Raw genomic sequence first — 115,343 nt, forward strand, 5'->3', positions numbered from 1 at the left:
AGCTTTTGACCATCGGTATTCTCGGCGAATACATCGGCCGAATCTATGACGAAGTCAAGCAACGTCCGCTGTACATCGAAGACAAGAAATAGACGAGTGAGTTGTTAGTCATTGGTTATTAGTTATATTTGGCACATATAGAGCCTAGTTAAAGCTAATGGCTATTGACTAACAACTATTGACCATTGACTAAAAAATGAAAAACAAACTTTTCGTTATGAGTGCCGCAAGTGGCGCGGGCAAGACCACCCTCAAGGATCTTGTCATCAAGGATTTCCCAGACATCAAGTATTCCATCTCCGCAACGACCCGCAAGCCGCGCGAAGGTGAAGTTGATGGAGTCCACTACTTCTTCAAGACGAAAGAAGAATTCGAAAAGCTCATTAAAGAAAACGGCTTGATTGAATGGAACGAAGTCCACGGCAATTACTACGGAACTCCTAAGAGTTTCGTCGAAAAGACTCTTGCCGAAGGAAATCGCGTACTGTTCGATCTCGACGTTTTCGGGAAAATCAACTTCGATAAGGTCTACCCCGATGCCACGGGAATCTTCATTTTGCCGCCAAGCGAAGAAGAACTCGAACGCCGCCTCCGCGGGCGCGGCACCGATAGCGAAGAAGTCATCCAGCTCCGCCTTGCAAACGCCAAGAAGGAAATCGAATTTGCCAAAACCAAAGGCAAGTACGAATACACTATCATCAACGACGATTTGCAGAAGGCCGCAGACGAACTCCGCGCCATTTTGAGCCAGAAGTAAATCGAGCTCCAAAGCCGCGAGATCGCGCACACACTTAAAGTCATCCCGAACTCCGTTCCGGGATCGCCATCTTAGGAAAAATTTTAAAATTCCCGCCCCATCGTTCAACGAGAGGCGGGAATTTTTGTGTGAGGTGTTATGTGTGAATTCTTACGACAATGGAATTTTCAAAGAAACTCGGGTCCGCTCCCAAGCGCCATAGCTTAGAACCATACGCAAACAAGCTCGGACGCGCCTTACGCAAAATTGCAGCACCCGTTGCACGCAAATACCCAGCCTTGCTCTTGGATTGCATTCCCTTGAGCTTTGCACCCAAGTCATCAATGCTCACGCTAATCGCATTATGATCATGCGGGTTGTACGGTTCCGCCTGCACCTTAGTCGAGAGCGATTCAAAAAAATCTCGGCTTTTGGCACCAACCGTAGCATCATCAAAAAAGCGGAATGCCGTCGCTGTTTTTACAACCGATTCATACTTTTCTACACCATCAATCCACGGATGGTTCGTTGCACCAACAAGCCCGATTGTAAAGTCAAACGATTCCGCATCACGAAAATAGCGGATGAACATTTCCTCTGGAGATTCCTTTTCAGGACTAGGCTTGAGAACATCTTTTGCAGCCTCCAGAAGAATCGCCGAAACATCAGTCTCGCCCGTTGCTATCGGAGCATTAGCCTTGTAAATCTGTGCAAAGTTAGAATCGCCACGGAAACCGCCATAAACATACGCAAACAGGGCCTCGGCAGCCACAGGCTTTACGAGGTGCAACACAAGCGGTAAAAAATTTGCAAACACCGTCGAACGGCGGCGCAAAAGTTCTGCGACAAGCAAGCCATCGCCTTCATCAACGGCTAGCAAAAGCGCCCCCACATGCAACAAGAACGAATACTGCCCAACATCCAAATTTTTGACATCACTAGGCAAATAGACATTAATCGTCGCTTGCAATTCCTTGGGCAAGTACGTGTACCAAGAAGGCGTAAAGTAGGCACTGCCGTCTACGCACTGCATTTGCGAAAGGACCTCATCTGTCGCAGACGATGCATCAGCGTAATCAAGAATCCCGGTCGCACTCCGCGAAAACCCGTAAAACGTTATGTCTCGGGACGTTTCTATCTTGACATAAAACATTTCATTTGCCATTGTAGGCCTCCTTTCTGAGGGTTACATGACAAATATACGTTTAAAGAATGTCATATTATGACATTCTCAACTTTTACCAAAAATTTCTGTCTATGTCTTTAATAAATAATCATTGCGATTCTTTTCAAAATTCAATATCTAACGTATGAACCAAAGAATCCAATCGATGAGTCAGCTGTCGGGCTCCATAATCCGAAATATGGCTATTGTCATACCCCATGATATCCGTATAATCGTGGTCTCCCATTTTATTCTCATCCATTAGTATAAAATTAGAATAAACCTTGCTCAAATCAGATATTTCCTGGATAAGAGCAGGCGCCTCACTTCGGCGAAGCCCTGTATAACCATAAGCACCCGTGTTCTTGTATTTGGGATCTTGCGGGAACAAAACGCCGATAACAAAAATATCATTCTCTTTGCAAATTTGTAAAAGGCGTTCTAAAAGTCCAAAATTCATCCTGTATATATCTGATTTTTTATCCATCCAACAAGAATCTTCTCGAACCCGAATATACGTTGTCGCCCAGGATGAGCCAAATAAGGAATAATAACCCAAATCCTCTCGCATCTTTCGTTCCAATACAGAATCGGCACCAGGGCTTTCATACGTAGCCTGATAAAGTCCTTCGGGGTACCCGTCTTTCCAGAAATTGTGGTTTTCGTCATAAACGTAGCCTGGATAAGATTTATAGGTCTTGTAGAAGATATTTTCGGAGTCCTGCCCTGTAAGGTACCCACGATCAATGTCGATGGAGGTAATAATGAGCTTAATATTTTTCATATGGAGCAATATGTAATTTTCAAATAGGTACAAATTTCCATAGATAGTGGCAGCAGGAACCGCCATATTGACGGCCTTCATTTTTTCATCAAATAATTTTGGATTGACTCCGTGATAAGCTCTAGAGGATCCAAGAATGACGGTTTTAGCAGAGTCCTTGTAATGCCATAAAAGTTCCATTTTGTAACGGAAAATAGCGGCACGAGGGCATGCTCCTGAATTGTTGTAATACATTCCAGCACTATCTAAATCTAGTACTGAACTACCAACTTGAACATCACCACTATCATTGCCAAATGTTTTTGCTTTGCGTTTTACCCATAAAGTCGGATGCCAAAGTTCTTCACCTTCAGCCAATTCAACGATACTTTCGTCATCAAGACTTGCAAGGACTATTTTTGAGTGCGCTCCATTTACATTGGCTAGTGTTGCTACGATGTTAGAATTTTCACTATCACTCACCCATTCGCTATGATCAAAGGTGTAACCCGATGCAGCCTTAATACTCTTTATTAATTTACCCATACTGTCAGCGACAAGCAAACGTTGGTGTGTGGAATAATTTTCGTTAGCAAACTTTCTACCAGTATTTCCACCAAAATCCAGGAACGCAACGCGTTTGCTACCATCGTGAGCTAGAGAAACATTACAAGCCTGTTCACCATTATACCAAACCGTATCGGTAGCTTCATCTAAGACCGTAGAGCTAGATTTAGCAATGCGAGCGCGCAACAGACGAGCCCCACTCACAGCAAGTGAATAGTCTTCGCTGATACCACCATGGTATGCCCCATCAAAAAGCTTTTCTGGAACGCCGAATTTGCCATCTACAAATTTGACCTGCCAAGTAGAAGTTTTTTTAAAAGACGCATCGTCCTTGTTATTCCCCGCATCTGTAACATAGACAATGACGGTATCTCCGTTTTCAAGGACGCGCCATCGGGGAATAGCGGCACTAGCAACATCAAGTTTTACAAGGTTCGTCCCTTTTTCATTCAAATCGCGCACATAAAGACGCGAGTCACCACCGAGACCTTCAAACTTGGTACAAAACGCCACCTTTTTTCCATCGGGTGAAATATCAGGATGGTAAACATCCATAGAATCGCTAATTTCCGTTATAGTCAAAATAGCGTCCTTATAATTTATGTAAGCCAAGTTTCCACTAACGTCGTTGCGGAATGCAAGTATCATATCATTGGTTCCAGTGAAACTTTTCAAAACCGAAGCACTTGCAATCGGAGAAACAATACTTGATTGAACATTTCCACTAGCGCTTAACCATGTCGGCTCTGGAATCGCACCCCAAGCAAGCCTAAAACCGATATGTTTTGCCATAGAGGAAGAAACAACCGTATAGTCATCCCCACGAGAAACGACATTCATATTGGATGCATAATCCGAATAATAGCCACCTTTCAAAATTCGTTCACCGATATTGCCATCGCCAGCATTTCCCACAAAATTCACGATAGTAGTGTCAAGTAATTTTCCGGCCCAATCATTGACCCATTCCTTTACGTTTCCTGCCAAATCACAGAAACCAAGCGAATCTTTTTCTACAGTACAGACATGGTGTGCTTTAAAATCTGAATTATCGGCATTCCAACTATTACGCGAAGGATCCCACCCACGAGAGGCTACATACACCCATTCTGATTCTGTGGGCAAACGATAGGCTTTTACTTCTGGATGGAAAGCAAAGCCATCTAAATTTGTACAATGTCCATCACCATCAAAAACAGCCTTGCTGTATGTATAAGCGGTATCGTAATTTTCCAACTTGCTCTTTGCATTTGCAAACAAAACGGCATCGTAGTAGGTCACATTAGACAAAGGATATTGGTCATCTTCACATTCGGTAAAATCTTTGAGATTTCCACTTTTTGCTGTATTCCGATAATCATCGCAAGTCACCTCATGAACATCCATATAAAAATCATAATCCAACAAGACGTTCATTGCAGGACGTTCATTCACTCTATACCGAGAATCATTGCTACCTAAAGTAACCGTCCCTCCATGAACAAGAATCATCCCTTCCATTTTTTTTGAAGAACCATTGGATGCTCCATCTACAAAACTAGGGGAACTGTCACTACAAGCCACCAAAAAAACAAAAAACAAAAAAGCTAAATAAGCCTTTTTCATAAGACCCTCTTGATAACTTTGGACACCTTTAATATACCATATTTTTCAGGACTCATCAAAGAAAGTCTTTCAAGAACGTGAAATTGAGCACTATTGGAGGAAAAACAGATATCGAAGTCAAAAAAAATCGCTATAATTTTTGCGACATTCATAAAAAACAAATGAAAATCTACTACCACCTCCCCGGACTTTTTGAATTTTACGACTTGTACAAGGCGTTTCTGCCGCTATTCCGCAAACACCGGGAATATTTTTACGACTGGTGCGAAATCGGTTCTATTTATGGAGCGCCAAGCGACTGCATTTGGGGTGGAGGTCGCGTAGGCTTCGGGGATGCAGCACCGCGGAAAGTCGCGGAACTCATGCACGAATATGGAATTTCGGCGAGGCTCACATTCAGCAATTCATTGATTCGCGAAGAACACCTCGCCGATGCCCGAAGCAACAAACTGAGCCAATTATTCGAAAGTAGCGCGGATTCAAATGCTGGCGAGACGCGCTCATTTCAAGACGTCGGCGAGACACGCACAATTCAAAACGGAGTCATCGTTCATTCCGACCTGTTGTTGAATTACATCAAATCAAAGTACCCCAATTTTTACTTCGTATCTTCGACCACCAAAGTCATCACAGATTTTGAACAGTTCAAAGCGGAGCTTGACCGTGATGAATTCCGCTATGTCGTTCCCGATTTCAGACTCAACAAGCAATTCGACAAATTGAACGCACTTACAAACGCACTAAAGCAAAAGGTTGAATTTCTTTGCAATGAATGTTGTTGGTTCGGCTGCTATGACCGCAAAAAATGCTACGAGAACGTGAGCCAGAAAAGCCTCGGCGAAAACTGTGAAGACCACATTTGCGTTTCGCCCACAGCCCAAAGAGGCTACCGCTTCTCCGATGCAATGAAGAATCCCGGTTTTATTGGAATCGAGGACATTCAAAACATCTATGCCCCCGCAGGTTTCCAGCACTTTAAAATCGAAGGACGCAGCCTCGGCAGCGCACTCATTTTAGAATTTCTACTTTATTACATGACGAAGCCCGAGCACCAACTCAAAGTAAGAGAAGAAATTTATCTGGACAGCACGCTAGATTTGTTTTAAACGGAGATCAAATGAGTTCTACTATAACGGCAGCAATCATAATAATTACGTTATCTTCGTTTATCATAGCAAAGATTCTTAAAAAATTTGCAAAGAAAGCGTCCCCCTATTTGCTGTTCGCCATCGCAGATATCTTTATCGGGCTTTTGATATTAGGCTTCGCCATCTATGACTTCAATACAGCCGTGGGAGAATTCGCAGGGATCTTAGGCGAATTGGCTCTGATGATTGGAGAACCTATAGTCATTGTACTTTTAATTATTGATGCCATTGTATGGTACAAGTCTCGAAAAATCGACCCGACCAAAGGTTGCTCCAATTAATTTTAAATATTCAAAAGAAATGAAGAAAAAATTTATGACCATTTTGATTATCATCGGCGCCATCATTTTGCTATTGGCGATTTGGTTCAACATTCCCTATTCGCCCGTCAAGACACAGTTTCAGAACGATGTTGCAGCAAGGTTGCAAAGTTCCGCAGCAACCGCCGGGCCGCTAGATTTCACGGACATAGCGCGCCTCCCTCCCCTCATTCAAAAATATCTGGAAACGAGTGGTTACATCGGCAAAGAAAGGCGTACGCACTTAATCATGGAATACAAAAATGTCGATTTCGGCATGGGCGTAAACAAGCCGCGAATCAAAATCGATTACACGCATGTGGACTTTGCCGATTCTCCGGACAGGCTCGCCTTTATCGACAGCAAAATGTTCGGCATCCCATTCCAAGGCTACGATTACTACATGAACGGCAAAGGCGGCATGAAGGGCGTCCTCGCAAAGTTCGTTACACTATTCGACCAAACCGGCCCAGAAATGGACAAGGCTTGCCTCATCACTTATCTCGCCGAAGCATTCTTTTTGCCTGAAGCGCTCCTAAAAGATTTCATCACGTTCAAGCAAATTGACAACCACACCATCGAAGCGACAATCACAAACAAAGGCGTAACTGCAACCGGAGTTTTCCATTTCAATGACGCTTACGAAATGACCTCGTTTACAACAAACGACCGCGGTCAAATTTCACCCGACGGAACCACCGAATACACCCCGTGGGAAGCGCAATGCGAAAACTACAAAACCTATTCCGATGGCATCAAGCGCCCCACCGTTTTCCGCGCAGTATGGAAAAATAAAGACAGAGACTTCGTCTATTTCGACGGAGAAATCAGCAAAGTGAATGGAGCTGAGGTAAAGTAACTATTTATAGTTTTTTAGTTCGGCGTATTTTCGAGAAAAGAATGTATTTTTAAAGATAAATGTAAGGTAATCTGTATGCTCAGAAATATTTTGTTCTTTTCTATATCCATTCTGCTGTCATCGTGCTTTTATCCTGTTTTGGAAGGAATGCACTCGTATTATGAAGATGCTGAACAAATGCTTGTTTATGGAATTCTTGATGGTCCTCTTAAGTTTACTGAAAAATATGTGCTGGAATACACTATCAATGGAAAGGAACAAAAGGATATTTCCTATAGTCAAAATGATTCAAATTATAAACAAACTTGGAGCGGAAGTTTGAAATTTTATGTTGCAAGTTACTGCAATGTTTCTATGTCGGGTGGCGATATTTTCCCGAGCTGCAGGCGTCGTTTAAGTGATGTTGCTGATGTGGAAATCTATATAAAACGTAAATCGGGAGGTGGGCGACAATTGCTTGCCAAAAAAACCGTTGACATAAGGGACTTCCATCGCTCGGTTTTGCTGACGCAGGTACATTTCGGTTCCGATAAAGAACAATATAAAACTAGAAGCAGGTTAAACTTTGAATGGGACAGATCGAATCCGATTGTACTAGATGCGACAAATGATACAATTTATCACTATACGGTATGGTATTGGGATAAAATGAAAGAACAAGAGAAGATTGATCCTATTGAAGATGATTATCTCGTTGAAATTCCGCAGTCTTATAAGAGCATTATTAAAAACTAAAACAATCCAAGGAGAATACTAATATGCTACACGCTATTTTCATTTTGATTTTGTTATTCCTTGTTTTAAGCATGTACAAGCAAAAAAAGAAATGGGAAAAATTCATCAGCGACTGGAATTTGAATTTTGAAATATTCAATAAAATCGTAGAACTGACAAAAAAAAATCGCAAGGAAACTCGCGACCTGATACTTAATGCAAGTATAAATTCGTCCGAGAAATTGAATGAAATAGAAGAAAACTACGATGAAATATTATCGACGTGTGATTCTTTGAGTGAAAGACTTTTGCAAGTCTTTCAAGAAAATGCTAAAAAGGCTTTTAAAAATATAAAAGTGGAAATTAAACAAGAAACATCCGATAAAGAAAGTTAAAGCACAATCACGATTGCGGCAATTACTATCAAAATTACTGCAAGCGCGATTAAAACCATGCGCTTGGAAACTTTCACTTGGCAACCGACAGTTTTAGATGCGTACAAAGCATCTCCGCTAGACAACACAGTCGTGCCTTCAAGTTTGCCTTCTACGATACGTCCGCCCTTCTCTGTTTTGCGATATTTGTAAACGATGATTTTGTCACCAACTTTGGGCGTTTTGTAGGGATCGCGCAATGCGGAATCGTCTACGAAAAAGTTAAGGCCGTTGATTGAGGCGATGCCGTGTCTTTTGGCATCGTTCCATTGCGTAACGATGGCGATGTCCGTCGGAATTATTCTTCTTTTTTTGATTATATGCAACAGAATTTACAAAAAATTTTTAATACATTTTTATATCAACAACACATAGACTATTGAATGGAGCAAAAGGAACTCTATGAGCGAAGAAAACAAATCATGCGAAAACTGCAACGATGACGTAGTTGCCATTACAAAAAATTGCGCAGAATCTTGGTTAAAAAGAATCCGTAATTTTGCAGGTTTCTTAGGAATGATCCTCCCCTGGATTTCCTTAATCGGAGCCGTAATTGTCTCAAAATCAAAACCCCAAAACATCCCTGACGATTTTTGGACAACACTGTCGATTTCCGCAACCTACTACTTAACCCCAGCATTAGCCGGAATCCTAACAACGGCAGCTATCGTACTGATGTGCTACAAGGGGTACGACAAAAAAGATGAACTTGTCACAACGATATCTGGCATTTTCGGTTTGATGATAGTTTTATTTCCCTGTGAATGTTCTGTTGCAGAAAAATTATCCGGCAACATCGTCGGATTTTTCCAGTTGCCCATCGGAATTTCAAACGTAATCCATACCGCTTCTGCAGTCATATTCTTTTTGCTCTTGGCCATCAACAGCATGTTCCTCTTCACACTTGGCGAAAGCAACACGCGACAGAAACACATTCGAAACTTTATTTATAAAGTCTGCGGAATCGGCATGTTCTGTACACTACCGTTGTTGATTATACCATTTAGTTTTCCAGCAAAAATATTCGTTATCGAAGCAATCGCGCTCACATTCTTCGGCATCAGCTGGCTTGTGAAAGGGCAAATTTTCGGATTATTTGCAGACAAGTGAAAAAGCTAACAGAATTTACAAAAAGCAGGCTACCAAGCCTGCTTTTTTTAGAATGACAACGCGAGCGCTAAGCCACCTTGCGGAGTCGGTGCAAGGCTAAGATACATACTTGGGTTATATCCCAAACTTTTGTTATAAATTTCAACGGCAGCGCGAGTCCTGCCCCAAGAAAGATTAGCAAGAATAAGTCCTACTGCACTTACACCGATTCCACCAAAAGTAATCGGCTTGGCATGTTTTCCACTCCCATCGCTCCATTCAGCAAGTCCAAAACCAAGCGCGGCGCCGCCAATACCTGCGCAAACCATTCCCCAAATAAAATATGTCTTTGCATTATCCACTTCTACAGCAGCTTCTGGATTTGATTTCAACAACGCTTCGATGGCACCGGGAGTCACCTTGAGATCTCCAACATACCATTGTTTCTGATTTTGAACGTACATGATTTTTCTGTTTACGGGCTTATCAGATTCGTTATCTTCACTTTGGATATCCGATTCAACGTTTTCTTTTTGAGCAGGCGCTTCCTTTTCGGGACCATACGATTCCACGCTGCGGTAATTGTCCCAAACGCTTTGTGCAAAAGATGTACTAACCAGTACAAACAAAAAAGCAATAAAATAAACAGGCCAACGCATTGAGACTCCTCCAAGAAATAACAATTATATATTGAACAATATAAATATTATTCTAATTCCACTTTAATTTCAACACCGGGAACCCATGCTTTGGGAGCATTTAAAATGGGAGAAAGGACTTTACGCACAACCGAAAGATTTTGTGTTTTTACATAAAGCTTAACCCAGAATACATTTTGCACTTTCGGGACAAAAGCATCAACAGGCCCAAGCACCGTCAGCGAAGACTCTTTACGTAAAATACCGTCTAAGCGATTTATCGTATCGCGTAAAAGCGATTCATCACGAGAACCACAACTGATTTCTACCAATTTACAGAACGGCGGGTAAAAAGCCATTTGACGATTTGATGATTCGAGATTTGCAAATCCATCAAAGTCATGGCGAATTGCAAATTGCATCACGGGTTCTGTAGGATTTAGCGTTTGGATAAGCACGCGCCCACCGCTTTCGGCACGTCCAGCTCGTCCAGCAGTCTGGCTCAGCAATTGGTAAAGTCTTTCGCTCGAACGGAAATCTGGAATCCCTAATCCAGAATCGGCACCGACAATTCCAACGAGTTTGACACCCGGAAAATCATGGCCCTTTGCAACCATCTGCGTTCCAAGCAAAATGTTGTATTCTCGATTTCTAAACGCATTCAAGATTTTTTCGACAGCGCCTACATTCTGAGTCGTATCGCGGTCCATGCGAATCACCTTCGCATCGGCCACCCATTCATGAATTTCTTCTTCAAGTTTTTCAATCGCGCCACCGACAAATTCATACGTTTCGGCACCGCACGACGGGCACGGCATATTCACCGGATACAGCGCAGCGCAATAATGACACATCAGCGCATTATACTGTTTATGATACACAAGCGGGATATGGCAATGCTTGCAATAAAGAGTTTCGCCACATTTAGAACAAACTCTTATTTTCGAATATCCTCGACGATTCATGAGGATAATCGCCTGATCTCCATTTGCAATACAATCCGACAAAGACTCGCGCAAAACAGGCGACATGAGTACACCTTTTTGCTGACGAACCTTTCCCATGTCAACAATAGTGACTTCGGGGAGCGGCGCAGCCGTAGCGCGATTCTTGAGTGTCAAAAGTTTTAGATTCCCGGCCTTTGCATTGCGGTACGTTTCTAGGCAAGGAGTTGCACTGCCAAGCACCACAAGCGCTCCATATTTTTGCGCCAAGTGAAACGCTAGGTCGCGTGTGTGGTAACGTGGAGCCGGGTCCTGCTGTTTAAATGACGAGTCATGTTCTTCGTCCAAAATGACAACATCAAAATCAAAAGGCGAAAGAATCGCACTGCGTGTGCCAAGCACAACCTGAGCAGAACCATCAAGGACCGCCAAATAGCCCGCTCTTTTTTGCGGGGCCGAAAGTGCGGAATGTAACACAACTACCGGAACTTTCAAAAAATCTTCGAACCTTGATGCCGTCTGCGGAGTAAGACCAATTTCGGGCACCAGAATAAGTACACGCTTATTACGATTGAGCGCCTCACGCACCAATTCCTGATAAACTCTCGTCTTACCGCTACCGGTCACACCATGCAGGAGTGTTCCACGAAATCCTTCCTTGTCCAAATCTTCAACAAGACTAGCTAGTGCTGTCCGTTGTTCATCTGTCAAGGGCGGCAAGTCAGAACAGACCTCCAATTTAGGTCCATCCGACAAAGCCTCGCCCCGAGGTTCAGCGTTCTTTTGAGCCAACAGCGCATCAAGGAACTTGTCAAAATCAGCAGGCCAAAATACGTTCAAAGCACGCATGGGCGTACTTACATAATACTTAGCCATCCATTCCAACGATTCCATATAACGTTCGGAAAATACAAAGCCAGACTCATGCGGACACGCATATCGAACGTCAAAATTTGGCTTTTCGGAATGGACTCGACTCACTAAAGCAAGCGTTGGCTTGCGATGAGCCAGCTGCACCCAAACAACGCTCCCCCGTACAATATTTGCGCCTTCAGGCACACCATAAATGAAAATTGACGGGGACAAAGGGATATAAACCTCACAAAAACAGGAAAGCAACGCCGCATTACAGCGTTCCTTGACCATCTCGGGAGCCGATGTCTTGGGAATTCTCTTTGCCACGGGGGCAAAGATAGTTATTGATACAACCTTAAATGGGCATAAATTCGTGTAAAATTTCCTGACTGCAAGTTTTTTTTAGTTAGATTATGCTATACGGAGCTGAGGAAGCCCCGCCTACCTTTGGAGATATTATGAGCTTTTTTGACGCATTTAAACCGAAATGGCAAAATTCCAACCCAGCAAAGCGCATCGAAGCGATTGCCGACTTGGATGAACTCACTAGTCAAGATATTGTCGAACGAGTGGCCCTTTCTGATGATAATGTCGAAGTGAGAATAGCTGCAATTAATAAACTTGCAATTATTAAGACACTTCAGGAAATTTCTAAAAACGATAGTGACTCTAGCGTACGCCGTTTGGCAGAAACAAGAGCATTCGAAGAAATTGTCAAAAAGCTGAAAGACTTTAAAGAATCGAATTTGAACGACGAAGTCCGCGGTTATATCGAAGCCGTCAAGGACACGCGTTACGCCGAAGACGTCCTTAAGGCTACAGACAACTTAACAATCAAGAGAGAATTGGTCAAGCTTTGCAATAAGCAATCGCTCCTTGCCCAAATCGCAACTCGTGATTCTAGTGAAGAAATTGCAATGGCCGCTGCAGACCGCGTGGTTTCTGAATCTCTGCAAGCAGACCTCATCAAGAATTCCAAGCACGTTTCTGTCCGCAAGAAGATTTCGGATAAAGTTCGTACAAAGAAAGAAGCTGAAGACAACGGCAAAAAGGCTTTGGAACTTTTGCAGAGCAAGCGTGAAGCATTGATCAAGCAAGCCCACTTCCTTGCAGCTCAAAAAGACGCCATTGCAACGAAGCCGCAGTTCGACGCCCTTATGACCGAAGCGAACGCACTTGGCATGGGCGACCTTGCAGGCTCACTCAACGAAATTTACGACAGCTTCAACAAGTTCTACGACGAAGCAAATGCCGCCAAGAGAGCCGCTGAAAATGCCGAAGCCGAAAAGCAGGCCAAGATAGCCCACTTGACGGAAACGCTTGCAGAGCTCGAAGGCATGCTTGAAGCAAATACGACGGAAGAAAACGCAGAACGCGTGAACGCCATTGTCGAAGAATGGACCGCTAGCAAATCCATCATGGATGCAGCCTCCATCAAGCGTTTCAACAACGCCTACTTCAAGACTCAAGAAGCAAAGAAAATTGTACTCCCGACTGCAGAATCCGAAAACGCTTGCGAAGAAGAAATTGCAGCACGCAAGAGCCTTCTCGAACGTCTCCAGGCTCTCTCCGAAACGGAAATTGACGAGAACACCGGCAAGCACTTGCACGCTATCGTCCGCGAATGGGAAAAGCTCGACCTTCTCGAAGGCGATGACCCGATTCTCCAGGCATACAATGCCCTGCGCACCAAGTTGAACGAACTCATCTCTGCATTCAACGAAAAGGCACAGAAGGTCGTCGAAGAAAATTCCAAGAAACTCCGCACACTCATCGAACGCATCCAGAACATCGACGAGAATCAGGAATTCCGCGAAATCCATAAGATTCTCCGCGACACCTACCAGGAATGGAAGGAAATCGTCGGCGAACAGAAATTCAAATATCACGATCTTTGGCAGGAATACAAGATTGCCACATCCCGCTTCCAGGAAATGCAACAGTGGGAAAACTGGCACAACGAAAAGGACCGCGATACAATCATTGACGAGATGACCGCACTTTCTAAGGAAGCTCCGAGCCAGGACGTTTTGGCCAAGTTCCGCGAGCTCTGCAGCAAGTGGCGTGAAATCGGCCCCATCTCTGCAGCCAAGTTCCAAGATTACAGAGACCGTTTCCAGGCCTTGGTCGATAAGGTCAAAGAAAACTGCGCTCCGTTCATCGAAGAACAGAATGCAGAACGCCAGAAAAACCTCGTTGACAAGGAAGCCCTTTGCCAGAAGGTCGAAGAACTCGTTGCCAACGCCGAAATTTTTTGGAAGGACAAGTTCAAGGCCGTTCAGGAAATTCAGGAAAACTGGAAGAACATCGGCATGGTTCCAAAGGAAGCCTTTGCGGCGCTCAACAAGCGTTTCAAGGATGCCGTGAACGCCTTCTACGCCCAGCATAAAGAAAATGTAAAGCGCGAAGATGACAGCCGCGAAGCCAACTACGAAAAGAAGGTCGCTCTCTGCATCGAAGCCGAAGCCATCAAGGATTCGACCGATTGGAACGCAACCTCCACCAAGCTCAAACAGTTGCAGGATGCATGGAAGGCAACCGGTCCTGTTCCGAAGAGCAAGTCCGACGAGATTTGGACCCGCTTCCGCACCGCATGCGATTCATTTTTCGATAAGAAGCGCAACCACTTCGAAGAAATGGATGCCGCTAAGCAGAAGAATCTCGAACAAAAGCAAGCCATTTGCGAAAAGCTCGAAGCTCTCGACTTGAACAACGTGACTCCGGAAATCATCGAAGCATACAAGACCATCGAAGCCGAATGGAAGACTATCGGCATGGTCCCGAAGGATGCCGTCGAATCTATCAATGAACGTTACAGCGCAATTGTCAACAAGATTGTTGCCAAGATGGCTGAAACCGATCCGGAACTTCAAGCCAAGATTGCCGAAATCAAGAAGAAAAAGCAAGACTCCATCGAAAAGGTTCGTCAGTTTGCCGAAAGTGCAGGCTCCAACCAGCTCGCCGATGCCGTTCGCGACATCCAGAAGGAATGGGTTACGCTGGGTTCTTGCGGTAACGACGATGCTGAACTCCAGAAGGCATTCCGCGATGTTTGCGATGACTTCTTCACCCGCCGCCGTGACCAGCTCGACATTCAGGAACAGGCTCGCCAGAACAACTTGCAGAAGAAGATTCTCCTCTGCGAACAGGCCGAAGACTTGCTCACTGACTTGAACGAATCTACAGTCGTGGCCTCGATGAACAAGGTCAAGCATTTCCGCCGCTTGTGGAAAGAAGTCGGTGCCGTTCCTCGTGAACACTCCGAAAAAATCTGGAAGCGCTTCAACACGGCATGCGATCAGGTGTTTGCATTCGGCCGCAAGGACGAAAAGAAGGAAGAAGCTCCGGCAGCAGCAACTACCGAAGCATAGCGATCGGAGAAGGTCTCCGCGACCTTTTCAAGTTCGCTTTTACAAGACCTTGTCATGCCCGCCTCCGAGCGGGCATCTCCTTTTTATACCGTAAAATTTTTATTTTTGGGTCATGAAATTCCCGCCATGGACAAGTGTAAGCGAAGCTGCCCGCCTCCTCAAGGAAGGCGAAGTCGTCGCCATCCCGACAGAAACGGTTTACGGCCTCGCCGGCAACGCATTCGAACCTAAAGCACTAGCGAAGATTTTTGCTGCCAAGGAACGCCCCACGTTCGATCCGCTGATTGTCCACATTGCAGATATCGCCCAGCTGACCGACATCGCAAAAGACATTCCCGATAGTGCCTACAAGCTCGCCGAAGCCTATTGGCCGGGCCCGATGACGATTATCCTTCCCAAGAAGGACTGCATCCCCGACCTTTGCACAAGCGCCCTTCCCTCCGTGGCCGTGCGCTTCCCGAGCCATCCGATTGCGCAGGCAATCATCAAGGAATCAGGGCTCCCGCTGGCAGCCCCGAGCGCAAACCTCTTTAAGCACGTGAGCCCCACGACCGCAGAGCACGTAGCTGCTCAGCTTGCAGACCGCATCGCGGGAATCGTCGATGGCGGCCCCTGCTCCGTTGGCGTCGAAAGTTCCATCATCTCGCTTGTTGGTGAACCGACCGTGATGCGTCCAGGCGCCATCACACCCGAGATGTTCAAAGCCATCCTCGGTGAAGTGAAAATCAAGGAATCTACATCAAAGCCAGGCCAGCCAATGCTTGCCCCCGGCCAATGCGACACGCATTACCGCCCGCAAGTCCCGCTTTACTACGGCGAAATTCCAGCAGGCTACACGCTCCCCGAGCACACCGTGCGCATTGCATTCGGTACACAGCCGGGTCCGATTCCTGCTACTGTAAACTTGTCTGCTACAGGCGACATGGTCGAAGCAACATCCAAGCTTTACGCATTCATGCACGACCTTGATGACCCGAAATACGACTTGATTCTCGTGGACCCCATCCCGAACACAGGCGTTGGCATGGCTCTAAACGACCGCCTGAAACGCGCAAGCATAAAGAGGCTTTAGGTAATAGGTTGTAGGTATTAGAAAAAAATAGGCATCAGAGTTTGATTATTATAACCTAACCCCTGTAACCTAAAACCTAGCACCTACTAAATAGGGAACAGCGGGTAGTGTTCCTTGGTATACGCCCGCGTGAATGCGTTAAAATGCCACCATTCGCTAGAGAGCATCACCCACCCCGCACGCTTCATGATATTGCGGAGCAAGTTGCGGTTATCGATTTGCTGTTGCGTGAGGCGCCCGGACTTTAAAGCATCAGCCTCGCCCACTGCACCCGCACAACGTTCAAACGAATCAAAGTCGGCTCCCATATCCAGCAAATTGCCAGTGCTATCGGCTAGCCCTAAATCAAGCGCAAGCCCGTAATTGTGGAGCCCGCCCGTCTTGCCCGACGAAACGAAATGGCTGTAAGGCGTTCCCGCCACAGATTGTTTCAGAACCGATTGCGCATACATCGGGCGCGCCGCATCAAAAATTACAAGAGAATAACCCGGCAATTCCTTCGAGATAATAGAAATTGCACGCTTCAATTTAGGCAGGCCATCCTTATGCATAAAAGCACGCTGGATGCCGCAATACATGTCATGACCGGTCACATTGTTAAACGTTGCGTAGCGCAAGTCCATACGGATGCCACGCATGTACGTGATTTCGACCAAATTAGAATCGTGCGTTGCGTAGTCAATCCACTTTTTTGCAGATGTGCAAAAGCGCAATGGCTTTTCGGGCTTCGGCGGCACAAACAAGGAGTCCGTCTCATGCCCGAATGACAGAACTGCAAAAAAGAAAATGATTAAAAGGAATTTCATATAAGCCACTGGATCCTATCGGTCTTGCAGACCTCCAGGATGACATTCATAAGATTCTCGCCCATAGCTCAAAGTGCCATAGGCACGACCTCATACCTCACAGCTCCTAAATTCCCAACTGCACTTCGACACCGAATTGCAGATAGAGCCCCATGCCCTTTGCAATAAACGGTACCAAATCATAGCCATTGGCCGTATTCTTGTCTTTATCGCGAGCAACCCAAGAACGTTCGCGTCCGTTTTCCCCGCCAAGGAACTTGAGTGCAGCCACATCAAGTTTCGAGAAGATGTTATCCACTTCCAAATAGAACCTGGCGTGCCTAAAGAAGAACTTAGACTTGGTCAAATCCAAATTGACACGCAAGTCCGTTCTGTACAGGTCCGTAAACTTGTTATAATCCTTAAGTTCGCGAGTTCCACTCTTACCATCCGACGAAGGCTTGATTGAATAGAAGTAGAGCGGTCTATGCCATGCCGCATGATGTGTCAAAATCACAGACACAATGGAATCCTTACGCGGATAATATCTAAAGTGCGACACCACATCTAAACGGGAATTCGCTTCCCATGGCAGAGACTTGCCACCCTTCAGTTCGTATTCACCGTACACAGAGCTTGCATTCATTGCCATCGAGAAATGGTGAGACGTTTTCCATTCTACAGAACCCGAGGCGCCAGAAACCCAAGCATAGTCAATCGGGGTAATGTCTTGATAATTTGCAAAAGCCTTCGGCAGTGGGAGCAGCGGATCAGCATAGAAACGTCCAAAGCCAGACACCTGAGCCACCAAGTACTTGGAACGGTAGCCAACGCCCAACTTAAGAGAAGTTCCCGATTCCAAACGACCCGTCAAATCACCGTCATCAAAGTAATGTTTCCAGTCCGCACGATATGCAGCGTTACCAAAAAGTCTCCAATAGGCAGAATCTGTTTTAGACAAATTACGTTCCATATCAAACGATGCTGTCGGGCGTGCATTATGGTCACGAGCATCTGCGACTGCACCAACAGAGAACATATGTTCTGAATAATCATTTTTCCAGTCAAGCGTTACCGCACCCGATAAAACACCCGTCTGGTATTTACTGGTTTCATCACCACCAGGAACCAAATAACTGCGATCAACCAAATGATGTTCATAAAGAACGGCACCACGTAAATCAGCACCACCAAAGATATCGGCATGGAAATCCTTGTCAGCACCCAAGCTCAGTGTTGTATGCGTTTGGCTGTAACCATCAATAAATGTCCTTGCAGATTCATCGGTAAGTTTGCCCGTACGGAACCCAGTCGTATCGCGCAAAGTATCGCTCAAGCTTTCGCGAACAAGCCCCGCGTGGAAGCTTGCCCCGAACTTCGATGCATATTCCGCACCGATGACCAAGTAGCTTTGGCTACCTTCGATAATATCAATGGAATTGACACTGCCATAAGATCTCGACGTATCCTGGCGGATTTTGTATTCATCGGAACTATACAACGTGCGCAATGCCCAAGAAGCATTTCCCAAAGAATCGGAACCATTCAACTGAGCGTACAAATCAAAAGCCGAAAGGTTAAACGGGTCCGAAGACTTCATCTTTTCGTTGTCAGTATTTTCGTTACCACGCTTACGGAATTCCGTATAGAACTTTTCACCTAGATTCTTGAGCATAAAGTCATCAAGACGGCGGAATGCAAAACGGAAGCTATCCCAAATAAAGAACGGAGCATCAAGCACGACTTCTTGGAGTGTAAGTCCAACAGAACCTTTCAAGCCCCATTCCCCGCTTGTCTGTTCCGGAAGGTACTGGATAGACGTTGCAAGACCTTGCCCAAGCGGCCCTTGACCATAATGGTCATGAACTTCGATACCGCTCAAAGTATGCGGGTTCACAATGGACAAGTTGCCCGGGAATCCAACATCCAGGTGTCGCATGTTCGGAATGCGGAGGCGACCTAAATGATACGCCACGTCACTTGCACGGGAACCTTCATAATACAAAGCACTGCTAAAATCCTTTTGGCCCGAAATACCAGGCATCTGGCTCAAGTGTTCCGTCAAGTCGAAGCGCATACCCGCAGCGTCTTCAAGTTTTTCGAGTTGGACCGTACGTTCCACATTCCACTTGATGGGTTCGCCATCACCGATAATCGTGCTTGCCCCAAGATTTGTGACATTGGTGCTAAGCGTAATCACCATGTCCATGAGGTCGGCAAAATCTTGCAATTCCACAAAGACGCTATCAAAGCCATCCTTCTTGAATACAAGCGTTGCATTCTTGGAATCTACCGAGAACTCAAAACGACCGCGGGAATCAGTCGTTCCAATCGGCTTGCCAGACTTATATGTAACAGCAACATCCTTGACCGGCAAATCAGATTCGGCTTCGAGAACGACGCCAATAACCATTGTAGGCGAGGCAGCAAGAGCCCCAACTACAAGAAACAAGACAAGACAGAAAATAAAGCGAAACTTCATGCCCTCAAAATAGATAATTTACGCCAAGAAATTTCCTCCAGCCCGCAAACATCGGTTATATTATACGCATGCTTAAAGTTTATTTAATCCAAATGGATAGCGCAAAAGGCTCCAAGTCCGAAAATTTAGACCGAGCAAAGGCTATGATTCTTGACACCCACCCCGCCGAAGGGAGCCTTATCCTATTGCCCGAAATGTTCGCCACGGGCTACATCCCCGCAAACCTAGCAGCCGCTGCCGAAGACTTTAGCACCAATACCGCGGGCGAAACCGCACGTATGCTTTCCGAGATTGCCGACGCCACAAACTGCACCATCATGGGTGCAGGCATCACTCGCGCATCTAGCGGTTATTTCAACCATGTAAGCATTTACGCCCCGCACACGCCCAAAGAGTTCTGCGGATACAACAAGATGAACTTGTTCTTCCCTGAAAAAGAAAGCTTTAAAGCGGGCGAAAATATTAATTTATTTAAATTAAAGGAGATTCCCTCCCCATACGCGGATCATGCTCACATAAGTGCTAAAGCACTAAGTGATCAAAGAGATCAAGTCGGGAATGACAATAAGGCAGAATCTGTAAGCTGGACAATAGCTTCATTTATCTGCTACGACTTGCGGTTCCCCGAGATTTTCCGCGAAGTAACCAAAAAAGGCGCAAATTTAATCACGATCCAAGCAGCGTGGCCCGCCAAAAGACGCGCCCACTGGGAAACGCTCCTCAAGGCTCGTGCTATCGAAAACCAGGTCTACATTGCAGCCGTAAATGCCGTAAGCACCGCACCCAATGCCCCAACCCCGCTTGCTGGTACATCCCTCATCATTTCACCAAACGGTGATATAATTGCCGAAGGATCCACTCAAAGCGAAATGATTATTACTACCGAACTAGACTTGCAAGCCGAAAGAAATTACCGCAAATCATTCCCCGTACTCGACGGAATAGTCCCTCCAGATTTGATTTAAAACACACTCAAAGCCATAATTTCAAGTTCGTCTTGGACAATCAGTCAATCCTAAATTATTGACTATCAACGAGTTACAGACTCTCTTTTGTATATTTGTCTTGCAAAATTTTCTTTTTATTTGAGCCAAGCCCTCTCAAAAAGATTATTTTTTTCTTACAGGATTAAATTCAAGAGGTTTTAAAATGGCAACGACAGGTAATCTCGATTACGCAAAAGAGCTCATCAAAGCAGGGCTTAAACGCGAGTTGATTTTAAAAATCACCTCCATTTCGGAACACGAATACAGCCTCCTCCAACGTGAACTCTTAGCAACAGCTTAATCTTGCAGCTTATTCTAAACATCCCTGCACAAAAAGCGACCAACAACGAATCTCGTAAGGCCGCAGTTCTAGCTTGTTACAAAGACGGAAGCCTTTTGCTCGATGCAAGGGACAACCTCAAACCAGCAAGATTCACCATGCATCCGTCCGACATTTTTCCCTGGGCGGAATTCATAGAAAAACTCCTTGCCGCCTGGCAACTCTGCGATTACAGCGATGTTCCAGAAGCATTCAAGCCCGTCAAGCAAATTCCGCCATTTGTTGTTGAAGGGCTCCCCAATGAACCTGTCCCGCAGCAACTCAAAATTCTTGCAACACTGCGTTCCCAGGGATATTTCGCCCCGCTCACAAGCCCCGGCAAATAATGTTCAGATAAAAAGAAGAAAGTGTCCTCTCCTAATCCGAATCGACCAAACATCGACCATAATCGAAGACACTTTCTTTATTTTTCCAAGGAGAATCCACCCTTCCATCTCCTATTATTAATTATACTCTTTTTAATTAAAATGGTTTATTATTTAAAAACTATTTTTCTAACCAAAATAAACATACTTCAAAAAATATATATTGACGCCTAGAAGCGTCTTTTTTTTTGAGGGTTGCTAATGAACCTTATCAAACATTTTAGCAAACAACGTTGGTTCATGGGGAAAAACAGAACCATCACCAACATGGAAGTACTCGATTCCACGGAAGCCGGCGGCACACGAATCAAGCTAATCAAGGTTTCGTTCGATGATGGCGAAAGCGATATTTACACGTTCATCGATGACGAAAACGCCGTCGGAAAAATTCTCGAAGACGCATTCCTAGACGGCTCTCAGCAATCGGTATTCTCCGGTGATTCAGGCTTTTTCTCGTTCCGGATTACAGCGCCGCTCCCTAAAGTTCCTCTTACAAATATCAAGCCCGTTTCGAAAGAACAGAGCAATTCAGCCTTTTGCGCACCCGGTAAATATTTCTTTAAACTTTACCGCCGACTTGAACCGGGATTACATCCCGAAGCCGAAATTCTAGAAGCTATGAACAAGGCCGACAGCCGCCGCGTGCCGAGACTTTACGCCGTCTGTAATTACAAAGCAAAAGGTGGTGAAGTTTACACCTGGGGAATCCTCGAAGAACATTTTGCAGATGCCAAAGACGCTTGGAATGAATTTTGCAACAACATGGATAGTACCGATGCATTCCAACTCGGCATGTCCACCGCACAAATGCACGAAAGCCTAAAGCCGCTGAGTGGCCCCAAATACAGCAACATCGAGCCACCCTTCGACAAACTAGAACTATTGCTCAAAAATTCAACGGATACCGAGTACGCCCCACAACTGCGGGAACATCTTGCAGAACTGCGTATCCGTTATAGCGACTTGCTCCGCGAGACATTCAGCGACAAGACTATAAAGAAACAGCGCATCCATGGGGATTACCACCTGGGTCAGGTGCTTATCACACAAAGCGCCAACGGCACAAAGCATTTCGAGATGATTGACTTCGAGGGCGAACCCACGCGCAGCCTCGACTACAGACGCACCATCCGTTCCCCCGCGGTCGATATTGCAGGGATGCTCCGCAGTTTTGCCTATGCAGGCGCCGTTGCAAAAGTGGATCCGAGTGAAGCACAACAAGCATTTATTACGGGGTATTCCAAAGTTTCTGGGATTTCTATCGATGCCATCGAAAAAGAATCCAAGCCCTACATTTTGGCAAAAGCCATCTACGAAGCATGTTACGAACTAGAATTCCGCCCCGACTGGTTCTGGATTCCCGCCAAAGCGCTGCTAGAGCTATAAAATTTCTATATTTGGCGTCATCATGACACCAGAAGAAATGGAACAGTTACTCCGCAAGGAAGCACAAGAGCTCGTCAAGACCGAGCCTCTTTCTAAGTTGATGCTCGAAGAACAAGTCCTTAACCGCAAGGATTTTGCGGACATGCTCTGCGTTACCCTAGCCTGTCAATTGGCAGGTGAAGTCATCGACCGTGCAGAACTGGAAAAGATTTTCTGTTCCATGTACGAGAAATACCCTAATTTGCTCGTTTCCGCCACCAAAGACTTGAGAGCAACCGTCTTGCGCGACCCCGCTTGCACAAGCTATCTAGAACCATTGTTACTTTTCAAGGGTTTCCAAGGTTTGCAGGCTTACCGCGTTGCTCACGTGTTGTGGGAAGAACACAGGCATTTCCCGGCCAAGATGCTCCAAAACATCATCAGCCGCAAGTTCGGCATGGACATCCACCCGGCTGCAAAAATTGGCCACGGACTTTTGGTAGACCACGCAACGAACATTGTTATTGGCGAAACCGCGACCGTCGGCAACAACGTGAGCTTTTTGCATGGTGTGACCTTGGGCGGTACCGGTAACGAAATCGGCGACCGTCACCCGAAAATCGGAAACGGCGTGATGCTCGGAGCCCATGCCCAGTTGCTCGGCAACATCCACATTGGCGATGGCGCTAAGATTGGCGCAGGCGCCGTGGTGCTTTGCGATGTTCCGGCTCACACGACGTATGCAGGCGTGCCAGCTGTTCAGGTAGGCCACCCGCACGACGACATGCCGAGCTTCAACATGCAACAGGACTTCACGCGAGACGTTTAAACGAAAGTAGCGCGAATGAACAAGACTGCAAAAATCAAATTCATTGGCGAAAAGCTGGACGAACTCTTTCCAGATCCCCCTATTCCTTTAAATTACACGAACCCCTTCACGATGCTTGTCGCAGTTGTCCTGAGCGCCCAATGCACAGACATCCGCGTGAACCAGGTGACCGAAGTCCTTTTCAAGCTTGCCGACACGCCTCAAAAAATGCTCAAACTCGGTGTCGACCGCATTGCCGAAATCATCAAGCCCTGCGGATTCTTTAACACCAAGAGCGTAAACATCTACAAACTCTCGCAGGCGCTCGTCAAAAAATTCAAGGGCGAAGTTCCGCACACATTCGAAGAGCTTGAAAGCTTGCCCGGCGTGGGCCACAAGACGGCAAGCGTCATCATGATCCACATTTTCAAGATTCCGGCCTTCCCCGTCGACACGCACATTCACCGCCTTGCAGAACGCTGGGGGTTAAGCGATGGTTCGAGCGTCGAAAAGACCGAAGCAGACCTAAAAAAAGCTTTTCCCAAAGAAGAATGGGAAAAGCGTCATTTGCAAATCATTTATTTTGGTCGTACCTACTGCAAGGCTCGCGGGCATAAAGACGAAGAATGCCCGATTTGCAGTGTTGTCAATAAGCACGGGTAAAATTCTCTAAAAGGCGATTCCGGCACAACGGCCGGAATGACATACAAGGTTAGACAGCACGAACGCTTGCGTTCGTATTGGACAACCGCAGTTGTCAAGCCTCGAAGAGGAATGACATGCAAGGCGAGAGCAGCAAGAATGAGCGAACTCATTCTTATTGCCGAGCCGCAGAGTCATGTGCTTGCACAATGACAACGAAGCCGAGCGATGCAGAAACATGCTTGCATGTTTCTATATCCGAGGCGAACATGTCATGCCTCGAAGAGGAATGACAACGAAGCCGAACGTTACCTTCTACGCGACGGTGGCGGAGGTGGATTATGCGGTCCAGGACGACGTTCTGCTCTGCGTGAATCCCGGTTATCATCCGAACTCGAAGCCTGCGGAGGCGGAGGTGGAACCGGACGCTTGTAATTTGACGGCGGAGGAGGCGGTGCCGAAGTTGTACGCGGTTCCGGTGCAGCCGACTTGTTCAAGCCCTTCCCATCCCTAAAACTATTAGAACGCGGAGGCGGAGGTGCTGCCGGACGTTTATAATTCGGAGGTGGCGGATTATCAAAATGCCTAGGCGCAGGTCTGTCGCGGAGCCTATCATGACGTGGCGGGCGAACAGATTCGTGAAAACGACGATGACGCGGAGGTGGCGCATAGCGGTGCGGATGGCGGTAATGCGGGCGGCGATGCACCCAATCGTAATAGAACGGATCCCAGCCCCAATAAACAAGACCAGCACCAGTCCAAACCCCATTCACATAGCGAATGCGGATATTACCATCCGATACGACATAATAAACGACACGCGGATCGTATTCAGGAACATACACGTATTCTTCGCGGACAGGCTGAATCGAAACATTTTCGTTCACTGTCACAGAAACCTTGTCATCGCTATTCAAATAACCATTCTTATGAGCAACCCTGCGCATTCTCTGCACGGCATCCATCACGTCGGCCTTTTGCATTTCAACAGCTTCGCCGAGCTGATGAGACCAAGTTGCATATTTCGCTAATTTGCGCAGTACATCCGGGAACGGAATGAGTGCAATCACCGATTCGTCGTAATCGAGTTCAGCTCGTTCAATTGCAGCTGCCAAATCATCACCTTTCAAATGGCGATTTGCAGTTGCAAATGCAGATGCGCTTGGGAGGTCTTCGCCATGCGTTGTAGCATCAAGAACATGCACCAACAACGGGTCAGGATAAAGCGCAATCGTCGAAACGAGTGTATCCAATTCCGCAGGCGTATAGCGGTTCTGGGCATTCGCCATTCCTGCCAAAAGAAACACTAGCGGCAGAACATATTTTAGCGTTTTCTTAAACATAGGAACCTCCTTATCCTTAAATTACATCTTATTAGATGCAGCCGACCAGCCCTTGGTTTCAAGATATTCAAAAAAATTATTTTCGATTAGCCCAAATCAAGTAATCCTTGAGAGCCTCAATTTGCTTTTGTTCCAAAAGAAGCGCGATATTTGGATTATCAAGAAGAATGATTTCATAAAAGATAAAATCGCCCAATTTATCCGCATCCAAAACCTTGTCGAGCCTGCTCAAGACTTCAACGGAACCCTTATGAGAATCCATAAACGGAAGAAGTCCCATCAAACATTCTCTATACTTCTTTTCCCATGAGCCTGCCATTTTCTTATACTCAGGTTCATACTTCCAAGCTGCCTGAACAAACGCATAATACGACCAAATCGAATCGGCAACAATATTCACGTTACCCGTTGCTGAATCTCGGGACATTTTCACTTGCGGATTGAATGTCCAATTTTTCATACTAAGTCCGTTGTCATCAAAAATCTGCTTGCGCACGGCTTCTAGTCGCGGGTTGTTGCGGTTCAATACTTTTGCAATTGAAATTTCTTGAAGAGCCTTTTCCTTTTGACCCTTAATCTTATAAACATCGGCAAGCAACCAATGCGCTAGAAAATCTATGTAATTAGCATCAATGGCCTTTTTGTACCATAATTCAGCCTTATCCCATTTTTTCTCCATTCCATAAGTTTGTGCAATATAGGTTATCGCGTTATACAACTTAGGGTCTTGCTGCAAAGCCAGCGTATAAGCATCGCGAGCCTTGGCATACTGATGCGAGCCAAAATAACTTTCTGCCTTATCAAATAATTTTTTCGCTTCGCCCTTCGGTTCAAACGACTTTAAGACATAGCCATCAGCCGTTTTTTCGCGGTAAACCTGAATATTAATCATCTTACTGCGATCCGGTACAGGAATCGGTTTTTCAAGGAACTTCAAAGAATATGCCGTTTTGGAATCCTTAATGATATCCATAGCCTTTTTTAACGGATTTTCGACTTCGGCAAAAGAAAGCGTGACAAACACGCAAAGCAGCATCAGGATTTTATTTTTCATAAACCCATTCCTTCTTAGTTGAGTCTATAAAACAAAATACAAAATGTCCGACAAAAAACAAAAGACCCCGGCTGTTAAACCGAGGTATTAAAATCTAATTCTAATTAGAACCAAGCGAGACAAGGCGCGAACCCCCGTAGCGTACTAAGCGTACGTGAGGGGGTGAGCAACGCCGTATCGCGAAGGTTATAATTAGAATTTTACTTTGTTGGATTAAAGCTGTCTTTCAATCCCACAGTTCTGTTAAACACGAGGTGACCCGGCTTGGAGTCTTCGCTATCAAGGCAGAAGTAGCCCTGACGCATGAACTGGAAACGGTCTTCGAGCTTGGCATCGGCGAGAGCGGGTTCCACCTTGGCTTGCTTAATGACCATGGAATTCGGGTTCAGGTAATCGTGCCAGTCTTCGCCTTCCGGGACCTGGGCAGGATCTTCGAGCGTGAACAAGTTATCAATGAGGCGCACTTCGGCATCCACAGCGTGTGCGGCAGAAACCCAGTGGATCGTGCCCTTGACCTTGCGGCCATCCGGAGATTCGCCACCCTTGCTGAGCGGGTCATAAACGCAGTGGATCACCTTGACCTTGCCGTCTGCATCCTTTTCGACACTCTTGCAAGTGACAAAGTAAGCACCCTTGAGGCGGACTTCGCCTTCCGGCTTCAAGCGGAAGTACTTCTTCGGCGGTTCTTCCATAAAGTCATCAGCTTCGATGTAGAGTTCACCGCTGAACGGAACCTTGCGCGTACCGGCATTCGGGTCGTTCGGGTTGTTCTCGACTTCGATCATTTCGACCTTGCCTGCTTCCCAGTTGTCAATCACGAGCTTGACCGGATCAATCACGGCCATCACGCGGTTAGCGGTCTGGTTCAATTCTTCGCGGATGCAGAAGTAAAGGAGGTTCACGTCGACCATGGAATCGGCCTTGGAAACACCGATGCGGCTGCAGAACTCACGGATGGAACTCGGGGTAAAGCCACGGCGGCGGAAACCGCAAACGGTCGGCATACGCGGGTCGTTCCAGCCAAGCACAGCCTTTGTCTGCACAAGTTCGAGGAGCTTGCGTTTGCTCATCATCGTGTACGTGAGGTTCAAACGAGCAAATTCAATCTGCTGCGGACGGTTCTGCAAACCAAGTTCAATGAGGAACCAATCATAAAGCGGACGGTGGGCTTCGAACTCGAGCGTGCAGATGGAGTGCGTGATGCCTTCAATCCAGTCGCTGATCGGGTGGGCAAAGTCATACATCGGGTAGATGCACCACTTGTCGCCAGTGCGATGGTGCGTGCAATGCTTGATGCGGTAGATGACCGGATCGCGCATGTTCATGTTCGGGCTTGCGAGGTCGACCTTGGCACGGAGGCACTTTTCGCCGTCGGCGTACTTGCCGTCGCGCATTTCGTGGAAGAGCTTCATGTTCTCTTCAACGCTGCGGTCGCGGTAGGGGCTCGGGCGGGATGGCTTGCCGGCGTCATTGCCGCGGTATTCCTGCATTTCGTCGCGAGTCAAATCTTCGACGTAAGCCTTACCCATTTCAATCATCTTTTCGGCAAAGGCGTAAATCTGGTCGTAGTAGTCGCTTGCGAAAAATTCTTCTTTCCATTCAAAGCCGAGCCACTTCACGTCTTCACGGATAGAATCGACGTATTCCACGTCTTCCTTGGTCGGGTTCGTGTCGTCGAAGCGGAGGTTCGTAAAGCCACCGAACTTTTTGGCGGTGCCGAAGTTCAAGCAGATGGACTTGGCATGGCCAATGTGAATGTAGCCGTTCGGTTCGGGCGGGAAACGCGTCAGCACGTGATCGCGCTTGCCGGTTTGGAGGTCGTTAACGATAATGTCCTGAATAAAATTCGAAGATTCGGGGATTTCCATAACAGGGTCCTTTTAAAATTTTACGAGGGAAAGATAGAAAAGTGTGCAAGGTGAGTCATGCACGAAAACTTGTTTTCGTATGTGCGAACCGCAGCCACGGACGCCGAAGGCGTCAAAAGTAGGGAGTCAGAAGTAGGAAGTAGGCTTAGCATTTCTATTTTTACGTTAGAATGGCAAATATTGGATATAGCTTTTTACTGGTTCTGGCAGCATTCCTTTGGGGATCGACCTTTGTCGCACAAATTGAGGGGAACGACATCGGTCCGTTCGCTTTCGTATGCATGCGTAATTTTATTGCAACCGGAGTCCTTTTCGGGCTCGCCAACATTTTAGACAAACTTGGTAAAAATCCAAGGCGCCCCAAGAACAAAGAAGACCGTCGCAAGCTCTGGAAAGCAGGCTTATTCTGCGGGCTTACGCTTTTCTTTGCGATGAACTTGCAACAGACGGGGCTTTACCTGGGGTGCTCGGCCGGGAAAGCGGGGTTCCTCACCACTTGCTACATCATTTTCGTCCCGATTCTAAGCCTGTTTTTCGGCAAGAGGATTTCTACTAAGATTTGGCTTTGCGTAGCCATTACAGTCGTAGGACTTTATCTGCTCTGCATCAAGGGCGATTTTTCAATCGAGATTTCCGATACAGTTCTGCTATTGTGCGCACTCGCCTTTGCAAGCCACATTTTGGTCATTGACCGGTTCGGCACTCACGTCGACAACATTCGACTTTCGGCAATCCAGTTTCTCGTGGTTGCAACACTTTCGATTTTCCCGATGTTTTTCGTGGACTTAAAAGGGAATTTCGCGGGTTTCGGCAACATTGTCGAAGTCTATTCGCATTTCAAGCCGTGGATTCCGCTTTTATATGCGGCCATCCTTTCGAGTTGCGTGGCATTCACTTTGCAGATTATTGCACAAAATAAAATTAGGCCCACCCTAGCATCGCTATTGATGAGCCTTGAATCTGTTTTTTCTGTAATTTCTGGATGGGCGGTTCTTGGCGAACGATTCACACTTCAAGAAGGAATCGGCTGCGTGCTAATGTTCACCGCCGTCATCCTTGCGCAAATCGATTTTAAGCACCATTAACCTTTTTTCTTAGCACGCTTTTTAAGCAACACAAGCGTGCCAAAGGTAAGCACAAAGCCGAACAACAACGAAAGTACAGCGCTACGGGTTAACCCCGCGACAATGTAAGTGATGAACGAAATTGCCGCCACAACAAGTACATACGGGATTTGTGTATTGACGTGATTCACGTGATTACATTCCGCACCGGCACTTGCCATAATCGTCGTATCCGAAATCGGAGAACTGTGGTCACCGCAAACGGCACCCGCCATACAAGCCGAAATGGAAATAATCATGAGGCTGTAATCCACGCCACCAAAGGCTGCAACGACAATCGGGATGAGGATTCCGAACGTGCCCCAGGAAGTTCCTGTCGCAAAAGCGAGGAACGCAGCAATCACAAAAATAATCGCCGGCATAAAGTTCATGAATCCAGAAGCGCCACCTTTTACAAGGCCAGCCACAAATTCCTTCGCGCCAAGTGCATCCGTCGTGCCCTTGAGAGTCCATGCCAAAGCCAAAATCAAAATTGCAGGAACCATCGCCTTGAAGCCATCCGGCAAGCAGGCCATGCAATGGTTAAAGCGCAACACGCGGCGGCTCATGTAGAAACATACGGTAAAGATAAACGCACCAAACGAACCAATCGCAAGACCGACAGAAGCATCGCTTGAAGCAAACGCATCGACAAAGCCCTTCGCCGCATCGCCTGATGCAAAATAACCGCCAGTATAAATCATGCCAAGCACGCAGAACACAATCAAGGATGCAATCGGAATCACAAGGTCGAGAACACCACCCTTAGTCTCCATCAAGTTCAACGCTTCCAGTTTTGCATCCATCGCATTATCATCCGATTCAAACTTTTTCATCGGTCCGATATTCACATTCCAAAAGACAACAAGGAACAAAGTAAAAATAGTCAACAAAGCATAGAAGTTAAAAGGAATCGCCTTGATGAAAAGAGTGAGTCCATCCTCGCCTTCCACGAATCCCGAAACCGCTGCAGCCCAAGAACTGATGGGAGCGATAATGCAAATAGGCGCCGCCGTAGAATCAATCAAGTATGCGAGTTTTTCATGGCTCACCTTGAAGCGGTCCGTCACCGGACGCATCACGCTACCGACCGTGAGGCAATTGAAATAGTCATCGATAAAAATCAAGATGCCAAAGCAAACCGTTGCAATCTGCGCACCGACTTTAGACTTAATATGAGCCTTGGCCCAGTTGCCAAATGCAGCAGAACCACCCGCCCTGTTCATGAGCGCAACCATAGCCCCCAACATAACAAGGAACACGAGAATACCCACGTTATAAGGGTCTGCAACTTTTGCAATCAAGCCATTCTTGAAAACGGCATCAAAGAATCCCGAGCCAGTTCCTTGACAAAGAAGGAGCCCACCGACAATGACGCCCACAAAAAGCGATGAGTAAACTTCTTTACTGACAAGGGCTAGAATAATTGCGACAAGAGCCGGCACGAGAGCCCAAAAGGTTCCGTAAGCCATTACAGTATTTGCGGCCTGTTCCATAAATTACTTTTCCTCAGGTTTCAAGGATTCAAGCGGTTTTTTTACCCCTGCATTTTCCAGTTTTTGCAAGACTTCGATAGCGTAATCTATCGCATCCAAAGAATGCGAACTTGCATACATTCTCAAGTCAGAAAGCGCATAAATAGCCCTCTGGTTATTCATTTCTTTTTCCGACATAAATTTCTCCTTTGCATTTTTCAAAAAAATAGCTTAAATAATCTAAATATTATTTTGCGAATTTTAACAACAATACCCATGTGATACTCCAATTTTGGAAATCATTACTATATTTCGAGCACCTTTTAAGGAGAAAAAATGAAATCCATTAAATTCATAGCTGCAGTAGCTGCATTTTGTTTCGTAGGTCAATCATTCGCAACAGACTGGTACGTAAGCCCAAACGGCAAAAATAAAAACGAAGGAAAATCAACATCCGCCCCGCTCAAAAACATTTGGAAGGCTATAGAACTCGCATCTGACGGAGATGTCATCCGCGTAGCAGCTGGTAATTATAATGGCCAGATGAAGCAGGGATGGATCAAGCTCGACAAGCCCGTGTCCATCATCGGCGGCTACTCGGACGATTTTTCCAGTCGCGATGTCGTTAAGAACAAGACCTTGTTCCAGCCGACGAACGAAATGAACGGCACCAAAGGCCAAGGAATTCTTCACCTCAATTACAAGGGCGCAAATTCCAAAGTCGTCATCGACGGATTCATTTTTGACCAAGGCGAAGCAAACAGCTACCACCCGGTTGAAGGCAAACCCGAAGGTGTCGAAACCGGCATGTGGCTTGAACCTCCGTCCAAGGGAAACACAACTTTCCCCTCCCTTAACAATTATAGCCTCTATGGTGAAAACTCTGAAGGCGAGCTTACCATTCAAAACTGCGTCTTTGTAAATGCCGGAAACATTGCATTGAACTTAAACCATGTCGCAGGCAAGGTCAAAGTTTTGAACAACATTTTTATTGCCAATAGAATCGTTGGCGCAAATGTGCAAGCCAAGCAAAACAAAGTCGACGCCGTCGATTATGAATTTGCCTATAATACCGTAATGTTCACCTGGACTCGCACCAAGTTGTTCGAAGACATGGGCTACGGCGTACGCGCCAACACGAACTGCATTACCCGAGTTCATAACAACATCTTAGCCCTCAACATGATGGCTGGTTTCGACAACACCAAGGGTGACCCAAAATCAAAGAAGGTCTATCTCGACAAGAACGCCTTCATCCTGAACAAGAAGGGTGACGTCACTGTTACTGTGAGCCCGAACATCCTTTGGCTTAATGTCGCCGATGGTGCATTCGAAGACTTGGAAGACGCTCCGAGCATCCAAAGCCTCAATGGAAACATTTCCATTAGCGATCCGAGCATATTCAAGGGAAAAATCAACCAGGCTTATTTGGAAGGTTTCTTAAACGCTACTTACACGGAACAGGCTTCGTACAACGAAAATTCCCCGGCAAATCTTTTCAGAGCCGCTATGGGTCTCAACAAGCAGGGTTCCATCAAGTCTAAGGTATCTATGTTCATGAACAAGTACCCGATGGAAGAAGCTCTAAACCTCTTTGGACTCATGGAAGGTTACGGCGCTCAAAAGCAAAAGTAATCCAGAAAACATGCAAAACAGGCACCTCAATCGAGGTGCTTTTTTTATACCGACTACAATCAGCCGCATAAAAATCACTGGATGGGGCAAAGCCCCTACTCCTCGGCTCGGTTATAAAAATGAGTTCACTCATTTTTGCAACACTCGCCTTCTGAGTAGTCTTCGACTTCGCTCAGGATGACACAAACCTTCCTACCGTCGACTTCCTACTGTCTACTACAATTATTATATTATAAGCGGGGTGCCTGCACTCAATACGCGGGCTGAGATTATACCCCTTGAACTTGGTTCGTAATTGAACAAAAGGAACGTTTATGTCTGAATCTAACGGCTTTTTCAAGCCTTTTCCGCAGTCTCGCAAGATTTATGTACCCGGTAAGATTTTCCCGGACTTGAAAGTCGCCATGCGCGAAATTTCGCTCGACGACCCGAAATGCCCTGTTCTCCCTGTTTACGATACGAGTGGCGCTTATGGCGACCCCGACAAGACGATTGATGTAAAGAAAGGACTTGAACGCATTCGTGAACCGTGGATCCGCGAACGCTTGGAAAAAGACGGAGCCCACAAGACTCAGATGCAGTACGCCCGCGAAGGCGTCATCACTCGCGAAATGGAATACGTTGCCATCCGCGAAAACCAAAAGATGGACGAAATTTTTGGCAGCAACGGCGATGCCATTACGCCGGAATTCGTGCGCAAGGAACTCGCCGAAGGCCGCGCCATCATCCCTGCCAACGTGAACCACCCGGAATGCGAACCGATGATTATCGGTCGAAACTTCCTCACAAAGATTAACTCCAACATCGGCAACTCTTCTGTCGCTTCTTCCATTGAACAGGAAGTCGAAAAGATGGTCTGGTCCGTGCGCTGGGGTGCAGACACGGTGATGGACCTCTCGACCGGCAAGGACATTCACGAAACGCGCGAATGGATTTTGCGCAACAGCCCGGTACCTATAGGAACCGTGCCAATGTACCAGGCACTCGAAAAGGTGAACGGCATTGCCGACGACCTCACGTGGGAAGTGTTCCGCGATACGCTTATTGAACAGGCCGAACAAGGCGTCGACTACTTTACGATCCACGCAGGACTTTTGCTCAAGTATGTACCGTTCGCTTTGGAACGCACGACGGGCATCGTGAGCCGTGGCGGTTCTATCATCGCCCGCTGGTGCATGGTGCACAACCAGGAAAACTTCCTTTACACGCATTTCGACGAAATCTGCGACATTCTCGCCAAATACGACGTTTGCGTTTCCTTGGGCGACGGACTCCGTCCGGGTTCCATTGCAGATGCAAACGACATGGCACAGTTCTCTGAACTCGACACGCTCGGCGAACTCACCGAAATTGCTTGGAAGAAGGGCGTTCAGGTCATCATTGAAGGTCCGGGTCACGTGCCGATGCACAAGATTCGTGAAAACATGGACCGCCAGATTGAAATGTGCCACAATGCGCCGTTCTACACGCTTGGCCCTCTCACCACGGATATCGCTCCGGGTTACGACCACATCACGTCCGCTATCGGTGCCGCAATGATTGGCTGGTTCGGAACCGCCATGCTCTGCTACGTGACGCCGAAGGAACACTTGGGCCTCCCGGACAAGAACGACGTGCGTGAAGGCGTGGTGACATACAAACTCGCCGCCCATGCCGCAGACCTTGCCAAGGGCCACTTTGCCGCCCACTTCCGCGATGACGCGCTTTCGCGCGCCCGTTTCAGCTTCCGCTGGAACGACCAGTTCGCGCTTTCGCTCGACCCGGAACGCGCTGTGGAATTCCACGATGAAACGCTCCCCGGCAACAACGCAAAGTCATCGCACTTCTGCTCGATGTGCGGACCGAAATTCTGCTCGATGCGCATTTCCCGCGACATCCAGGAATACGTGAAAACCGGCAAACTCGACCCGAAGAGCGATCCGCTTAAGTAACAGGAACTTTGTAACTAGTAAAAACCGTCCTATTTGGAGGTGTCCATGGAAAACGCAAGAAAAATTCTCAACGAGTTTATCAAGAACAAGTTCTCTGACCAGAATGAGTTGAAGAAAGAATTGTTCAAAGCCGGCGTTGCAGCCTTGGATGAGGGCTGGACGTTCATGGACGCCACATTCCAGTTGGGCGGGAAAGCTAGGGACGAAGGGCTCTCGGCAGATGAAGTAGAAACGATTTTGCGAAACGCATTCTCCGAAGAAAAACGGAGAACAGAGCGCGAAGAAGAACAAAAAGCCGCAGCACAAGCCGCTTCGCAATCCGCACAAACTCCGCAAGCACAAGCTGCAGCAGCGCAGCCAGGAGTAGCTCAAGGGGTTGCACCGGGCATGGCTCCAGGTTATACAACCATGGGACCAACAGTCATCTCGCCCATTTCGGCAACGATGATGCAGCAGATGATTGCACTCGGTCTCGACAACCAGTCTCTTGAATTGTTGCAAAACTTCAAGATTGACCCTGAAGCGCTTTCAATCCCGTGGCCTGCTTCGGACTGGCGCAAGGACTTTGCAAAGCTCCTTGCGGCAACGTTCAAACCAGACGAAACAATCGAATTCAAGATTTCGAACACGCCAAAAGGTTCTCGCGAGCTCGTCTCGAACATTATCGGCCAGGACGAAGCGCTCAAGAAAATCATGAAGCAGCTCGACAGCCCCGATGGAGCGCTGTTGACAATCAATGCCGTAGGCAGCGGAAACGCCGATGCAACCGACGAAAGTTGGCGTTACCGTTATGTTGTCGTCGACAATCCGAAGATGACGCTCGCAAAGCAGCTCGCCTACTACAAGGCATTGAACCTTCCCTGTGCCGCCCTCGTGAACACGGGTGCAAACTCCGTACAGGCTTGGATCAAAATCGAAGCGACCGACCAGGAAGAATACAACGAGCGTGTCGATTTCCTTTTCCAGACGCTCGAATCGCAAGGCTTTAAAGTCGATGAAGGCAACCGCAACCCTAACCAGATGGTTCGCATGCCGGGCGTACTCCGCAATGGCAAGCAGCAGTACCTTATCGCTTTGGAACAAGGCGCCAAGAACTTCACGGAATGGCGTGAATGGGCCGAATACTCACTCGACGGAAAACCGCTCATCGAACTTGCAAGCGATAGCGAAGAAGCACCGAAGAAAGACGTTACCATTATCGAAAACGTGCTACGCGCCGGTGAATTTTTCTTGTTCACGGCACCTCCGAAAAGCGGAAAATCGCTTGCCCTTTTGGACATGGCTCTTTCGATATGCTATGGCGAAGACTGGTTCGGCAACACGACAAACGAAAACGACGTTTTGTTCATTAACATGGAACTCACCAAGTCCGTATTCTTGAACCGTCTGTTTACACTTGGCGAAAAACGCAAGCTCCAAGCGAATACACCCAAGTTCGGTTTCTTGAACCTCCGCGGAACAGCTCTTTCACCGCTTGAAATCGCACAACTTATTGCCAAAAGAATTCAAGGCGCCAAGAAGCTCGAAAACCACGATTACAAAGTCGTCGTTATCGACCCGATTTCGGCAGTTCTTCACAATCCCAAGTCTGCAAGACTTAGCGGATCACCGCACCAGAACCTCATGCAAATGGTGGATTCTATCATAGCCCTCACAGGCTGTGCAGTCGTAACTTCGTGCAACATAAACGAATACCCCTACCTCGAAGCACGTGCCGACAGCGTCATGTCGCTCTCGCCTGTAGAAGGTAGCCTGAACATGTACCAGATTAACGGTTCGTTCCGCGAATTTCCGAAGACTCTCGCCAAGGAATGTTCCTGGATTTATCCTAGATTTATAGTTTAAACAATTAACACGATTTGAAAGATGTACAAACAAAACAATCGTTTTCCCCGCCGTACCGAAGGCAATAGAATAGGCAAGCCTCTCATCGGAGGCAAATTCCACGCCTCCAGAAAAACTGATATCCGCAAGGATAACGAACCCGAAACAAAGCAGGCAAAGTCTGACAAGCCTGTTGTCCGCAAGATTCTTTCGTTCGAAGACATCAAGGCTCAAGTTTCGGCCTGGATGGAAAACGACCGCATTCCAGGAAAACTTCAGGCATGGTTTACTGCCGAAGCCACACCTGAAAAATCCGACTGGAGAATCATCAAGGAATACCACGGAGCACAAGAAAATATAGTCGTTGAAGCCCCGTCCCGCGATATGAAGCCCATAGAGCTTGTAAACCGCGTCATGGAACAGCTTCACAAGGAACATTTGCGCATCTTTAAAAAGGCTTTGCGCCAAATTTGGTTCCGCGCCACAGGCGACGGACGTTTCGCCCTTCTCGTACAAGTGAATGTCAAGGGAAGAATATCGGCACATGGCTACAAAACGTTCATCGACTTCCTTGAACGCAGCTGCCCCGAAGTCATCAGCTGCCACCAGATCCAGTGCCTCCCCGACCGTCTTTTTGACCCTGCCGATGCTCAAGGCATGAAAATCGAGGCGAAATGCGCCTTTGGCAGCAACTTTATGCCCATTGCAAGCACAGGTTTCTGCATGCACGTTTTGGACTGGACCCCGCGCATCAAGGATGCTTGGCTCAACCTCCCCGTCCGTATCAAGGACGCCATCCATCCAAACCGCGAAGACAGATTCTTTGAATTCTGCTCCGGTTCTTCTTACGTATCAGCAAGCCTAGCCCCTTGCTTTAAGCAAGTCGAAGCACTCGATTGCCGCGAATCCGCTATGCAGTCTTCGAAGTTGAACATTCGAAATCTTGCAACGCAGAACATGCGTTTCCACCGCAGCCATCTGGACGCAAACTTCATTTCCAAGTTCTTCTCCAAAAGCGATAATGCCGAAGGCCGTTGGACGTTCTATATAAATATGAACTCCAATGACGTCATCACTTCGGAAACCATACTCACGCTCGCAGCATCTAGGCCCGAAAGAATTCTCCTGCAAACTGGGAACCTGGAAAACGCCTCCAAGGCCATCAAATCGTTCAGAAATGAGGGGTATATGCTCCGCAAGAGCATCCCGTTCTACTTGGAACCCGGTCGTGGCAACTTCGAAATTCTCTTCTTGTTCGTACCGGATCGAGTAGGCATTTTAGGCCAAAACCCAGCCCTTGCACACCGTTCTCGCAATATTCAGCGCCCCAAAGAGAGTTTACAGCGCTCGAAAATGTCAGATATTCCTCATTTTGTGCAAAAAACGCCCACTTTTAAGCAAAGAAAAGATTAAATTAATATTAGAATAATTATTTGCTTAGGGAAAAGTGTATGCGATTTCTAAAATGCGCTTCGATCTGCCTTGGTCTTTCGGCTCTAATTGCATCTGCCTATGTGGTAAAAAAAGGCGATACCCTTTGGGACATCAGTGGCGAATTTTTAAACAATCCGTTTGCCTGGCCGGACCTTTGGGAAAATAACAGACACATTGAAGACCCGCACTGGATTTATCCAGGTGACTCCATCTATTTAGGTGAAGGCATTAAAGACGACGGTTACCGTCTCCCGAAGACAAAACCGTGCGAAGCGGCCATCGCCGATTCCAACTTGCCGAAAAACATCAAGGCCGTAGGCTGCGATGAACGAGACGCCCGCAATGGCGATTTCGAAAACATGCTTGGAAATCTCCGCGACAAGGACAAGAAGCAAAAGAAGAAAAAGGCTGCTGACGCCTATTTCTACCAGAAGCGCCCTGAGCCAAAGATTTTCAACGGCTATTACCAGATTCTCGCTCCCGAAATCTACACGCTCGATTCCATCAAGAAGGACAAGCGCTACTTCTCTATCCAATCCGGCGAAAAGAAAGTACCGATTATCCATATTCCTGAATCCGAAGTCGTTGTGGGCATTGGCCGCAAGACGGACGCAAACGTCAAAAAAGGCGACTTGATCGAAATTCTCGATGCACGCGCCATTGAAGTGCCGACCAACAATAGCAAGAGCTACGACAACTTTGCACTGGTCAGACTTTCGGGCTACGCCAAGATTACCGCCGTGGGCGATACGCTCTCTAGAGCAAAGATTGTCCAAAGTTTCAGGGAAATCAAGATAGACCATTCCAAGGCCCGTCTGAAACAGCCACTCAATATTTTGAACGTGTCCAGCTATACCCCCGTTCCCGAAGCAAAGATTGAAGAAATGGCAATGATCCGTTACACGATGGACCCGATGCTCATTATCGGCTCTTACGCCTATATCTTGGTAGACAAAGGTGCAAAGCAAGGCTATAACACTGGTGATGCCATCGCCATTTGGTCAGAAGACAAGACCGATGCAGGCCTTCCGCCAAGACTCCTTGGACGTGGCGTGATTGCAAGAGCTTCCGACAACGAATCCACGGTTCTCGTTCGCGAAATCTATTCGAACAGCCGCCGCATTGAAATTGGACACAAAGTCTCCGTAACACATCAAACAAACTTGGTCCAGTGACAAAGAACTTACTGATAATCATTGGAATTGCTATTTCGGTTCTGGCCATTTTTATGGCCGGAAGTGTCCTTATACTCAATTATCCTGAATTGTCAGCGCATATTCCATTCTAAGGAAGTGGGCTTCCAATGCGGATTTCTCGTAGCAATCTACTCTTTCTTTCCTTTTTTGCGGGAGGTATTGTCTTACCGACAGCAATCCTCTCGTTTTTGAGTGTAAGAAACATTCAGAACGAAGCATACCTCGCGCAGAAGAACTATAACGAAAGTACGGCAACGTTCCGCGAACAGTGCGAATCGACCGTCAGCAAAGAACAGAGCAAGATATTCCAGGAAGTCAAGTCCGCTTCGCTGTATCTTTACGAACAGCCGCACAGCCTACTTGACTTTGGCAATGCCACGCAGTTCAAGACCGTGAACGGCATTGAAGCAATGTTCCTGTACAACAACGGAACACTGATTTACCCCGACATTTCGTCCAAGCACTTTTCAAAGACTTCGGACTACTCGAACAGCCTCGCAAGCCCATTCGAGAAAATGATTTTCCGCGAGGAGGTTACATCGGCCATGCCTCAGCCGGCCAGCCTCTCGCGTTCGGCTCGCCAGCTGAGATTCTCGTTTGAATCCAAGGACGACCAGATTCAGAATATCCTTGGACTTGTACGCATCGCCTACAAGACCAAGGACTACGAAGAAGCACTCCGGCTCCTCAACATTCTCGAAGAACATCCGCACCAACAGGGTTACCTCCATTCGGACCTCACACGCTCGGTCAACCTGTTGCACTTCGAGATTCTCGTTGCACAAAAGAAGCACAAAGAAGCCGAAGATTACACACTCGCCGTTTTGAACCAGTTCTTGCAGAGTAAGAACATCGAAAACCTGCCCTCGGCTAAATTTTTCTTCGAAACGACATTCACACAAATTCTCTCCTTCGAAAACCTGAGCCAAGAAAAGCGCGAAGCTTTTTGGAACTTGCGAGAGAACTTCAACCGCCAGCTCGGCTACATGGACATATTCTTTAACAACAAAGAAATTGTCCAAGCGCTTTTGAACAAGGAATCGACGTCCAAAAGCGGCATCGATATCATGAGCAACAACAAGTCGACATTCATCAAGATGAGCTACCCCATCCTCTCCGGAGACCAGGTCGTGCTTGCCAAGGTGAACATCGACGAATACCGCGAGCGCATGCGTTCCAAGATCAAGACTTCGGCACAAGGCTGGAAGGGCATCCCCTATTCCATCACCGAAGGAAGCGACAAGACTCTTATCCTTGGGCATGTTTCGGACAGTTCCGCCATCATGACGCAAGTCATGCTAGACAAAGTCATTTCCTGGAACTTAACCTTGTACGAAAAAGGCTTGAGCGAAATCAAGAAAGACACGCGCAAACGCATGTTCCTCATGTATGGACTTCTGTCGTTCTCGCTCATTACGGTTCTTCTCGGATCTATCGTGATGTTCAGATTCCTCACGCAAGAACACAAGCTCTTGGCCATGAAGGCAAACTTCCTTTCGAGCGTTTCGCACGAACTTAAAACACCGCTCACCTCCATCAAGATGTTTGCTGAAATGATGGCCCGCGGACGCGTGCAAAAAGTCGAAAAAGTGCAGGAATACTCGGGACTCATCGGCAAGGAGGCAACACGCCTCGAGAACTTGATAGGCGCCATCTTGAACTACACACGCATGGAACATGGCAAGGGCGGATTCCATTGGGAAAAGCTCGATTTCTCGGCTTGCGTGCAAAAGGTATTTGACAACGTCGAAGATATCGGTGTCGAAAAAGGACTTTTGTTCAATACTAAGATAGAGCCCGGTTTATACGTCATTGGCGATTACACGGCCCTGTACAGTTTGGTGCAAAACCTTATTGAAAATGCAATTAAATATACAAACGCCCCTGGTGACATTACCATAACGGTAGCCCCCGACGAAGACAGAGTCGTTTTCTCCGTTGCAGATACCGGCATAGGCATCCCCACTTCGGAACAAAAAAATATATTTAATGATTTTTATAGAGTCGGTGACGAAATGACTCGCAGCACCAAAGGCTCCGGACTTGGCCTTGCTATTGTCAAGCGCGTAGCGGAATCGCACAAGGCTACCATTTCGCTCACTAGCAAACCCGGCAAGGGCTCCACATTTACCGTACGATTCAAAAAGGCAGAATGATTATGCAACAACACAGAATCCTTATTGTTGAAGACGAAGAAATCATCCGGCTTGGGCTCCAGGATAACTTCGAGCTCGAAAACTACGAAGTCGAAACGGCATGCGATGGCGAAGAAGCTATCGCCAAGACGGACTCGTTCCAGCCGCACTTGATTTTGCTGGATGTGATGTTACCCAAGAAGAGCGGCTTTGAAGTCTGCCGTTTCATCCGCAAGAAACATCCGGAATGCATAATCATCATGCTCACGGCAAAGACCGAAGAGACCAGCAAGGTTGCAGGCCTCGACATGGGCGCCGATGACTACGTGACAAAGCCGTTCTCGATTCTTGAACTTTTGGCTCGTGTAAAGGCTTTTCTCCGCCGCATCGATCTCCAGAAAGCACCGGCCAAACAGCTTTCATCGGTGGACGTCATTGATTTTGCCGACATCCACATGGATTTCAAGAAGTTCGTTGCCACAAAGGGCGGTGTACCGCTTGAACTTTCCACAAGAGAATTCCAGATTCTCAAGTACTTCTGGCAGCGCCGCGGCGAAGTCATTTTGCGCGAAGACTTATTGCAAGACCTCTGGGGGTACACTCCCGACAACATGCCTTCGACAAGAACTATCGACAATCATATCGTAAACTTGAGGCGCAAACTCGAAGACGATCAGGCAAATCCGAAAATCATCCTTTCAATCCGTGGAGCAGGCTACAAGTTCGATGCTTAATTCTTGGTTCAACAGAAGCAACGCATACAAGGCGTGGATTCTTACAATCCTCGTCCTCTGTTCGCTGTTTTCTGGCCAAGCATTTGCAGGCAAGATGGCTTCGCAACTCCAAGAAGCCATCTACCTCTTTGAAATGAAAGGCGAAGCAGGCGAAGCAATCCGATTGCTTGAAAAGATTTCGCGCCAGGGTGATGATGACGACAAGGAATCGGCATTCTTTTACCTCGGAAAGATTTACGACTTGGCAAATAACAAGGCCCAGGCAAATCACTATTATGGGCGCAGCCAAGCTTTTACCCAAACCACCAGCAAGGCTTACTGGCTCGCTGGGCGTGACGCGGCAACAACTTATTCTCCAGAAAGGCTTTTGCAAAAAATCATTACGCTCAAAAGCCCCATCCGCAAATTCTTCGATGGCAAAAACGCCAACATTCTTTTCGAAAACGGGCACATTGCTAAAATCGAAAACGGAAAAGTCGTAGAAATAGCATCAAAGCTAGACGAATCAAGCCACTTATTGCAAATTGATTCCGATGGAATGTGGTACCAGAATGCCACTCGCGACTCGCTCTTTTTCAAGCCGCATAATTCGCCCAATCAAGAAATTTCTTATGCCGTAAAAAATATAAACCAGTTCACCGCCATAAACGGGAACGCCATCGCCATCACTGATAAAGGCTTTTACATTTTCGATCGCAAGGGAACTATCATTAAGAACAATACCGACTACTCCTCTTGCCAGTTGCAAAACAACCAGTTCATCAACGACAACTTTATCATTAACTGCACCGATAACGCGCTACACTTTATTTCGGCAAGTTCAGCGACAGAAGCATTCACCATTGCGCAATACGACATTATCCAAAAAGTCTTTATCTATAAAGACTACATCTACTTGATTTCAGGAAATGCGCTATTCTGCTACAGTTTGCAAGACCCTCAAAAAACGCTCTGGAGAGTCGAAGTCGGAAACGTAGAAAGCATCCAGGCTTTCGAAAACAACATTGTCACACTTGAAGCTTCCGGGAAAATCACCTTGTACGACCAAGCCTCGGGCACTGTTCTTTCAACCGTTCGGGCAAACGCATCGAACATGTACACGCTAGCACGGGGAACTCTCGGACTATTTTCGAACGAAGGCTCAGTCATCACCGTCGACACGTTACTCCGCCCGCTATGGGGATTCAACTTCGCAAAGCCCCCCATGACGCACCCCATCATTAAAAGGCGCTATATTTACGTTCCCTTCAGCAACCGGAAAATTTTTGCCATCGATGCCCACTATTACGGGCAACGTCCTTTGTATTCGAGCAAGTTAGCTTCTCAAGCTGTTCATTTGGCAAAGCAAAAAAAATGGGATAAAATTCCGCCCTATCTCGAATCGATTATCGAGAACGAGCCCGGCAACGCCGAAGCACACTTCCTCAAAGCGTTTAACCTAGAAATAAAAGATGCGCCCGAAAAAGACCGTCAAAAAGCATGGGCCGAAGCCGTGAGACTTTCTACCGGAAGTCCACAAATTGCACGCATTGTTTTGAAATACTACAGCAAGGTTATCGGAGCAAACTATGCAAGCCAGCTGAACATTTCTCCAAAGACCATATATCCGCAATTGCTGGGTTCCAAAAAGAACCTTTACATGGTAGACCCCGCCACCGAACAGCTCATCTGCATCAATGCCGAAAACGGCAAGCAACGCTGGAGCAAATATATCGGCAAAATCGGCAATGCGCCCGTCATCCAGTCCGACGAAAATACAATTGTGATATCGACCGGCTACCAGATGAACATTTACGACATGAACAAGGAAACGTTCAACAAGCCGTTACAACTGCCCGGCAAGGCGTTTAGCTTTACAATTTCCGGGGACTACATTTACGCCTCCACTTGGAATGGATTTTTGCTGAAGATTTCACGAGTAAACAATAGCCTTGTCTGGTCGCGCAAAGTCTATTCGATGCCGTTCCACGTTGTCAAAATGAACAAGTTCTTGCAACTTTGCAACCTCGATGGCGAACTAATGCGCATAAATGACGATAATGGACTTACCATAGAAAAATCGACATACAAAGTTCAAGTCAACATCACGGCAATGGAAGGTATTGATTCAACGCTTGTACTTGTTTCCAGCACCAACAAACTTTTCTTGCAAAACACGAAGCGCAAGGAATTCAGTCCAACGCAAGTGCTCATGGAAAATCCAATTGTTTCAATGCAAGTGTTCAAAGACCAAGGTGAAGACAAAATCATCATTTCGCTTTCGGACCAGTCTATTTTCCTTTATTCAAGCATCGGTACCCCGCTCTGGAAATACCAAGGGAAAAAATCCACATTTTCAAAGCCGTTCATTTACGACGGAAAAGCATGGATAGATCAAGGCAACGAAATCATAGCCATTTCGATCAAGAACGGGAAAGTTGTCAAAACATTTAACACCCCTGGCGGTGCAGGAACCCCGCTTATTTTGAACCATACTTTGTTTAGTGCATCGCCTAAACGGGTACTTTATGCGTTTCCGCTTTAATTTGGCATCAATTTGATTCAATAAACTACTGTAAGGGTGTTGGTAAATTAAATTTTAGTGGTCATATTCGCAAAATCTCACTACATTTTGCGCATCAAGTTTTACAGGAACTAAATGAGCGTCCATTTCAAAAAAATCGCCCCCTTTTGCTACCTCTCCATAGCGGTTGCGTTCATGGTCGCAGGCTGCAAGGACGATGCATCAAAGACGCCCAAAGAAAAGGTTTCTGAATTTCCGAGAAACGAGACTTTGTACATCGGAGGGTTCGACTGGGCTCCACCCACCACATTCAATCCGCTCGATCCCGACCCGAACTTCCCGACTGATGGCAACATAAGACTCATGTACGAGTCGCTCCTCACGTTTAACCAGCTTACCGAGAATCTGGACCCGATGCTAGCCGATGGATTCACCCAGACGGATTCAAGCATTACCGTTCATTTAGATTCACGAGCCAAGTGGAACAACGGAGAACCAGTCACTCCTGACGATGTCATTTACTCATTCAGGATAGATTCACTGCTCCCGACGGCACACCATAACAACTGGAAGCACTTCAAAAGCATTACGGACGACGGCGATAACCATATCACATTTCTTTTGTCTGACAACAAAAACCCGCTCATGGCCTTGAACGCCATCGCCGAGACATCTATTCTCCCGAAGTCCGTCTTCGAACCGCTGATCAAATCCGCCAAAAGCGGAAAAACATACAGCATGGAGAAGATTCTCAAATTCACAAACGATTCTCACCCGATTGCTTCGGGGCCGTACACCCTCAAGACTTACACCCCCGACCAAATTGTTCTTGAACGTGTCGAAAACTACTGGCGCCAAAATCATTATGGCAAAAGGAAGCCCGCCCCCAAGTACATCATCCACCCCATTTACGACAAGAACGACAACTTCAATAGCGCAATGATTCGCGGGAACCTTGATGTCTCTTCGATTTTTCTACCCAGAATTTGGGAAAAGTCAAAGGACAGCATCCGAGCCTGGAGCCGCGAGGAACCCTACCAGCTCCCCTCAACCCTAACAGCTCTCATCATTGCGACTACCAAGGAACCGTTCAACAACGTAGCCTTTAGGCGCGCCCTCGCCCATTCCATCGACTTTGAAAAAATCAAAGCCAAAGCATTTTCGAACTATACCCCCGCCATACAGCCCGGGTTCATTTTGCCCTTTGGCACCGAGAAAAAGTATTTCAACAAAGAAGATATCGAAACCTACGGGTATAGTTATAACACGGATAAGGCCCGTGAGATTCTTGCGGAAGCCGGATACTCATGGAACGAAGAAGGCAAACTCCTCGACAAAAAGAAAAAGCCTGTCCGCACAATTTCGATCGAGTGCCCGCAAGGTTGGACCGACTGGATCGATGCAATCAACGTCTTAACCGAATCGTTCGCAGAAATCGGCATTACCGCCGAAGCAAAAATTATCGATTATGGAATATGGGACACGAACATCCGCCGAGGGACATTCGACCTATCCCTTAAGACTCCGCCCACGGAACACTCTGTTGCAAATCCCTGGCACAGATTCTACCAAATGCTAAGCACAGCTAACTATAAACCGGTTGGCGAAGAAACATTTGCAAACCCGGGACGATTCCAGAACGCCGAAATAAACAATCTCGTGATGCAAATACCGACCATTACAGCCGAAGATTCGCTCGTAGAAACCTACCGCGAACTCAACAAGCTGTTCATGCAAACGGTCCCCCTCATCCCCCTCATGTATAGGCCCTCGACCTACTACCAGTTCTCTACCAAGCACTGGACGAACTTCCCCACGGAAGAAAACCCGTATGCGCCCCCCAATAACCTGATTGTGGCCGCCGGAGTGAGCGCTCTTTGGGAAATTGTACCCGTCGAACAGCCGGATAATCAATAAAAAAGTTCCTTTTCTCTCAAAAAAATTTATTTTTTGCACACCAATTCAAGGAGTATATCGTGGGAAAATTACGTTTTGTTTTGCCAAATACTTTCACAAGCCTGAACTTTTTGTTGGGTGTGTTTTCCATTTGTTGGACAACAGGAGCGTTCAGTTCTTTTAGTACGGCAGACCAAATCCGCATGGGTGCATATTTTGTCATGTTGTGCGCGCTTTTTGACAAGCTTGACGGTTTTGCAGCCCGACTCGTGAACGCCAGTTCCGAATTCGGAGCCCAGTTCGACAGCCTCGCTGACTTGATTGCTTTCGGCCTTGCCCCGGCATTCTGCTTCTTCTTCACTTACAAGATTTATGCACCGGAATGGTTCCAAAACCACGGCCTTCTGATGGTAGTCGCTCTCTCCGTTTACGTGCTCTGTGCTGCCATGCGCCTTGCCAAGTACAACGCATGCGACTCCGACACCTACCACCACCACTTCTCCGGACTTCCTTCTACATTTGCCGGTATGATCAACGCCGTGCTTATCGTTTTCCTCAAGACCAAGGGTGTTTTTGCCGATCCGAGCACATTCCTCTTCTGGCTTCCGGTTATCGTGTTCGTTGCAACGGGATTCTTAATGGTGAGTCCGTTGTTCCTCCCGAAGCTCCAGCCGCGCAAGAACAAGGCTTTCAACATTTTCCAGATCGTTCTGATTTTGCTCACCTACGTTGCCGGAATCCTCTTCTACAACGAAAAGGTGCCGTACATTCTTGAATACTTGCTTCTCCTTGGAGCAAGCTACATGCTCATCGGCTTCGGCGTTGGCCTTGCAACCCGCAAGCAAATCATCGAAGAAGCTAAGGCCTCAAAGAAGTAGTCGATAAAACAACGTCATCCTGAGCGAAGTGCGCAGCACAAACGAAGGATCCAGTTAAATTTCAAGCAAAAAGCCCGCCGAAAAGCGGGCATTTCCTTTTTATAGGCTATAGTGGATTAGCGCGTTCCCTGGCATTCCAGAAATTCCGCAAACGCACGACCATAGCGGTCAAACAAATGCTCCAACGACATGCGCGGGAGTTCCAACGTCACACATTCCAGTCCGCGCTCACCACACCACGTACCAAAGCTCCCCGGCGTCTTGTACCCAATGTCTGGCAACCAAGGCAAGTTAAACGTATCCATCAAGCCTTCGACAAGCGCAGTCTTTTGTGGAGCATCGACGCAAGCCATCGGAGCATGCATCGAAATAACACTTGCAGGTTTCAGTTTTTCAACCAACTCAACAAGAGCCTGAGTCTCCGGTTCGCTCCCGGCAACAGCCCCCGGTGACAAAAGTGTGTCTCGCGGAGCTTCCAAAATAGAACGTGAAGCGACCATTTCTGTTGAAAAGTTCTGCGTCTTGAAATTGCGGTTCAAGTCCACTCCGTGTACATTTCCGCGCGTTCCAAGGACCATGCCATCAGGATTGGCACTCAGAATAAATGCAATGGAATCAAAGTTGTCTTCAAAAGCCCGTAATACTCGGCTCAAGAGAAACGTCGTTTCCGGTTCTTCACCGTGAATCCCGGCTATGACGAGCAATTTACATTCTCGTTTGCATGGGAAATACAAAAGCGGAGCACCCAGCACCGAACGGCCATAGATAGAAGATTTCAACCGGATTATACCGCGAGATTCAAGAGTAAAATTCATAGAACTAGTAAACTGTAAAATTTAACTGGATACTTCGCCCTTTGGGCTCAGTATGACGTAATGCATTCTACACAAAGTAAGGATAGATGTATTCCTCAGCAAGCTGCGGGAGATTCGCCAGTACAGCGCGTTTACATTCCATATCCGAGCGTTCATAAATGTTGCGCAGCACATCGAGCGAAAAGTGCTCCAAGCGTTTGCGCGATGTCGGCAGATGCGCAATATGCCACCCCTCGGGCTTGATTTTTCCGCGACCAGGGACAAACACACGACTAAATCCGAACGATTCACCCGCCTCCATGCGCGCCGTCAAGAACGCATGGAATTTCGCAAACATGCCTTCACATTCCGCGGGCGTGAGCTGGACCTCGTAGCCCTCCGGGCACGCAGCTCCATCGACTACGTCGATGTCCGTCCCCAAATGGTGACGGCTCGCCCCCGGAAGAGCAGACCAAGTGAGAATCGCATACATCAGTTCTTCTTCATCTTTCGGGCGTTCCATCGGCTCGCCGTTTTCATTCAAGAGCTTAAGTTCACCTCGTGCCTTGCGGTTCCAAATCGAAAGTTGCTTTTCGAACGAACGATACGCCGACTCAAGGCGCAGTTCAAAGCCGTTCGCGGCAGCCTCTTGCGCAAGCAGCTGCAAATCGCCAACAATTTCCCGGTCAACAAAATACCCCGGCTGGAACTCGACCAAATCGGGCGTTCCAAGGCCATACGGCAATAACTGAGACATATCCGTCATTGAATAGTCCCTCCCATCTTTTCAATCAAATCCTTCCATTGCTGCACCGTCGCCTTTTTCTTTTTAGCTGTCTTCTTTTTCGTGACAAGCGACTGCACCGGAGAGGCCGGATTCGCATGGGTCCACGCAATGGCAAGCGCATCAGTAGCATCGAGCGGTAGTTCAGAAGCAACAATCCCGAGGCGAGCAAAGACCATGTTCGCCACATGTTCCTTCGAGGCAGCCCCATCACCTGTAACAGCCTGTTTCACGACACGCGGTGGGTATTCGTCATACGTCATCCCGCGACGGTGGCACGCCACAAGTATCGCCCCACGGATATGCCCAAGCACAAGAGCGCTTTTCACATTTTTGGCAAAAAACACGCCTTCCATCGCCAAAGCATCCGGATGATAATGGTCCAAACGCTCTTCCAGCTCCGAAATAATATGCACAAGCCTGTCTTCAAGACTCTTTGTGGCGTTTGCATGAAACGTGCCATACTCAAGGACTTGAATTTGATTGCCCGTTTTTTTCAAGAAAGCATATCCGGTCGTAATGGAGCCCGGGTCGATACCTAGAATAACCATGACAAAAAAATAGATAAAAATGCTTTTTTTTCAAAAAAAACGCATTTGCGGGTGCGGACTTTATTAGATTTCTCTATAGGAGGCGACCATGCTGATTGATCAGGAACATGCAGATTATATGAGAACGAAAGCACACCCAAGACAACTGGGTATTCCCCTGAGCCGTTGGGGCCGTAACCTTATAGCCTGCTGCCCATTCCACTCCCCCGAAGAGACCTCTCTATTCTTCTATGATGCGCTGGGTTACTGGCGCTACCGCTGTCTCCAATGCGGTGCAGAAGGAGACTTGGTCGATTTTCTCATGAAAAGCCGTTTTAACGGTCTCGACGAACAGTCAGCTCGTTCCGAAGCCTATGACTTTCTCGGATCGCTCGACAAGGACCTGGCCAACAGCCAAGATAGCGAACATCCGTGGGTCAAGGAAGTTGGCGGTGAAAAGTCTAAAGTCCTAGAATGTTTTGTTCGTTATTGCCACTGGGCCGCCTGCAAGAGCCCTTCTTCGGCAAAATTCTTGGAAGCACGCGGTTGGAGCATTGGTCAAGCTCAACTTTACGGTCTCGGCTACTACAGCGGTGACCCAGAACCGTTCATCAGCTACTGCATGCTTTCGGGCATCGAACGCCACCAGATCAGTTTTTACCTCGACAACCTCGATGCATACCACGAACCGAGAATTACAATTCCGGCCCGTAACTCCAAGGGGTTCATCCACTCCGTTTACGGAAGGCTCATCGACGATAACGAGAAGAGCCATACATACATCACTTATGCATCCGGTCCGACTGTAATTCCGTTCAACATTCAAGCCGATAGCAGCAACCCGATTATTGTACAAGGGTTCTTTGACGCCCTCACCGCCGACCTCGCCGGTATTCCAGGCGTTGTCTCTACGATGTTCCAGGAATTGAACATCAACCACCTGTACAAGTTAAAAGCCTGCGGTGCTGAATCGTTCACGGTATTGTTACGCCGCGAAGAAGACCGCCGCAATCAGGAACTCAAGATTCAAAAGTACTTGAAGCTCGCCGAACAAATGCACATGAGCCTCAAGTCCATCATCCTCCCGAAAGACGAAACGGTCGATACATTCGTACGCAAGAACGGAGCAGACCAGCTCCTCGATCTCATTGCCAAAACCGAAGTCGATACAATCCACTCCCACCGCCGCTCGATGCTGTTGCAAGACATCAAGGAAAACTTCGATAACGCGATGGCATGCCCGCCGGACCAAAGCGTGGGCTACAAGCTCAGCACGTTCCCCAAACTCACCAAGGAAATCGACGGTGTGCAGTCGGGCTGTTTCTTTGTATCGTCGCAACCGTTTGGCCTCAAGACATTTTTACTTTCGAGCATCACGCTCGACCTCATCGAGAGCAATCCGAACCTTAAAATCATTTACGTTGCCTACGAAACACCGCGCCGTCAAATTTTCGACAGGCTTGTTTCCATGCTTATTGGTGAATCCATTCTCACGGTCCGCAAGCAGAATGCAGACAACGAAATCAACCAGAAGATTACGGATGCGACACGCGACTTGATGGGCTATGTGCGTAACAATCGTCTCGAGATTTGGGACGACATGCCCTCGCTCGACTTTAACGATCTTCTCAAAACGCTACAGCCGGAACTCAAGGACCATCCCGATTTGATTCTCGTAATTGACGGGATTGACCACTTGAAGATTACCGATCGTCCGGAACTTCCGGATATTCACGAAAAGCGTTCGTCCATCATGCTCGACTTGTACAAGGCTCTCGACATTCCCATTTTCCTCGGTGGTGAACTCATCGATTCTAACATGGGTCTTTTGGGGCCGCGCGCTTACCTCCGCGATTCCGACGCCATCTATTGGCTCGTCGAAAAGAATGGCGCATTGAGCCTCTCGGTCGATTCCAAGAGACTGGGTACAAGCCGCATCTACGAAGACAAGATTTTGATTGACCCACAATCTAGCCGCATGAAAGAAGCTTAATGTTTACCATCGTTGATTTCAACAACTTCTGGAGTCCGTCAGGAGGCGGAGTCCGTCGTTACCATTTGCAGAAAATGGCTTTTTACGAAAAGCAAAGCGAAGTCCGTTCGGTATTTGTCATGCCCTCTTCAAGCACGTACACAGAAACGCGAAGCGAAGGGCTGATCATCGAGCATGTGGAAGCATTCCGGTTCCCAGGCAATTGGGAATACCGCTTTATGTGGAAGGGCAGTCAAATCCGCCCGATTCTTGAAAAATACAAGCCCGATGCAATTGAAGTTGGTTCTCCATATATTTTGCCATCCGTTGTCCGCAACATTGCAAAAAAAGTTGTTCCCAACGCAGCGCTATTCAGTTTTTGGCATGCCGATTTTCCGGTAACCTATGTAGGCAGACCCATTGCAAAAAAATTTGGCGCAGGCACGGGAACGTTCTTCCGCAAAATTGCATTCTGGTACGCGAAGCAAGAATTTAAAGATTTCGACTGCGTACAAGCTTCATCAAAAGAAGCCATGGCGCGCCTCAAAAAGAACGGCCTCCCCAACCCACGTTGGATTCCGCTCGGTTGCGATATCGATACATTTTCGCCCAGCAGACGTGACGAAGCGCTTGTTGCAAAACTTAAGGACGGCGAGCCCAACCGACTCACGATATTTTTCCCGCACAGGCATTGCAACGAAAAAGGCATAGACCTTGTTCTTGGCGCATACGACATTCTAACACAAAAGCTCGGCCACGAACCCGCAATAGTCTTTGCAGGCACAGGCCCAAGCCTCCCGCTCGTTCAAGCCGCGGCCGAAAAATACAAGCACGTGAGCTACATTGGATTCGTAAACTCCATCGATGAAATGGCCCGCTATTACGCGAGTGTCGATATGGGGCTTGCGCTCTCCGGCTGGGAAACGTTCGGACTTTCCATCCTCGAAAGCATGGCTAGCGGGAACGCTCTTGTCGGCGCTGCCGCCGGGGCCGCATTCGAACACGTCACAGAATCAGGTGCAGGAACAATCCTCAAGGAGCGCACGCCCGAAGCCTTAGCCGATGCGATTGTCGAGCTCTACAATTCAGACCTCACCGACAAAAAAGCAAAAGCACGAAAGTACGCCGAGAAATTCAGTTGGAACGATTGTTTCAAACGCCAACTCGCTTTGTACAAAGAAATTACCGGACTTAAAAAATGAAAAATTTTATACAGAAAATAGCCAAGTTCTTTGAGCCATCCAAGAACTTGGTTTTAATTTCGCTCGCCTTTTGGGTTACGCACATTCTGCTCCGTGTAATGCTACTCTTCCGTAGCAATCCTTACGGATTCCCGTTTGTATCTAAGCCGGACTGGTTTATTTTCCACGCTGTCTGCATCGACTTTATGTGGATTTGCAATGCGCTTGTGGTGTTTATGGTGCTCGGCGGAATTGCCGCAAAAATCGCAAGTTCGAGATGCGCGGCATCTGCAATTCAAAAAGTCGCGAAAGTCACGACGATTGCCTACACGGTTTTCCATAGCGTCATCTTACTTTTTACGCTTTTAGACAACGAAGTCCAGCGATTCTTGGGCGGGCACTTGAGCTTCGGCCTTGTGGACACCTACAAGGACACATCGTCCATTGCCATGTTCTATGACTACGTGGCAAACGACTTGTCTATCCCTTATTTGCAATTCGTTGTGCTCGTACTGATGCTCCCGTTGACCTACGGCTTATACAAACTGTTGAGCAAGCATTACCGCACGCCAGACGGATTCCGCATGAAAAAGTCCGTCATTGCAATGGTCATCTTTTACATAGCCTCTTACCTGTTCGTTTATTTTATCTGGACCGGGAACGCTCGCATGGCAAAACTCCGTCCGGTAGTTTCGCTAGTCTATAACGATCTATTCGTTGCAAAAAGTGCAGCAGGGCTTTCCGAACAAGAACTAGCCTCTTACCGCACCGCTTACCAAAATCTGTGGCAACGCGTCGAAGGCGATAATCTCTGGAAATTCTCAGATGATAAAGAAGGCCATGGACTTCCGCTTTACCGAGTACCAAGCGCAGAGCTCCAGAACAGCGAAAAGCTCGCAGCCCAACGCGAAATGAAGCCCAACTTCATTTTAGTGCTTATGGAATCGCATCGCGGACTTAACACGGGCTACATGAATCCGCAAATCCAACCCTCGCCTACACCATTCCTCGATTCAATTGCCGCCAACTCTCACGTGTGGATGCGCATGCATACAAGCGGAGTCCCGACAACAGGCGGCGTTCTTTCGACACACTTAGGCATCCCGCACCATTCTAGACTTTCGCAAGCAACCGACCTTGCACATGTCACGCTCCCCAGTTTTGTATCCGTACTGACAAACAACGGCTACAGCACACACTACATGTCGGCAGCCGACCCCGCCTGGGATAATCTCGGTGTCTGGATGGCCAAATGGTACACTGCAGAACATTACAGCCGCGAGCGCGAAGATGATTCGACATTCATGGAGCATGCCGCCCAATATGTGCGCGACACGCTCTCCAAAGCAGGCAAGCCGTTCCTCGCCACGCTCATGACGCGCTCCAACCATTACCCGTTCAACTTTGCAGCAGGCATGACCGATGAACAAAAAGCACGCCCCCTACAAGAGCGCATCAACGTCACCATGAACTATGCCGACAGGCAACTCGCGCACTTCATCCGCTCCATTCAAAACGAAGAATGGTACAAGAACACGTACGTTATCATCATGGCAGACCACGGTTTCCCCTTAGGCGAAAATGGAGTTTCGACCATGAACGGCGGCGGATTTTCAAACATCAGTTGGATTCCGTTTATCATCCACGGCAAAGGGCTTGAACCGGTTCACGACACGACAACTGCCGCGCAAATCGATATCGCCCCCACCATACTCGAGCTCGCCGGATTTGCAGTCCCGAATATTTTCATGGGACACAACTTGCTGCGTGATACAGAAACCACTCTGAATGCTGACAGCACGATCGTCAAAAAGGAACTCGCAGGGCTCTCGCTAGGAGCATACTCGGGCTATTCTGCACTCGGCCTCGACAAATACCGCGTAGTTTCAAAGACAAACTCCAACGACGAAGTTTACCTCTTTGATGATGGAGACATGCGTCAGGAGCACGACCTCGCCAAAACAGAAGCCGAACGCACTGCCAAAATGCACGCCACGCTCGATACACTCATCAAGATTTCGGATTATTCGCTCGAACACGGGCTGTAATTCGCGCAGACCTTAACGCGAAAAAGACTCGTCAATGACGAGTCTTTTTAGTCGGGATGACTGAATTCGAATCAGCGACCTCTTGAACCCCATTCAAGCGCTCTACCAGGCTGAGCTACATCCCGAGGTCTCTTACAAGAGTATGCCAAAGTTAGTTAAACCACGGTATTTTTTCAAGGCAAACTCTTGAAAAAAGCAACAATTAGACCATTCCGGCAGCGCTAGTCCTTCCAATAACCAACGATAAGCACTTCAGGTGTTGCCTTCGGGAATTTTTTGCTCTTAAAGCCGACAATCTTGCGAATGCTCTTTTGTTTGAGTTCCCACCCCGTGCGGGAAAGTCCACTCGTCGAAAGGGTCAACTTCAATCCAGGAACCTTGCCCCCTTCCCTAATTTTACCCAAATCATCAACATTGAGCATCACGTTCTTGGTCTTGAGCTTAAATTCCTTTTGAGCATTTTCATCAAGAGTTAGGTCTGGGCGAGTTTTCTTGTCGGTTCCCCACACGTAGAACGTCCATTCACGCTTTTCATTCGGAGCGTAGTACCCCGTATCAAATAGCTTTTCGCCAAAGAAAATCGGATTTTTCACATAGCCATCAAGTTGAGCAGCATACGACTTGCCCTGATTGTCAATCATCACCACAACCGGATTGATTTGACCATCCATGCCAGCAAAATCCATATCAAATTCAATTGTCACCGCAGCATTCGGTGCAATCTTAGTCGGATACTTAAAATTCGACATGCCAATACCTTGACCCATCACGGTTTCAAGGGTTATTTCTTTATTCGTAATATTGGCACCCTTGATAACGATATGACGCACATCGCCTTGGTCTGCATAACCAATCGGGTACGGATCCGGCACGAAACGGATAATATCGTCAGCAAGTACGGGAGCCACAAAAAACGCAGCTAAAAGTGCAAGAGAAAACTTTTTGAAATTCATATTGGTTAATATACAAAAATGTCACCATTTCTTTCTAGACGAAGATGATTTACGATCTATACAACGATATTTCGATTGATCATAACAATAACTGGAAATAGAAAAACCAGGAGATATCGGTACAGTGCGATAATAATCGACACATTCATCGTACTTGGGTTGATCAACGCACATCGCATTTTTCTTATTATACTCATCCTGACTTTCCTTATACCATTCTTCAGCGCAAGTATTCGTAGAAGCGCAGGGCCCGCACGCCATAAGCAACGGGCACACGAGAATCGGTATAATCAAGAACTTCATCATAAAATGAATATACAAAATTCTAAATTTGGCGCCATGACTCCACGCGACAAACTCAAAGCATTGCTTCACCAAAAGGAACTGTTCATTTTCGATTTAGATGGAACGCTATTCAATACGCTGGGCGATTTGGCACCCGCAGTGAATTACGCAATGAAGCAGTCCGGGCTTAAAACACATCCCAACGAAGATGTAAAAATCTTCATCGGAAACGGCTCCATGAACCTCATACGTCGAGCGGTAGCCGCTAATTATGTCGGCATGGAAAACATTCGTGATATCGATAAAGTCGCCGCCGTGCTAAGCAGCAATGGCTACAGCGAAGATAAGATTAAAGAAATTCATAAAGTTTATTCAGAATACTATTGGGAACATTGTACTGAAAATACAGAACCGTACGAAGGGGTTATAGAACTCGTTCAACGAATCGCAAACATCAAACGTGACGGAAACTGCGCGAATGGTAATGGATACTGCGCCGGGAATAAATGCGCCGCGATGCTCACAAACAAGCCGGTCGCACCCGCACAAAAAATTCTCGAAAAATTCGGTCTTGAAAATTCGTTCGCCACATACCTCTGTGGAGACACCACGCCCGCACGCAAGCCAAGCCCCGCCGGGATTTTCGAGATTCTCCGCCAAACAGGAATCGTCCCCGAAAAAGCAATTATGATTGGTGACGATACACCCGATGTTCTAGCAGCAAAGAACGCAAGCATCGATTGCATCACGCTTTTTGAAGGCTTCGGCAAAGCAGAAAATCTGCTCCCGCTAGAACCGCGCTATACCGCAGGCCACATCAAGGATTTCGCAGAATTTATCGATTAGATAATTCCATTACCTTTTCAATCTTTGTTTATCATCTAAAATTTGGGTTAATTCTCGAGCTGCATATTCAAGGCCATCCCACGGATCCCCTAGTTCATAATTATCCGCATTAACACCATAATAACATACTAAATCATAATCAAGCCAATCCGAGACTTCTAAAATTTTTTCTTTTTTTGTGGAATCAGACGTTTCTAACTTGCTAGAATCATTCAAAACACCGGTCGTATCCTGCTTTTCTTCAGCAGCACCGCAATTAGCCCAAAATACAGCCGTGATCAACAGCGTAATTTTATGAAATTTTTTTCTAAAGAACCTAGACATACTCTGTATTATACAAAATTATTCTGTCAGCGACAAAGGCTGTTCAGAAGCACTTGATGCAGCCGAAGGAATAACTTCGTACAGATTAACAGGGAATGTAAACGTCCCGCCTCTTTGCGTTTTCGGGAATGCCCAACGAGCTATTGATTTTCTGATTTCTTCGCTAAACTGATCATTCGTTGATTTAATCTCAACATTTTCAACGTTTCCACTCGGAGAAATCTTCAGTTCAAAAACAGTCTCTCCTTCAAATTCCTTAGCACGTTTAGCGCTATACTTTACATTTTTATAAAGATTCTTATTGCAGATATGGCGTATGGCCGGCGAACGCTGACGGAATACTTTCAGAAAATATTTAACATCAATGTCGTTATCCTTCCCTACGACAACATCATCTTCCGTCAATTCTTTGACAAGGCAACGAGGAACAGAGCGAGGCGGCCGGCTAATTTCACGAGGGTCATCAGGAGAAACAATCTCACGCGGAGGCCGAACTCCATAAAGGGCTACCGCTCTCCCCATATTTTCTTCGATAACACCGTACAAAGCCCGAATCATACCGATTTCAGGCTTCATCTTGGCAACGCGAGCAACCTTTTTCAACAGGGAATCCTTGGCAGGTTCTATCACAGCAACGTTATCCGAAGCAGACGATTCCGCAAACTCATTTTCAGACACCAAAGTATCCGCAGAAAGAGAACTATTCGCCGATTGCGCCGCATTTCCCAAAATTTGCGATTGAGAAACATCCGACTTTTTATCAGAATCGTTACAACCAGCCCACAACGCAGCCGCAGTCATGAGCGCCACTTTGCCAAGAAATTTGCTGAAGTTTTTCGCCATGCTTTATAAATAACAAAATTCAAATCAGAAAAATCAGCGTACAAAGACAATTTTACACGTTCAAGGGGCGTTTTTTTTGCCCAAATATGCTACTAAAATGCAATTTTCGGAGTTTGCGAACGCAGCACCCACAAGCGAATGATAACAGCAACGGTCGCCCCGATAAGACACATGAACATATCCGTTTGCGTATCCCAAATGTAGCCCTGCGTTCCTAAAAATGCTTCCGTATCCGTCGGATTGCTGAGCGATGCAAGCCACTCGATAATTTCATAAAGCGCAGAAATTGCCTCGGCCACGCACACCGACAAGAAGCCCGTCCAGCCAGCCGTCTTGATCGGAGTCGTGCGGCGCAAAAGTTCAATCATCACAAGTGCAGGAGTAACGCCCTGCATCAAATGCCCGATTTTATCGTAGTTGTTTCGCGTCCAGCCGAACCAATCCTGCATCCAGAATCCAAGCGGAACATTCGCATACGAATAATGAGCCCCCACCAAAAGTACCGCCATATGGAGCGCCATTACCCCGTAAAGATACGTCGGCATCCTGAATTTTTTGTAAGTCAACACAAGGACCAACAGCCCGACAATCGCAGGTGTCGCTTCAAGAATCCAAGTGAGATAAGTATCTTCGACTCCGATGACAGACCAAAGCGTTGTCAGGAGAACAAACGCTAGCAAGAACAAATGAGATTTTTCAATATTATTCATGCATAGAAAATACAAATTTTCAATTATTTAGGCTGCGACGATAGTCTGGCTTCTTCATAAAAACGAATGGGTACATAAACAACAGTCGTTCCTGATTTAACCTTAGAGAAAGTCCATCGACACACCGCATTTATTATGTTTTCATCAAAATCTTTAACACCAGTAGTCGATGAAATTATTAACGCATCTTTTACAGTTCCATCCGCAGAAATCGTTAACATCAATGTAATTTTTCCTTCAAAAGGATTAGACGGTTTTCCCTCGAGAAACATTCCGTATATATGACTTAAAGTAGGATTTTTTTGTCGAAAAACTTTTGCAACCCTTGAATACATCTCTTGATTAAGAGTTTGATTGTCTGCGGATTTAATATTTTCAAAAAGAACTTTCGCAGTTGCGTTAGACTTAAACTTAACCGCATTCACATGACCCACCACACTAAGTTCAGAAGTCATACTAAAAGGATGAACAAGATCTTTAGGAAAAGGATACGATCTTAGGCCATATTCCTCGGGAACACCAACATAAATAAGACCTCTGCTAGTATTTACTCTTGTTCTTCTAATACAACCGTACTTTTTAACAGAACCATACTTCAACAAGTTTCCTATATCGTATCGAAGCCCCGCATACACGTTGTCCTTACAAACGTTACCTAACGGTCCAATAGGAAAATATTCTTTCATCAAGCTATCTCTAGTCCGCTGTTTTTCAAGCAGTTTCGCGGAATCCAACAATATGACCGTTTGGGAATTTGTATCAAGGGAATCTTTAGAAATCTCACTCGAAAGAGAATCGTCTTTTCCCGTTACATTCTGCAACGCCGCAGAATCAGATGATTCAACTAGATTGGATATTTCAGCTACACCGAAACTGTTCGAAGCGCTGCTTAATGACTTTTCATTTTTCGAATCTTTATCAACGTTACTGCAACCAGCCCACAGCACCGCTGTAGCCATCAACGCTATTTCACTAAAATATTTGCTAAAGAAGTTTGCCATGGCCATAAATAACAAAATTCAAAATAAACAATCAATGCAAAAAAATTTCTTTTACAATTTTTTTCACATCATTTTGGCACAAAGGATTTTCAGAACTTTCCATTGAGATTATGGGATTTTTGCGTTTTCCGCACTTCTCGCGCGTCGCTCGCCTTTTGACGCCTCCGGCGTCCGTGGCGGCGGCTCAAATATGCGAAAGCAAGCTTTCGCGCATTATTCGCCTTGCGCACTTTTACTATCTTTGGCCGCATGACGAAATACCACTTGGCCACATACGGCTGCCAGATGAACGAATACGACTCCGCAATGATAGCTCAACAGCTAGACATGTGCGGCTGCGTCGAGACAAACAACCAAGAAGACGCCGACATCATCATCGTGAACACCTGCAGCGTACGCGAAAAGGCCGAGGAAACCGCCATCGTGAACATCAGCAAGCTCAAGTACTTGCGCAAGAAGAATCCCGACGTGAAAGTCGTCGTGTGCGGCTGCATGGCCAAGAACCGCGGCCCAGAACTGCTCAAGCGCCTCAAGAACGTGAACTACATCGTAGGCCCAGACCAGTACCGCAAAATTCCGGAGCTTCTGTTCGGCGATGCCCAGAGCCCGCTGCACAAGACGCACCACAAGATGTTCATCGACGAAGATCGCAACGAAAACTACCTCGGCGACTACGCCAAGTTGAGCAATAACTTCAGCACGTTCGTCGCCATCCAGCGTGGTTGCAACAAGCGTTGCAGCTACTGCATCGTGCCGTACCTCCGCGGCCCCGAGAAATACCGCGAAGCAGACGACATCCTCGCCGAAGTCCGCAGAGCCGCCGACAAGGGGATTACCGAAGTGATGTTGCTCGGCCAGACGGTAAACGCCTACAAGACCGCCACCGAAGACTTCGCCACGCTTTTGACGAAGGTCTCCGAAATCGGCGGCATCAAGCGCATCCGCTTTACAAGCCCGCACCCGCGCCATTATACGAACGAACTCATCGACGTTCTTTTGAACAATCCGAAAGTTTGCCATTACGCGCACATTCCGCTCCAGAGCGGCTCCGACGCCATTCTCAAGAAGATGCGCCGCCAGCACAACATGGAGCAATACATGACCGTCATCGAACAGTTGCGTAGCCACGACCCGTACTACGCGATTTCAACAGACGTCATCTGCGGATTTGTCGGCGAGACCGAAGAAGATTTCGAACAGACTATCAAAGCATTCGAAGCGTGCCAATTCGACACGGCGTACATGTTCATCTACAGCCCGCGCAAAGGCACGGAATCGTTCAACGAGCCTGAAATCCTCACGCCCGAAGAAAAATCCGCACGCCACACGCGCCTCGTGGAACTCCAGAACGCCATTACGCTCAAACGCAACCAGATGATGATTGGTCGCACCGAAGAAATCCTCGTTGAAGCTAGCTCCACCCGCGACAAGACTGAATTTGTCGGTAAAACGGACAACTTCAAGAAGGTCATCTTCAAGCCCGAAGAAAGCCGCATTATCAAGCCGGGCGATTACGTGCAGGTAAAAATCGACGATATCCGCGGCTGGACTCTCCGCGGCACGCTCGTATAGCACCAACCCCGTCCCTCGGTTCACTCACGTAACTTACGGAATATCAACGAGTTACAGAATTTCAGTCATATCTTTTTGTAGAAATATTTGTATCTTTGTTTTCGAGGGCAAATAGAGGGCAATATGGCTAAATATTTTATTCAAAATTTGGTTATTACAGGCGCACTGTGCGCTTTTGCTACAACAACATCCTTCGCGCAAGCCGCACAAACACTGGCTTCAGCACAAAAAGCATATGTCAACGGCAACTGGAAAGAAGCGGCTGCCGCATACGAACAAGTCTGCCCAACACAGGCCGAATCCTTACGTACCGAATGTTACCTTTGGAACATCCTCGCCCTTTCGCAAACGGGTGTCGCAGCTGATTTCAGCAAAGCAGGCAAGCGCCTCGATAGTCTCATAGACAAGACAAACCCGCAGCAAGCCATTTACGCCGATCTTATGATGACCAAGGCACAATTCCAGATGTACCTCGGCCGCTACAACAAAGCCGCAGAATCTCTCGTGCATGCCATCGAAACTTCGCAGCCGCATCAGGTCACCGTGCTGCAAAAAGTCTGCGCCGCCGTACAAGACCGCGCCCACAGCGAAGAATTGAACGAAGCCTGCAAGGACCTCGGCAATCCCGAAGCTCGCGAAGCCCGCAAAGTCAAGGCTGAACAAGCCGCAAAAGCAGAACAGCCAAAAACAGCAGAATCTAAGCCACAAGCTACAGAAACAAAGGCCACAGAAGTTGCAACGGCAGCCCCCAAAACAGAAGCAACAGAAGCAAAGCCTGTCGAAGAAAAATCCGCATGGCAGCTGCAACTGGGCGCATTTGGCGTCAAGTCCAACGCCGACCTGCTCGTAGATAACCTGAAAAAGCGCAATATATCTTGCACCATTACGCAAAATACTCTAGAAAGCGGCAAAGTGCTTTACATCGTGCGCACCGGTCCATTTGATACAAAGGAAAATGCAGTGGATTACGGAGCCAAGAAACTAGCCCCGCTGAACGTTGAATTCAGGCCAATGCTTGTAAAGCAAGCTCTCTAAACGTTTACAAACAGTATAGCTAAAAAATTTTTTACGGTTTTTTACGCATAAAACAAGCGTTTTTTCGCATTATACCTACAAAAAACGCAAAAAATGTTCTATATTTGTGATACCTCCCCGCCGGGGTGGTGAAATTGGTAGACGCGCTGGACTCAAAATCCAGTACTCGCGAGAGTGTGAGGGTTCGATTCCCTCCCCCGGCATTAAACGTTTAAGAAAGAGATCAAAATGAGTAAAATGTTCAAAATGCTTTCTGCTGTATTGTTCGCGGGCTCATTAGCGTTTGCTCAGTCAGACGACCTCTTTTCTGACGATTTCCAGGACGCTGCAACTGCAGATTCCATTGCGCAAGCAAACGCAGAACTTTCCCAGTCCAATATTGGTACAGCTCAGGCCGTTGGTGGCCAGTGGGAAGGCTTCAAGTACGAAGACATGGGTCTCACCCAGTGGGAATACCAGCAGGCTAAGGAACAAGGCGTTTCTCGCGAAAAGTTGACAAAGCTTGTCGAACTCGGCATTCGTCCGACTGAATATCTCCAGAAACCTTGGAACAGACTTGGCGTGAGCGAAGAAGATTGGCTCAGCCAGCGCGCCGAAGGTATGGAAGATGCTGACATCGACCGCTCCTACCGTTATCGCAGTGGCGATCAGGGTAGCGCTTATATTTCTCTTTTGATTCCCTCCTATTATCAGTGGAAAACAAAGCAGACTGCCAAGGCAACCTTCATGGACGTTCTTGAAATTGGCAGTATTGCTTGCACAGTTGTCTTCTACGTTCAGGATAAAAGTTATTGGTGGTACGGATTCCTCGGAATCGCAGCAGCACACCTTTGGTCCTTTGCAGATGCTTTCATCAGCACTCAGTGGGACAGCAACCCGGACGCAAACCGCTTCAGCTTTGGCATCATTCCGACTCCGGACCAGGGCGTAGCAAGCTTCCTCAATGTTAAGTTCTAAGCGCATCATGCAGCTAGAATTACTTAAAAGCAAAATTCATCGCGCTACAGTAACTGATGCAAACCTCAACTACGAGGGTTCAATTACTATTGCTCGCGATTTGATGGATGCAGCAGGCATCCTCCCCTTCGAAAAGGTTGGCGTCCTTGATGTCAACAATGGTTCTCGCCTTGATACTTATGTCATCGAAGGCAAAGCTGGTTCTGGCGTTATCTGCCTGAACGGTGCAGCCGCTCGATTGGTTCAGCCAGGCGACCTCGTCATTATTGTTGCTTACGCAACCATGTCCCCGGAAGAAGCCAAGACATGGAAACCAACCGTCATCCGCGTCAACGGCAAGAACGAAATCATCGAAAAGATTTAGTCCTTACACATAGCGCAAAAAATTTTAGCATGAATCCCGGCCCTCAAGCCGGGCTTTTTTTTCGTTTTTTTTGAAAATTTGCAACTTTGTAACAATGTAAATGTTGTATATTAAAAGTAAACTATAATATTGAGGTTATTCAATGCCAGAAAATATCCTATACGTAATTATTGCAGTTGCAATCCTTTTAATCATCTGCATTTTCACGATGTCATATATCAAGGCCGCCCCAGACGAAGCTATTATCGTATCGGGGCTTCGGAAACTTCCGAAAGTCATCATCGGTAGAGCAGGGCTCAGAATCCCGTTCTTCGAACGAGCCGACCATCTTTCATTGCAATTGATTCAGATTGACGTGAAAACAGGTAGCCCCGTCCCGACAAAGGACTACATCAACGTCTCTGTCGACGCCGTCGTGACCGCCAAGATTTCGGACAATCCAGAACGTCTCAAATCCTCTGCACAGAACTTCTTGAACAAGAAGCCCGAAGACATTCGCGCCATGATTGTCGATATTCTCGAAGGTAACATGCGTGAAATTGTAGGCCGTATGCAACTCGTAGACCTCGTGGGTGACCGCAAGCAGGTCTCTGAACTCGTGCTCGAAAACGCCATCCCGGACCTTGAAAAGCTCGGTATCGTGGTGCAGACGTTCAACATCCAGAATTTTGAAGATGCCAACGGCGTGATTGAAAACCTCGGTGTCGATAAGACCTCTGCCATTCGCAAGGCAGCCGCCATTTCCAAAGCTAATGCCGAAAGAGACATCAGCGTCGCTCAATCGCAGGCCAAGAAAGAAGCTAACGATGCCGCCGTTGCTGCAGAACTCGAAATTGCACAAAAGCAAAACGATCTTGCCGTGAAGAAAGCAAACCTGCAGAAGATTTCTGACACCGAAAAAGCTATTGCAGATGCAGCTTACGAAATCCAGAAGCAGACTCAGCAAAAGGAAATCAACGTTGCTCAGGCTGAAGCTGAAGTCGCCAAGCAAGAAAAGGAAATCGAAATTCGCGAACGCATGGTCATGGTGACGGAAAAGGAACTTAAGGCCCAAATCGAAAAGAAAGCCGAAGCCGACCGCCAAGCACAAATCCAGCGCTCCGAAGCAGAACTATTCCAACAGCAGAAAGACGCTGAAGCTATCCGCTATAAGGAAGAACAACGCGCCAAGGCAATCAAGCAAATTGCAGAAGCAGAAAAGGAAAAGGCATTCGCCGAAGCTGAAGCAACAAAGGCAAAAGCATTAGCAGAAGCCGAAGCAACAAAGGCAAAGGGTCTCGCCGAAGCTGAAGCCATCAAGGCTCAAGGTCTCGCCGAAGCTGAAGCGCTCAACAAGAAGGCCGAAGCCATGAAGCTCTACGGTGACGCAGCCCGCCAAGAAATGCAGCTCAAGACGATTGAAAAATACTTCGAGCAGATGCCGCAGATTGCATCTGCCATTGCAAAGCCGATGGAAAAGATTGGCAACATCACCATGTACGGCGAAGGCAATACAGCAAAGCTCACGGGTGACATCACCAAGACGCTCACGCAGGTCACGAACGGTCTCACCGATTCGCTCGGCATTGACCTCCGTACTGTACTTGGCTCCATGTTCGGTGCAAAACTCGCCGGAGTCACCAAAAACGACGATCAAAAAAGCGACAACAATAACAAATAATTCCTGAGAAATTCATCTCGACCAAGAGGCTTCATTTTACCATGAAGCCTCCTTTTTTATATATTCATTATATGCGATTCATGAGCCTTACAGTGTTATTCCTAGCAGCGATTGCCTTTGCAGCCTCCCCCGCAAAGGCAGATTCTACTGAACTCTCGGAAACACTCGTTGCAGCACAGGATACCATTGTTGACACTATCTATATCATTCGTGAAAGCGGCATACCTTGGAACCGCGAACATTTCGACCCTGAACGCCTCGTCCGTCACGATACATTCGACCCGGCGTTGAAAGTAGCCTATACTTATTCCGTAAGTTTTATCGGCGGCACACTCGGTTCGTTTGCGCAGCAAAGTTTCATGGCGCATTTCGCCTACGAGTTTACGCCAAATCTTCACTTGTATGCAAATGTGGGCCTTTGGATGCCACTCTATTCGAGCCTCCATTTCGGCAACCGCATTGCCCGCGAAGACGTGAAGCAAGGGAACGTGGGCATTTTGATTCCAGATATTGCATTGGAATACAAGCCTAACGACAAGATGACTTTTAGAGTCATGTACATCAACGAAAGAGATGCATTCAGAGCCTATGGACCACACCGTTATTTCTATGACGATTGTCCATGGAGAAACCCGCATTATTGCTGGTAACCATTTTACTACTCTCGTCTCGCACACTTTTGACGCTTTCAGCGTCAGTGGCGGCGGCTCGGTAATAAAATCAAGCAAGCTTGATTTTACTACTCTCGCCTTGCACACTTTTGTATATTCATTTTCATGAAACGAATTATTTTATCTGCTCTTTGCATATCGACGTTTGCCTTCGCAGACGTTACAACAAACATAGAATCGTCCGAAATGGCAACCCAAGTCATTGCCGAATCATCAGTCTCCACAAACGATGAAGTCGAAGCCAATTACCAATTTCGAAACGATGGCATTCCGTGGAACCGCGAATTTGATTCTGACCGCATGGTCCGTCACCAGACATTCGACCCAGCCTTAAAAGTCGCATACTCCTATTCACTCAATTTCGTTGCAGGAAGTTTCGGCTCGATCGCAAGCCAAAGCTTTATGGGACATTTCGCCTACGAGTTCACACCGAATCTTCACTTGTACGCAAATGTTGGTCTCTGGATGCCACTCTACGCAAACATTAGCAACGGTTCCCGCATCGCAAGAGAAGACCTACGCCAAGGCAATGTTAATGTATTGATTCCAGATGTTTCGCTAGAATACAAGCCTAGCGAAAACACACTAATAAGAATTTCCTACGTCAATGAACGAGACGCCCTGAAAGCCTACGGCCCACGCAGTTTCTTCCACAACGAATGTTCTAGCCGCAGTTCCATCCTCTGCCAGTAAGCACTTCTATTCCACTTTGTCACCCCGGATTTATTCCGGGGTCTTTTTAATTTTTCTAGATTTTATAGCAAAGAATGTTCCACAACTATTCTAAAGCGCTCCACCTAAACTTTGCCGTAGGAGTTTCTTCGGCTGTTTTTGCCGCATTCCTCTTTGCAGGTTGCGAAGAAGAAAAGCCAGCTCCCGTCGTACGTGAAGTTCGCCGAATCAAAGGCGAAGTAGAAGTGCTGAATAGCTGCAGCATGAAAGGCGCCGCCGTAAAAATGCGCACGTTCTTGCGAGACAACGGATTTGACGTCGTCCATATCGACAACGAACGTCTCCAGAACTATGACGAGACCATCATTGTGCTCAGGAACCCGGAATGGGAAGGGGCCCAAGCTCTCGCCGCTACATTAAAAACAAAAAATGTTCTGGTCCTTGTAAACAAGAATGCAACGGTCGATGCCGTAGTGCATACCGGAAGAGATTTTCAACAAATAGTAGAACCCGATCAGGGAGAACAAAATGACAGCAACAAATAACCAAGATTTTTCTGAAACCGTTAAGCTTGGTGCAGGTATCCTTTTTGAACTTCGCGCCCAAAACGTGCAGCTCATCGACCTCCGAGGAGTCAAGAACGAAGCAGATTACTTCCTCATCGCAACTTGCGAAAGCGAAGCCCAAATGCAGGCAATTTTGAACGAACTCACCAAGGAGTTCAAGGCTCGCAAGCTCCATTATATCGGTGTTGAATACAAGGAAGGCGTGCGTTGGGCAATCTTTGACGCAGGTCTTGACCTGATGGTTCACCTGTTCGAAGAAGAAAAGAGAAACGAAATTTCCTTTGAACGTCTGTACGCAGACGGTAAACTCATGAACCTTGATGAGCATGACTTCATCCGCGAAAACGAAAAGAAGTCTGGAGACGACAATGAACTCATTTAATGCAGAAATCGCAAAGGCACTTGCCGCTACCGGAGCATTTGCTGAAGATGCCGCATTGAAACTTATTTCCGTACCGCCTGATACCAGCCACGGAAACTTCACCATCCCGTGTTTTTCTCTTGCAAAGACACTCCGCAAGGCCCCGAAGCTTATCGCCGAAGACCTCGCGGCACAGGTGAAACTCCCTGCGGGACTTTCCAAGGTCGAAGCGGTTAACGGTTATCTGAACTTTTTCATTGACCGCAACTTCCTTGCTAAGGAAACGTTGAGCGAAATCGCCGCCAAGGGCTTGGAATATGGTCACGCAGCTCCGAATGGCAAGGTTGTCTGCATAGACTACAGCTCCCCGAACATCGGTAAGGAACTCGCGTTCCACCACCTGCGTTCCACAATGATCGGAAACTCGCTTTCCCGCATCTACAAGGCTGCCGGTTACAAGGTCGAACGCATCAACCACTTGGGCGACTGGGGCACGGCCTTCGGTAAGCTCATCGTGATGTACCTCCGCGAAAAGCTCCCGACTGACGACGCAACGCTCGATGCACTCACCGTGAAGGAACTCAACATCCTTTACGCTAGCTTCTCCAAGGTTTCTAAAGAAGAACCCGGTCTCGAAGATGAAGCTCGCGCCGCATTCACCAAGCTCGAACAGGGCGATGCCTTCTATCGCAAGCTGTGGCTCGCATTCCGTGCCGCAACGCTCAAGGAACTCATGCGCATTTACGACATGATGGGCGTTAGCTTTGATCACTACACCGGTGAATCTTTCTTTGAAGACAAAATCCCGGCAGTACTCGACGAACTGCGTGAAAAGAATTTGATGGTCAACAGCCAGGAACGCGACGTGGTAATGCTCGACGAATTCGACTTGAATCCGTGCCTTATTCGTAAGAGCGATGGATCCACGTTGTACGCAACCCGCGACCTCGCAGCCGCCATCTACCGCAAAAAAGAATACAACTTCGACAAGTGCCTTTACGTGGTGGACCTTGGACAAGCACTCCACTTCAAGCAGGTGTTCCACGTGCTCAAGAAGATGGGCCGTGAATGGTACAAGGACATGTACCACATTCCGTTCGGCGTTATCCTCCAAATGGTCGATGGCAAGTGGGAAAAGGGCAAGACACGTACTGGTACGGCAAGTCTCCTCCGCGACGTGATCGAAGCTGCCCAGAAGAAAATTCTCGAATTCATCGACGAAAAGAATCCGACTCTCGAAAACAAGGAACTCATCGCACGCCAGATCGGTATTTCCGCACTCACCTTCAACGACTTGAAGAACAGCCGCCTGAAGGACGTCCGTTTCGACTGGGATGCCGTCATGAGCTTCGAAGGTGACACAGGTCCGTATGTGCAGAATGCCCATGTGCGTCTTTGCAGCATCATGCGCAAGGCCGGTTACACCGTGAACGTTGCCGACGTGGATTACGCACAGCTTACCGATGATGCCGCCTATAGCCTCATCAACATTCTCGCAAAGAAGGGCGAAAAGATTCTCGCCGCCGTCAAGGACGATGAACCGAGCGTACTCGCGCAATACGCACTCGAAATTGCCGAAGCCGCACACAAGTTCATCCACGAAGACCGCGTGCTCGGATCCGCCGAAGAAAAGTCCAGACTTTTCCTCGTACAATCTACGCAGATTGTGCTCGAAAATGTCCTCGACTTGCTAGGCCTCTTCCCGATTCGCCAGATGTAAAATACGCCGCGCCCCGGCGCGACGCATTTTGATGCATATAAAAAAAGAGAGCTTTTTAAGCTCTCTTTTTTTGCGTTTAGCGCAAGCCCTAGTTACCGTTGATGCAGCGGACGGAGTATCCGTTGTTCTTAGCAGTAGCCGGAACGAGCTGGCGAACCATCTGGTCACTCATACGGCCCATAGCCCACAGCCAAATCGTTTCGTTACGACCATTCTGAGCACTCCAGAAGCCGGCATATTCGCCCATGTCTTCGTAGCGCACGGTAGACTTGCCGAGAATTTTGCGATAGCCCGAAGAGAAAACGGTAAAGCCGTATTCGTCGGTACCGCCACCGCCCTGCCAACCAGTCGTAGCCTTCATCTTTGTTGCAAAGTTACCGCACTTGTCAACACCATCGTAGCAACCCGTGAGGCCCTTGAGCATGTCAGACCATTCGCGGTCACGCGGCAAATGCCAGCCTTCCGGACAAGCCTTGCGGGCACCTTCCAAGTCGTACAAACGACCGCTACGGGCGCAGTAAGAATCCTTGTCTTCATAGCACCAGGAATGACCTTCGACATTGTAGTTCACGTTCTGAGCAAACCATTCACGGCCTTCCACCTTGATGATACGATAAACTTGTCCGTCACGCGGGTCGGTAAAAGAAGTAGACTTGTCACGAATTACAGCGCGGTGTTCCTGTTCAGCCTTGCGGAAAGCAGAAAGCTGTTCGCGCTTGTATTTCTGACGGCCTTCGAGTTCTGCCACCCAAGCTTTCTGGGCTTGCGGATTTGTAAACTTTATACGCAAATCGTAGATATTGAACAAATCGTTACCGCATGCAAAATCTACACCAGCAATATTGATGATAAGATCTTCATTGCCAAATTTACGCGGCTTGTCGAAATAAGAAATCCAGGCTTCCATTGTATTGCGGCAGTTGTCGTAAAAAGCCGGGTCTTCGACCAACTTAGCAGGAACAGTCATGTTACCCGCAACAGAAAAATCAAACTTGTCATCCAAAACGCGGAACGAAACCGGCTGGACATTCTTGTAATGAGTGTATTGACCAAAACGGATGTCACCGTCAATCTTCGCAGCGGCATAATCGCCCTGCCCTTCGGCATTAAAAATAGCGTCCCACGTTTTCGGTGGAGCCGCAAAAACCTGCGCAACAGACAGCATAAGCACAGAGCAAATTCCTAATTTGAACAATTTAAATTTCTCCATTTTTTTATCCTTTTTATTTACTTACTGCAATGTTAGTTATTTTTTGTCTACTTGGAAATAAAATATTTGGTAACATGGCCTAAATTTTTTAATATTATAGTATGTCTATGACTCGTTACATTCTTCAAATTCTTTGTCCCGACCAAAAAGGGCTTATTGCCGGCACAACGCAAGTTCTTGCCAAAGCCGGAGCTAATATCATCGACCTCCAGCAACATACCGCCAAGGATATCGAAACTTTTTTCTTGCGCGCCGTATTCGACATTGAGTCAGACGACGTTCCCGAAGTCAAAAGACATCTCGAGACCATCGCCCCGCACCTCCAGCTCAACTGGAAACTTTTCGACACCTCCAAGACCGAACGCGTTGCCATTTTCGTATCCAAGACCGACCATTGCCTTTACGACTTGCTTCTCAAGCACCGCGATGGCGACCTTCCCTGCGAATTCAGTTGCATCGTCGGCAACCACCCGGACCTTGGCCCCGTAGGCGGCTCCTTTGGCGTACCGTTCTACTATGTGCCGTCCAACCCGGATAAGAGCATTCCCGAAAACCGTTTCCGCGAAATTATCGAAGAAACGAAAACCGATACAATCGTCCTCGCCCGCTACATGCAGATTTTGAGCGAGAACTTTACCGAAGAATTCAAGTACCGCATCATCAACATCCACCACGGGTTCCTCCCGGCATTCAAGGGTGCGAAGCCTTATCACCAGGCATGGCACAAGGGTGTGAAGATTATCGGTGCAACAGCGCACTTTGCCACAGAGGACCTTGACCAAGGTCCAATCATTTGCCAAGACATCCAGCGCGTTCCTGAAACCGCAAGCATCGATGAACTTGTTGAACTCGGCAAGGACATCGAAAAGCGCACGCTTTCACAAGCGCTCAAACTCTGGCTTGAACACCGCGTGTTTGTTCACGCCGGCAGAACGTTTATTCTCTAGGAGTCACCAATGTCCGAAGAAATTCAGAATGAAGCCCCCGTCCAGGAACCGACTGTTTCTGCCGACAACAATGTCAAGGCCGAAGCTACAGCCGAAGTCAAACAGACAATTATCGAGCCCAATGATGATAAAGAAATCGTCAATCCTTTGACTGGCGAAGTCATTCGCCCTGCAAAGCCCAAGGAAGAATCTTCTAATTCTCCTTACAAGCAGTTCAAACCGGAAACGTTCGTCAACCCGATGACGGGCGAAGAAGAACATACCACACTCGGCGGCCCCCAAGTCATTATCAAGAAGGACCGCGGACTTGCCTACTACGTAGGATTCGCTCTGCTCGTTGTCTTGAGCTTTGCCTTCTTCTTCTTGCCGGGCATTACCATTACGTTTGCTGCAAGCCGCCTCGTCGACTTGAACACATCTGCAGCATGGGTATTCAGCACCATTCTGAGCTTTGGCGTTTGGCTCATTTTTAAGCTAAAGATCAAAGGATTCGAAAAATCCTTCCATAGCTATTTAGTACTTTGCGTAATATGCTTGGTGTCGCTGTTCGCCATCCAGTTTATTACCGATTACAACATAATCTCTGAAGTTGTAGCGCTCCTCATCGGAGCTAAAGCCTAGGATATTCAATGAACAATACAGATACTTTTGTACACTTTCTCGTAGAATCTGGCGCCCTCAAGTTCGGCAACTTCGTGACCAAGAGCGGTCGCGAAACGCCTTACTTTATCAACACCGGAGAGTTCCGCACGGGAGCATCCCTTTCTAAGCTCGCCGAATTTTACGCAGCAGCATTCATGGTTCACTTCGACGGTAAAGCCCAGAACCTTTACGGTCCGGCCTACAAGGGCATCCCACTTTGCGCCGCAACCGCAATGAAGCTTTCTGACCTTTATGCCCAGAACCTGACGTTCACGTACAACAGAAAAGAAGTTAAGGATCACGGTGAAGGAGGCTCTCTCGTCGGTTACAAGTACACCGAAAAGACGAATGTTGTCATCATCGAAGACGTGATTACCGCAGGTACATCCGTCAACGAAACGATGCAGGCTCTTTCGCAAATCGAAAATGCAAACGTCGTCGGTCTTTTGATTTCTGTAGACCGTAAGGAAAAGCTCGAAAACGGCAAGTCCGCACTCCAGACTGTTCAAGATGAATACGGCATCGAAGCCCATTCCATCGTGAACATCAACAACATCATAGCATTCCTCGAAAACGAAGAAAACCGCAAGGCCATCAACGCTCCCGAAGGAATCCTTGATCGAGTCTACGCTTACCGTGAAAAGTGGGGCGCAGTCTAAACTGCAAAGGCGTCCTGCGAAATCCACGAGTGCAAATGACGTTTAAGAAGTCAATTTTATCCATTGGATTTGCAATCTGCATGCTCACCGGGTGTGCAGATTCTTATCATTGGACAACAAGCCACCCAGCATACCATAAGGCCCCTTATGGCGGTATTGCGGTGACAGGCATCGAAAACGCATTTGTGATTACTCGTTCCAACTGGTTTGCAAAGCGCCTCGAAATCGGCACGGATAGCATCCAAATTAAAGGAACGCTCCACTGCCGAAACACATTTGAGACTGAATTGCGCAAAGCGTACGGGAATCTCATCGTTCTCCCCGATACCGCCAATACCAAGTTTCCCGAAGAAAGCCTAAAACTCGATGAACGTATTTTCATCAAGGGGCACATCCCGGAACAAGGGGTTGCACTCAAGGACACAGCCGGCAATGTTCCGCCCGTTGTTTTGATTCTGCACGAATTCATTATCGGTACAGACTTGAAGCGCGAAAACTTCTTTGACTACGCGCTTATTCACAACGAGAGCGGTAGCATCCGCAAGCCCGACAACGTCAGCGCCATTTTTTCGTACACGCTTTGGGATAACTTAAAACAGCGGCCATTGTTCAGCGCCGTTGACGAAATACAGCAGCCCATTACCACTTACAAGATTTCGAACCTGACGAATCTCGTCCAGATGGCTGTCCAAAAAATCCGCAAGAATCTTTACGAAGGAGTTGTCAAATGAAAAAACTCCTCGCCATTCTTTTATTCCTTGCGGCATTTGCCAGCGCCTCCGAAGTTTACTTCGATTCAAAATTTACGCTTTGGAAAGACGCCACCATCTTGATTTGGACACTCGACGGCAATTCGCCTGTCAGCACTAACGAATTTTGTCTATCGCTCCGCCGTAACAACACCGGAATCGGTGAACCCAAATGCCGTGAACTCGGAGAATGGGAGCGCGACACCATAGCCACACGCTATGGCACTTGGCTCTCGAATAACTTAGAAAAGGGATTGCCGCCGGTTTATTTACGCGCAAGGCATCCAGGCATGGCTGCTAAAATCCAAGCGCTAGAAGACAACATCGTTCTCTTCCTTGCGCCACAGGGAAAATTTATCCAAGTTGCCATTTTTAATGAAACGACACAAGAACCGCAAGCAGCTGGCATCGTAAAAGCCAATAGCGACAAGGTTGCTCTCGGCGATGACATCGCAGCAACGTTCTTCGACAAGCGAACCAAACGCCGCCTGACCAAAGAAGAACGCCTTAAAATGCAAACGGAACCCGATGACCTCTACAAAGAAGTTCCCAATCTCAGGATTTGGGCAGGTGTCGGTGTTGGCTTTTCTCAAGCCCATTTCCCGCTCACCCCGGATAACTGGACAAGCAGCCATACCAGAAGCCGAGTCCGCAACTACCGCGTAACAAAGGATTCCGTAAGCCTCTGGAATTTTATCGACGATGCAGACCCGTTCCTCAGTCTTTACGCAGGTCTCACTTGGCATGGCTTTATCGGTATTGAATTTTTGTACCGCTATTCCAACCGCCACATGAAATTAGACAAAGCTGATACGGTCTACAAGGAACTCGACCATTGGGATTTTGGACAACATGATATTGGGCTCAATGCGCTTTTGTCCATGACATACCCCATCACGCCATGGCTAGACATTACACCGCTCTTTTTCCTCGGATTCCAATACACCTTCTATGTCGAAGATATTGAGCTGAAGAAAGGAGTTAAAAATCCATCACGCGCTTACAAGTACCGCATTAAATTCGAAGACCTTTATAAAGGCGCCCTCGTAGGCGTTGGCGGTCAATTCGTTTTCAAAAAGCATTACGGTGTCGATTTACGAGCAGGGATTTCGAGTCGCGGCCGTGACATCTATGAAGCCCCCTCCCCCGATGCAGGCGCAGCAGCTACCACAATCGGCAAATCCACCATCGATTGCTTTATAAGCCTCGGGTTTGAATACCACTGGACTCTATAATTTGCTAAATTTGCCGTCACTATGAGTGACGAAATTAAAGAAGAAACGAAAGAAAGAGTAAATCCGTTTTTAACGCCTGTCAAAATTATCGAGCCCAAGAACAAGCTCCCCGATTATACGTTTGATATGCTCCCCGAAGAACAGAAGGCTATTCTCCGGGAACACGGCTGGACCGAACTGATGCCTGTCCAGCGCAAATCCATCCCTTACATGCTCGCCGCCCGCGATATGCTCGTGCAATCGAAGACGGGTTCGGGCAAGACGGGCGCATACGCCCTCCCGCTTTTGCAGGTCATTGTCCGTGACCATCCGTATCCGCAGGCACTTATCCTTGTGCCGACTCGAGAACTCTGCATCCAAGTGCAAGAAGAATTCGAAAAACTCTCGAAGGGTACCGGCATCAAGTCTGTCGCCATCTTTGGCGGCGTGAGCTATGAACCGCAAATCAAGGCACTCCGTTCCGGTGTACATGTTATCGTCGCCACTCCAGGCCGTTTGATGGACCATATCCAGCGCGGTAACGTAGACTTGCTTTCCATTCGCGACCTCGTCCTTGACGAAGCCGACGAAATGCTCTCAATGGGTTTCTACCCCGACATGCAGAAGATCCGCAAGTACTTGCCGAAGGCAATCTCTTGCACAATGTACAGCGCCACGATTCCGCAAACGGTCAAGAGCCTTGCCCGCGAATTCCAGCGTCCGGGTGCCGATTTCCTTTCGCTCAGCTACGACAAGGTCATCGCAAACAACCTCGAACACCGCTACTACACTTGCGACGTGATGGAAAAGGATTCCATGACCATCAAGGTTCTGGAATACTACAATCCTGAAAGTTGCATGATTTTCTGCAACTACAAGCGCGACGTGAGCTACCTCGAACAGGTGCTTTCCGGTTACGGTTTTGAAGTTGGCGCATTGAGTGGCGACGTGGCGCAGAGCCTCCGCGAAAAGACACTCAACGCCTTCCGCGACAAGAAGCTCAAGATTCTCATCTGCACAGACGTTGCCGCCCGCGGTATCGACGTGGACCACGTGACGCACGTGATTGTCTATGACCACCCCGCCGACCACGAAGTCTATGTGCACCGCAGCGGACGTACCGCCCGTGCAGGCCGCAGTGGTCTCTGCATTTCGCTCATCACACCGGTCGAAGAAATCGATTTGCGCCAGACTGCAGTTGATTTCGGTATCAACTTCATCAAGATGGACCCGCTCACGAACGACGAAATCGCAAAGAAGGTGAGCGAACGTACCAAGGTCCGCCTCGAAGAAGTCCGCAAGCACTTCGGCGGTCAAAAAGCAACCGAACGCATCAGCCGCATGCTCCCGCTCGTAAAAGACCTTGCGAACGGCACGACCGACGACCAAATGCTACTTGCCTACCTGCTCGACAGATTCGCATGGAAAAAGTAGGTTACAGGTTTTAGGTTGTAGGTTTTAGGAAAATGCGAGAATACCATTCTCTTGAAATATGGAAAAGAAGCCATCAATTCACACTTAATGTGTATGAATTGACTAAAACCTTTTTTCCAAAAGAAGAACTTTTTGTTCTAACCTCACAACTTAGACGATCTGTAACATCAATTCCAACTAATATCGCAGAAGGTTGTGGAAGAAAGACAAATACTGAATTAGCAAGATTTCTTCAGATATCACTAGGTTCTGCGGCTGAATCAGAATATCAATTACTACTTGCAAAAGATTTACATTACATAAGTGACGATATTTTTAACAAGTTTAATTCAGAAATCATCGAAATAAAGAAAATGCTCAACGCGTTTATTCAACATCTACCCCCAGATGCAAAATCTGAAATTAAACCTAACCCCTAACACCTATTACCTAATTCCTAACAATGGCTAAGATCAAAGTAAAATCCGCAAAAGAAATCGAACTGATCCGCGATGCCGGCGCTCTCGCTGCCGAAACGCTGATCCGTGCGGGCGAAATGTGCAAGCCCGGCGTCTCCACGCTCGAAATCGATGAATTCATCGGCGACTACACTCGCCAGCACAAGGGCATCTCCGCATGCATGGGCTACCACGGTTACCCGCGTTATGCCTGCATCAGCATCAACGAAGTTGTCTGCCACGGCATCCCGAACGCAAACACCATCCTCAAGGATGGCGACATCGTGAACATCGACATCACGACAATCCTCTCCGGCTACCACGGTGATACCTCCGCCATGTTCTGCGTCGGCAAAGTTTCTGACATTGCCCGCGAACTCGTGGACACGGCCAAGTTCTGCATGGAAGAAGGCATCCGCGCTGCAGGCGAAAGAGGCGCCCACTGGAACGACATCGGCTGCGCCATTCAGGACATCGCCGACGAACACGGCTTTAGCGTTGTCGAAGACTACTGCGGTCACGGCATCGGTCGCGGCTTCCACGAAGAACCGACCGTCTACCACTTCCGCAACTACGAACGTTGCCCGTTCATCGAAGTTGGTAACGTGTTCACTGTCGAACCGATGCTCAACGTCGGTCGCCCGGGAACGAAGACTCTCGCTGACGGTTGGACCGCAGTGACCCGTGACGGCTCTCTCAGTGCCCAGTGGGAACACACCGTCGTCAAAACCAAGGATGGCATCGACATCCTGACGCTTCCGCGATAGACGAATCAACCATGTCCTTCCTCAGCAACGCCCGCGACAAGGCAGTCGAATTCTTTTTTCAGCGTAACGATTTCTTCAAGCAATTTGGAGAAATCCAAAACGTTGATATCGACTCGCAAGAAAACCAAGCAAACATCACCATCCTTCTGCATGGGGAAACTGTCCCCACTCTTCTTTGCACCCACTATTGCTTTGAAGATACTGACGAAGGAACGTTAATTGTTATAAACAAAGTTGATAGTCCGAGAGAGATGATCAACGAAATCGCCGCGTGGTGGTTCAAGAGCCATTCCATCAAGAAAGCACTCCCCAAAGGCACAGGCTTATTCGCCAAAATTTTGTTCTAACTGGCACCGAAGGAATTTTAGAATGGACGAACAACTTCAAAAAGTCTTCAACAATATTTCTTTCAGCGTCAACGCCGAGAAACAGACGATGGACCTTACCGTCCTCCCGCATGGCGAAACGGCTCCCATATCTTTCCATTTGAACTACAAACTCGTAGAAAATGGCGAAGAAACCGAAATAATCGTCGAAAAAATCGCCTCCGATCGCATTTGGGTCGACGAAATTGTGCACTTGTGGCTAGAAAAAAGTAATTTTCAATATAGGATTCCCCAAAACCTCTCAAGAATTGTTAAAATGTTCTTGAAATAGGAGAAAAAAAGGAGCAAGCCCATGTTGAATTTTAAAGAATACAAAGACAAAAAAAGCGAATCCATCCAGGAACTGTTTAACTCAATCGTCTTCAACCTGATTACGGACATTCCGGACTCGCTCCTTTGCCCAAACAACGATCCCGACAAGCGTGCCGACGTGCTTATCAAGCAAGCCGCATTGAAAGCCGCTACCGTAAGTACCTCGCTTTCTATCCCGGCCGGTTTTACCGGTGTCTTGACCTCTATCCCAGACATTGCCGCCGTCTGGCGCATCCAGGCACAGCTCGTCTCGGATATCGCCTGCACCTACGGCAAGTTCGCCATGCTCAGCCGTGAAGCCATGGTCTGGTGCCTTTTCCGCCACAGCGCAGCATCGCTCCTTCGTGATGTTGCCGTCCGCACCGGCAGCCGCATCGTAGTCCAGAAGCTTTCGCTCACGGCACTTCAGAAGTTGCTCCAGAAAATCGGTGTCAAGATTTCTGCAAACTTCCTCGGTCGCATCGCCCTCCGTGCCATCCCCGCCATTGGCGCTATCGGTAACGGTGCATACACCTACTTCGACACCACCGAAGTCGGCAAGACCGCAATGGCATACTTCAAGGCACTCGAAGGAGTCGAAAAGCCGGAACTTGTCGAAAACAGCATCGACAAGGATCCCGATTCCAGCGAATCCAAAGAAGAATCCACCGAAAAGAGCGAAAGTGATACAACGGACACTCCGGAAGAAAACGTTTAAACAAAATTTTTCTCATAAAGGTTTTCAAAAAGCAGCCTGTTTTAAGGTTGCTTTTTTACATTTTTAGCTAATTTAAGCCAAATTCTCCCCCTTTTATACCATCAAATGAAAAAGCGCCCTTGAGTTCCCCCCAAAATTTTCTATTTTTGGGCGCAACATTCAATAACATCAACTCCATTAGTGGAATAAAAATATGAAAGACATCCAACTGCACAGAAATATTGGTATTTCTGCCCACATCGACTCTGGTAAGACAACTCTTACCGAACGTATCCTTTACTTCACAAAGCGTATTCACGCTATCCACGAAGTTCGTGGTAAAGACGGCGTCGGTGCCACGATGGACTCCATGGAACTTGAACGCGAACGCGGTATCACGATTCAGTCTGCCGCTACCTTCGCAAACTGGACCCACACCAAGACCGGCGAACGCGACTCCATCAACATCATCGATACCCCGGGGCACGTGGACTTCACGATCGAAGTGGAACGTTCTCTCCGCGTGTTGGACGGTGCTATCCTCGTCCTCACTGGCGTTGAAGGCGTCCAGTCCCAGTCTATTACCGTTGACCGCCAAATGCGCCGTTACCATGTGCCGCGCGTCGTGTTCGTGAACAAGTGCGACCGCTCTGGTGCAAACCCGCTCCGCGTTGCAGTCATGCTCAAGGAAAAGCTCAACCACAAGCCGTGCGTCATGCAGATTCCTATAGGTTTGGAATCCAATCTTAAGGGCGTGGTCGACCTTCTCGAAATGAAGGCTTACTACTTCGAAGGCGACAACGGCGACGACATGATCGAAAAGGAAATCCCGGAAGAACTCGTCGACCAGGCTAACGAATACCGCGAAAAGCTCGTTGACTGCTGCGCTGACTACAGCGACGAAGTCATGGAAAAGGCTATGGAAGGCCAGTATGGCGTCGACCAGATCGACAAGGCCCTCCTCAAGAAGGTTATCCGCGAAGCTACCATCCGCCTCGACATCACTCCGGTGTTCATGGGTTCTGCTCACAAGAACATTGGTGTCCAGAAGCTCCTCGACGGTGTTATCGACTTCCTCCCGTGCCCGACCGACGTTGAAAACAAGGCTCTCGACCTCGACAACAACGAAGCTGAAGTTATCCTCAAGTCCGAAGACAACGCACCGCTCGTCTGCTACGCATTCAAGCTCGTGAACGACCGCTATGGCCAGCTCACCTACGTCCGCGTTTACCAGGGTACCCTCAAGAAGGGCGACATGATCACCAACATGGCAACCGGCAAGAAGGTTTCCGTTGGCCGTCTCGTCCGTATGCACGCTGACGAAATGGTGGATATCACCGAAGCCGGTGCAGGCGACATCGTTGCTCTGTTCGGTATCGACTGCGCATCCGGTACGACATTCACGGATGGCAAGAACCACTACAACATGACTTCTATGCACGTTCCTAACCCGGTTATCGAACTTGTTATTGAAGCCAAGAACCGTGACGACCTCGACAACATGTCCAAGGCCCTCAACCGCTTCACGAAGGAAGACCCGACGTTCCAGGTCGAAGTTGACAAGGAATCTGGTCAGACCATCATCAAGGGTATGGGCGAACTCCACCTTGACGTTTATATCGAACGTATGCGCCGTGAATACAAGTGCGACGTGACGACTGGTGCTCCGCAGGTTGCTTACCGCGAAACCATCACCCGCCCGGCCAAGTTCGACTACACTCACAAGAAGCAGACTGGTGGTTCTGGTCAGTACGCTAAGGTCGTCGGTGAAATGCGTCCGATGGCTGTCGAAGGCGACCAGGAAAAGGTCTACAACTTCGTCAACTCCGTCGTCGGTGGCCGTATTCCGAAGGAATACATCCCGTCTTGCGACAAGGGTTTCCAGAGCTGCATGGAAGCAGGTTCTTTGATCGGCTTCCCGGTTGTGGGTATCGAAATGGAAGTTCAGGATGGTGCATTCCACCCGGTCGACTCCTCTGATATGGCGTTCCAGGTTGCAGCCCGTATGGCCTTCCGCGAAGCTTTCGCCAAGGCTGGTGCTCAGATCCTCGAACCGATCATGAAGGTCGAAATCCAGACTCCGACCGAATTCCAGGGCGGCGTTGTGGGTAACGTTTCTCAGCGTCGTGGTGCTATCACTGGCACTAGCGAAGAACTCGGCATGACCACCATCACCGCTGAAGTTCCGCTTTCCGAAATGTTCGGTTATGCTACGGACCTCCGTTCCATGACCCAAGGTAAGGCTGAATTCACCATGGAATTCTGCAAGTACCTCCCGGTTCCGAAGAACATCCAGGAAGAACTCATCAAGAAGTACGGCGACAAGGTTAAGGCAAGAGCTTAATCCAAGCCAAACCAGCTAAAACTTCTCGAAAGTTTAAAAGGCCTGCAACGAAAGTTGCAGGCCTTTTTGTTTCCCAAACACCCTAATGAGCCCTCTATCATTCCACTCATGTTCCCTACGGCGCCCAAAACACGCCTAACGTAATCATGACAAAGGAAGAGCCCCGCAAGGGAGCTCACGGGACTCTCATGATAACGTAACACTAGTAAGTTCTACTCCGCGATTCGATCCGGCTTCCCGTCTCAGAACCAGAATTTACTGGTGTCACATGAATAATATAACGCGGGAATGATTAGCGCGGACAAAAAAAATTTACGGAGCTAGTTCCCAAAAAGAACATTCCAATATGGAATAGCGGCTTCGCCGCAGTTACCAGAGCTTAGTTAGCAGAACGTCAGGATGACGGCGTTAAGAAGACAACTTTGCTTCTTTCCACAGCTTTTGCAGGCCTTCTAGCCCCACATCCTTGATTTCCTTGCCCTGTTCCTTGACACGGCGTTCCACTTCGCGGAAACGCTTTTCGAACTTGTTGTTAGCACGTTGCAAAGCGATATTCGCATTAAAGCCGCAATGGCGAGCCACATTCACCAAGCTAAACATGATATCGCCGAATTCATCTTCGAGGCGATCTACGTTCGCATTTTCAGAAGAAACGTTCTCCATTTCTGCACGGAATTCAGCAAATTCTTCTTGAGCCTTGTCAAACACTGGCCCCGGTTCGCCCCAGTCAAAACCGACTTTAGCAACTCGGCGAATAATATCTTGCGAACGCGCGAGCGTAGGCATGCTCTTGCTCACTTTATCCATAATAGACTGCCCAGCATGCTTTATGTTGTTTTTTTCTTGAGCCTTGATGCGTTCCCAACGGCGACTGACTTCATTTGCATTATCGACTTGAGCATCACCAAACACATGTGGATGCCTGCGTACCATTTTTTCACAAAGGCCTTGAATTACATCGTCAATGGAAAAATCGCCTTGTTCCTTACAGACCTGCGAATGGAAAATGACTTGGAAAAGCACATCGCCAAGTTCTTCGCACATGTGTTCCTTGTCGCCCTCTTGAGCGGCATCGATAAACTCACAACTTTCTTCAACCAAATACGGCAACAGCGAATGTGTATCCTGCTTGCGGTCCCATGGGCAACCATTCTCCGAACGGAGACGTGCCATAATATCAACCAAATCGTTAAACGAGTATTTCATGCTATAAAAGATAGAAAGTATAACGGGCCCTTGTTTTTGCTCCATAAATTCAGTAAATTAGTTACACCATTATTTATACCGTTAATTTTATCGTTTCCTATATCGTTACGTTTATCAAATTACCATGGCGCCTTGCGCTTGAAAAAAATATGGAAACGAATCTTTTATACAACGAACCTTACCGCGAACTTTTCCGCGACAATTATCCGCTCCTTCTCGGTGCATCCAAGTTCTGCCCCAAACGGCTTTTTTGCAAAGGTACACTCCCCTCCGCTGATAAAATTGGAATCGCGATGGTCGGCACCCGCCGCCCAACAGCCTCCGCCGAAGAACTCTGCAGGCGGCTAGTCGCATCGCTTAAAGGTACAAATGCTATTGTCATTTCTGGGCTAGCCCAAGGTATTGACTGCTATTGCCACAAAGCAGCACTAGAAGCCGGGATTCCAACGATAGCCGTCCTCGCGCAAGGGCTAGATGCAAAAATCGACGGAGAACGCGCAACTATCGCAGAGCGCATTTTGCAAGCTGGAGGCGCACTTCTGAGCGAATATGAAAGCGACACTCCCGCCTACAAGGGGAACTTCATCGCACGGAACCGCATCATCAGCGGGCTTAGCCAAGCAACGCTCGTCGTCCAAAGCCGCCAAAAGGGAGGCGCCCTTCTCACCGCGCAATTCTGCCTAGACGAAGATAAGCCGCTCCTCGCCATCCCCGGGAATTTCGACTGTGACCTCTATAGCGGCACCAACGCACTCCTCGACAGCGGACGCGCAAAACCCGTATTCATTCCTGAAAGTTTGCGTTCTGTAGCAGGGGTTCCATTCCTCGAAGGAGCGAAGATTGAGCAGCTTACGACATGCGGAGTGCAACTATCGAGCGCGGCACAGAAAGTTTTCGACCGTTTTAACGGGTTCCGCAAAACATTTTCGGAACTTCAAGAAGATTTTGACTTTAAGGCACCGGAACTTTTAGCTATATTGACGGAGCTAGAAATATCTGGTCTAGTCACATCAAAGGACAACTTCCAATTCTATTTTAACGGAGCATAATTAGTTGCACATACGACTTATTATTGGAATTGCCACCTCGATTACCTTCGCGTTCCTGGTGTTCCACTTGCTGTTCGGCAAGAACAGCATCCCAGAGCAGCGTAGAATCGCGAAAGAAATCAAGCTCTACCAGATGCAGATTGACTCGCTCGCCAAAGTTATCGAAGAACGCGACGAGCTCATCCAAAAATTAAAGACCGATTCCCTCTACAAAGAAGAAATTCTACGTACCCGCTACGGCATGAGCCGTGAAAACGAGAAAGTATTTCAGCTGGTTAAGTAGTTGGTAGAACTTAGACAGCTTCGCTCTTAGAACTTAGATAGATTGCCGCGCTTCGCTCGCAATGACGTTTTTCACAATTCTAAGCTCTAAACCTACGCCATTTTGCTCGCGTCACTACGGACTGATTCGACCTTCCCTGCAAAGAAGCTATAGGCCGCAGGCACAATAAAGAGCGTCATGAACGTTGCAAACGTAAGACCGCCTACAATAGCAACACCCATTGCAATGCGGCTCGGGGTGCCGGTCAAGATGAGCGGCACCGCGCCCAATACCGTCGAAAGGCTCGTCATGAGGATTGGGCGGAAGCGGCGTTCCGCCGCCATCCGAGCCGCCTCGAGCTTGCTGCATCCGGTATTTTCTGCAATCTGGTTTGCAAACTCTACAATCAAGATTCCATTCTTCGTCACAAGGGCAATCAACAAAATCAAAGCGATTTCGCTAAAGATGTTGAGCGTCTGGCCTGTGACAAACAAGCTCACCAAAGCACCCGAAAGCGCAAGCGGCACCGTAAAGAAAATCACGAACGGAGCACGGAAACTTTCGAACTGCCCGGCAAGCACCAAGAACACAAGCGCAAGCGCAAGCATGAACACCACATACAAGCCCGAAGAGCTTTCTTCAAATTCCTTCGACGATCCCGAAAGCGTAGTGCTCACACTCGGGTAATCCTTCAACAACTTCTTTGCAATGCGGCGCATTTCTTCGACGCCATCGCCAATCGTCTTGCCCGGCACAAGGCCAGCCTGGATTGTAGCAGCGCTAAAGCGGTTATAACGCGGGAGTGACGGAGATGCGGACTGTTCCTTATACGTGATAAAGTTGTCCAAGCTCACCAGCTCACCCTTGCCGTTCTTGACCGTGAGCATCGAAAGATTTTCTGGCGTATCGCGGTACTGATAACCGACTGCGCCAATAATATCGTACTGACGGCCGTCCTTATAGTAATCGCCATAGGTCTGATCGCTAATAGCAAGCTGTACGGCCTGCGCAATGTCATTCACGGACACGCCTTCTTCGTTTGCCTTGTCGCGCAAAATCTCGATATGGAGTTCCGGCTTCGTGAAGCGCAAGTTGCTGTTCACCACACTAAACACAGGGCTCTTGCTTGCCGCTTCTTCGAATTTCGGCACAAGGTCACGCAACACTTCGATGTTCGGAGCCTGCAACACAAACTGCACCGGGAGGCCACCGCGCTGCGTACTGATGCTCTGCGGTTCAAATACCATCACGCGCAAATCCGGGTATTCGTTACCGAGCACCTGAATCACACGGGCGATTTCGCTCTGCGGACGGCGGGCTTTCTTGTCGTCGTTCAAGAACAAACGCATTCTCGAGTTGCCAGCATTCCAAGCACCCGCCTGGAATTCCGTATATTCGTTCGAGTCAAGAATAGAAATCACCTCGTCAGCAAACTCGTCCGCCATTCGTTTCGTTCTTGCAAGGTTCACGCCTTCGGGCATGCTCATGTTCACCATCACGGCATTAGAGTCTTCAGTCGGCGCCATTTCGCTACTCATGTTATTGAAGCAGAAATACGCTGCCACAAACAGAGCCGCCACAATCGGGAACAACAGAAAACGCAACCGAAGGAATCCGCCCAACAAGCGGGAATAAAGTCCGTTGAAGCCTTCAAAGAACGGTTCTGTAATGCGGAAAAACCATCCCTGTTTCTGGCGTTTCAAGAATTTCGAACAAAGCATCGGCGAAAGAGTTAAAGCGCACAAAGTCGAAAGGAACACCGTTCCAATCATCACCGCCACGAATTCACGGAACAAAAGCCCCGTCGTGCCCCCCAACGCAAGGACAGGCACAAATACGGTCATAAGCACAATCGAAGTCGCAATCACAGCAAAGAAGATTTCATTAGTTCCAGCCACAGCAGCCTGCTTCGGTGTCATGCCATTTTCAATCTTGTGGTAAATGTTTTCCACAATCACAATGGCATCATCCACTACAAGACCAATTGCAAGTACCATCGCCAAAAGCGTAAGCACGTTGATACTGAACCCGCAAAGGTAAAGCACAAAGAAACTACCAATCACAGATACAGGCACAACAACCATCGGGATAAACGTTGTGCGGCCTTCGCGGAGGAACGCAAAGATAATTGCAATCACGAGCACAAATGCAATAAAGATGGTCTCCACCACTTCCTTGATAGAAGCGCGAATGTTAATCGATGTATCGCGGCCATAAAGCAGTTCTACGCTTTCGGGAATTTCACGGCGGATATCTTCGACGCGCTTGTAGAATTCGTTTGCAATTTCGACATGGTTACTGCCCGGCTGCGCCATGAGTGCAAGCGTAATGGAATTCTTGCCGTTACGTCTAAAACCTGTACGCGTATCTTTCGGTTCGTAATGGATGTCCGCCACATCAGAAATGCGAACGACGGTTCCATCTTCAGCCGTTCTCACCGCAATGTTGCCAAACGATTTCGGATCGATAACTCGGCCAAGCGTACGGATAGAAAGTGTCGTTTCGCTACCTTCAATCGAACCAGACGGAAGTTCCAAATTTCCTTGTTTCAAAGCTGCCGCCATTTGCGCACCCGAGACCCCCAGAGCCTGCATACGGATGGGGTCAATCCAAAGGCGCACTACCGGACGTTTTTCGCCCCAAATAGCCACTTCAGAAACACCGTTAATAGTCTGCAAGCGTTCCTTCACGTGGTTGTTTGCAATTTCAGAAACTTCCATCGGGTCGAGCTTATCGCTCACAAGGCTCACCATCAAAATCGGGTCGCTATCGCTATCGGACTTGTAGACCGTCGGTTCATCGACATCGTCCGGCAAACGGCGACGCACACGGCTCACGCGGTCGCGGATTTCGTTTGCAGCCGCTTCCAAGTCCATGCCCGTTTCAAATTCAATGCTGATGTAAGAGAATCCATCGCGGCTTGTAGAAGTGAGAGCCTTGATACCTGATGCACTGTTGATGGAAGCTTCCAAAATTTCAGTCACTTCGGCTTCCACGACTGCAGCGTTTGCGCCGGGGTAAGAAGTACGCACCTGAATCAAAGGATAGTCGACGTTCGGGTATTCACGAATACCGAGTGAAGTCAAGCCAAAAAAGCCAAGCAACAGGATGACAAGCGCCATCACTGTCATAAGCACCGGGCGACGAACAGAGAGTTGGCTAACGCTCATTACTCCACCTCGTAATTAATCGAGTGACGGAGTCCCTTAATCTTGACATCAGCGCCCGGACGCAAGCTCACAATGCCGGAAACAATCACCGTATCGCCAACATCAAGGCCCGAAAGCACCTGCACAGACATCGGCGTGCGAAGTCCCGTCGTGACATGCTTGATTTTAGCCTTGCCGCCCTGGCTCACAAACACGTAAGCGCCTTCCCTGTCGAGAATCATCGCTTCGGACGGAATCGTAAAGCTCTGCACGTTGCTTGCTTCCATCGCGACATTCACGCTCACAAAGCTACCAGCAATGAGTTCGCCCTTTGCGTTATCGACATCGACCATCACGCGACGAGTGCGGCTGCTCTCAGAAATCACGGCATCTAGCGCAGATACAACGCCTTGCTTTTCGACATTGCGTTCAGCATCCTTGAGTACAATCTTATCGCCCACCTTAATGACAGAAGCGTAACGTTGCGGAAGCGCAAACTTTGCCTTGAGGCGATTGACCTCGCTGAGTTCTGCAATCGGCGTCCCAGAATTGAGCCAGGCGCCCACAGAAACATCCACAAATCCAAGTTTGCCGCTAAACGGTGCACGCACTTCGGTTTTTGCAAGTTGAGCGCGAATCAGCTCAACACTAGCCTGAGCAGACTTGAGCGAAGCTTCTGCTGATTCCAAGTCCTGCTTTGTAGCTCCGTTCTTTTCAAAAAGACCGCGGACACGCTGTTCCTTTTGTTCAGCAAGCATCTTGTTCGATTCAGCCTGTTTAAGCTGTGCACGGAGTTCGGAATCGTCAATTTTAGCAAGGAGCGCTCCCTTCTTGACCACAGCGCCGTCCTTTGCAGTAAGGCTCACCAAGCGGCCAGAAGTCGCCGCCGAAAGCGAAACGCTGTTCTTTGGCACGAGAGTCGCCATCGTCTGGAAATTCTTGCCTTGCGATGAAAGCTCGGCCACATAACCTTCGACATTCAGCACGCGCTGAGCGCCACCCTTTTTACCCCCATTGCCTTTGCCACCAGGAGCACCCTTGGCGGAATCGTCTTTACTACCACAAGCAACAAGAAAAAGAGAAGATAAGGCTATTAGAAGAAGGTGTTTCATATTTTAGTTAGCGGCAGCGCCGCAGTTGGTAGAACTTAAAATTCAGTATTTAGATGATTAACGCTGAAAAAAAGTTGCATAAAAAAGGAGATTCCCGCACTGAGGCGGGAATGACAAATTTAAAACTTCACATTCATGAAGAGCGCTCCGCCGTCCTGATAAAATTCAGGTTCGAACTGCACTCGGCTGGAGAACGACTTGGTCGAAGTCGCACGGTAAATACGCACTGCATCGAGCATAGAAACCACACGATTCAAAATCAACGCACCCACAGAAACCTGGAACACAATACGGCTTACACGATAATGACGCATGCGACTTTTAAATTCTTCGATATGCTCAGTCGATTCCGGATTGTCGGAGCTCCCCCAATCCCACTGGATATCATTTGAAAATTCCTCGTCGACTTTTTTGCCCGAGCGGATCATCGCCTGATTGTAATCTTCGTTCATGTCCGGCGAAGAATTCTGACCAAATACGCCAGAACGGCTACGATAGGAACCGACCGTGTTAAGGAGCGATACATTCTTGTTGCCCGTCAACCCGGCATGACGAACGGCGTAATTATGGGCAGACGTCACATAGCGGTCCCCAACCACGTAAGAACCGATAGCGGTTACCCACAAGGCAAGATCCGTCCAAACGAACGGACGCACAAATTTCTGTTCGCCCAAGTAAAGTTCGCCCATGCCCGGCAAAAGCGCCGAAGCGCCGACCGCCAAGAACACGTTCTTATCACTGTTCTTGTAAACGTTTTGGTCAACGCTCACCACAATCTGCGAGAACGCAGCGACTGACGCAAGCAGTATGGCAAGAATAATGCGCATTAGAATCCCCAGTTTGCACGGACAGACCAACCGAAGGAATCCTTGAACGACACGCCGCTATCGAAATGCAAGCGATCGTACCAAGAAACATCCTCTTCATAGAGGACCTTGTTATGCGCATTTGCAGTAAGGGCAGCATCAACTGCAGAGACGATATGGTTCAAGATGAGGCCACCAATGAACCACACCTGCATGTCAGCGTAATCGTTGGCATCGCGGCGCATGGAGCGGTACTTGTCCAAACGTTCGGATTCACCCAGCGAAACCACTTCGGAACTTTCATCTTCGAGATTAAGATTATCGATTACAGTTCCACCATCCTTAACGTCATCCCAACCGCGCACATAAACACCTTCTGAAATCAGCTGGAACAATTCAGATTCGTTGGCAAAAGATTTTTTGAAATCGCCCATTTCGTCAGCAAGCTTTTTGTTCTTGTCATTAAACTTGTTGTAGTGCTGTTCATCGCCAGCAAACAATTCAGTTTCTTGATAGCACTTGGCCGTGGAAGCATCGCCATAGATAGATTCGCAGAACGACTTGCGAGAGCCCATATAGCGGCTACGGAAGGTCGAAGGATAAAGCGAGCCACCGGCATTGTAAAGATCACGCATAGCGCGTTCATAACGGCCAATCGAATAATGTTCCTTTGCGAACTTCTTGTACTTATCGACCTGCTGATTATACTTGTAAATGGAGAAGTAGCCCCAGCCACTCCACATGAACACTTCCAAAGCGATGTAGACGCCACCGCGAACATAAGTCGAAGTATTGCCGCCCACATACATCTGGCCTGCACCCGGCACTAAAAGCGAAAGGAACAAAGCCTTACGCGGGTTCTTGTAGCGGCCCTTCATTTCGTCAATACCATTAACCTTGGAAACCTTTACCGGTCCAAGCAATTCACGACGGCTCATGCTATTAGACGAAGCCGCGACAGAGCTGCTGCTCAAGTTTGTAAGCCCGGCGGCCTGAGCCTGAGCTAAAGAATCGGCCTTTCGTGTAGAATCGGCAATAGCACGTACCCTTTCGGCTTCTGCAATAGCGGCCTCGCGCATCAGGGAATCGCGTGTTGCAGAATCAAGAACAGATGTATCGACAGCCGTTACAGCCGGAGTAACATCAACAGCCGAAGACATCGCCTCTGCAACAGAAGAACTCGAGACGACAACCTCCACAGACGAAGAACTTATGGCCGCAGAACTTACCGGGACGTTCACAATTACAGAAGAAGAGCTCACCTGAACCGCTGAACTCAACGGCGCAACAGAGGAACTCGAAACAGCGACGCTGCTCGAAGACTTAGCCTTGGACTTTTTGGAAGCGGAACTAGCCGGAGCCTTGGCAGAAGAACTTACCGGAACAACCGCAGCAGAACTTGCAGGGGCCGCGGGAGCTTTTGCTTCTGGAGCGGCGGGAGTAGCCGGAGCACCAGCTTCTTGTTCAAATTCAGCGAATAGGTCTCGGACCTGGGCGAAAGAAACCTGGGCGAGAGACAGACCTAAAAATAAGGGTAAAAGAGCAAACTTGCGCATATGCTTCTAAAATAGCAAAAAATGTTGTCAAAATTAAAAGCCTCGGACACAAATCCGAGACTTTCATCAACAAAAGTTGCGTTTAAAGTTATTTGACGCGAACGCGCTGTGCCGATGTTCCGATGCGAACCATGTAAATGCCAGTATTCGGAACCGGGATTTCAAAGTTCGAGGATTCGACAACGCCCTTACGGACAACTCTACCTTGCAGGTCGAGAACAGCAAACTGCTTACCCACAGTAGAACCGCTAACCTGAATGCTACGGTTACCCGCAGAAAGTCCGAAGGTCTTAACGCCCTTGACGCCAGCAATCGAAGTTTCCTGATCGGTGATTTTGAACGAACCATCGATAGTCACAACAAAGTTGATATTTTCAAAGTTCGGCGAAATATTGACAAAGTCCGAAGCAACAAGGCCCATGGGGTAATCGCCAAGTTCCTTTTCGGTCATGGTCATTTCACCCTTATAGCTCACAAATTCCTTCTTGTAAGCGAACTCTTCGGGCAACCACGGTTCACCAGGAATACGCATCGGGCTTACATCAAAGCTCTTATTAACTGTAATTTCTTCGCCATCATTATACTTGGCTACAATGTTTTCTCCATAAATTGCCACAGTGATTCTCTGAGTGCATGGCTTAATCGTAAATTCACCCTGACGGATTTTCACGCTGTAATTCTTGCTCGGTTCTTCCTTGGCGAATGTTGCAGAAATTGCATAAGTTTCATCATCCAGAAGCACGTTTTCACCTTCCTGACGCTTCAGCACAAGTTCCGGCAATTCATCGCCTTCAAGGAGACCTTCAACCTTATATGTATACTTTTCAGGATCGGCTTCGCTATAGAACTTAGACGTATCTTGAACGGTCACGGTCACAACCTTGGGCTTCACCGTAAGAGCATTTGCAACATACTTTGTTACGGTATAGTTACTATTTGTCGGATTCTTCTGATCGAATGTCAAAGCATATTCACCGGCATCGAGGAGTCCCGACTTGTTGAGAGTCACGTGGATATTATCGAGTTCGTCACCTTCCAAGAGGCTATCTGCAAACCACGTAAATTCAGCAGGGATTTCATCACCGAAGGTGATTGTATCAGCCTTGGCGGTAACCACCAAAGACCTCGGATCAATCTGCAATGCACCATCCGTAATATTGAAAGTCACATTGGTATAGTTGACAGAAGTATTCTTGAATGCGCTTGCAGAAAGGCCCATCGTGTACTTGCCGACATCCTTTCCAGAAACTACAGAATCACCGGTATATTCAACAAACTTGAGGGAGTAAGCTTCGCTATTGGCAGAGATGTCAAAGCCCTTCACAGTATGTTCTTTACCATCATATTGAAGCAATTCGGTATGGCCCTTAACAGTTACCACAATCTTGTCGTTGTTAGCAGTAATGGTCAACTTGCCATCTTCGGTACTTACAACATAATTCGGATTTGATTTTTCATCGACGCTTGCTGTAATAGCGTATTCGCCAGCATCTTCGCCAGCTTCGCGCATCAAGGCAACACCCTTCAGTTCATCTTGTACACCACCAAGCGTTACAATACCGTCAACTGTGTAAGCCAGTTCGGGATCCTTTTCACCAAACTTTTTGGTAATGTTCGTTACCTTCAGAGTAACGTCCTTCTTCGTAATGGTAAGGTAACCGGGCACGACTGTCAACGTGTAGTTCGAATTAGAACCTTCTGCGAAATCAACGCTAACCTTGTATTTGCCGACATCTTCACCTTCAGCACGAGTTAGAGTTGCACCACTAAGGCTTTCACCCTTGACAAGACCATCTGCAGTGAAGGTGAACTTCGGGTCCTTGTCGCCATAAGTTTTTTCAGCTTCGTCAACGTTGACCGTGACAGCCTTCTTTTTAACAGTGAGCGTACCGCTCTTTGTCGTCACCTTGTAGTTCGGATTCGACTTGACATTCACGCTTGCAGAGATTGCATACTCGCCAACACTTTCAAGGTCAGTAGAAGAGCACTTTGCACATGTAAGCGAAACATCCTTCAGTTCGTCCGTACCGACAAGACCTGTAGCCTTGTATGTAAATGCAGGAGTTGCTTCGCCATAAGTTTTCGAGACGTTATCCACGGTCACCGTGGCAGCAGCAGGCTGAACAACAAACGTTCCAGAAACAGCATAGATGTAGTAATCGGCAGTTTCTTTACAGTAAGCCGGTTCGCAGCCTGTAATTTTAGGCGGCTTATCGCTATACTCTGTACCATCAATGCTAACGCTAATCTTGTAGCTGCCAGCATTTTCACCTTCAGCGCGAGCCAAAGTAATCTTGCCTAACTTTTCATAATCAGCTGCGGTGATGTTACCAACAATATCGTATTTGAAATCCTTCGGATCACTTTCACCATAGACTTTTGCTGTACTCGTGACAACAATGTTAATCTTGGTCTTGATAATGACCATAGACGCAGGATCGATAAGGAAATCGTAATTGGGGAAAAGTTCGGTCAAATTTACAGACGGATCTTTGGAAATTTTAAACTTGGCTCCGACTTCTTCTTCACCTTCGGCGACAACCAATTTCAAATTTTTATTCAAAGCCGAAGTGAAATTATCCAAAGTATCGGCATTAAGCGTGCTCATTTCACTATCTTCACCGATAGTCCAAGTCAGGTCTGGAGTTTTACCACCCAGTTCTTTTTCTACATCGTCAATGACTATATGGACGCCTTTAGGAGTAATTTCAAAGGTCTTCGTGGCAACATCGCCATTACTCAAAGTCACGGTTACGGAACCAGCATCAGAACCGGCATTTATATTTTTACCGTAAGTAATTTTGGTAAAGTCGGACTCAAAAAACTCATCGTTACCGCATATAACCTTTTTAACGGTAGGCTTCACCTGGTTACCGGTGAACTCCAAATTATTAGTCGATATGTTGACTGTACAGGAACCCGCGGCAAATGCACTAGAGAATGCTGCCGACATAGCAAAAGCAAACAATGCAATTTTTTTCATCATAAACCACTCTCTTTTAATCAAACCCTATACAAAATATAATTTTTTACTTACGTTTTCAACTGCCAACATCGTCAAAACGTTGTAAAATGGCACAATAACGACAAAAAACCGCCCCTTTTGAGGAGCGGCCTTCAAACTTTAAGTGGGTTGAGAATTACATTTGGGTGCTACGCACCCGTCCGTAACTGCACCTCGGTCATAAGTTCAAACTAGTTTGAACTTGCGACTCTCGGTTTGTTACTTCTCAGCAACCACCCAAACCTTGACCTGTGCTTCAACGTCGCTGAAGACCTTGACAGTCACGGTGTAAACACCGAGCTGCTTGATCGGTTCAGCAAGGTCGATCTGAGCACGGGAAACCTTAACACCAGCCTTAGTGATTGCTTCAGCGATGTCACCTGCGGTCACAGAACCGTAGAGACGTTCGCCTTCAACAACGCGGCGTTCGAGGTTGACAGAAACCTGTGCGAGCTTTGCAGCCACGTCACCAGCAGCAGCGAGTTCCTTCTGGAACTGAGCTTCAACAGCAGCGCGGTTGTTTTCGATTTCGAGCTTGGCTTCCTTAGTTGCGCGAACAGCGAGCTTACGCGGGAAGAGGTAGTTACGTGCGTAACCATCCTTAACCTTCACGACGTCGAGCATCTTGCCCAAGTGGGGGACATTAGCCTTAAGAATAATTTCCATAGTCTAGTTCCTCCTATTAGCGCATGCTGTCCGAAACGAACGGGAGAATAGCCATCTGACGGGCACGCTTGATAGCTTCGTTCAGCATACGCTGATACTTAGCGGAAGTGCCAGAAATGCGGCGCGGGATGATCTTGCCACGTTCAGAGATAAAGCGACGAAGAGTCTTTTCGTCCTTGTAGTCAATGAACTTGACGTTGTTCTCAGTGAACCAGCAAGTCTTCTTGCGGCGAATACGAGTAGCCTGCTTCTTATCTTCAAAAGCCATTATTCAGCCTCCCCTTCTTCTGCGTCAACCGGGATGATTTCTTCGGTGGACTGTGTCTGAGTCTGATCATAAACGATTTCGCTCATCGGATAATCAGCGAGGGTCATCCAACGGAGAACGTTTTCATTCAGCTTGAGAGCGGCTTCCATAGCAGCGACCGTTGCAGCTTCTGCCTTGTAGTAGAAGATGACATAGTAGCCGTGCTGGCGCTTGTTGATTGTGTATGCGAGCTTACGCTTGCCCCAGTCGTCACGGCGGAGAATTTCGCCGTTGCCGCTGGTGATGTTCTTGCCGATGGTCTCGACTTCAGCCTTGATAGCGTCGTCAGAGATCATAGCGTCGATGATCACCATCGTTTCGTATTGTCTCATAATGAGTCCCTTTGGTCTATCGCCCAGGTACCACCATTGGCCCTGGGAGGGTTCCGATTAAATCGGTGTGCCTAATATAGAAAAAAGGATTTTTTATGTCAAACCTCGGGAGGCAGTCGAGTTAGGAATTAGGAGTTAGTATGCTTTAAATGCCGAACTGGAGACCGATAAATCCGGCTACAGCCCATTCCTTAACGCCACGGTTGAAATAGCGCTGGAAAATCATTTCAAAAGAAACCCACGTAGAACGGAGGTTTTTGCCCGCCCAAGGCCATGCCTCACGCAAGTTAAAAGCAACGCCAGGACTGAACGACACCAGTTGCGCCCATGATAAGTTGAACTCATAAGAAGCAGCTGCGCTAAGTCCCAAATAACGGAAAATGACAAGCCCCATGCCAGCTTCTACACCAAAAGTGAAGCCGTCGAGCGAAAACATTTTTTCGCAGTTCTTTTCGATTTGCAAAGAATCAGAGTCATCGTCGCTAGAAGATTCGCCATCAGACGATTCATCTTTTTTTACCCCATCACGGAGTTCATTTCGGAATTCGGACAAATCGGTCGTTTCCAGACCAAACATGGGAGAAATATAAAAGTCCGCACCTGTAAAGCCCCGATGGAAACGAACATTCAATCGATAGCGCTGGTACATGAGCATGACGTCGCGATCCAGCGTTCCACCAAAGAACCGAACATCAAAACCACCCGTGATGTATTCCTTGTAATGGTATTCCAATTGACCTTGCCACACGCCCAAACAATCGCAATCCTTGGATGCATTGAAAAGGCCGGCGCCGATACCTACAGAAAGTCCTTGACCTAGAAACGCAGACTGATGCGGCAAGGGAACATTACATTCTTCCTTAGCAACAGGCGTTGTCTTTTCAGGCATAACAACATAAACAGTATCAACGACAGTATCACGAACAACGTCATCTTTTTCCAGTTCAGCTATGGTTTCGTAATTTGAAGAAACCGAAGTTGTTGAGATAGGCGTAGCCTGCTTTGACTTATCCATGGACTTTGATTTGTCCACGGACTTCGGTGCAGTCTTTTTTTCGACAACAGTGGTTTTCTCTTTTTTTGTCTGCGAGCGCGAACGGGCAGAACCGGAACTTTTAGCTTCGGCATAGACGTTCAGAAACAGCAATAGGACTAAAAAAAGAATTCGCACGCTTGTAATTTAATAAAATCAATTGAAAAACGCAAAAGCTCCCGGCAGAAAAGCCAAGAGCCTTGCAAAATGATTTTTTAGAAACCGAGCGGTCTTTTTCATCAGCTTCGGCATCTGGAAAAGGAGGGTCTTAGGGAGGGCGGAGCCTTCCCTAGTCGCAAGGAACTTACGTTTAGTAAGTTCCTAACAGATGGCGCACACGGTCCATCATGACCTTGGCCTTGGCGCGGGCGCGTTCCTTACCGTAAGCAAGAATCTTTTCGATTTCATCGGTATGGTCGAGCAAATAGAAATACTTTTCGCGAGCGGCACCGAGATGTTCTTCGAGGACGTTCTGGAGTTCCTGCTTGGCATGCCCCCAGCCCATGCCGCCGGCGCGGTAGCGTGCTGCGAGAGCTTCGGTCTGTTCCGGCGTTGCAAAGAGTTTGTACAACTTAAACACGTTGCAAGTATCCGGATCCTTCGGTTCTTCGATGCTCTGGGAGTTCGTCACAATCTTGCCGAGACGCTTCTTGAGTGCCTTCGGTTCGAGGAAGATGTCGATGTAGTTGTCGTAGGACTTGCTCATCTTGCGACCATCGAGACCCGGGATAACACCAGTCGATTCCTGGAAAACCGGTTCCGGAATGGTGAACACGTCTTCGCCAAAATGCTTGTTGAACTTGATGGCGATATCGCGAGCAAATTCGACGTGTTGCTTTTGGTCCTTGCCCACCGGCACGATGTCGGCGCTGAACATGAGGATGTCGGCATCCATGAGGCACGGGTAGCAGTAAAGGCCCATGTTCACGTTGGAATCCACATCAACACCAGCAGCGGTGTTGGCTTCGACCTTGGCCTTGTAGGCATGGGCGCGGTTCATAAAGCCCTTCGGCGTAAAGCAGCTGAGAGCCCAGCTGAGTTCAAAGATTTCAGGAATATCGCTCTGCTTGTAGAACAGGGATTCTTCCGGGTTGAGACCGAGAGCGAGCCAAGTTGCAGCGACCTTGTAGATATTCGCACGCATTTCGGCGCCGTTCTGCACAGTCGTCAAAGCGTGATAGTCCGCAATGAAATAGACCGTGTCGTAAGTCTTTGTAAGTTCAAGAGCCGGGCGGATAGCGCCCACATAGTTGCCGAGATGGGGTGTGCCCGTCGGCTTGATACCGGTAAGTGAAATCTTTTTCATGGGGTGCAATTTAGGAAATTTTCACTGTGCGTTACAGCACACTTGCGCGGGGAAAGTGCTGTGTTGGGGTAAATTCGGGGGAAAAATAGCGCGCTATCGAATTCTTTTATTACATTTCTTTTCCAAATGATAAAAGACGAGAAATACATATTGGTAGATAGCGAAGAATCGCTCGCAGCTTTGCTTGCGGATTTGGAGCAATACGACATGGCCGCTGTCGACACCGAAGCGGATTCCATGTACCATTACACGGCTCGTCTCTGCCTCATCCAGATTACTATTGGCGAACACCATTATATTGTGGACCCGCTTTGTGGGCTGGATCTTGCACCGCTTTTTAAGGCACGTGCAATGCAGACACTGATTTTCCATGGTGCAGATTACGACCTTAGGCTCCTGTGGCAGACTTACGGTTTTTCACCGAAGAGCATTTTCGATACAATGCTTGCCGCAAAGATTTTGGGAGAACAGCACCTCGGGCTTGCCGATTTGGTCAAGGAATATTTTGGCGACGAGCTCAAAAAGGAAAACCAAAGAGCCGACTGGACGATTCGACCGCTTTCGTTGGACATGTGCGAATACGCTATCCACGACACGTTCTACCTTCATGAACTTTGTGCTATCTTAGCTGAAAAATTGCAACAAGCCGGACGCATGTGCTGGCTCACGGAACAGTGCAACGCACTCATTGAACACGCAAAAGCACCAAATGCTCCGAAAAAAGATCCTTGGCGCATTACAGGTTCTAGCATTTACGGGCCATGCGCACTGAACATTCTCAAACATTTGTGGGAATGGCGTGAAAAGCAGGCCGAAGAACTCGACCGACCGCCTTACAAGGTAATGCAGTCCGAACTGATGCTTGCGATTGTGAACGCCCAGAATTCGCATTTTCCGGATGTCGACGAAACGTACCTGCCGAAACTCCCCCGCAATTTTAAGGGAGATCGTCTGGAATCGTTCCTCAACATGCTCCGCGAAGCTGTAGCCGTCCCTGAATGTGACTGGCCCATGCGACTTCCCAAGGCACCACCACCGCCGGTCATTCCGCACTCCGATTTGCTCAGCGCTCTCAAAACATGGCGCGATGAAAAGGCCGAGGAACTGAAAATCGATGCAGCGCTCCTTGCGAACAAATCGCAATTGATCTGGCTTGCCGCTCCGGGAAACATCCCCTGGCAGACTCGCTACGAAGAAGCGCACCTGATGCACTGGCAGCAGAATGTCTGGAACGAAATTCTGCGTGACAAGTTGCCCACGGCAAAGCGCATTGGCGAAGAAGAATAAAGGTTTTATATGGCAGCGTCCATAGTAATTGTAATCCTCGTATTGCTGATTTTCGGCAGCAGCCCTATTGTCGAAATGATTTTGAAAATGCGCCGCATGAGAAAGGGCGATGACATTATCAAGGAACCGTGGCAAGAAATCCACGACATTCCGGGCTACCACGATGCAAGGAACATTGCCGCGTTCTACCCGCTCAAAGGCGAACCGAACATCATGCCCATCCTCGAAGAACTCGCCACCGAAGGCCGCTTGTTGCTCCCTAAATGCGAGGGTGAAGGCATTATGCACTTCTACAAGATTGCAAGCCTCAAGAAAGACTTGGTCAAGGGGCACTATGGTATTATGGAACCCCGCGAAGGCATCGAGAAGTTCGATGGAGACATTCCAGTGTTCCTGGTCCCCGGTGTCAAGTTCAACTGGGACGGTAGCAGACAAGGTCATGGTAAGGGCTATTACGACCGGTTCCTCGCCAAATACCCCAATTCGTTCAAAGCGGGTATTATGACCCCGGCACAGCTATCCAAAGAACCTCTTGAGCAAAAAGAAACTGATGTAAAGATGCACACGGTAATTGCCTGTAGAGAAAAGTACTAGCACGCAACAAGACGCGCGTATTCTAAATTTTTAATAGAGATGCCCGCTCAGCGGTGGGCATGACAATTTAAACCTTTTCATGGAGAATCCAGAAAATGAGTTTCAACAATGACGACAGCCGTCGCGGTTTTGGCAACGATCGCAAGCGCAACTTTGGCCGCTCCCCGCGCCCGAATTTTGACGAAAACAAGTTCAACCGCGAACACCCGGACGACGAACCGGCAAGCCGCACGGAACGCCGTGGAGGCATCGGAAGCCAGGCACACCTCCGTCGCGACCGCGACAATTTCGCCAACCGTCCGAGCCGATTCGAAGAACGCGCAGAACGCCGCAATTTGAACGACCGCCCCACCTTTGACGACCGTCGCGATTTCAACAGCGAGCGCCGCGGTTTTAATGAAAACCGCGCAGTTCCAGAAGGCGTCGTACCGGCAGTTGGCGATGCCGATGCAGCACCGCAAGTCGCAGTTGGAGGGATCAAGGAAGTTGAAGAACTTTTGAACAAGAGCCCGTTGCAGGTCCACCGCGTGCTCTTTATGCACAAGTCCGGCAACCCGAAGCTCTATGAACTCCAGAAGCTTGCCAAACGCGCCCATGTGCACGTTCAGCAGGTCGATTCCAAGATTCTCGATAGCTACGCCCGCCCGAACCACGGCGTTGTAGCCCTCATGAACGAGAAGGAACTCCTCAACTGGATGGATGTCCGCGAAGAATTCTTCAAGGCCCGTGATACCGGCGAAAAGAAACTTATCGCTGTTGCAACCAACATCGAAGACCCGCGTAACCTTGGCGCTTGCATCCGCAGTTCTCTTGCCCTGGGAGTCGACATTTTGCTCCTCCCCGCGAAGGGCATGTGCGGCATTACACCGAGCGTCGCCCGTACATCTGCAGGCGCCCTCGAAAAGCTCCGCATCTGCCGTCCGGACAATCTCGAAGGAGCCATTGGCGAACTCAAGATGGCCGGTTACCAGATTTTGGGACTCGATGCCGACACCGAAACAAACCTTGCTGGTTTCGACTTTGCAGACCACGTGGTGCTTGCCGTCGGTGGCGAAGACGTGGGCCTCCCCCCGTTCATCAAGAAGCAGTGCGACGCAGTGCTCCGCATCCCGATGAAGCCCGAAGCTCATTCATATAATGCATCAGTAGCCCTCTCACTCGGTCTTTACGAATACGCAAGATTGAGAATAAAAGCATAATTGCCGTTTTTATTCAAAAAGCGCCATTTTCCGTTGAAAATCCGCGTTGTAAAGTTGTAAACAAGAACAACGTGTAAACATAAATAAACGCACCCATTTCCTATGGGTGCATTTATTTTTATAGCTAGCAAAAAAAGGAATGTGGATTGTGCTATGATAAAAAAACTCGCTTTGTCGTGTAGTTTTGCGGCGGGCCTTTCGCTCGCGCAAACATACGATTTACCAATAGTATTCGTTGACACTAAAGGAAGATGCCTAGACAGCAAAGTCACAGAAAAAATTCCGGCCACAATGAAAGTACTGGACGGAAAGACGAATAACGTGGCTGATAGTGCCAAAGGAACACGTTACGATATTGGCATAAAAGTCCGTGGACAATCCTCGGCTTTGTTCCCCAAGCCAGGTTACGGCGTGGAAGTACGTGACGAAAAGGGAGAAGGCAAGGATGTAAGCCTGTTCGGGCTGCCTCCTTCTGACGACTGGGTTTTCCATGGTCCGTATGTTGACAAGAGCTTGGTGCGTAACGCACTTGCACACTGGCTCTTTAGGCAGGCAGGCCATTACAGCCCGCGTAGCAAGCATTTCGACCTGTACATCAACGGGGTCTATCGCGGAGTCTATGTGCTTCTCGAAAAAATCAAGCGTGACAAATACCGCGTCAATGTTAGCAAGCTCAAAGAAACAGATATCAGCGGCGAAGAAGTGACTGGCGGCTATATTTGGGCTTTCGACAAAACGGGAACTAACACGGGTGGCGCAGGCAATGGTCCCATCGAAAAGGAAGGTTTCAGCACCTCCGACGGTTTGAATGTCATTTTGCACTATCCCAAGAAGGAAAACATCAAGAGTGAGCAGGAAGCCTACCTGAAAAAGTACTTGAACGATCTTGAAGGCCTGTTCAAGAACGGCAAGAACGGTCAGGGGTATGAAAAATACGTCGATATGACTTCTGCGCTGGACTACGTGTTGCACGAAGAAGTGACCAACAACGCGGACTCCTACTGGTGCAGTTTCTTCTTGCACAAACCCAAGGACAAGATAGACTCGAACGGAGTCAAGACCGAAGGCAAAGTAACGCTCGGCCCCGCTTGGGATTTCAACCTCGCCATGAGCAACGGCTCCCAGCCTGAAAACGGCGGCGGCCAAGGTGGTCAAGGTGGCTGGAACCAGGGCGGCGGCATGTGGGGCGGCGGATTTGGCGGCGGCATGGGCGGCTTCACCAGTTCGGGCAACGGATGGCAAATTGAAAACAGCATGAAAAGTGGCCAAGGCATGATGGGCAGCTCCTTGAAGGCTCCGAACTGGCTCCTTGGCATGTGGAAGGACAGCCACTACCAAAGCGAACTCAAAAAACGCTGGGCGGAACTTCGCAGCGGCGTGTGGCACACCAAGACCATGGACAAGTATCTGGATTCCATGAAGACGTACCTGAAGAGTGCCGCCGACAGAAACTTCAAACGCTGGCCGAACTTGGGTAAATCTAGCGGTCAGGGCGACAACGATCCAGAGCCAATGAAATTCTGCAACCAAGGCGGTGGCGGCGGCGGCATGTGGAATATGAACATGCCCATGGGCGGCTACAATGCAACAACCTGGGACGGCGAATTCGAACATCTCCGCAAGAAGATGAAAGAAAGAATGGCCTGGATGGACCAGCAACTCGGATTTACCGAACCGGCCCAAGCCATCGTAACAGAACCGATTATCCATGAACCCGATTGGCAAAAGGAAGAAGAAGAAAAGCAAAAGCAAAAGGAAACAATACGAATAAGCAAATTAGGCAGACTATCACCGACAAACTACTTTGAGGTTAATGGCAACATGCTTGAAATTCAAACAGATATCGGTGGAACATTTGCCCTTATCGACCTGAACGGAGCTGTTCTGTACAAGACCCAAATCAAGACCGGGGTAACTACGGTGGAGATTCCGTCCAAGGCAAGGAACAAGCATTGGATAGCAACCCTTAACGGCAAGATGATGAATCGCTAACCAATCCGTAAATTGTGATTACAAAGAGCATCCCTAAACGGGATGCTTTTTTTGAGAAATATTGGCAAATTTCAGCCCATTTGAAAAATGTCAAACTCTCAACACTTTCATCGAGCAACACGCAATAAACATATCCCTCTATTGACAATTCATATAGATTACGATAAGGAGTATTGCCTAAGGAGTATCCGCATGTCAATCAAACCTAAAAAACTACTCTGCGCGCTAATCTACGCAATATCTGTGCCTTTGTTTGCACAGACTTATGACTTACCCATTATTTTCGTTGACACCAAGCAAAAATGCCTTGACAAAAATGTCACCGAAAAAATTCCCGCAACCATGAAGGTTCTTGACGGGAAAACGAACAACGTTGCAGACAGTGCCAAGGGCACTCTCTACGATATCGGCATCAAGGTCAGAGGACAGTCTTCCGCTATGTTCCCGAAGCCCGGCTACAGCGTTGAAGTTCGCGATGAAAAAGGCGAAGGCAAGGACGTCAGCATGTTCAACCTCCCGCCTGCAGACGACTGGGTATTCCATGGTCCTTATGTAGACAAAAGTTTATTACGTAACGCGCTCGCCTACTGGCTCTTTAGACAAGCAGGCCGTTACGCCCCGCGTACCAAGCATTTTGACCTTTACATCAACGGTGTGTACCGTGGCGTGTACGTGATGGTCGAAAAAATCAAACGCGGCAAGTACCGCGTCAACGTGAGCAAGCTTAAAGAAACCGACATCGCAGGCGATAGCCTCACGGGCGGCTACATTTGGGCATTCGACAAGGTCGGCACCAACACGGGTGGCGGCGGTAGCAATAACCAGGGCGGTATTCAGGCCGAAGGTTTCAATACCTCCGATGGTTTGAACGTCATTATGCACTACCCCAAAAAAGCAAACCTCCAAAAGCAACAGGAAGAATACCTGAAAAAGTACTTGAACGATCTTGAAGGTTTGTTCAAGAATGGCGGTAGCGGAAAGGGCTACGACAAGTACGTCGACGTAGGCTCTGCTGTAGACTATGTTTTGCATCAGGAAGTGACGAACAACGCAGACTCCTACTGGTGCAGCTTCTTCTTGCACAAACCCAAGGACAAGGGAGGCAAGAACGGCAAGGAATTTAAAGAAGGCAAAGTCACTCTTGGCCCTCCGTGGGACTTCAACCTCGCTATGAGCAATGGTAGCCAGCCCGAAAATGGTGGTGGCCAAGGCGGCGGTGGCGGCGGCTTTGGCGGTGGATTCGGAGGCGGCTTTGGAAGCTCGGGTACAACCGGCTGGCAAATCGAAAATTCGAGCAAAGCTGGCGGCGGCATGATGGGCATGGGCGGAGGCTCCTTGAAGGCTCCGAACTGGCTCCTCAAAATGTGGAAGGACAACGATTACCAGAAGGAGCTGAAGGAACGTTGGGCAGAACTCCGCAGTGGCGTTTGGCACACCAAGACTTTGGATCTCTACCTCGATTCCATGAAGACGTACCTCAAGAACGCAGCCGACAGAAACTTCAAACGTTGGCCGAACTTGGGCAAATCAAGCGGTCAGAACGATGCGGACCCGCAGCCAATGAAATACTGCAATAGCAGCAGTGGCGGTGGCTTTGGCATGCCTATGGGTGGCTACAATGCAACCACTTGGGATGGCGAAGTGGAACATCTCCGCAAGAAGATGAAAGAAAGAATGCAGTGGATGGACCAACAGCTTGGTTTCAAGGAACCGGCACAGGCCATCGTCACGGAACCGATTATCCACGAACCTGACTGGCAAAATGACGAAAGGGACAATGGCGATACGATTCCGATGAACATCCACATGGATGAGTGGAGCAGACTCTCTCCGACAAACTTCTTTGTTGTCATCGGCAATTACCTCGAAGTCAACACAGATATCGGTGGAACATTCGCCATTATCGATTTGAACGGTGCAGTTTTGTACAAGACACGAGTTGAAAAGGGAAAGACTACTTTGGAAGTTCCTGCCAAGGCAAGAGACAAACATTGGATTGCAACTCTTAATGGCAAGATGCTTTCAAGATAAACTTCTAATTGAATTCCTCACTTAATAGAAATGCCGGCTCACCAATGAGTCGGCATTTTCCTTTTTCTTAAAGGCGCGGATTTACGTGTTCCAGAGCCAAGTGCTGAGGTAACGTTCGCCAGTATCCGGGAGCACTGCGACAATGCGCTTACCCTTGAATTCCGGGCGTTTTGCGACAGTAAGAGCGCATTCGAGAGCGGCACCCGACGAAATCCCGACGAAGATTCCTTCTTCGGCAGCGGCAGCGCGTGCGGCGTTCCCAGCCTTTTCGGTACTCGTGAGGTACACTTCGTCAATCACCTTCGGGTCGTAATTCTTTGGAACAAAGTTTGCACCGATGCCCTGAATCTTGTGCGGCCCTGCATAACCCTTAGAAATCATTGGAGAATCGTCCGGTTCAATTGCGATTACGTAGATGCTCGGATTCTTTTCCTTGAGGAACTTTGCCGTGCCAGAAACAGTTCCACCCGTGCCAGCAGTCGCAATGAACACATCCACCTTGCCATCCGTATCGCGCCAAATTTCTGGACCGGTCGTGAGGTAATGCGCTTCGGGATTTGCCGGATTGTCGAACTGCTGCGGAATAAAACTCCCCGGATTAGCGGCAGCGATTTCGTTCGCCTTTGCGATGCAGCCCGCCATGCCCTTAGCACCTTCGGTAAGCACCACTTCGGCACCGAGCGACTTCAAAAGCATACGGCGTTCCATGCTCATGGAATCCGGCATCGTGAGCACCACCTTGTAGCCCTTGACTGCACCGACATAAGCAAGACCAACGCCTGTGTTACCGCTCGTCGGTTCGATGATAAGCGCACCCGGCTTGAGCTTGCCTTCCTGTTCGGCACGTTCAATCATGTTGAGCGCTACGCGGTCTTTTGCGCTACCGAGCGGGTTGAACATTTCGAGTTTGACATAGACTTCGGCATCGCCCTTGTTGAGCTTGTTGATGCGAACAAGCGGTGTATTGCCAATCGTTTCGAGAATGTTGTTATAAATAGCCATAAAAAAAGTTCTCCGTACTGTACGGAGAACAATCTAGTATTTTTTTGATGTTTTAAGCCCCTCGCCGGAGTTTATCCCGGACGTTTGTTCCGGGACAGGGTGACGAATGATTTTGTCGCAATGGATTCTATCGGATGATACTCACCCTCCAGAACGACAGAATCCGAGAATATATTAATCTAGAACAGCTTGGACAAGAGTCGACTTATTCACGCATAAATTCGCCTGCTGGCCAAGAATCGCTTCGAGCGTGATGCCCGAGAAATTTTTGACGGCACAAGCCATTGCTAAATTCTGCAACGTCAGGAACATTTCCGATGAAGGATAATTATAGAACGAACCCGCCGTCGCTTCGCACTCCGTTCTGAACAAAGTTTCAGCATATTCTTTATACAAAGGCGAATTTAAACCGCCTGACACCATATAAAGTATTACAGAATCAGAGACACTAAGAATCGTATTTTCAAGACGATTTTCCATAGACAAATCAACATTAAGCATTAGCCCTTGTTCTTCGCTATATACACTGACATCGCAACGAGGACGTACATTATACTTTTCTGGAGAAGTTTTAAAAACATACTTCGCCGCACTATAGATGCGCAAATCATTAGTTGCACTTACTACAGATTTTGAGGGATAAGCCATCGCAAGGCTATCCAATACAGCACGCTCATCATCAGAGACATTCAATGTTTCGACATTCGGCTTTATGATAAAAGAACGATTCGCGCTTGTATCGATACCCACAGCAGGCATTGAAGGCAAGTCATGTTGCATAGCGGTCGTATCAATACCAACAGCAATATTGTCACAGGCTTCACGAGATTCTCTCAAGAAATCCGTCACGATTGAATCGAATACAACCTCAGCAACAGGACCTTTTGTTTCGCAATCTTGTCCATTACTGCAAACTGTTACTGAATCAGTCTTTGACAAATAACAAAATGCTTTAAATCTGCCTTTATTGCAAGCACCTTCAGGATGGCGCTCAGAATCAACGATAATTCCAGAAGCGCATGAGTTTTTAAACTTATCATAAATACTATCACAAGCATCGTCAAAGCCTGATATCATCATCGACTTTACAAACATATGAGCATAGTCAACATTGAACCGAGCTAGATAACTCCTATACCCAGCAGAGCACTGAGCTTCGGCACCAAATTCTTCGCCATAGACGGAGGCCTCGCCATGAGTAAGAGCCATTACCTGCGTTGGTTTTGTCGTAAATTCAATAAAATATTCTCCAACATTCGAGCTACTGCTAGAAATTGAACTCGATGAAACCACCGAAGAACTGCTATTGTTTGCACCATCCGACGAGCTACTGTTATTCGCCATGGTACTCGGCTCAATCGCAGCACCACTCACCGAGTCATCGGAACAAGCAGCCAAGGCAAGGAGCCCTGCCGCCATAGTGAATTTAATTACGTTATTCATGGGATTCCTCCTCGACCTTTTTTGTTAAAGGGAACAACTGAAGATTCAGTCGATAAACTTGATTGAGATTTTCATATTCCGCCGCGATACTCACCGCCTTTCGGATAAACACATCCATTTCCTGCGAAATGCGGGCGTAAGCCTCTTCGCAAAGTCCAAGTGTTACACCCGTAATATGGCGTTCTTCCGAAGGAAACTTGTCTATAGCCATTCTTGCAAGCGAAGCCATTTCCTTGTGCATCGCACGAATCGCAATAGGCACTGACTCCTTGGAACCGATTACCGTCTTTTCGGTTTGCACGTATGTATGTTCCGCCTCGCGCTTGAGAAAACCCGTCTGCACGAGGAACGCAAGCGAATCACGCACCTGTTCTGCAGAAATCACCTGATGGCAAGTTTTCGCCATTTCCAGCGGACGCTTTCCGGGCATCATCGGAGCAAGTTCGCGAATCGTCGGATTTTTCCAAGAATCGTAAAATCGAAATGCTTCGGCATCGACAACACGCACTTTGTGTTCCCGCGCAATCTTCTGCATTTCAAGGAGCGCCTCTTTTTTCACAGAGTCTTTCGTGGCATTGCCGAACTTGACCATTTGCGTGAAATACGCAAACTCGTGCCCCACAAGCCCCATCGCATGCGCGACTTGATCCATCTTGACGAGACTCAAGCTGCTCTTACCTTCGCAAACAAGCTTTAGGTAAACCGGCGACTTGAATCCCGCCAATTTGGAAAATTCCCGCCACGAGAACGCGCTCGTCCTTTTACGCTCTTCGTAAAAGTCCTGCATGTACAGGCGGTAATCCTTATATTCTGTTATCGGTTTCATGTTAGTGATTAGTGGTTGGTGGTTAGTAAACAGGATTCAATCCCGAGCTTTACATGAATAAATTTAGATTTTCAACGGAACACACGCAATACAAAAATGATACAAAATTAAAGATTTTTACAAAAATACGGCTATTTTTTATGAATATTTTCATTTTTAAAAACCAAAAGATACACTTCGTATCATTTGACGAAAAACCGCAAAGAAACAGAATACAGGATATTTTTCCATAGTATCCGAAAACAACCGCAATTATCCGCAAAAAAGAGGTATATTAGAAACAAAACCTATCAAATAAGGGAGTTTTTATGGCAAACAAATACGCAGGAACCCAAACCGAAAAGAACCTTGAAGCAGCATTCGCCGGCGAATCGCAGGCTCGCAACAAGTACACCTACTTTGCAAGCCGCGCCAAAAAGGACGGATTCGAACAGATCGCAGCCTTGTTCCAGAAGACAGCTGACAACGAAAAAGAACACGCTAAGCTTTGGTTCAAGGAACTCGAAGGCATCGGTGATACCGCCCAGAACCTGAAAGCTGCCGCTGATGGCGAAAACTACGAATGGACCGACATGTACGAAGGCTTCGCGAAGACCGCTGAAGAAGAAGGCTTCACCGCTCTCGCCGCCAAGTTCCGCAAAGTCGCCGCCATCGAAAAGATGCACGAAGAACGCTACCGCAAGCTCCTCCAGAACGTAGAAACGGCTAAGGTATTCGAAAAGAGCGAAGTCAAGGTTTGGGAATGTCGCAACTGCGGACACATCGTTGTGGGCACCAAGGCCCCGGAAGTCTGCCCCGTCTGCGCCCACCCGCAGGCATACTTTGAAGTACATGAGGAAAACTTCTAATCATTAAATCTGTTTGAGATAGAAAGCCGCCAACTTAACGTTGGCGGTATTTTTTTTTGCAGAAAGAGCGACACACCTCTCCCATTCGTCATTCAGAGGGGCAAAGCCCCGAAGAATCCAGTTACAAATCTTATAACGACACTATTCGCTTATATTGGCGGGATAAATTTGCATTTGGCGGATTAAATGGCGGATTAAATGGCGGATTAAATGGCGGGATAAAACAACAAGTGGCGGGATATTTTTTCGCAACAGCATTCTTTCGAGAATCCTTGTTTCCAAGAATCTACTATTTAGCGAATACGAGATGCTATAGAATTTAATTCTGAACGCAAACAATCTATACTTGAAGAAATATTTTTCAAATTACGATTAAGTCTATCACCATGAGACCTAATCTCATTAAATTGTAATAAATTTTCAAAGCATTCAGTGCGACCATTAAATTCAAATTGGAACCGAGCGATCAATGGCGTTTTTAAAGCAAGAACATGTTTATAATCTAGATTTTTATCGCCAAGAGGAATAAAAAATTCAACGCCTGCAGGAATCAACGCAAACGATACAGAGGCTTCCAATTTTTGTTTTAAATGAATAAGAGCTTGTTTTTCATTTGAATTTTCATCAAAAGAAATTGTAGTCGAAAATTTTCGGCATGTTGATTTTCCAATATTCTTTATTACCAAATATAGACCACTTTGAATATCTATATAGGCATTAATATAAGGCCGAATATCCTTGTTGATTTGTTCCTCTAAAAGTTTTACCTGATTAGCTTGTTCTTTCGCAGCCGCTTCTTGAGCTTCCGCTTGACGTTTTAGTTCTTCGCGTGTTAATTTCAGTTCCTCTCGTTGCAACTCAAGATCTTTTCTCTGCAAATGAATTGTGTAAATCAACCCACCAAAAGCCAGTAACGAAACAAGGGCATTAAAACTACCGAAAAAATCTCCATACTGTCCTAATTTTTCGAAATCAACACCACATAACTTAACTAAAAATAGGGGTAGCAAGAATGCGATAAAAACGACCGCAAGAGATATAGAAAAAATCTTTTTTTTCATAATTTAAAATTTATCAATCTATTTATGCGACGAATATTTATTCCTATTTTCCGCCACATTCTTGTACATCGACAAATCATCAACTTCTTCAGCTTCGTGCAGAATCATATTGCTGTCGCTGAGATCGATTATATTTTCCGACTTAGGCGTTTCTGCATCATCATCAAAGCCGCAGATTCCGAAGTATTTGTCAAAGAATCCCTTGAGCAAGGCGAAAATGCGGTTCTTTAATTCACTGAGATTTTCAGCAGTTTCGGTTTTCTTTGCGAAAAGACTCTTTTTCGGCATTAGGGCGGGGAGGCCTGTTCCGATATCGCTCATAGTGCCGTCGTGGAAGGCGTCGGCAAGGAATTGGCGGGTCTTTTCGTCGTTCAACTTATTTTCCTGAATGAGCTTGTCCAGGTCGGCATCACGCTGCTCGCGAACGAAAGCTCGCCAATCCTTATCCACATTGGTTTTGGTATTGACGCGAGCGATAAATGCTTCGATAAGTTCTTTCTTGCTGCGAAGTTCAATGGATCCGTTGACGGCCTTGTTGATTTCGCCAAGAATTGTTTTGTCTTTGCAGTTGCCCTTATGGTACTTTGCGACGAGTTCCAAGATGTAATCAATGGTGATGTCCACCTGTTTGATAAGCTCAATTTCGAATTCAACATCGTCCTTGATGCTTTCTTTCTCGCCCTTTTCCTTGGTGTACTTTTCGTAGAGCCGTAAGTATTCGCCTTGATAATCTTGCAAGGCTCTTGCTGAGAATTCGTCGTCCTTGAATTCGTCAAAGCAGCTAAGAATGTTCCTGAGGCGGAGCAATGCTCCGTACAACTGGATAAATTCCTTTTCCTTCTTTTCGCCGAGGATTTCTCCGCTTTTGAGGAGTTCTAGCGGGAATTTGCTTTCAAGTTCGGCGACGATTTCGAGGTAGCCCTTTACGTGCTTGCCCTTTTCGGTATAGCCTTCGTAATAGTCCTTGAATGTTTTCAAGAGGACTACGCCGCCGGCGTCTTTATCGCCGAATAGAGCGATTGCATCGTCTGTCTCTTTTTGCAGGGAACGGAAGCAAATGATGTTTCCGAATGTCTTGACGGAATTGAGAATACGATTTGTACGAGAATAGGCTTGCAAAAGACCGTGTTGACGAAGATTCTTATCAACCCACAGCGTGTTAAGCGTAGTTGCGTCAAAGCCAGTAAGGAACATGTTTACGACGATAAGCAAGTCGACTTGCCTCGTCTTCATCTTTTCCGACAAATCCTTGTAGTAGTTGTCGAATTTGTCGCCACCCTTTCTCGCATCATCTTTCTTTGCGACAACCTTAGCGTTCTTGTTCTTTCCACTAAAATTGGTCTTGAAAGTCTTGTCGTAATCGAAGATTGCGGATTCCAGAAAGTCGCGGGAACTCTGGTCCAGCTCCATTGTGTCAAAGTCTTCTTCTGCTAAAAGACCTGAGTCTTCTTCGTTTGGTGCATAGCTGAAGATGGTTGCTATGGTAAGCCCAGCGCCGGGTTCGCCTGCTTTGCGCTCTGCGATTTGCTTCTTGAACTCATTATAATAGAGTTTTGCAGCAGGAATCGAAGCCGTCGCAAAGATGGAATTAAAACCGTTTTGACGTTTGCCTTCCAATGCGTAAGTTTCATTACGTTTGGTCTTCTGGTCAAAATGATCCAGTACATACTTGACAACTTCACTAATACGCTTTTCATCAAGCAGAGTTTTTTCGGTTTCAATAGCAGAAACTTGCTTGTCGGCGCGCCCCTTCTTAGCCTTGATTGTATTGATGTAATCGATGCGGAAGGGCAAAACGTTGCCATCGTTGATGGCGTTAACGATTGTATAGTGGTGGAGCTTGTCACCGAAGGCTTGCTGTGTCGTTCTTAAAAGCGGAGATTTCCCACTTCCAGAATTTTGCGGGAAAATAGGTGTGCCAGTAAAACCAAAAATGTGGTAATTCTTGAATGTCTTTGTAATGCGTTGGTGCAGTTCGCCAAAATGGCTTCTATGGCATTCATCAAAAATCAGGACGACATGTTTGTTATAGATTTCATGTGCCTTGTTTTGCTTAATAAAGCATCCAAGTTTTTGAATCGTTGTAACGATAATCTTGTATTCCTGGAAGCCGCCTTTTTCGTTCCTGTTTTCAAGTTGCCGCGTAAGCACTGCAGTAGACTTGTTTCCGTTTGCAGCGCCCTTCTGGAATTTGTCGTATTCGCGCATTGTCTGGTAGTCCAGATCTTGCCTGTCAACGACGAAAAGGACCTTGTCAATGAATGGTAAGTCCTTGGCGAGAAGGGCAGTCTTGAAACTGGTGAGCGTTTTGCCGGAACCAGTTGTATGCCAAATGTAACCGCCTGCATCAACCGAGCCCATCTTCTTATATGTATTTGCAACTTGGAGTCGTTCTAGAATGCGTTCGGCTGCGGTAATTTGATAGGGGCGCATCACCATGAGCATTCTTTTTTCGGTAAAGATGCAGTACTTGGTGAGAACGTTTAAAAGAGTGTGCTTTGCGAAGAATGTCGCCGTGAAGTCAACAAGGTCGCGGATATTTTTGTTGTTTCCGTCAGACCAGTAGCTGGTGAACTCGAAACTATTACTCGTTTTCACTTCGCCTTTTCTGCCGGCAATTTCTTTCAAGTGCCCGTCGCGGGTTGTGTTTGAGTAATATTTGGTTTCGGTTCCGTTGGAAATAACAAATATTTGGATGTACTGGAAAAGCCCAGTTCCTGCCCAGAAACTGTCTCTCTGATAACGGTTAATCTGATTGAACGCTTCCTTGATGGAAATTCCGCGCCTTTTGAGTTCTATGTGAACTAGTGGGAACCCGTTCACAAGAATTGTTACGTCGTAGCGGTTATCGTGCTTTGCGCCTTGCTCTTCACCAATGACGTATTGGTTAATGACTTGAAGACTGTTGTTGTGAACATTCTTTTTGTCGATAAGGGTGATGTTTTTAGAACGACCGTGGTCATCCTTGAATGTCTTTACATGGTCTTCTTGAATGGTGGCGGTCTTTTCTACGCTTCCTTGGTTGCCGTTGGCGAGTTCTTGGTTATAGAATCGCTTCCATTCTTCGTCACTAAACTTGTAGTGGTTCAGGATTTCAATTTTAGTACGAAGGTTTGCGATTAAATCAGCGTCGGATTTGATTTTTAAATACTCGTAGCCCTGTGCTTGCAACTGCTTGATGAATTCACGTTCAAGATCGGCCTCGCTCTGATAGGCATTAGACTTTGAACGAATCGGTCGGTATTCGGCAACGACTGTGGATTCACTGGTTTGGGCTATTGTGTTATACATGCTTATTTTTTTTCAATTCTTGTAGGACATAAGTATCAAACCATGCAGGGACTTCGTCACAAGATTGTTCAATCTTGATTTGTCCATTACGACATTCAGCAAAATTCAAATAGGCTCGATTAGGAGCCGATTCGGAGTTGTCAAAGAAATAGACCCTATCAGCAACTTTCAGTGCGGGATAAAGGTTTTGCAATGATTTTTTATACCTATCTTTGACCTTGCTCTTAGGAACCCGGTGTCCACCTTGCTTAACCCGGCTTTTTACACGTTCCCAATTAATTTTGGAACTTTTGGTAGAAACAAAATACAGGTAAACCTTGAAACCCTTGTTCTTGGCAATTTGCATCAATTCAATTTTAGACTGGTGGGAAAAGACGGTTTCATAAAAAAATGTCCCATCTGTACCCAACATTTTCATTGTTAAGTAATCAACAAGATATGCGGCAACAGTATTGATTGTTTTATAGCTTTTGCGGCCCTTCCAAATAAAAGTGCTGTTAGTGAATGCAATTTTTTCTTGTAAATAATTTAAACTGATGTTGTTGTTTGGACGGGTATTAGCCTTTGCGGATTGCAAAAATTCTGCGATGCTACACGAAATAGGCCAAGTATTGATATTAAAACCTTTATTGCCAAGATCTTTGGCGATTTTATCTGCATTGACATCGAGTCTCTCGGAAAAAAACTTGTTTTTCACCAAATAATCGTATAAACTCGATTTGCCTGAACCATTTGGCCCTGCAAAAACTCTAAAACGTTTTGTGCTCATATAATAGAAAAGACCTTTTTTTCTGGTTTGACCGAACGTTTGACTTTTCCAATGCGTTTTTTTGTTTTATCTGGGAACATCATGTAAATATCGTTCCCTACAGTAAAACAAACTGGGCTTCCACTTGAAAGGGCTTTTTTATAGGCTATAAAACCAGCCCTAGAATACATCGGCTGGCGTTCCACTATTGTAGATGATTCTTTTATTATTTTTTTCGTTGTAGAAACCATGGTGTACCTTTTTTGTATCAGGGTTGAATTCCGTCAATCTGTCTGTAAAAAATATATTATTCTTTGAGAGATAAACTCTTTTTTTCTTCGATGCTACCCAATTTAGTGCTATTTATCCATTTTTGGGGATGTTAGCAACATATCTCTATAGAATTCATATTGCTTCTTTCTGGCCTCGATTTCGGCGGGTATTCCCTGTGAAATATCGTTGACAAGCGTGTCAAATCGGTCGAGAATGGCAACGATGCGCTCCTGTTCGGCAAGTGAGGGAATAGGAACAATGATATTTGCTAGCGAGTCTGGGGTGACTTCGATAACCTTGGTTCCATGAGCAAGTTTTCTTTTCTGTTCAAAGGACATTGATGTGTGGAAATAATAGGACAGATATTTCGCATTTTGATTGTGGTGTATTATTGCGGAATGTCCGCTGATGGCGATTTTCTCATTACCAACCCATGCAACGCATTTGCAAACATCTTCAACATTCTCGCTAGTAACGGCCATCACGATATCATTTGGTTCTGCATATTTTTGTTTTGCGGCAGCAGTTTCACTAATGAAGGTGAATGTTTTGTCTGCATACAAACCGTACTTGGTATAAATTTGTCCATAATGAATGCAGGGGACACCGGATTCGGAGAAATCTTTTTTCTGGAAGTTTCCTCCGCGAATAATAGTTGCTATGTCGCCTAGTTTCAGAGTCACGCAGCCAAAGACATACTGGAATAGCTTGACTTCGTCTTCGAAACGGACGCTTGGTAAACTATTGTTTACCTGGGGGGGGTAAATGCTAGCAATCGATCACGATAATATTCATATTGCTTCTTTCTTGCTTCAATTTCCGCAGGAAGGCCGATTTTTAGATCGTTACATACAGCATCAAAGTTGTCGAGAACATTGACAATTCTCTTTTGAACATCAATAGACGGAATGGGAAGTTTATACTCTGCAATGGTTGCGCCAGTTAAAGATGCTCTTGTGGTAAATCCACAATTCTTTGTAACATAGGTTCTAAAGGAAAATGTGTCAAAACAATATGCGCAATATTCGGGTAATAATTTATCTGTTTTCGGCGTTGCTCTAATAGAAAAACCGTTGAAAACACAGTCGCCAATATCATCAAGCATGACGGATGCGTGTCCTACATCTTCCGCTGTTTCTGATGTTCGTGTGAAAAGAACGTCGCCTCTACCAACATGAAGTTTTTGCTTTTCTTCATCAGTGCATTCGACAAGAGATTTTATATCTGACTTGTGCAGAAATCTGTGGTTGAACACGTCACTAAAGCTTATAAAGTGAGTTCCTCGCCCAAAAATTCCTTTCCTTTGGAAAGTCCATTTTTAAACTCAAATAAATCTCCAAGAGGTATAGAATCAACATCAGTCTTGAATGTCAGCATCATGTCGCGGTAAAATTCATACTGTTTCTTGCGAGCTGTTAGCTCCGCTGTTAGCTCCGTAAACTTATCTAGTATATGTACTATTTCTTCTTGGATTTCTAAAGGAGGAACAGGAATGATTAGTTTTTCAACAACGCATGAATCTAGTGTAGGAATTCCTGCTTTTCGAACGCGAGACTTTAGAAAACCTTCTTGGCAAAGAATTGCGTAGTACAGATAGCGACTATTGTTTTCTGAAGATTCAAGAGTAAAACATCCATCTGAAGACCAGAACGCTTTATCGCAAAAGCCAACTGTTCCTGCTGATGCGCCGACATTTATAATCATTACGGAATTTGCAGGACGATTCGCTTCAGAATAAAAACCTAATGGCTCTAATCCTCCGTGAAATACAGGAAATGGGGCGTTTAAAGACAATTGGTTTTTTGTTAATCTGCGCCCACGCAAAACCTTTGTAAAGGAAATCAAAGGCTTATACTCAACCCCGTTCGGGCAAAACTTCTTAATCATCTCATCAATTTTGCTCATTTTGCACCTGCCTTACTTTCCCCATGTTTGCTGATGATTTTGTTTTTTACATCAGTCACCAAAACCCCTTTATAAGTAAAGTAGGCTGGCCCTTGGCAGGTTTTCCATTCTTTTCCGGTTCGATTTGACATCAATTGCTTTGCAAGTTTACTTAATGAGATTTCTTTACCCTTATATTCAACATTAGAATTTGATAGAGTTTTCACCTGAACGGATTCATCGTATTTAAATTTTAGAATACTTCCGACTGGAATCCCTATTTTTTGAAAATCGAATCGCTTTTTATTTTCGGGCGTCCCTTTTTTGCTTTCAACGGCAATGCTATTGCATTTTTTTGAACTAATCTTGCCTTTAATATCTTTTAAAACAATTCCATTATAAGTGAAAT

105 protein-coding genes and 2 tRNA genes (2 of these 107 running past the window's edge) are annotated in these 115,343 nt (G+C 47.3%); 62 read left to right on the forward strand and 45 right to left on the reverse strand.

The genetic code is table 11. The features are described 5' to 3' along the window. Positions 1-92: the final stretch of a glycosyltransferase family 2 protein gene (locus BUQ91_RS08100; RefSeq protein WP_072826891.1), read on the forward strand. It extends 820 nt beyond the left edge of the window; the window shows 92 of its 912 coding nt (coding positions 821-912); its start codon lies off the left edge, out of view; its stop codon occupies positions 90-92. 104 nt (positions 93-196) lie between these two features. Then, a complete protein-coding gene (gmk, locus tag BUQ91_RS08105) occupies positions 197-757 on the forward strand; it encodes a guanylate kinase (RefSeq protein WP_074208808.1) in 561 nt (186 codons plus the stop codon). 136 nt (positions 758-893) lie between these two features. On the opposite strand, the gene BUQ91_RS08110 is transcribed toward gmk, so the two are convergent. Both BUQ91_RS08110 and BUQ91_RS08115 read right to left on the reverse strand, forming a co-directional pair. Next, the gene (locus BUQ91_RS08110) at positions 894-1,901 is read right to left on the reverse strand and encodes a hypothetical protein (RefSeq protein ID WP_074208809.1); all 1,008 of its coding nucleotides are present in this window, start codon (positions 1,899-1,901) and stop codon (positions 894-896) included. Positions 1,902-2,025: 124 nt separating this feature from the next. Next, positions 2,026-4,836, reverse strand: coding sequence for a TIGR02171 family lipoprotein (locus tag BUQ91_RS08115; protein ID WP_074208810.1), 2,811 nt, complete (start codon positions 4,834-4,836; stop codon positions 2,026-2,028). A gap of 161 nt (positions 4,837-4,997) precedes the next feature. Here BUQ91_RS08115 and BUQ91_RS08120 point away from each other — a divergent pair, with 161 nt between their 5' ends. The 5 genes from BUQ91_RS08120 (at position 4,998) to BUQ91_RS08140 (ending at position 8,251) form a co-directional block, all read left to right on the forward strand. Further along, positions 4,998-5,942 carry a hypothetical protein gene (locus BUQ91_RS08120; protein ID WP_074208963.1) on the forward strand — a complete coding sequence of 315 codons (945 nt, stop codon included), beginning with the start codon at positions 4,998-5,000 and terminating at the stop codon, positions 5,940-5,942. Between the two features lie 11 nt (positions 5,943-5,953). Beyond that, positions 5,954-6,265: a hypothetical protein gene (locus BUQ91_RS08125; protein ID WP_074208811.1), complete on the forward strand. Its 312-nt coding sequence runs from the start codon at positions 5,954-5,956 to the stop codon at positions 6,263-6,265. Positions 6,266-6,284: 19 nt separating this feature from the next. Further along, the gene (locus BUQ91_RS08130; protein WP_254842288.1) at positions 6,285-7,142 is read left to right on the forward strand and encodes a DUF6544 family protein; all 858 of its coding nucleotides are present in this window, start codon (positions 6,285-6,287) and stop codon (positions 7,140-7,142) included. Positions 7,143-7,217: 75 nt separating this feature from the next. Next, on the forward strand, positions 7,218-7,877 hold the full coding sequence (locus tag BUQ91_RS08135; RefSeq protein ID WP_139299713.1) for a hypothetical protein: 660 nt from the start codon (positions 7,218-7,220) through the stop codon (positions 7,875-7,877). A gap of 23 nt (positions 7,878-7,900) precedes the next feature. After that, positions 7,901-8,251: a hypothetical protein gene (locus BUQ91_RS08140; protein WP_074208813.1), complete on the forward strand. Its 351-nt coding sequence runs from the start codon at positions 7,901-7,903 to the stop codon at positions 8,249-8,251. On the opposite strand, the gene BUQ91_RS08145 is transcribed toward BUQ91_RS08140, so the two are convergent. Continuing rightward, the gene (locus BUQ91_RS08145; protein ID WP_074208814.1) at positions 8,248-8,616 is read right to left on the reverse strand and encodes a hypothetical protein; all 369 of its coding nucleotides are present in this window, start codon (positions 8,614-8,616) and stop codon (positions 8,248-8,250) included. The two genes, BUQ91_RS08140 and BUQ91_RS08145, sit on opposite strands and share 4 nt — an antisense overlap. Positions 8,617-8,692: 76 nt before the next feature. Between BUQ91_RS08145 and BUQ91_RS08150 the strand changes: the two genes are divergently transcribed. Further along, on the forward strand, positions 8,693-9,400 hold the full coding sequence (locus BUQ91_RS08150) for a hypothetical protein (protein ID WP_072826879.1): 708 nt from the start codon (positions 8,693-8,695) through the stop codon (positions 9,398-9,400). Positions 9,401-9,447: 47 nt separating this feature from the next. Here the strand turns inward: BUQ91_RS08150 and BUQ91_RS08155 are convergent, their stop codons facing one another. Beyond that, positions 9,448-10,038: a hypothetical protein gene (locus BUQ91_RS08155; protein WP_074208815.1), complete on the reverse strand. Its 591-nt coding sequence runs from the start codon at positions 10,036-10,038 to the stop codon at positions 9,448-9,450. A gap of 47 nt (positions 10,039-10,085) precedes the next feature. Then, entirely contained in the window at positions 10,086-12,143 is a 2,058-nt protein-coding gene (gene priA, locus BUQ91_RS08160; RefSeq protein WP_254842289.1) for a replication restart helicase PriA, read from the reverse strand. Between the two features lie 131 nt (positions 12,144-12,274). Here priA and BUQ91_RS08165 point away from each other — a divergent pair, with 131 nt between their 5' ends. Both BUQ91_RS08165 and BUQ91_RS08170 read left to right on the forward strand, forming a co-directional pair. Beyond that, complete coding sequence (locus BUQ91_RS08165) at positions 12,275-15,187, forward strand: DUF349 domain-containing protein (protein ID WP_074208817.1); 2,913 nt, start codon at positions 12,275-12,277, stop codon at positions 15,185-15,187. Between the two features lie 112 nt (positions 15,188-15,299). Next, positions 15,300-16,259: an L-threonylcarbamoyladenylate synthase gene (locus BUQ91_RS08170; protein ID WP_074208818.1), complete on the forward strand. Its 960-nt coding sequence runs from the start codon at positions 15,300-15,302 to the stop codon at positions 16,257-16,259. 86 nt (positions 16,260-16,345) lie between these two features. Here the strand turns inward: BUQ91_RS08170 and BUQ91_RS08175 are convergent, their stop codons facing one another. Together BUQ91_RS08175 and BUQ91_RS08180 are read right to left on the reverse strand one after the other, a co-directional pair. Beyond that, positions 16,346-17,065 carry a M15 family metallopeptidase gene (locus tag BUQ91_RS08175; RefSeq protein WP_254842290.1) on the reverse strand — a complete coding sequence of 240 codons (720 nt, stop codon included), beginning with the start codon at positions 17,063-17,065 and terminating at the stop codon, positions 16,346-16,348. 106 nt (positions 17,066-17,171) lie between these two features. After that, entirely contained in the window at positions 17,172-19,526 is a 2,355-nt protein-coding gene (locus BUQ91_RS08180) for a peptidase associated/transthyretin-like domain-containing protein (protein WP_074208819.1), read from the reverse strand. Positions 19,527-19,594: 68 nt separating this feature from the next. Between BUQ91_RS08180 and BUQ91_RS08185 the strand changes: the two genes are divergently transcribed. From BUQ91_RS08185 to nth, 6 genes are all read left to right on the forward strand, one after another. Continuing rightward, entirely contained in the window at positions 19,595-20,491 is an 897-nt protein-coding gene (locus tag BUQ91_RS08185; RefSeq protein WP_074208820.1) for a nitrilase-related carbon-nitrogen hydrolase, read from the forward strand. 184 nt (positions 20,492-20,675) lie between these two features. Next, positions 20,676-20,813 (forward strand): hypothetical protein, encoded by a 138-nt coding sequence (locus BUQ91_RS15700; RefSeq protein WP_175545401.1) that lies wholly within the window; start codon positions 20,676-20,678, stop codon positions 20,811-20,813. 2 nt (positions 20,814-20,815) lie between these two features. Further along, a complete protein-coding gene (locus BUQ91_RS08190) occupies positions 20,816-21,178 on the forward strand; it encodes a hypothetical protein (protein WP_074208821.1) in 363 nt (120 codons plus the stop codon). A gap of 240 nt (positions 21,179-21,418) precedes the next feature. Further along, positions 21,419-22,603 (forward strand): phosphotransferase, encoded by a 1,185-nt coding sequence (locus BUQ91_RS08195; RefSeq protein WP_074208822.1) that lies wholly within the window; start codon positions 21,419-21,421, stop codon positions 22,601-22,603. 22 nt (positions 22,604-22,625) lie between these two features. Continuing rightward, entirely contained in the window at positions 22,626-23,411 is a 786-nt protein-coding gene (gene cysE / locus BUQ91_RS08200) for a serine O-acetyltransferase (RefSeq protein WP_074208823.1), read from the forward strand. A 15-nt stretch (positions 23,412-23,426) separates the two neighbouring features. Next, a complete protein-coding gene (gene nth / locus BUQ91_RS08205; protein WP_074208824.1) occupies positions 23,427-24,053 on the forward strand; it encodes an endonuclease III in 627 nt (208 codons plus the stop codon). Positions 24,054-24,340: 287 nt separating this feature from the next. Here the strand turns inward: nth and BUQ91_RS08210 are convergent, their stop codons facing one another. From BUQ91_RS08210 to BUQ91_RS08220, 3 genes are all read right to left on the reverse strand, one after another. Beyond that, positions 24,341-25,375 (reverse strand): DUF3300 domain-containing protein, encoded by a 1,035-nt coding sequence (locus tag BUQ91_RS08210; RefSeq protein WP_074208825.1) that lies wholly within the window; start codon positions 25,373-25,375, stop codon positions 24,341-24,343. Positions 25,376-25,451: 76 nt separating this feature from the next. Then, complete coding sequence (locus BUQ91_RS08215; protein ID WP_074208826.1) at positions 25,452-26,429, reverse strand: tetratricopeptide repeat protein; 978 nt, start codon at positions 26,427-26,429, stop codon at positions 25,452-25,454. Between the two features lie 200 nt (positions 26,430-26,629). Continuing rightward, on the reverse strand, positions 26,630-28,297 hold the full coding sequence (locus tag BUQ91_RS08220) for a glutamine--tRNA ligase/YqeY domain fusion protein (protein WP_072826865.1): 1,668 nt from the start codon (positions 28,295-28,297) through the stop codon (positions 26,630-26,632). A 170-nt stretch (positions 28,298-28,467) separates the two neighbouring features. Here BUQ91_RS08220 and BUQ91_RS08225 point away from each other — a divergent pair, with 170 nt between their 5' ends. Next, positions 28,468-29,382, forward strand: a complete 915-nt coding sequence (locus BUQ91_RS08225; RefSeq protein ID WP_074208827.1) for a DMT family transporter — start codon at positions 28,468-28,470, stop codon at positions 29,380-29,382. On the opposite strand, the gene BUQ91_RS08230 is transcribed toward BUQ91_RS08225, so the two are convergent. Next, positions 29,379-30,896, reverse strand: a complete 1,518-nt coding sequence (locus tag BUQ91_RS08230; protein WP_074208828.1) for a Na+/H+ antiporter NhaC family protein — start codon at positions 30,894-30,896, stop codon at positions 29,379-29,381. The genes BUQ91_RS08225 and BUQ91_RS08230 overlap by 4 nt on opposite strands. Before the next feature lie 3 nt (positions 30,897-30,899). Further along, the gene (locus BUQ91_RS15705; RefSeq protein WP_175545400.1) at positions 30,900-31,073 is read right to left on the reverse strand and encodes a hypothetical protein; all 174 of its coding nucleotides are present in this window, start codon (positions 31,071-31,073) and stop codon (positions 30,900-30,902) included. 138 nt (positions 31,074-31,211) lie between these two features. On the opposite strand from BUQ91_RS15705, the gene BUQ91_RS08235 reads away from it, so the two are divergent. From BUQ91_RS08235 to BUQ91_RS08280, 10 genes are all read left to right on the forward strand, one after another. Next, positions 31,212-32,510: a DUF1565 domain-containing protein gene (locus tag BUQ91_RS08235; RefSeq protein ID WP_072826862.1), complete on the forward strand. Its 1,299-nt coding sequence runs from the start codon at positions 31,212-31,214 to the stop codon at positions 32,508-32,510. 314 nt (positions 32,511-32,824) lie between these two features. Further along, positions 32,825-34,441 carry a phosphomethylpyrimidine synthase ThiC gene (gene thiC, locus BUQ91_RS08240; RefSeq protein ID WP_072826861.1) on the forward strand — a complete coding sequence of 539 codons (1,617 nt, stop codon included), beginning with the start codon at positions 32,825-32,827 and terminating at the stop codon, positions 34,439-34,441. Between the two features lie 45 nt (positions 34,442-34,486). Then, positions 34,487-36,286: an AAA family ATPase gene (locus tag BUQ91_RS08245; RefSeq protein ID WP_074208829.1), complete on the forward strand. Its 1,800-nt coding sequence runs from the start codon at positions 34,487-34,489 to the stop codon at positions 36,284-36,286. Positions 36,287-36,307: 21 nt separating this feature from the next. Continuing rightward, on the forward strand, positions 36,308-37,678 hold the full coding sequence (locus tag BUQ91_RS08250) for a hypothetical protein (RefSeq protein ID WP_074208830.1): 1,371 nt from the start codon (positions 36,308-36,310) through the stop codon (positions 37,676-37,678). 38 nt (positions 37,679-37,716) lie between these two features. Next, positions 37,717-38,874: a LysM peptidoglycan-binding domain-containing protein gene (locus tag BUQ91_RS08255; protein ID WP_074208831.1), complete on the forward strand. Its 1,158-nt coding sequence runs from the start codon at positions 37,717-37,719 to the stop codon at positions 38,872-38,874. A 209-nt stretch (positions 38,875-39,083) separates the two neighbouring features. Then, positions 39,084-41,051 (forward strand): sensor histidine kinase, encoded by a 1,968-nt coding sequence (locus BUQ91_RS08260; protein WP_254842291.1) that lies wholly within the window; start codon positions 39,084-39,086, stop codon positions 41,049-41,051. Then, positions 41,048-41,764 carry a response regulator transcription factor gene (locus tag BUQ91_RS08265; protein WP_254794259.1) on the forward strand — a complete coding sequence of 239 codons (717 nt, stop codon included), beginning with the start codon at positions 41,048-41,050 and terminating at the stop codon, positions 41,762-41,764. The genes BUQ91_RS08260 and BUQ91_RS08265 overlap by 4 nt, the downstream gene beginning before the upstream one ends. Next, positions 41,757-44,288: a hypothetical protein gene (locus tag BUQ91_RS08270; RefSeq protein WP_074208833.1), complete on the forward strand. Its 2,532-nt coding sequence runs from the start codon at positions 41,757-41,759 to the stop codon at positions 44,286-44,288. Before BUQ91_RS08265 ends, BUQ91_RS08270 begins: the two co-directional genes overlap by 8 nt. A 114-nt stretch (positions 44,289-44,402) precedes the next feature. Beyond that, a complete protein-coding gene (locus tag BUQ91_RS08275) occupies positions 44,403-46,184 on the forward strand; it encodes an ABC transporter substrate-binding protein (RefSeq protein ID WP_072826855.1) in 1,782 nt (593 codons plus the stop codon). 59 nt (positions 46,185-46,243) lie between these two features. Continuing rightward, on the forward strand, positions 46,244-47,041 hold the full coding sequence (locus BUQ91_RS08280) for a CDP-alcohol phosphatidyltransferase family protein (RefSeq protein ID WP_072826854.1): 798 nt from the start codon (positions 46,244-46,246) through the stop codon (positions 47,039-47,041). 116 nt (positions 47,042-47,157) lie between these two features. Here the strand turns inward: BUQ91_RS08280 and mpaA are convergent, their stop codons facing one another. The 3 genes from mpaA to ruvC form a co-directional block, all read right to left on the reverse strand. Continuing rightward, on the reverse strand, positions 47,158-47,856 hold the full coding sequence (mpaA, locus tag BUQ91_RS08285) for a murein tripeptide amidase MpaA (protein WP_074208834.1): 699 nt from the start codon (positions 47,854-47,856) through the stop codon (positions 47,158-47,160). Positions 47,857-47,923: 67 nt separating this feature from the next. Next, positions 47,924-48,592 (reverse strand): M15 family metallopeptidase, encoded by a 669-nt coding sequence (locus tag BUQ91_RS08290; RefSeq protein ID WP_254842292.1) that lies wholly within the window; start codon positions 48,590-48,592, stop codon positions 47,924-47,926. 5 nt (positions 48,593-48,597) lie between these two features. After that, positions 48,598-49,170, reverse strand: coding sequence for a crossover junction endodeoxyribonuclease RuvC (gene ruvC, locus BUQ91_RS08295; protein WP_072826851.1), 573 nt, complete (start codon positions 49,168-49,170; stop codon positions 48,598-48,600). 88 nt (positions 49,171-49,258) lie between these two features. On the opposite strand from ruvC, the gene BUQ91_RS08300 reads away from it, so the two are divergent. From BUQ91_RS08300 to BUQ91_RS08310, 3 genes are read left to right on the forward strand one after another with little or no spacing between them, the layout of a single operon-like run. Continuing rightward, positions 49,259-51,142, forward strand: coding sequence for a CHC2 zinc finger domain-containing protein (locus tag BUQ91_RS08300; protein WP_074208836.1), 1,884 nt, complete (start codon positions 49,259-49,261; stop codon positions 51,140-51,142). Beyond that, on the forward strand, positions 51,142-52,323 hold the full coding sequence (locus tag BUQ91_RS08305; protein ID WP_074208837.1) for a glycosyltransferase: 1,182 nt from the start codon (positions 51,142-51,144) through the stop codon (positions 52,321-52,323). Before BUQ91_RS08300 ends, BUQ91_RS08305 begins: the two co-directional genes overlap by 1 nt. Further along, positions 52,320-54,350 carry an LTA synthase family protein gene (locus tag BUQ91_RS08310; protein WP_074208838.1) on the forward strand — a complete coding sequence of 677 codons (2,031 nt, stop codon included), beginning with the start codon at positions 52,320-52,322 and terminating at the stop codon, positions 54,348-54,350. The genes BUQ91_RS08305 and BUQ91_RS08310 overlap by 4 nt, the downstream gene beginning before the upstream one ends. Positions 54,351-54,401: 51 nt before the next feature. Here the strand turns inward: BUQ91_RS08310 and BUQ91_RS08315 are convergent. The 3 genes from BUQ91_RS08315 to BUQ91_RS15545 form a co-directional block, all read right to left on the reverse strand. Further along, a tRNA-Pro gene (locus BUQ91_RS08315) sits at positions 54,402-54,475 on the reverse strand. 96 nt (positions 54,476-54,571) lie between these two features. Further along, complete coding sequence (locus BUQ91_RS08320; RefSeq protein WP_074208839.1) at positions 54,572-55,303, reverse strand: hypothetical protein; 732 nt, start codon at positions 55,301-55,303, stop codon at positions 54,572-54,574. Positions 55,304-55,324: 21 nt separating this feature from the next. Beyond that, positions 55,325-55,609, reverse strand: a complete 285-nt coding sequence (locus BUQ91_RS15545; protein WP_139299714.1) for a hypothetical protein — start codon at positions 55,607-55,609, stop codon at positions 55,325-55,327. 3 nt (positions 55,610-55,612) lie between these two features. On the opposite strand from BUQ91_RS15545, the gene BUQ91_RS08325 reads away from it, so the two are divergent. Beyond that, complete coding sequence (locus tag BUQ91_RS08325) at positions 55,613-56,434, forward strand: HAD family hydrolase (protein ID WP_254842293.1); 822 nt, start codon at positions 55,613-55,615, stop codon at positions 56,432-56,434. A gap of 9 nt (positions 56,435-56,443) precedes the next feature. On the opposite strand, the gene BUQ91_RS08330 is transcribed toward BUQ91_RS08325, so the two are convergent. The 4 genes from BUQ91_RS08330 to BUQ91_RS08345 form a co-directional block, all read right to left on the reverse strand. Then, positions 56,444-56,758, reverse strand: a complete 315-nt coding sequence (locus BUQ91_RS08330; RefSeq protein ID WP_074208841.1) for a hypothetical protein — start codon at positions 56,756-56,758, stop codon at positions 56,444-56,446. Positions 56,759-56,776: 18 nt separating this feature from the next. Continuing rightward, entirely contained in the window at positions 56,777-57,601 is an 825-nt protein-coding gene (locus BUQ91_RS08335) for a hypothetical protein (RefSeq protein ID WP_074208842.1), read from the reverse strand. 92 nt (positions 57,602-57,693) lie between these two features. Further along, positions 57,694-58,311, reverse strand: a complete 618-nt coding sequence (locus BUQ91_RS08340) for a DUF2238 domain-containing protein (RefSeq protein ID WP_074208843.1) — start codon at positions 58,309-58,311, stop codon at positions 57,694-57,696. Between the two features lie 23 nt (positions 58,312-58,334). Then, a complete protein-coding gene (locus tag BUQ91_RS08345) occupies positions 58,335-59,318 on the reverse strand; it encodes a TonB family protein (RefSeq protein WP_074208844.1) in 984 nt (327 codons plus the stop codon). 243 nt (positions 59,319-59,561) lie between these two features. Here BUQ91_RS08345 and miaB point away from each other — a divergent pair, with 243 nt between their 5' ends. From miaB to argS, 11 genes are all read left to right on the forward strand, one after another. Then, a complete protein-coding gene (miaB, locus tag BUQ91_RS08350) occupies positions 59,562-60,884 on the forward strand; it encodes a tRNA (N6-isopentenyl adenosine(37)-C2)-methylthiotransferase MiaB (protein ID WP_074208845.1) in 1,323 nt (440 codons plus the stop codon). Between the two features lie 123 nt (positions 60,885-61,007). Continuing rightward, entirely contained in the window at positions 61,008-61,919 is a 912-nt protein-coding gene (locus BUQ91_RS08355) for an SPOR domain-containing protein (RefSeq protein ID WP_074208846.1), read from the forward strand. A 119-nt stretch (positions 61,920-62,038) separates the two neighbouring features. Continuing rightward, positions 62,039-62,122 (forward strand) — tRNA-Leu (locus BUQ91_RS08360). Between the two features lie 25 nt (positions 62,123-62,147). Then, on the forward strand, positions 62,148-62,876 hold the full coding sequence (locus BUQ91_RS08365; protein ID WP_074208847.1) for a hypothetical protein: 729 nt from the start codon (positions 62,148-62,150) through the stop codon (positions 62,874-62,876). A 7-nt stretch (positions 62,877-62,883) separates the two neighbouring features. Then, positions 62,884-63,240 (forward strand): aspartate 1-decarboxylase, encoded by a 357-nt coding sequence (gene panD, locus BUQ91_RS08370; protein WP_072827166.1) that lies wholly within the window; start codon positions 62,884-62,886, stop codon positions 63,238-63,240. Positions 63,241-63,382: 142 nt separating this feature from the next. After that, a complete protein-coding gene (locus tag BUQ91_RS08375; protein WP_072826839.1) occupies positions 63,383-64,900 on the forward strand; it encodes a flotillin family protein in 1,518 nt (505 codons plus the stop codon). A gap of 92 nt (positions 64,901-64,992) precedes the next feature. Next, positions 64,993-65,550, forward strand: a complete 558-nt coding sequence (locus tag BUQ91_RS08380; RefSeq protein WP_254842294.1) for a hypothetical protein — start codon at positions 64,993-64,995, stop codon at positions 65,548-65,550. A 126-nt stretch (positions 65,551-65,676) separates the two neighbouring features. Beyond that, positions 65,677-66,264 (forward strand): hypothetical protein, encoded by a 588-nt coding sequence (locus BUQ91_RS08385; protein WP_074208849.1) that lies wholly within the window; start codon positions 65,677-65,679, stop codon positions 66,262-66,264. A 74-nt stretch (positions 66,265-66,338) separates the two neighbouring features. Beyond that, positions 66,339-66,788, forward strand: a complete 450-nt coding sequence (locus tag BUQ91_RS08390) for a LytR C-terminal domain-containing protein (RefSeq protein ID WP_074208850.1) — start codon at positions 66,339-66,341, stop codon at positions 66,786-66,788. After that, positions 66,772-67,191 carry a ribosome silencing factor gene (gene rsfS / locus BUQ91_RS08395; RefSeq protein WP_072826835.1) on the forward strand — a complete coding sequence of 140 codons (420 nt, stop codon included), beginning with the start codon at positions 66,772-66,774 and terminating at the stop codon, positions 67,189-67,191. The genes BUQ91_RS08390 and rsfS overlap by 17 nt, the downstream gene beginning before the upstream one ends. Next, on the forward strand, positions 67,178-68,890 hold the full coding sequence (argS, locus tag BUQ91_RS08400) for an arginine--tRNA ligase (RefSeq protein WP_074208851.1): 1,713 nt from the start codon (positions 67,178-67,180) through the stop codon (positions 68,888-68,890). The genes rsfS and argS overlap by 14 nt, the downstream gene beginning before the upstream one ends. An 88-nt stretch (positions 68,891-68,978) precedes the next feature. Here the strand turns inward: argS and BUQ91_RS08405 are convergent, their stop codons facing one another. Then, the gene (locus tag BUQ91_RS08405; protein WP_074208852.1) at positions 68,979-70,100 is read right to left on the reverse strand and encodes a fibrobacter succinogenes major paralogous domain-containing protein; all 1,122 of its coding nucleotides are present in this window, start codon (positions 70,098-70,100) and stop codon (positions 68,979-68,981) included. Between the two features lie 107 nt (positions 70,101-70,207). On the opposite strand from BUQ91_RS08405, the gene purU reads away from it, so the two are divergent. From purU to fusA, 12 genes are all read left to right on the forward strand, one after another. Beyond that, on the forward strand, positions 70,208-71,047 hold the full coding sequence (purU, locus tag BUQ91_RS08410) for a formyltetrahydrofolate deformylase (RefSeq protein WP_254794257.1): 840 nt from the start codon (positions 70,208-70,210) through the stop codon (positions 71,045-71,047). Positions 71,048-71,056: 9 nt separating this feature from the next. Then, complete coding sequence (locus tag BUQ91_RS08415) at positions 71,057-71,668, forward strand: hypothetical protein (RefSeq protein WP_074208853.1); 612 nt, start codon at positions 71,057-71,059, stop codon at positions 71,666-71,668. 8 nt (positions 71,669-71,676) lie between these two features. Then, positions 71,677-72,348 carry an orotate phosphoribosyltransferase gene (gene pyrE / locus BUQ91_RS08420; protein WP_072826830.1) on the forward strand — a complete coding sequence of 224 codons (672 nt, stop codon included), beginning with the start codon at positions 71,677-71,679 and terminating at the stop codon, positions 72,346-72,348. A gap of 35 nt (positions 72,349-72,383) precedes the next feature. Beyond that, positions 72,384-73,079, forward strand: coding sequence for a hypothetical protein (locus BUQ91_RS08425; RefSeq protein ID WP_072826829.1), 696 nt, complete (start codon positions 72,384-72,386; stop codon positions 73,077-73,079). Next, complete coding sequence (locus tag BUQ91_RS08430; protein WP_074208854.1) at positions 73,076-74,332, forward strand: hypothetical protein; 1,257 nt, start codon at positions 73,076-73,078, stop codon at positions 74,330-74,332. The genes BUQ91_RS08425 and BUQ91_RS08430 overlap by 4 nt, the downstream gene beginning before the upstream one ends. A 21-nt stretch (positions 74,333-74,353) precedes the next feature. After that, positions 74,354-75,745 carry a DEAD/DEAH box helicase gene (locus tag BUQ91_RS08435; RefSeq protein ID WP_074208855.1) on the forward strand — a complete coding sequence of 464 codons (1,392 nt, stop codon included), beginning with the start codon at positions 74,354-74,356 and terminating at the stop codon, positions 75,743-75,745. A gap of 32 nt (positions 75,746-75,777) precedes the next feature. Then, positions 75,778-76,164: a four helix bundle protein gene (locus BUQ91_RS08440; RefSeq protein WP_072826826.1), complete on the forward strand. Its 387-nt coding sequence runs from the start codon at positions 75,778-75,780 to the stop codon at positions 76,162-76,164. A 23-nt stretch (positions 76,165-76,187) separates the two neighbouring features. Continuing rightward, positions 76,188-76,949 (forward strand): type I methionyl aminopeptidase, encoded by a 762-nt coding sequence (gene map / locus BUQ91_RS08445; RefSeq protein ID WP_072826825.1) that lies wholly within the window; start codon positions 76,188-76,190, stop codon positions 76,947-76,949. An 11-nt stretch (positions 76,950-76,960) separates the two neighbouring features. Beyond that, complete coding sequence (locus BUQ91_RS08450) at positions 76,961-77,296, forward strand: hypothetical protein (RefSeq protein ID WP_072826824.1); 336 nt, start codon at positions 76,961-76,963, stop codon at positions 77,294-77,296. 22 nt (positions 77,297-77,318) lie between these two features. Next, complete coding sequence (locus BUQ91_RS08455; RefSeq protein ID WP_074208856.1) at positions 77,319-77,606, forward strand: hypothetical protein; 288 nt, start codon at positions 77,319-77,321, stop codon at positions 77,604-77,606. Between the two features lie 21 nt (positions 77,607-77,627). Then, positions 77,628-78,344, forward strand: a complete 717-nt coding sequence (locus tag BUQ91_RS08460) for an EcsC family protein (RefSeq protein ID WP_254842295.1) — start codon at positions 77,628-77,630, stop codon at positions 78,342-78,344. Positions 78,345-78,537: 193 nt separating this feature from the next. After that, a complete protein-coding gene (gene fusA, locus BUQ91_RS08465; protein WP_074208857.1) occupies positions 78,538-80,667 on the forward strand; it encodes an elongation factor G in 2,130 nt (709 codons plus the stop codon). A gap of 408 nt (positions 80,668-81,075) precedes the next feature. Here the strand turns inward: fusA and mazG are convergent, their stop codons facing one another. After that, positions 81,076-81,873, reverse strand: coding sequence for a nucleoside triphosphate pyrophosphohydrolase (mazG, locus tag BUQ91_RS08470; protein ID WP_074208858.1), 798 nt, complete (start codon positions 81,871-81,873; stop codon positions 81,076-81,078). A gap of 149 nt (positions 81,874-82,022) precedes the next feature. Here mazG and BUQ91_RS08475 point away from each other — a divergent pair, with 149 nt between their 5' ends. Both BUQ91_RS08475 and BUQ91_RS08480 read left to right on the forward strand, forming a co-directional pair. Continuing rightward, positions 82,023-82,922, forward strand: a complete 900-nt coding sequence (locus BUQ91_RS08475) for a DNA-processing protein DprA (protein WP_074208859.1) — start codon at positions 82,023-82,025, stop codon at positions 82,920-82,922. Between the two features lie 4 nt (positions 82,923-82,926). Then, a complete protein-coding gene (locus BUQ91_RS08480) occupies positions 82,927-83,205 on the forward strand; it encodes an FtsB family cell division protein (RefSeq protein ID WP_072826818.1) in 279 nt (92 codons plus the stop codon). A 92-nt stretch (positions 83,206-83,297) separates the two neighbouring features. Here the strand turns inward: BUQ91_RS08480 and BUQ91_RS08485 are convergent, their stop codons facing one another. From BUQ91_RS08485 to BUQ91_RS08530, 10 genes are all read right to left on the reverse strand, one after another. Further along, a complete protein-coding gene (locus tag BUQ91_RS08485; RefSeq protein WP_074208860.1) occupies positions 83,298-86,354 on the reverse strand; it encodes an efflux RND transporter permease subunit in 3,057 nt (1,018 codons plus the stop codon). Beyond that, positions 86,354-87,445 (reverse strand): efflux RND transporter periplasmic adaptor subunit, encoded by a 1,092-nt coding sequence (locus BUQ91_RS08490; RefSeq protein ID WP_074208861.1) that lies wholly within the window; start codon positions 87,443-87,445, stop codon positions 86,354-86,356. The genes BUQ91_RS08485 and BUQ91_RS08490 overlap by 1 nt, the downstream gene beginning before the upstream one ends. 119 nt (positions 87,446-87,564) lie before the next feature. Further along, positions 87,565-88,272 (reverse strand): hypothetical protein, encoded by a 708-nt coding sequence (locus tag BUQ91_RS08495; protein ID WP_072826815.1) that lies wholly within the window; start codon positions 88,270-88,272, stop codon positions 87,565-87,567. Next, a complete protein-coding gene (locus BUQ91_RS08500; protein ID WP_074208862.1) occupies positions 88,272-89,807 on the reverse strand; it encodes a DUF5683 domain-containing protein in 1,536 nt (511 codons plus the stop codon). Before BUQ91_RS08500 ends, BUQ91_RS08495 begins: the two co-directional genes overlap by 1 nt. Before the next feature lie 88 nt (positions 89,808-89,895). Further along, positions 89,896-92,793: an MBG domain-containing protein gene (locus BUQ91_RS08505; protein WP_074208863.1), complete on the reverse strand. Its 2,898-nt coding sequence runs from the start codon at positions 92,791-92,793 to the stop codon at positions 89,896-89,898. Positions 92,794-93,030: 237 nt separating this feature from the next. Further along, a complete protein-coding gene (gene rplI / locus BUQ91_RS08510; RefSeq protein WP_012820326.1) occupies positions 93,031-93,477 on the reverse strand; it encodes a 50S ribosomal protein L9 in 447 nt (148 codons plus the stop codon). A 16-nt stretch (positions 93,478-93,493) separates the two neighbouring features. Next, positions 93,494-93,745 carry a 30S ribosomal protein S18 gene (gene rpsR / locus BUQ91_RS08515; RefSeq protein WP_012820327.1) on the reverse strand — a complete coding sequence of 84 codons (252 nt, stop codon included), beginning with the start codon at positions 93,743-93,745 and terminating at the stop codon, positions 93,494-93,496. Further along, the gene (gene rpsF / locus BUQ91_RS08520; protein ID WP_072826812.1) at positions 93,745-94,116 is read right to left on the reverse strand and encodes a 30S ribosomal protein S6; all 372 of its coding nucleotides are present in this window, start codon (positions 94,114-94,116) and stop codon (positions 93,745-93,747) included. Before rpsF ends, rpsR begins: the two co-directional genes overlap by 1 nt. A gap of 145 nt (positions 94,117-94,261) precedes the next feature. Beyond that, positions 94,262-95,263, reverse strand: a complete 1,002-nt coding sequence (locus tag BUQ91_RS08525) for a hypothetical protein (protein WP_254842296.1) — start codon at positions 95,261-95,263, stop codon at positions 94,262-94,264. 196 nt (positions 95,264-95,459) lie between these two features. Next, a complete protein-coding gene (locus BUQ91_RS08530) occupies positions 95,460-96,455 on the reverse strand; it encodes a tryptophan--tRNA ligase (RefSeq protein ID WP_072826810.1) in 996 nt (331 codons plus the stop codon). 150 nt (positions 96,456-96,605) lie between these two features. On the opposite strand from BUQ91_RS08530, the gene BUQ91_RS08535 reads away from it, so the two are divergent. From BUQ91_RS08535 to BUQ91_RS08555, 5 genes are all read left to right on the forward strand, one after another. Further along, positions 96,606-97,742 carry a ribonuclease D gene (locus tag BUQ91_RS08535; protein ID WP_254794256.1) on the forward strand — a complete coding sequence of 379 codons (1,137 nt, stop codon included), beginning with the start codon at positions 96,606-96,608 and terminating at the stop codon, positions 97,740-97,742. Positions 97,743-97,751: 9 nt separating this feature from the next. Then, positions 97,752-98,336: a 5-formyltetrahydrofolate cyclo-ligase gene (locus BUQ91_RS08540; RefSeq protein WP_074208865.1), complete on the forward strand. Its 585-nt coding sequence runs from the start codon at positions 97,752-97,754 to the stop codon at positions 98,334-98,336. Positions 98,337-98,431: 95 nt separating this feature from the next. Continuing rightward, positions 98,432-99,535 carry a TrmH family RNA methyltransferase gene (locus BUQ91_RS08545; protein WP_074208866.1) on the forward strand — a complete coding sequence of 368 codons (1,104 nt, stop codon included), beginning with the start codon at positions 98,432-98,434 and terminating at the stop codon, positions 99,533-99,535. A gap of 153 nt (positions 99,536-99,688) precedes the next feature. Further along, positions 99,689-101,527: a CotH kinase family protein gene (locus tag BUQ91_RS08550; RefSeq protein WP_074208966.1), complete on the forward strand. Its 1,839-nt coding sequence runs from the start codon at positions 99,689-99,691 to the stop codon at positions 101,525-101,527. A gap of 192 nt (positions 101,528-101,719) precedes the next feature. After that, positions 101,720-103,558, forward strand: a complete 1,839-nt coding sequence (locus tag BUQ91_RS08555; protein ID WP_083601181.1) for a CotH kinase family protein — start codon at positions 101,720-101,722, stop codon at positions 103,556-103,558. Positions 103,559-103,639: 81 nt separating this feature from the next. Here BUQ91_RS08555 and cysK read toward each other — a convergent pair whose 3' ends face one another. From cysK to BUQ91_RS08570, 3 genes are all read right to left on the reverse strand, one after another. Then, the gene (cysK, locus tag BUQ91_RS08560; RefSeq protein ID WP_074208867.1) at positions 103,640-104,560 is read right to left on the reverse strand and encodes a cysteine synthase A; all 921 of its coding nucleotides are present in this window, start codon (positions 104,558-104,560) and stop codon (positions 103,640-103,642) included. A 174-nt stretch (positions 104,561-104,734) separates the two neighbouring features. Next, the gene (locus BUQ91_RS08565) at positions 104,735-106,003 is read right to left on the reverse strand and encodes a hypothetical protein (RefSeq protein ID WP_074208868.1); all 1,269 of its coding nucleotides are present in this window, start codon (positions 106,001-106,003) and stop codon (positions 104,735-104,737) included. Further along, positions 105,996-106,829 carry a TIGR02147 family protein gene (locus BUQ91_RS08570; RefSeq protein WP_074208869.1) on the reverse strand — a complete coding sequence of 278 codons (834 nt, stop codon included), beginning with the start codon at positions 106,827-106,829 and terminating at the stop codon, positions 105,996-105,998. Before BUQ91_RS08570 ends, BUQ91_RS08565 begins: the two co-directional genes overlap by 8 nt. A 308-nt stretch (positions 106,830-107,137) precedes the next feature. Between BUQ91_RS08570 and rbr the strand changes: the two genes are divergently transcribed. Next, positions 107,138-107,677: a rubrerythrin gene (gene rbr, locus BUQ91_RS08580; protein WP_074208871.1), complete on the forward strand. Its 540-nt coding sequence runs from the start codon at positions 107,138-107,140 to the stop codon at positions 107,675-107,677. 293 nt (positions 107,678-107,970) lie between these two features. Here the strand turns inward: rbr and BUQ91_RS08585 are convergent, their stop codons facing one another. From BUQ91_RS08585 to BUQ91_RS08620, 8 genes are all read right to left on the reverse strand, one after another. Then, entirely contained in the window at positions 107,971-108,738 is a 768-nt protein-coding gene (locus BUQ91_RS08585; protein WP_074208872.1) for a hypothetical protein, read from the reverse strand. Positions 108,739-108,756: 18 nt separating this feature from the next. After that, positions 108,757-112,029 (reverse strand): type I restriction endonuclease subunit R, encoded by a 3,273-nt coding sequence (locus BUQ91_RS08590; RefSeq protein ID WP_074208873.1) that lies wholly within the window; start codon positions 112,027-112,029, stop codon positions 108,757-108,759. Beyond that, positions 112,022-112,798: a zeta toxin family protein gene (locus BUQ91_RS08595; RefSeq protein ID WP_074208874.1), complete on the reverse strand. Its 777-nt coding sequence runs from the start codon at positions 112,796-112,798 to the stop codon at positions 112,022-112,024. Before BUQ91_RS08595 ends, BUQ91_RS08590 begins: the two co-directional genes overlap by 8 nt. Then, complete coding sequence (locus BUQ91_RS08600) at positions 112,795-113,028, reverse strand: hypothetical protein (protein ID WP_074208875.1); 234 nt, start codon at positions 113,026-113,028, stop codon at positions 112,795-112,797. The genes BUQ91_RS08595 and BUQ91_RS08600 overlap by 4 nt, the downstream gene beginning before the upstream one ends. Positions 113,029-113,136: 108 nt before the next feature. After that, complete coding sequence (locus BUQ91_RS08605) at positions 113,137-113,733, reverse strand: restriction endonuclease subunit S (protein WP_074208876.1); 597 nt, start codon at positions 113,731-113,733, stop codon at positions 113,137-113,139. Between the two features lie 65 nt (positions 113,734-113,798). Beyond that, positions 113,799-114,305 carry a restriction endonuclease subunit S gene (locus tag BUQ91_RS08610; protein WP_074208877.1) on the reverse strand — a complete coding sequence of 169 codons (507 nt, stop codon included), beginning with the start codon at positions 114,303-114,305 and terminating at the stop codon, positions 113,799-113,801. An 11-nt stretch (positions 114,306-114,316) separates the two neighbouring features. Continuing rightward, complete coding sequence (locus BUQ91_RS08615) at positions 114,317-114,955, reverse strand: restriction endonuclease subunit S (RefSeq protein ID WP_074208878.1); 639 nt, start codon at positions 114,953-114,955, stop codon at positions 114,317-114,319. Beyond that, positions 114,952-115,343, reverse strand: the 3' end of a protein-coding gene (locus BUQ91_RS08620) for a GIY-YIG nuclease family protein (protein WP_074208879.1). Its footprint extends 619 nt past the window's final position; only the last 392 of its 1,011 coding nucleotides appear in the window; the start codon falls outside the window, past its right edge — the gene reads right to left on this strand; the stop codon is at positions 114,952-114,954. The genes BUQ91_RS08615 and BUQ91_RS08620 overlap by 4 nt, the downstream gene beginning before the upstream one ends.

The organism is Fibrobacter sp. UWB11 (assembly GCF_900143015.1).
GTDB lineage: Bacteria > Fibrobacterota > Fibrobacteria > Fibrobacterales > Fibrobacteraceae > Fibrobacter.

Bases quoted from the DNA above. Each gene is read 5' to 3' on its own strand.
- BUQ91_RS08600 (WP_074208875.1), bottom strand. From the start codon at position 113,028: ATGGTTTCTACAACGAAAAAAATAATAAAAGAATCATCTACAATAGTG.
- BUQ91_RS08320 (WP_074208839.1), bottom strand. From the start codon at position 55,303: ATGAATTTCAAAAAGTTTTCTCTTGCACTTTTAGCTGCGTTTTTTGTG.
- BUQ91_RS08300 (WP_074208836.1), top strand. From the start codon at position 49,259: ATGCTGATTGATCAGGAACATGCAGATTATATGAGAACGAAAGCACAC.
- BUQ91_RS08565 (WP_074208868.1), bottom strand. From the start codon at position 106,003: ATGAATAACGTAATTAAATTCACTATGGCGGCAGGGCTCCTTGCCTTG.
- BUQ91_RS08290 (WP_254842292.1), bottom strand. From the start codon at position 48,592: ATGTCTCAGTTATTGCCGTATGGCCTTGGAACGCCCGATTTGGTCGAG.
- BUQ91_RS08505 (WP_074208863.1), bottom strand. From the start codon at position 92,793: ATGATGAAAAAAATTGCATTGTTTGCTTTTGCTATGTCGGCAGCATTC.
- BUQ91_RS08325 (WP_254842293.1), top strand. From the start codon at position 55,613: ATGAATATACAAAATTCTAAATTTGGCGCCATGACTCCACGCGACAAA.
- BUQ91_RS08180 (WP_074208819.1), bottom strand. From the start codon at position 19,526: ATGAAGTTTCGCTTTATTTTCTGTCTTGTCTTGTTTCTTGTAGTTGGG.
- BUQ91_RS08460 (WP_254842295.1), top strand. From the start codon at position 77,628: ATGTTGAATTTTAAAGAATACAAAGACAAAAAAAGCGAATCCATCCAG.
- BUQ91_RS08335 (WP_074208842.1), bottom strand. From the start codon at position 57,601: ATGGCGAAAAACTTCAGCAAATTTCTTGGCAAAGTGGCGCTCATGACT.
- purU (WP_254794257.1), top strand. From the start codon at position 70,208: ATGACTCGTTACATTCTTCAAATTCTTTGTCCCGACCAAAAAGGGCTT.
- BUQ91_RS08150 (WP_072826879.1), top strand. From the start codon at position 8,693: ATGAGCGAAGAAAACAAATCATGCGAAAACTGCAACGATGACGTAGTT.
- BUQ91_RS08120 (WP_074208963.1), top strand. From the start codon at position 4,998: ATGAAAATCTACTACCACCTCCCCGGACTTTTTGAATTTTACGACTTG.
- rplI (WP_012820326.1), bottom strand. From the start codon at position 93,477: ATGGAAATTATTCTTAAGGCTAATGTCCCCCACTTGGGCAAGATGCTC.
- BUQ91_RS08250 (WP_074208830.1), top strand. From the start codon at position 36,308: ATGTACAAACAAAACAATCGTTTTCCCCGCCGTACCGAAGGCAATAGA.
- panD (WP_072827166.1), top strand. From the start codon at position 62,884: ATGCAGCTAGAATTACTTAAAAGCAAAATTCATCGCGCTACAGTAACT.
- mpaA (WP_074208834.1), bottom strand. From the start codon at position 47,856: ATGAATTTTACTCTTGAATCTCGCGGTATAATCCGGTTGAAATCTTCT.
- BUQ91_RS08490 (WP_074208861.1), bottom strand. From the start codon at position 87,445: ATGAAACACCTTCTTCTAATAGCCTTATCTTCTCTTTTTCTTGTTGCT.
- BUQ91_RS08590 (WP_074208873.1), bottom strand. From the start codon at position 112,029: ATGTATAACACAATAGCCCAAACCAGTGAATCCACAGTCGTTGCCGAA.
- rpsR (WP_012820327.1), bottom strand. From the start codon at position 93,745: ATGGCTTTTGAAGATAAGAAGCAGGCTACTCGTATTCGCCGCAAGAAG.
- BUQ91_RS08210 (WP_074208825.1), bottom strand. From the start codon at position 25,375: ATGTTTAAGAAAACGCTAAAATATGTTCTGCCGCTAGTGTTTCTTTTG.
- argS (WP_074208851.1), top strand. From the start codon at position 67,178: ATGAACTCATTTAATGCAGAAATCGCAAAGGCACTTGCCGCTACCGGA.
- BUQ91_RS08345 (WP_074208844.1), bottom strand. From the start codon at position 59,318: ATGGCCATGGCAAACTTCTTTAGCAAATATTTTAGTGAAATAGCGTTG.
- BUQ91_RS08450 (WP_072826824.1), top strand. From the start codon at position 76,961: ATGTCCTTCCTCAGCAACGCCCGCGACAAGGCAGTCGAATTCTTTTTT.
- BUQ91_RS08155 (WP_074208815.1), bottom strand. From the start codon at position 10,038: ATGCGTTGGCCTGTTTATTTTATTGCTTTTTTGTTTGTACTGGTTAGT.
- BUQ91_RS08340 (WP_074208843.1), bottom strand. From the start codon at position 58,311: ATGAATAATATTGAAAAATCTCATTTGTTCTTGCTAGCGTTTGTTCTC.
- BUQ91_RS15545 (WP_139299714.1), bottom strand. From the start codon at position 55,609: ATGATGAAGTTCTTGATTATACCGATTCTCGTGTGCCCGTTGCTTATG.
- BUQ91_RS08485 (WP_074208860.1), bottom strand. From the start codon at position 86,354: ATGAGCGTTAGCCAACTCTCTGTTCGTCGCCCGGTGCTTATGACAGTG.
- BUQ91_RS08475 (WP_074208859.1), top strand. From the start codon at position 82,023: ATGGAAACGAATCTTTTATACAACGAACCTTACCGCGAACTTTTCCGC.
- BUQ91_RS08245 (WP_074208829.1), top strand. From the start codon at position 34,487: ATGGAAAACGCAAGAAAAATTCTCAACGAGTTTATCAAGAACAAGTTC.
- BUQ91_RS08110 (WP_074208809.1), bottom strand. From the start codon at position 1,901: ATGGCAAATGAAATGTTTTATGTCAAGATAGAAACGTCCCGAGACATA.
- rsfS (WP_072826835.1), top strand. From the start codon at position 66,772: ATGACAGCAACAAATAACCAAGATTTTTCTGAAACCGTTAAGCTTGGT.
- map (WP_072826825.1), top strand. From the start codon at position 76,188: ATGGCTAAGATCAAAGTAAAATCCGCAAAAGAAATCGAACTGATCCGC.
- BUQ91_RS08115 (WP_074208810.1), bottom strand. From the start codon at position 4,836: ATGAAAAAGGCTTATTTAGCTTTTTTGTTTTTTGTTTTTTTGGTGGCT.
- BUQ91_RS08365 (WP_074208847.1), top strand. From the start codon at position 62,148: ATGAGTAAAATGTTCAAAATGCTTTCTGCTGTATTGTTCGCGGGCTCA.
- rbr (WP_074208871.1), top strand. From the start codon at position 107,138: ATGGCAAACAAATACGCAGGAACCCAAACCGAAAAGAACCTTGAAGCA.
- BUQ91_RS08235 (WP_072826862.1), top strand. From the start codon at position 31,212: ATGAAATCCATTAAATTCATAGCTGCAGTAGCTGCATTTTGTTTCGTA.
- BUQ91_RS15705 (WP_175545400.1), bottom strand. From the start codon at position 31,073: ATGTCGGAAAAAGAAATGAATAACCAGAGGGCTATTTATGCGCTTTCT.
- BUQ91_RS08225 (WP_074208827.1), top strand. From the start codon at position 28,468: ATGGCAAATATTGGATATAGCTTTTTACTGGTTCTGGCAGCATTCCTT.
- BUQ91_RS15700 (WP_175545401.1), top strand. From the start codon at position 20,676: ATGGCAACGACAGGTAATCTCGATTACGCAAAAGAGCTCATCAAAGCA.
- BUQ91_RS08230 (WP_074208828.1), bottom strand. From the start codon at position 30,896: ATGGAACAGGCCGCAAATACTGTAATGGCTTACGGAACCTTTTGGGCT.
- BUQ91_RS08405 (WP_074208852.1), bottom strand. From the start codon at position 70,100: ATGGAGAAATTTAAATTGTTCAAATTAGGAATTTGCTCTGTGCTTATG.
- BUQ91_RS08585 (WP_074208872.1), bottom strand. From the start codon at position 108,738: ATGAAAAAAAAGATTTTTTCTATATCTCTTGCGGTCGTTTTTATCGCA.
- BUQ91_RS08305 (WP_074208837.1), top strand. From the start codon at position 51,142: ATGTTTACCATCGTTGATTTCAACAACTTCTGGAGTCCGTCAGGAGGC.
- miaB (WP_074208845.1), top strand. From the start codon at position 59,562: ATGACGAAATACCACTTGGCCACATACGGCTGCCAGATGAACGAATAC.
- rpsF (WP_072826812.1), bottom strand. From the start codon at position 94,116: ATGAGACAATACGAAACGATGGTGATCATCGACGCTATGATCTCTGAC.
- BUQ91_RS08540 (WP_074208865.1), top strand. From the start codon at position 97,752: ATGGCAGCGTCCATAGTAATTGTAATCCTCGTATTGCTGATTTTCGGC.
- BUQ91_RS08125 (WP_074208811.1), top strand. From the start codon at position 5,954: ATGAGTTCTACTATAACGGCAGCAATCATAATAATTACGTTATCTTCG.
- BUQ91_RS08435 (WP_074208855.1), top strand. From the start codon at position 74,354: ATGAGTGACGAAATTAAAGAAGAAACGAAAGAAAGAGTAAATCCGTTT.
- cysK (WP_074208867.1), bottom strand. From the start codon at position 104,560: ATGGCTATTTATAACAACATTCTCGAAACGATTGGCAATACACCGCTT.
- BUQ91_RS08385 (WP_074208849.1), top strand. From the start codon at position 65,677: ATGAAACGAATTATTTTATCTGCTCTTTGCATATCGACGTTTGCCTTC.
- pyrE (WP_072826830.1), top strand. From the start codon at position 71,677: ATGAACAATACAGATACTTTTGTACACTTTCTCGTAGAATCTGGCGCC.
- ruvC (WP_072826851.1), bottom strand. From the start codon at position 49,170: ATGGTTATTCTAGGTATCGACCCGGGCTCCATTACGACCGGATATGCT.
- BUQ91_RS08330 (WP_074208841.1), bottom strand. From the start codon at position 56,758: ATGTCTAGGTTCTTTAGAAAAAAATTTCATAAAATTACGCTGTTGATC.
- BUQ91_RS08545 (WP_074208866.1), top strand. From the start codon at position 98,432: ATGAGTTTCAACAATGACGACAGCCGTCGCGGTTTTGGCAACGATCGC.
- gmk (WP_074208808.1), top strand. From the start codon at position 197: ATGAAAAACAAACTTTTCGTTATGAGTGCCGCAAGTGGCGCGGGCAAG.
- mazG (WP_074208858.1), bottom strand. From the start codon at position 81,873: ATGAAATACTCGTTTAACGATTTGGTTGATATTATGGCACGTCTCCGT.
- BUQ91_RS08215 (WP_074208826.1), bottom strand. From the start codon at position 26,429: ATGAAAAATAAAATCCTGATGCTGCTTTGCGTGTTTGTCACGCTTTCT.
- BUQ91_RS08375 (WP_072826839.1), top strand. From the start codon at position 63,383: ATGCCAGAAAATATCCTATACGTAATTATTGCAGTTGCAATCCTTTTA.
- BUQ91_RS08170 (WP_074208818.1), top strand. From the start codon at position 15,300: ATGAAATTCCCGCCATGGACAAGTGTAAGCGAAGCTGCCCGCCTCCTC.
- BUQ91_RS08175 (WP_254842290.1), bottom strand. From the start codon at position 17,065: ATGAAATTCCTTTTAATCATTTTCTTTTTTGCAGTTCTGTCATTCGGG.
- BUQ91_RS08440 (WP_072826826.1), top strand. From the start codon at position 75,778: ATGCGAGAATACCATTCTCTTGAAATATGGAAAAGAAGCCATCAATTC.
- thiC (WP_072826861.1), top strand. From the start codon at position 32,825: ATGTCTGAATCTAACGGCTTTTTCAAGCCTTTTCCGCAGTCTCGCAAG.
- BUQ91_RS08255 (WP_074208831.1), top strand. From the start codon at position 37,717: ATGCGATTTCTAAAATGCGCTTCGATCTGCCTTGGTCTTTCGGCTCTA.
- BUQ91_RS08355 (WP_074208846.1), top strand. From the start codon at position 61,008: ATGGCTAAATATTTTATTCAAAATTTGGTTATTACAGGCGCACTGTGC.
- BUQ91_RS08550 (WP_074208966.1), top strand. From the start codon at position 99,689: ATGATAAAAAAACTCGCTTTGTCGTGTAGTTTTGCGGCGGGCCTTTCG.
- BUQ91_RS08595 (WP_074208874.1), bottom strand. From the start codon at position 112,798: ATGAGCACAAAACGTTTTAGAGTTTTTGCAGGGCCAAATGGTTCAGGC.
- BUQ91_RS08430 (WP_074208854.1), top strand. From the start codon at position 73,076: ATGAAAAAACTCCTCGCCATTCTTTTATTCCTTGCGGCATTTGCCAGC.
- BUQ91_RS08390 (WP_074208850.1), top strand. From the start codon at position 66,339: ATGTTCCACAACTATTCTAAAGCGCTCCACCTAAACTTTGCCGTAGGA.
- BUQ91_RS08530 (WP_072826810.1), bottom strand. From the start codon at position 96,455: ATGAAAAAGATTTCACTTACCGGTATCAAGCCGACGGGCACACCCCAT.
- cysE (WP_074208823.1), top strand. From the start codon at position 22,626: ATGACACCAGAAGAAATGGAACAGTTACTCCGCAAGGAAGCACAAGAG.
- BUQ91_RS08135 (WP_139299713.1), top strand. From the start codon at position 7,218: ATGCTCAGAAATATTTTGTTCTTTTCTATATCCATTCTGCTGTCATCG.
- BUQ91_RS08415 (WP_074208853.1), top strand. From the start codon at position 71,057: ATGTCCGAAGAAATTCAGAATGAAGCCCCCGTCCAGGAACCGACTGTT.
- BUQ91_RS08455 (WP_074208856.1), top strand. From the start codon at position 77,319: ATGGACGAACAACTTCAAAAAGTCTTCAACAATATTTCTTTCAGCGTC.
- nth (WP_074208824.1), top strand. From the start codon at position 23,427: ATGAACAAGACTGCAAAAATCAAATTCATTGGCGAAAAGCTGGACGAA.
- BUQ91_RS08270 (WP_074208833.1), top strand. From the start codon at position 41,757: ATGCTTAATTCTTGGTTCAACAGAAGCAACGCATACAAGGCGTGGATT.
- BUQ91_RS08220 (WP_072826865.1), bottom strand. From the start codon at position 28,297: ATGGAAATCCCCGAATCTTCGAATTTTATTCAGGACATTATCGTTAAC.
- BUQ91_RS08495 (WP_072826815.1), bottom strand. From the start codon at position 88,272: ATGCGCATTATTCTTGCCATACTGCTTGCGTCAGTCGCTGCGTTCTCG.
- BUQ91_RS08185 (WP_074208820.1), top strand. From the start codon at position 19,595: ATGCTTAAAGTTTATTTAATCCAAATGGATAGCGCAAAAGGCTCCAAG.
- BUQ91_RS08570 (WP_074208869.1), bottom strand. From the start codon at position 106,829: ATGAAACCGATAACAGAATATAAGGATTACCGCCTGTACATGCAGGAC.
- BUQ91_RS08615 (WP_074208878.1), bottom strand. From the start codon at position 114,955: ATGAGCAAAATTGATGAGATGATTAAGAAGTTTTGCCCGAACGGGGTT.
- BUQ91_RS08195 (WP_074208822.1), top strand. From the start codon at position 21,419: ATGAACCTTATCAAACATTTTAGCAAACAACGTTGGTTCATGGGGAAA.
- BUQ91_RS08310 (WP_074208838.1), top strand. From the start codon at position 52,320: ATGAAAAATTTTATACAGAAAATAGCCAAGTTCTTTGAGCCATCCAAG.
- BUQ91_RS08275 (WP_072826855.1), top strand. From the start codon at position 44,403: ATGAGCGTCCATTTCAAAAAAATCGCCCCCTTTTGCTACCTCTCCATA.
- BUQ91_RS08500 (WP_074208862.1), bottom strand. From the start codon at position 89,807: ATGCGCAAGTTTGCTCTTTTACCCTTATTTTTAGGTCTGTCTCTCGCC.
- fusA (WP_074208857.1), top strand. From the start codon at position 78,538: ATGAAAGACATCCAACTGCACAGAAATATTGGTATTTCTGCCCACATC.
- BUQ91_RS08130 (WP_254842288.1), top strand. From the start codon at position 6,285: ATGAAGAAAAAATTTATGACCATTTTGATTATCATCGGCGCCATCATT.
- BUQ91_RS08140 (WP_074208813.1), top strand. From the start codon at position 7,901: ATGCTACACGCTATTTTCATTTTGATTTTGTTATTCCTTGTTTTAAGC.
- BUQ91_RS08265 (WP_254794259.1), top strand. From the start codon at position 41,048: ATGATTATGCAACAACACAGAATCCTTATTGTTGAAGACGAAGAAATC.
- BUQ91_RS08165 (WP_074208817.1), top strand. From the start codon at position 12,275: ATGAGCTTTTTTGACGCATTTAAACCGAAATGGCAAAATTCCAACCCA.
- BUQ91_RS08555 (WP_083601181.1), top strand. From the start codon at position 101,720: ATGTCAATCAAACCTAAAAAACTACTCTGCGCGCTAATCTACGCAATA.
- BUQ91_RS08425 (WP_072826829.1), top strand. From the start codon at position 72,384: ATGACGTTTAAGAAGTCAATTTTATCCATTGGATTTGCAATCTGCATG.